The 111,753-nt window shown below is 64.1% G+C and carries 106 protein-coding genes and 1 pseudogene (1 of these 107 cut by a window edge); 55 read left to right on the forward strand and 52 right to left on the reverse strand.

Annotated elements, in window-relative coordinates; translation table 11 throughout:
* Positions 1–1,781 carry the 5' portion of a glutamine--fructose-6-phosphate transaminase (isomerizing) gene (gene glmS, locus JLC71_RS15605; RefSeq protein ID WP_200916513.1) on the reverse strand. 46 nt of this gene lie to the left of the window's left edge, so 1,781 of the gene's 1,827 nt are visible here — the first part of the coding sequence; the start codon lies at positions 1,779–1,781; the stop codon falls past the left edge of the window.
* Between the two features lie 219 nt (positions 1,782–2,000).
* Between glmS and JLC71_RS15610 the strand changes: the two genes are divergently transcribed.
* Positions 2,001–2,315: a hypothetical protein gene (locus JLC71_RS15610; protein ID WP_200916514.1), complete on the forward strand. Its 315-nt coding sequence runs from the start codon at positions 2,001–2,003 to the stop codon at positions 2,313–2,315.
* A gap of 3 nt (positions 2,316–2,318) precedes the next feature.
* Here JLC71_RS15610 and JLC71_RS15615 read toward each other — a convergent pair whose 3' ends face one another.
* From JLC71_RS15615 to JLC71_RS15635, 5 genes are all read right to left on the reverse strand, one after another.
* A complete protein-coding gene (locus JLC71_RS15615) occupies positions 2,319–3,854 on the reverse strand; it encodes a BCCT family transporter (RefSeq protein ID WP_200916515.1) in 1,536 nt (511 codons plus the stop codon).
* 119 nt (positions 3,855–3,973) lie between these two features.
* On the reverse strand, positions 3,974–4,651 hold the full coding sequence (locus JLC71_RS15620; RefSeq protein WP_236250920.1) for an outer membrane lipoprotein: 678 nt from the start codon (positions 4,649–4,651) through the stop codon (positions 3,974–3,976).
* A gap of 106 nt (positions 4,652–4,757) precedes the next feature.
* On the reverse strand, positions 4,758–6,413 hold the full coding sequence (locus JLC71_RS15625) for a DUF2813 domain-containing protein (RefSeq protein WP_200916516.1): 1,656 nt from the start codon (positions 6,411–6,413) through the stop codon (positions 4,758–4,760).
* A 156-nt stretch (positions 6,414–6,569) separates the two neighbouring features.
* On the reverse strand, positions 6,570–7,550 hold the full coding sequence (locus JLC71_RS15630) for an alpha/beta hydrolase (RefSeq protein WP_200916517.1): 981 nt from the start codon (positions 7,548–7,550) through the stop codon (positions 6,570–6,572).
* Between the two features lie 193 nt (positions 7,551–7,743).
* Positions 7,744–9,363 carry a methyl-accepting chemotaxis protein gene (locus JLC71_RS15635; protein ID WP_200916518.1) on the reverse strand — a complete coding sequence of 540 codons (1,620 nt, stop codon included), beginning with the start codon at positions 9,361–9,363 and terminating at the stop codon, positions 7,744–7,746.
* A 206-nt stretch (positions 9,364–9,569) separates the two neighbouring features.
* On the opposite strand from JLC71_RS15635, the gene JLC71_RS15640 reads away from it, so the two are divergent.
* Both JLC71_RS15640 and JLC71_RS15645 read left to right on the forward strand, forming a co-directional pair.
* Positions 9,570–10,670, forward strand: a complete 1,101-nt coding sequence (locus JLC71_RS15640; protein WP_200916519.1) for an AI-2E family transporter — start codon at positions 9,570–9,572, stop codon at positions 10,668–10,670.
* Between the two features lie 367 nt (positions 10,671–11,037).
* Positions 11,038–11,481: a hypothetical protein gene (locus JLC71_RS15645; RefSeq protein WP_200916520.1), complete on the forward strand. Its 444-nt coding sequence runs from the start codon at positions 11,038–11,040 to the stop codon at positions 11,479–11,481.
* Between the two features lie 330 nt (positions 11,482–11,811).
* On the opposite strand, the gene gcvA is transcribed toward JLC71_RS15645, so the two are convergent.
* On the reverse strand, positions 11,812–12,732 hold the full coding sequence (gene gcvA / locus JLC71_RS15650; RefSeq protein WP_200916521.1) for a transcriptional regulator GcvA: 921 nt from the start codon (positions 12,730–12,732) through the stop codon (positions 11,812–11,814).
* A gap of 105 nt (positions 12,733–12,837) precedes the next feature.
* Between gcvA and JLC71_RS15655 the strand changes: the two genes are divergently transcribed.
* Positions 12,838–13,113, forward strand: a complete 276-nt coding sequence (locus tag JLC71_RS15655) for a hypothetical protein (protein WP_200916522.1) — start codon at positions 12,838–12,840, stop codon at positions 13,111–13,113.
* 70 nt (positions 13,114–13,183) lie between these two features.
* A complete protein-coding gene (locus JLC71_RS15660) occupies positions 13,184–13,747 on the forward strand; it encodes a carbohydrate-binding protein (RefSeq protein ID WP_200916523.1) in 564 nt (187 codons plus the stop codon).
* A gap of 15 nt (positions 13,748–13,762) precedes the next feature.
* Here the strand turns inward: JLC71_RS15660 and JLC71_RS15665 are convergent, their stop codons facing one another.
* Both JLC71_RS15665 and JLC71_RS15670 read right to left on the reverse strand, forming a co-directional pair.
* Entirely contained in the window at positions 13,763–14,251 is a 489-nt protein-coding gene (locus tag JLC71_RS15665; RefSeq protein WP_200916524.1) for an outer membrane protein assembly factor BamE domain-containing protein, read from the reverse strand.
* Positions 14,252–14,353: 102 nt separating this feature from the next.
* Positions 14,354–17,188 (reverse strand): valine--tRNA ligase, encoded by a 2,835-nt coding sequence (locus tag JLC71_RS15670; RefSeq protein WP_200916525.1) that lies wholly within the window; start codon positions 17,186–17,188, stop codon positions 14,354–14,356.
* Between the two features lie 192 nt (positions 17,189–17,380).
* On the opposite strand from JLC71_RS15670, the gene JLC71_RS15675 reads away from it, so the two are divergent.
* From JLC71_RS15675 to JLC71_RS15690, 4 genes are all read left to right on the forward strand, one after another.
* Positions 17,381–17,698 (forward strand): ElaB/YgaM/YqjD family protein, encoded by a 318-nt coding sequence (locus tag JLC71_RS15675; protein WP_200916526.1) that lies wholly within the window; start codon positions 17,381–17,383, stop codon positions 17,696–17,698.
* A gap of 77 nt (positions 17,699–17,775) precedes the next feature.
* The gene (locus tag JLC71_RS15680; RefSeq protein ID WP_200916527.1) at positions 17,776–18,165 is read left to right on the forward strand and encodes a phage holin family protein; all 390 of its coding nucleotides are present in this window, start codon (positions 17,776–17,778) and stop codon (positions 18,163–18,165) included.
* Positions 18,162–18,467 (forward strand): hypothetical protein, encoded by a 306-nt coding sequence (locus JLC71_RS15685; RefSeq protein ID WP_200916528.1) that lies wholly within the window; start codon positions 18,162–18,164, stop codon positions 18,465–18,467. Before JLC71_RS15680 ends, JLC71_RS15685 begins: the two co-directional genes overlap by 4 nt.
* 48 nt (positions 18,468–18,515) lie before the next feature.
* Positions 18,516–18,956, forward strand: a complete 441-nt coding sequence (locus JLC71_RS15690; RefSeq protein ID WP_200916529.1) for a GNAT family N-acetyltransferase — start codon at positions 18,516–18,518, stop codon at positions 18,954–18,956.
* Positions 18,957–19,049: 93 nt separating this feature from the next.
* On the opposite strand, the gene JLC71_RS15695 is transcribed toward JLC71_RS15690, so the two are convergent.
* The 4 genes from JLC71_RS15695 to JLC71_RS15710 all read right to left on the reverse strand — a co-directional run bounded on the left by JLC71_RS15695 (position 19,050) and on the right by JLC71_RS15710 (position 23,470).
* On the reverse strand, positions 19,050–20,183 hold the full coding sequence (locus JLC71_RS15695; protein WP_200916530.1) for an ABC transporter ATP-binding protein: 1,134 nt from the start codon (positions 20,181–20,183) through the stop codon (positions 19,050–19,052).
* 164 nt (positions 20,184–20,347) lie between these two features.
* A complete protein-coding gene (locus JLC71_RS15700; RefSeq protein WP_200916531.1) occupies positions 20,348–21,187 on the reverse strand; it encodes a carbohydrate ABC transporter permease in 840 nt (279 codons plus the stop codon).
* A 10-nt stretch (positions 21,188–21,197) separates the two neighbouring features.
* On the reverse strand, positions 21,198–22,112 hold the full coding sequence (locus tag JLC71_RS15705; protein ID WP_200916532.1) for a carbohydrate ABC transporter permease: 915 nt from the start codon (positions 22,110–22,112) through the stop codon (positions 21,198–21,200).
* 107 nt (positions 22,113–22,219) lie between these two features.
* A complete protein-coding gene (locus JLC71_RS15710) occupies positions 22,220–23,470 on the reverse strand; it encodes an ABC transporter substrate-binding protein (RefSeq protein WP_200916533.1) in 1,251 nt (416 codons plus the stop codon).
* Between the two features lie 357 nt (positions 23,471–23,827).
* Between JLC71_RS15710 and JLC71_RS15715 the strand changes: the two genes are divergently transcribed.
* The 3 genes from JLC71_RS15715 to JLC71_RS15725 are packed head-to-tail and all read left to right on the forward strand — an operon-like array spanning position 23,828 to position 27,292.
* Positions 23,828–25,102, forward strand: coding sequence for an ABC transporter substrate-binding protein (locus JLC71_RS15715; protein WP_200916534.1), 1,275 nt, complete (start codon positions 23,828–23,830; stop codon positions 25,100–25,102).
* Entirely contained in the window at positions 25,099–25,800 is a 702-nt protein-coding gene (locus JLC71_RS15720; protein ID WP_200916535.1) for a response regulator, read from the forward strand. Before JLC71_RS15715 ends, JLC71_RS15720 begins: the two co-directional genes overlap by 4 nt.
* A 1-nt stretch (position 25,801) precedes the next feature.
* Positions 25,802–27,292, forward strand: a complete 1,491-nt coding sequence (locus JLC71_RS15725; protein ID WP_200916536.1) for an ATP-binding protein — start codon at positions 25,802–25,804, stop codon at positions 27,290–27,292.
* Positions 27,293–27,395: 103 nt separating this feature from the next.
* Here the strand turns inward: JLC71_RS15725 and merR are convergent, their stop codons facing one another.
* The gene (gene merR / locus JLC71_RS15730; protein WP_200916537.1) at positions 27,396–27,794 is read right to left on the reverse strand and encodes a mercury resistance transcriptional regulator MerR; all 399 of its coding nucleotides are present in this window, start codon (positions 27,792–27,794) and stop codon (positions 27,396–27,398) included.
* Between the two features lie 75 nt (positions 27,795–27,869).
* Here merR and JLC71_RS15735 point away from each other — a divergent pair, with 75 nt between their 5' ends.
* From JLC71_RS15735 to JLC71_RS16670, 3 genes are read left to right on the forward strand one after another with little or no spacing between them, the layout of a single operon-like run.
* On the forward strand, positions 27,870–28,217 hold the full coding sequence (locus JLC71_RS15735) for a mercuric transporter MerT family protein (RefSeq protein WP_200916538.1): 348 nt from the start codon (positions 27,870–27,872) through the stop codon (positions 28,215–28,217).
* Between the two features lie 11 nt (positions 28,218–28,228).
* Positions 28,229–28,504 carry a mercury resistance system periplasmic binding protein MerP gene (gene merP, locus JLC71_RS15740; protein WP_200916539.1) on the forward strand — a complete coding sequence of 92 codons (276 nt, stop codon included), beginning with the start codon at positions 28,229–28,231 and terminating at the stop codon, positions 28,502–28,504.
* Between the two features lie 7 nt (positions 28,505–28,511).
* The gene (locus JLC71_RS16670; protein WP_305066874.1) at positions 28,512–28,718 is read left to right on the forward strand and encodes a GDCCVxC domain-containing (seleno)protein; all 207 of its coding nucleotides are present in this window, start codon (positions 28,512–28,514) and stop codon (positions 28,716–28,718) included.
* A gap of 166 nt (positions 28,719–28,884) precedes the next feature.
* On the opposite strand, the gene JLC71_RS15745 is transcribed toward JLC71_RS16670, so the two are convergent.
* Both JLC71_RS15745 and JLC71_RS15750 read right to left on the reverse strand, forming a co-directional pair.
* The gene (locus JLC71_RS15745) at positions 28,885–30,162 is read right to left on the reverse strand and encodes a carbohydrate-binding protein (RefSeq protein WP_200916540.1); all 1,278 of its coding nucleotides are present in this window, start codon (positions 30,160–30,162) and stop codon (positions 28,885–28,887) included.
* Between the two features lie 170 nt (positions 30,163–30,332).
* On the reverse strand, positions 30,333–32,510 hold the full coding sequence (locus JLC71_RS15750; RefSeq protein ID WP_200916541.1) for a glycosyl hydrolase family 18 protein: 2,178 nt from the start codon (positions 32,508–32,510) through the stop codon (positions 30,333–30,335).
* A gap of 210 nt (positions 32,511–32,720) precedes the next feature.
* Between JLC71_RS15750 and JLC71_RS15755 the strand changes: the two genes are divergently transcribed.
* The 3 genes from JLC71_RS15755 to JLC71_RS15765 are packed head-to-tail and all read left to right on the forward strand — an operon-like array spanning position 32,721 to position 37,919.
* Complete coding sequence (locus JLC71_RS15755; protein ID WP_200916542.1) at positions 32,721–35,750, forward strand: hypothetical protein; 3,030 nt, start codon at positions 32,721–32,723, stop codon at positions 35,748–35,750.
* Positions 35,747–36,727: a LacI family DNA-binding transcriptional regulator gene (locus JLC71_RS15760; protein ID WP_200916543.1), complete on the forward strand. Its 981-nt coding sequence runs from the start codon at positions 35,747–35,749 to the stop codon at positions 36,725–36,727. The genes JLC71_RS15755 and JLC71_RS15760 overlap by 4 nt, the downstream gene beginning before the upstream one ends.
* Positions 36,728–36,731: 4 nt before the next feature.
* Complete coding sequence (locus tag JLC71_RS15765) at positions 36,732–37,919, forward strand: AGE family epimerase/isomerase (RefSeq protein WP_200916544.1); 1,188 nt, start codon at positions 36,732–36,734, stop codon at positions 37,917–37,919.
* A 275-nt stretch (positions 37,920–38,194) separates the two neighbouring features.
* On the opposite strand, the gene JLC71_RS15770 is transcribed toward JLC71_RS15765, so the two are convergent.
* The 6 genes from JLC71_RS15770 to JLC71_RS15795 all read right to left on the reverse strand — a co-directional run bounded on the left by JLC71_RS15770 (position 38,195) and on the right by JLC71_RS15795 (position 42,689).
* A complete protein-coding gene (locus JLC71_RS15770; protein ID WP_200916545.1) occupies positions 38,195–38,680 on the reverse strand; it encodes a hypothetical protein in 486 nt (161 codons plus the stop codon).
* Positions 38,681–38,853: 173 nt separating this feature from the next.
* Positions 38,854–39,186: a hypothetical protein gene (locus tag JLC71_RS15775; RefSeq protein WP_200916546.1), complete on the reverse strand. Its 333-nt coding sequence runs from the start codon at positions 39,184–39,186 to the stop codon at positions 38,854–38,856.
* A gap of 139 nt (positions 39,187–39,325) precedes the next feature.
* Positions 39,326–39,844, reverse strand: a complete 519-nt coding sequence (locus JLC71_RS15780; protein ID WP_200916547.1) for a GNAT family N-acetyltransferase — start codon at positions 39,842–39,844, stop codon at positions 39,326–39,328.
* Positions 39,845–39,879: 35 nt separating this feature from the next.
* A complete protein-coding gene (locus JLC71_RS15785) occupies positions 39,880–40,914 on the reverse strand; it encodes a hypothetical protein (RefSeq protein WP_200916548.1) in 1,035 nt (344 codons plus the stop codon).
* A 102-nt stretch (positions 40,915–41,016) separates the two neighbouring features.
* Positions 41,017–41,397 (reverse strand): DUF2306 domain-containing protein, encoded by a 381-nt coding sequence (locus JLC71_RS15790; RefSeq protein WP_200916549.1) that lies wholly within the window; start codon positions 41,395–41,397, stop codon positions 41,017–41,019.
* A gap of 77 nt (positions 41,398–41,474) precedes the next feature.
* Entirely contained in the window at positions 41,475–42,689 is a 1,215-nt protein-coding gene (locus tag JLC71_RS15795; RefSeq protein ID WP_200916550.1) for an MFS transporter, read from the reverse strand.
* Positions 42,690–42,855: 166 nt separating this feature from the next.
* Here JLC71_RS15795 and JLC71_RS15800 point away from each other — a divergent pair, with 166 nt between their 5' ends.
* From JLC71_RS15800 to JLC71_RS15840, 9 genes and pseudogenes are all read left to right on the forward strand, one after another.
* Positions 42,856–44,031 carry a phosphoglycerate kinase gene (locus JLC71_RS15800; RefSeq protein WP_200916551.1) on the forward strand — a complete coding sequence of 392 codons (1,176 nt, stop codon included), beginning with the start codon at positions 42,856–42,858 and terminating at the stop codon, positions 44,029–44,031.
* Positions 44,032–44,143: 112 nt separating this feature from the next.
* Complete coding sequence (locus JLC71_RS16675; protein ID WP_200916552.1) at positions 44,144–45,388, forward strand: carbohydrate-binding protein; 1,245 nt, start codon at positions 44,144–44,146, stop codon at positions 45,386–45,388.
* A 105-nt stretch (positions 45,389–45,493) separates the two neighbouring features.
* Positions 45,494–46,378 (forward strand): sel1 repeat family protein, encoded by an 885-nt coding sequence (locus JLC71_RS15810; protein WP_200916553.1) that lies wholly within the window; start codon positions 45,494–45,496, stop codon positions 46,376–46,378.
* Between the two features lie 244 nt (positions 46,379–46,622).
* A pseudogene (gene fba / locus JLC71_RS15815) lies at positions 46,623–47,609 on the forward strand (class II fructose-bisphosphate aldolase); the annotation flags it as partial.
* A gap of 173 nt (positions 47,610–47,782) precedes the next feature.
* Positions 47,783–48,340 carry a YqgE/AlgH family protein gene (locus JLC71_RS15820; protein WP_200916555.1) on the forward strand — a complete coding sequence of 186 codons (558 nt, stop codon included), beginning with the start codon at positions 47,783–47,785 and terminating at the stop codon, positions 48,338–48,340.
* Positions 48,341–48,518: 178 nt separating this feature from the next.
* Complete coding sequence (gene ruvX, locus JLC71_RS15825; RefSeq protein WP_200916556.1) at positions 48,519–48,950, forward strand: Holliday junction resolvase RuvX; 432 nt, start codon at positions 48,519–48,521, stop codon at positions 48,948–48,950.
* Between the two features lie 151 nt (positions 48,951–49,101).
* Positions 49,102–50,073 (forward strand): aspartate carbamoyltransferase catalytic subunit, encoded by a 972-nt coding sequence (locus tag JLC71_RS15830; protein WP_200916557.1) that lies wholly within the window; start codon positions 49,102–49,104, stop codon positions 50,071–50,073.
* Entirely contained in the window at positions 50,070–51,344 is a 1,275-nt protein-coding gene (locus JLC71_RS15835; protein ID WP_200916558.1) for a dihydroorotase, read from the forward strand. Before JLC71_RS15830 ends, JLC71_RS15835 begins: the two co-directional genes overlap by 4 nt.
* Before the next feature lie 135 nt (positions 51,345–51,479).
* Positions 51,480–51,746 (forward strand): acyl-CoA-binding protein, encoded by a 267-nt coding sequence (locus tag JLC71_RS15840; RefSeq protein ID WP_200916559.1) that lies wholly within the window; start codon positions 51,480–51,482, stop codon positions 51,744–51,746.
* A 61-nt stretch (positions 51,747–51,807) separates the two neighbouring features.
* On the opposite strand, the gene gatB is transcribed toward JLC71_RS15840, so the two are convergent.
* Genes gatB through gatC form a run of 4 tightly spaced genes read right to left on the reverse strand, consistent with a single transcriptional unit; the run spans position 51,808 to position 55,605 of the window.
* Positions 51,808–53,247 (reverse strand): Asp-tRNA(Asn)/Glu-tRNA(Gln) amidotransferase subunit GatB, encoded by a 1,440-nt coding sequence (gene gatB / locus JLC71_RS15845; RefSeq protein ID WP_200916560.1) that lies wholly within the window; start codon positions 53,245–53,247, stop codon positions 51,808–51,810.
* A 20-nt stretch (positions 53,248–53,267) separates the two neighbouring features.
* The gene (gene gatA, locus JLC71_RS15850; RefSeq protein WP_200916561.1) at positions 53,268–54,716 is read right to left on the reverse strand and encodes an Asp-tRNA(Asn)/Glu-tRNA(Gln) amidotransferase subunit GatA; all 1,449 of its coding nucleotides are present in this window, start codon (positions 54,714–54,716) and stop codon (positions 53,268–53,270) included.
* Between the two features lie 8 nt (positions 54,717–54,724).
* Entirely contained in the window at positions 54,725–55,321 is a 597-nt protein-coding gene (gene lpcA / locus JLC71_RS15855; protein WP_200916562.1) for a D-sedoheptulose 7-phosphate isomerase, read from the reverse strand.
* Positions 55,318–55,605 (reverse strand): Asp-tRNA(Asn)/Glu-tRNA(Gln) amidotransferase subunit GatC, encoded by a 288-nt coding sequence (gene gatC, locus JLC71_RS15860; RefSeq protein ID WP_200916563.1) that lies wholly within the window; start codon positions 55,603–55,605, stop codon positions 55,318–55,320. Before gatC ends, lpcA begins: the two co-directional genes overlap by 4 nt.
* Before the next feature lie 200 nt (positions 55,606–55,805).
* On the opposite strand from gatC, the gene JLC71_RS15865 reads away from it, so the two are divergent.
* The 6 genes from JLC71_RS15865 (at position 55,806) to JLC71_RS15890 (ending at position 62,338) form a co-directional block, all read left to right on the forward strand.
* Positions 55,806–56,849, forward strand: coding sequence for a rod shape-determining protein (locus JLC71_RS15865; protein WP_200916564.1), 1,044 nt, complete (start codon positions 55,806–55,808; stop codon positions 56,847–56,849).
* Between the two features lie 74 nt (positions 56,850–56,923).
* The gene (gene mreC / locus JLC71_RS15870; protein WP_200916565.1) at positions 56,924–57,811 is read left to right on the forward strand and encodes a rod shape-determining protein MreC; all 888 of its coding nucleotides are present in this window, start codon (positions 56,924–56,926) and stop codon (positions 57,809–57,811) included.
* Positions 57,811–58,317 (forward strand): rod shape-determining protein MreD, encoded by a 507-nt coding sequence (gene mreD, locus JLC71_RS15875; protein WP_200916566.1) that lies wholly within the window; start codon positions 57,811–57,813, stop codon positions 58,315–58,317. The genes mreC and mreD overlap by 1 nt, the downstream gene beginning before the upstream one ends.
* A gap of 40 nt (positions 58,318–58,357) precedes the next feature.
* Positions 58,358–60,283 (forward strand): penicillin-binding protein 2, encoded by a 1,926-nt coding sequence (mrdA, locus tag JLC71_RS15880; RefSeq protein WP_200916567.1) that lies wholly within the window; start codon positions 58,358–58,360, stop codon positions 60,281–60,283.
* The gene (rodA, locus tag JLC71_RS15885; RefSeq protein ID WP_200916568.1) at positions 60,228–61,388 is read left to right on the forward strand and encodes a rod shape-determining protein RodA; all 1,161 of its coding nucleotides are present in this window, start codon (positions 60,228–60,230) and stop codon (positions 61,386–61,388) included. The genes mrdA and rodA overlap by 56 nt, the downstream gene beginning before the upstream one ends.
* Positions 61,388–62,338 carry a septal ring lytic transglycosylase RlpA family protein gene (locus JLC71_RS15890; RefSeq protein WP_200916569.1) on the forward strand — a complete coding sequence of 317 codons (951 nt, stop codon included), beginning with the start codon at positions 61,388–61,390 and terminating at the stop codon, positions 62,336–62,338. The genes rodA and JLC71_RS15890 overlap by 1 nt, the downstream gene beginning before the upstream one ends.
* A gap of 51 nt (positions 62,339–62,389) precedes the next feature.
* Here the strand turns inward: JLC71_RS15890 and JLC71_RS15895 are convergent, their stop codons facing one another.
* From JLC71_RS15895 to JLC71_RS15910, 4 genes are read right to left on the reverse strand one after another with little or no spacing between them, the layout of a single operon-like run.
* Positions 62,390–62,785, reverse strand: coding sequence for a RidA family protein (locus tag JLC71_RS15895; protein WP_200916570.1), 396 nt, complete (start codon positions 62,783–62,785; stop codon positions 62,390–62,392).
* Positions 62,786–62,787: 2 nt separating this feature from the next.
* A complete protein-coding gene (locus tag JLC71_RS15900; RefSeq protein ID WP_200916571.1) occupies positions 62,788–64,260 on the reverse strand; it encodes an N-acyl-D-amino-acid deacylase family protein in 1,473 nt (490 codons plus the stop codon).
* A gap of 2 nt (positions 64,261–64,262) precedes the next feature.
* Positions 64,263–65,135, reverse strand: a complete 873-nt coding sequence (locus JLC71_RS15905; RefSeq protein WP_200916572.1) for a MurR/RpiR family transcriptional regulator — start codon at positions 65,133–65,135, stop codon at positions 64,263–64,265.
* 55 nt (positions 65,136–65,190) lie between these two features.
* Positions 65,191–66,459, reverse strand: a complete 1,269-nt coding sequence (locus tag JLC71_RS15910) for an amino acid deaminase (RefSeq protein ID WP_200916573.1) — start codon at positions 66,457–66,459, stop codon at positions 65,191–65,193.
* A gap of 291 nt (positions 66,460–66,750) precedes the next feature.
* Between JLC71_RS15910 and JLC71_RS16680 the strand changes: the two genes are divergently transcribed.
* The 8 genes from JLC71_RS16680 (at position 66,751) to JLC71_RS15950 (ending at position 76,707) form a co-directional block, all read left to right on the forward strand.
* Complete coding sequence (locus JLC71_RS16680; protein ID WP_305066891.1) at positions 66,751–69,831, forward strand: EAL domain-containing protein; 3,081 nt, start codon at positions 66,751–66,753, stop codon at positions 69,829–69,831.
* Between the two features lie 27 nt (positions 69,832–69,858).
* Positions 69,859–70,479: a glutathione S-transferase family protein gene (locus JLC71_RS15920; RefSeq protein ID WP_200916575.1), complete on the forward strand. Its 621-nt coding sequence runs from the start codon at positions 69,859–69,861 to the stop codon at positions 70,477–70,479.
* 88 nt (positions 70,480–70,567) lie between these two features.
* Positions 70,568–71,575, forward strand: coding sequence for a tRNA dihydrouridine synthase DusB (gene dusB, locus JLC71_RS15925; RefSeq protein ID WP_200916576.1), 1,008 nt, complete (start codon positions 70,568–70,570; stop codon positions 71,573–71,575).
* Between the two features lie 8 nt (positions 71,576–71,583).
* Positions 71,584–71,835 (forward strand): helix-turn-helix domain-containing protein, encoded by a 252-nt coding sequence (locus JLC71_RS15930; RefSeq protein WP_200916577.1) that lies wholly within the window; start codon positions 71,584–71,586, stop codon positions 71,833–71,835.
* A 43-nt stretch (positions 71,836–71,878) separates the two neighbouring features.
* Positions 71,879–73,441: a bifunctional phosphoribosylaminoimidazolecarboxamide formyltransferase/IMP cyclohydrolase gene (purH, locus tag JLC71_RS15935; protein ID WP_200916578.1), complete on the forward strand. Its 1,563-nt coding sequence runs from the start codon at positions 71,879–71,881 to the stop codon at positions 73,439–73,441.
* Between the two features lie 13 nt (positions 73,442–73,454).
* The gene (locus JLC71_RS15940; RefSeq protein WP_200916579.1) at positions 73,455–74,018 is read left to right on the forward strand and encodes a hypothetical protein; all 564 of its coding nucleotides are present in this window, start codon (positions 73,455–73,457) and stop codon (positions 74,016–74,018) included.
* Between the two features lie 19 nt (positions 74,019–74,037).
* Positions 74,038–75,312 carry a phosphoribosylamine--glycine ligase gene (gene purD, locus JLC71_RS15945; protein ID WP_200916580.1) on the forward strand — a complete coding sequence of 425 codons (1,275 nt, stop codon included), beginning with the start codon at positions 74,038–74,040 and terminating at the stop codon, positions 75,310–75,312.
* A 93-nt stretch (positions 75,313–75,405) separates the two neighbouring features.
* Entirely contained in the window at positions 75,406–76,707 is a 1,302-nt protein-coding gene (locus tag JLC71_RS15950) for an alpha/beta fold hydrolase (RefSeq protein ID WP_200916581.1), read from the forward strand.
* A 26-nt stretch (positions 76,708–76,733) separates the two neighbouring features.
* On the opposite strand, the gene JLC71_RS15955 is transcribed toward JLC71_RS15950, so the two are convergent.
* From JLC71_RS15955 to JLC71_RS16050, 20 genes are all read right to left on the reverse strand, one after another.
* Positions 76,734–77,174 (reverse strand): excinuclease ATPase subunit, encoded by a 441-nt coding sequence (locus JLC71_RS15955; RefSeq protein WP_200916582.1) that lies wholly within the window; start codon positions 77,172–77,174, stop codon positions 76,734–76,736.
* A gap of 10 nt (positions 77,175–77,184) precedes the next feature.
* Positions 77,185–78,420: a beta-ketoacyl-ACP synthase gene (locus JLC71_RS15960; RefSeq protein ID WP_200916583.1), complete on the reverse strand. Its 1,236-nt coding sequence runs from the start codon at positions 78,418–78,420 to the stop codon at positions 77,185–77,187.
* A complete protein-coding gene (locus tag JLC71_RS15965; RefSeq protein WP_200918393.1) occupies positions 78,417–79,142 on the reverse strand; it encodes a 3-ketoacyl-ACP reductase FabG2 in 726 nt (241 codons plus the stop codon). The genes JLC71_RS15960 and JLC71_RS15965 overlap by 4 nt, the downstream gene beginning before the upstream one ends.
* 5 nt (positions 79,143–79,147) lie before the next feature.
* Positions 79,148–79,609 carry a hotdog family protein gene (locus tag JLC71_RS15970; RefSeq protein WP_200916584.1) on the reverse strand — a complete coding sequence of 154 codons (462 nt, stop codon included), beginning with the start codon at positions 79,607–79,609 and terminating at the stop codon, positions 79,148–79,150.
* The gene (locus JLC71_RS15975) at positions 79,606–80,766 is read right to left on the reverse strand and encodes a beta-ketoacyl-ACP synthase (RefSeq protein WP_200916585.1); all 1,161 of its coding nucleotides are present in this window, start codon (positions 80,764–80,766) and stop codon (positions 79,606–79,608) included. The genes JLC71_RS15970 and JLC71_RS15975 overlap by 4 nt, the downstream gene beginning before the upstream one ends.
* On the reverse strand, positions 80,763–81,275 hold the full coding sequence (locus JLC71_RS15980; protein WP_200916586.1) for a DUF3261 domain-containing protein: 513 nt from the start codon (positions 81,273–81,275) through the stop codon (positions 80,763–80,765). The genes JLC71_RS15975 and JLC71_RS15980 overlap by 4 nt, the downstream gene beginning before the upstream one ends.
* Positions 81,276–81,307: 32 nt before the next feature.
* The gene (locus JLC71_RS15985; protein ID WP_200916587.1) at positions 81,308–82,543 is read right to left on the reverse strand and encodes an NAD(P)/FAD-dependent oxidoreductase; all 1,236 of its coding nucleotides are present in this window, start codon (positions 82,541–82,543) and stop codon (positions 81,308–81,310) included.
* The gene (locus JLC71_RS15990) at positions 82,540–84,867 is read right to left on the reverse strand and encodes an MMPL family transporter (protein WP_200916588.1); all 2,328 of its coding nucleotides are present in this window, start codon (positions 84,865–84,867) and stop codon (positions 82,540–82,542) included. Before JLC71_RS15990 ends, JLC71_RS15985 begins: the two co-directional genes overlap by 4 nt.
* A gap of 9 nt (positions 84,868–84,876) precedes the next feature.
* Positions 84,877–85,485, reverse strand: coding sequence for an outer membrane lipoprotein carrier protein LolA (locus JLC71_RS15995; protein WP_200916589.1), 609 nt, complete (start codon positions 85,483–85,485; stop codon positions 84,877–84,879).
* A complete protein-coding gene (locus JLC71_RS16000) occupies positions 85,479–86,015 on the reverse strand; it encodes an acyl-CoA thioesterase (RefSeq protein ID WP_200916590.1) in 537 nt (178 codons plus the stop codon). Before JLC71_RS16000 ends, JLC71_RS15995 begins: the two co-directional genes overlap by 7 nt.
* Positions 86,008–87,537 (reverse strand): HAL/PAL/TAL family ammonia-lyase, encoded by a 1,530-nt coding sequence (locus JLC71_RS16005; RefSeq protein WP_200916591.1) that lies wholly within the window; start codon positions 87,535–87,537, stop codon positions 86,008–86,010. The genes JLC71_RS16000 and JLC71_RS16005 overlap by 8 nt, the downstream gene beginning before the upstream one ends.
* Positions 87,534–88,454, reverse strand: a complete 921-nt coding sequence (locus JLC71_RS16010) for a lysophospholipid acyltransferase family protein (protein ID WP_200916592.1) — start codon at positions 88,452–88,454, stop codon at positions 87,534–87,536. The genes JLC71_RS16005 and JLC71_RS16010 overlap by 4 nt, the downstream gene beginning before the upstream one ends.
* Positions 88,454–89,200 (reverse strand): glycosyltransferase family 2 protein, encoded by a 747-nt coding sequence (locus tag JLC71_RS16015; protein WP_200916593.1) that lies wholly within the window; start codon positions 89,198–89,200, stop codon positions 88,454–88,456. The genes JLC71_RS16010 and JLC71_RS16015 overlap by 1 nt, the downstream gene beginning before the upstream one ends.
* Positions 89,197–90,855 carry an ApeI family dehydratase gene (locus tag JLC71_RS16020; protein WP_200916594.1) on the reverse strand — a complete coding sequence of 553 codons (1,659 nt, stop codon included), beginning with the start codon at positions 90,853–90,855 and terminating at the stop codon, positions 89,197–89,199. Before JLC71_RS16020 ends, JLC71_RS16015 begins: the two co-directional genes overlap by 4 nt.
* Positions 90,848–91,417, reverse strand: a complete 570-nt coding sequence (locus JLC71_RS16025; protein ID WP_200916595.1) for a COG4648 family protein — start codon at positions 91,415–91,417, stop codon at positions 90,848–90,850. The genes JLC71_RS16020 and JLC71_RS16025 overlap by 8 nt, the downstream gene beginning before the upstream one ends.
* Positions 91,418–91,428: 11 nt before the next feature.
* Complete coding sequence (locus JLC71_RS16030; protein WP_200916596.1) at positions 91,429–91,671, reverse strand: acyl carrier protein; 243 nt, start codon at positions 91,669–91,671, stop codon at positions 91,429–91,431.
* Positions 91,672–91,676: 5 nt separating this feature from the next.
* Entirely contained in the window at positions 91,677–91,937 is a 261-nt protein-coding gene (locus tag JLC71_RS16035; protein ID WP_200916597.1) for a phosphopantetheine-binding protein, read from the reverse strand.
* A gap of 6 nt (positions 91,938–91,943) precedes the next feature.
* Positions 91,944–92,687 (reverse strand): lysophospholipid acyltransferase family protein, encoded by a 744-nt coding sequence (locus JLC71_RS16040; protein ID WP_200916598.1) that lies wholly within the window; start codon positions 92,685–92,687, stop codon positions 91,944–91,946.
* The gene (locus JLC71_RS16045; protein ID WP_200916599.1) at positions 92,687–93,385 is read right to left on the reverse strand and encodes a beta-ketoacyl synthase chain length factor; all 699 of its coding nucleotides are present in this window, start codon (positions 93,383–93,385) and stop codon (positions 92,687–92,689) included. Before JLC71_RS16045 ends, JLC71_RS16040 begins: the two co-directional genes overlap by 1 nt.
* 105 nt (positions 93,386–93,490) lie before the next feature.
* The gene (locus JLC71_RS16050; protein ID WP_200916600.1) at positions 93,491–94,711 is read right to left on the reverse strand and encodes a cation:proton antiporter; all 1,221 of its coding nucleotides are present in this window, start codon (positions 94,709–94,711) and stop codon (positions 93,491–93,493) included.
* Positions 94,712–94,892: 181 nt separating this feature from the next.
* On the opposite strand from JLC71_RS16050, the gene JLC71_RS16055 reads away from it, so the two are divergent.
* Together JLC71_RS16055 and feoB are read left to right on the forward strand one after the other, a co-directional pair.
* Entirely contained in the window at positions 94,893–95,165 is a 273-nt protein-coding gene (locus JLC71_RS16055; RefSeq protein ID WP_200916601.1) for a FeoA family protein, read from the forward strand.
* Positions 95,162–96,925 (forward strand): ferrous iron transport protein B, encoded by a 1,764-nt coding sequence (gene feoB / locus JLC71_RS16060; RefSeq protein WP_200916602.1) that lies wholly within the window; start codon positions 95,162–95,164, stop codon positions 96,923–96,925. Before JLC71_RS16055 ends, feoB begins: the two co-directional genes overlap by 4 nt.
* Positions 96,926–96,934: 9 nt before the next feature.
* Here feoB and JLC71_RS16065 read toward each other — a convergent pair whose 3' ends face one another.
* On the reverse strand, positions 96,935–97,498 hold the full coding sequence (locus tag JLC71_RS16065) for a hypothetical protein (protein ID WP_200916603.1): 564 nt from the start codon (positions 97,496–97,498) through the stop codon (positions 96,935–96,937).
* A 180-nt stretch (positions 97,499–97,678) separates the two neighbouring features.
* On the opposite strand from JLC71_RS16065, the gene hemA reads away from it, so the two are divergent.
* The 5 genes from hemA to JLC71_RS16090 all read left to right on the forward strand — a co-directional run bounded on the left by hemA (position 97,679) and on the right by JLC71_RS16090 (position 102,319).
* Positions 97,679–98,932, forward strand: a complete 1,254-nt coding sequence (hemA, locus tag JLC71_RS16070) for a glutamyl-tRNA reductase (protein WP_200916604.1) — start codon at positions 97,679–97,681, stop codon at positions 98,930–98,932.
* Entirely contained in the window at positions 98,929–100,005 is a 1,077-nt protein-coding gene (gene prfA, locus JLC71_RS16075) for a peptide chain release factor 1 (RefSeq protein ID WP_200916605.1), read from the forward strand. Before hemA ends, prfA begins: the two co-directional genes overlap by 4 nt.
* A gap of 91 nt (positions 100,006–100,096) precedes the next feature.
* Positions 100,097–100,519, forward strand: a complete 423-nt coding sequence (locus JLC71_RS16080) for a (4Fe-4S)-binding protein (RefSeq protein ID WP_200916606.1) — start codon at positions 100,097–100,099, stop codon at positions 100,517–100,519.
* A 17-nt stretch (positions 100,520–100,536) separates the two neighbouring features.
* Positions 100,537–101,886: a glutathione-disulfide reductase gene (gene gorA / locus JLC71_RS16085; RefSeq protein WP_200916607.1), complete on the forward strand. Its 1,350-nt coding sequence runs from the start codon at positions 100,537–100,539 to the stop codon at positions 101,884–101,886.
* A gap of 85 nt (positions 101,887–101,971) precedes the next feature.
* Positions 101,972–102,319, forward strand: a complete 348-nt coding sequence (locus tag JLC71_RS16090) for a YgiW/YdeI family stress tolerance OB fold protein (RefSeq protein WP_200916608.1) — start codon at positions 101,972–101,974, stop codon at positions 102,317–102,319.
* Positions 102,320–102,371: 52 nt separating this feature from the next.
* Here JLC71_RS16090 and JLC71_RS16095 read toward each other — a convergent pair whose 3' ends face one another.
* Positions 102,372–103,283 carry a LysR family transcriptional regulator gene (locus JLC71_RS16095; RefSeq protein ID WP_200916609.1) on the reverse strand — a complete coding sequence of 304 codons (912 nt, stop codon included), beginning with the start codon at positions 103,281–103,283 and terminating at the stop codon, positions 102,372–102,374.
* Between the two features lie 149 nt (positions 103,284–103,432).
* Between JLC71_RS16095 and JLC71_RS16100 the strand changes: the two genes are divergently transcribed.
* The 7 genes from JLC71_RS16100 (at position 103,433) to JLC71_RS16130 (ending at position 111,706) form a co-directional block, all read left to right on the forward strand.
* Positions 103,433–104,548: an alkene reductase gene (locus tag JLC71_RS16100; protein ID WP_200916610.1), complete on the forward strand. Its 1,116-nt coding sequence runs from the start codon at positions 103,433–103,435 to the stop codon at positions 104,546–104,548.
* Positions 104,545–105,561 carry a zinc-binding alcohol dehydrogenase family protein gene (locus tag JLC71_RS16105; RefSeq protein ID WP_200916611.1) on the forward strand — a complete coding sequence of 339 codons (1,017 nt, stop codon included), beginning with the start codon at positions 104,545–104,547 and terminating at the stop codon, positions 105,559–105,561. Before JLC71_RS16100 ends, JLC71_RS16105 begins: the two co-directional genes overlap by 4 nt.
* 143 nt (positions 105,562–105,704) lie before the next feature.
* Positions 105,705–107,558 (forward strand): ribonuclease catalytic domain-containing protein, encoded by a 1,854-nt coding sequence (locus JLC71_RS16110; RefSeq protein ID WP_200916612.1) that lies wholly within the window; start codon positions 105,705–105,707, stop codon positions 107,556–107,558.
* Between the two features lie 12 nt (positions 107,559–107,570).
* Positions 107,571–108,164 (forward strand): hypothetical protein, encoded by a 594-nt coding sequence (locus JLC71_RS16115; RefSeq protein ID WP_200916613.1) that lies wholly within the window; start codon positions 107,571–107,573, stop codon positions 108,162–108,164.
* Between the two features lie 271 nt (positions 108,165–108,435).
* The gene (locus JLC71_RS16685) at positions 108,436–110,292 is read left to right on the forward strand and encodes a M60 family metallopeptidase (protein ID WP_200916614.1); all 1,857 of its coding nucleotides are present in this window, start codon (positions 108,436–108,438) and stop codon (positions 110,290–110,292) included.
* Positions 110,293–110,512: 220 nt separating this feature from the next.
* Positions 110,513–110,893, forward strand: coding sequence for an aspartate 1-decarboxylase (gene panD / locus JLC71_RS16125; protein ID WP_200916615.1), 381 nt, complete (start codon positions 110,513–110,515; stop codon positions 110,891–110,893).
* 339 nt (positions 110,894–111,232) lie between these two features.
* Positions 111,233–111,706 carry a copper chaperone PCu(A)C gene (locus tag JLC71_RS16130; protein WP_200916616.1) on the forward strand — a complete coding sequence of 158 codons (474 nt, stop codon included), beginning with the start codon at positions 111,233–111,235 and terminating at the stop codon, positions 111,704–111,706.
* Positions 111,707–111,753: the final 47 nt, after the last annotated feature.

Below are 111,753 nucleotides of genomic sequence, written 5' to 3' on the forward strand. Positions count from 1 at the left end.
TCGGTGCCGCGTTGCAGCGCGGCGTGATAGGCGAGCAACTGCACCGGCACGGCGTGGACGATGGGGCTGAGCACGCCGATATGCCGTGGTGTGCGGATGACGTGGACGCCGTCCGATTCGCTGAAGTGGCTGTCGAGGTCGGCGAATACGAAGAGCTCGCCGCCACGGGCACGCACTTCCTGCATGTTCGACTTCACCTTCTCGAGCAGGCTGTCGTTCGGCGCGATCACCACCACCGGCATGTTCGCGTCGACCAGTGCCAGCGGGCCGTGCTTGAGTTCGCCGGCCGGATAGGCTTCGGCGTGGATGTAGCTGATTTCCTTGAGCTTGAGCGCGCCTTCGAGCGCGATCGGGTAATGCACGCCACGGCCGAGGAAGAGCGCGTGATCCTTGGCGGCGAATTTCTCGGCCCACAGCGTGATCTGCGGCTCGAGGTTCAGTGCGTGCTGCACCGAACCGGGCAGATGGCGCAGCGCCTCGATGTAATCGTGCTCGGCGGCCGCGTCGAGCCGGCCGTGCAGCTTGGCGAGCGTGCCGGCGAGCGCGAACAGCGCGATCAACTGGGTGGTGAAGGCCTTGGTCGAGGCAACGCCGATTTCGGCGCCGGCGCGGGTGAAGAACACCATGTCCGAGGCGCGGGGGATGGCGCTTTCGCGCACATTGCAGATCGACAGCGTCTTGTCGTGGCCGAGCGATCTGGCGTATTTCAGCGCTTCCATCGTATCGAGCGTTTCGCCCGACTGGCTGATGGTGACGAACAGATGGCTGGGGTTGGCCACGGCGCTGCGGTAGCGGTATTCGCTGGCGACTTCGACGCTGCACGGCAGGCCGGCGATCGCCTCGATCCAGTAACGCGCGACCGAGGCGGCGTAGAAGCTGGTGCCGCAGGCGAGGATCTGTACGCCTTCGACCTGCGGCAGCATGGCGGCGGCTTTGGGGCCGAACAGCGACGGCGCGAAACCGGCGTCGAGCAGCGGCTCGATCGTGTCGGCGATCGCCTTCGGCTGCTCGTGGATTTCCTTCTGCATGTAGTGGCTGTACGGGCCGAGTTCGAGCGACGCCAGCGAGACGTCGGACAGGTGCACGTCGCGGCTGATCGCCATGCCATCGCGGTCGAACAGCTCGATGCCGTCGCGGCGGATGCGGGCGACGTCGCCTTCCTCCATGAAGATCACCCGGCGCGTCGCCGACAGCACGGCCGAGACATCCGAGGCGATCAGGTTTTCACCGTCGCCGAGGCCGATCAGCAGCGGGCAGCCCATGCGGGCGACGATCATTTGTTCGGGCTGGTCGCGCGCGATCACGGCGATGGCGTAGGCGCCGGTCAGTTCGCGCGTGGCGTGCTGCACCGCGGCGAGCAGATCGCCCGATTCGCGGTAATGGGCGTGCACCAGATGGGCGATGACCTCGGTATCGGTCTGCGACTCGAACACATAGCCGCGCGCCTTGAGTTCGTCGCGCTTTTCGTCGTGGTTTTCGATGATGCCGTTGTGCACCACGGCGATCAGACCGTCCGACACATGCGGGTGGGCGTTCGGCTCGGTCACGCCGCCGTGGGTGGCCCAGCGGGTGTGGCCGATGCCGAGCGTGCCGCTCAGATGGGCTTCGTTCGTGGCTGTTTCCAGTGCGGCAACACGGCCGACCCGGCGGACGCGACGGATTTCGGTGTCGAGCACGGCAACCCCGGCCGAGTCGTAGCCGCGATACTCAAGCCGAGCCAGACCGGCGATCAGCGCAGGCACCACATTTCGCGACGAGATCGCACCGACAATACCGCACATACACAGCTCCAGAATTTTTGCGTTGCACAAAATCTAGGTGATTCATGTGCCATTGTCTTTACGGCAAAGCCTTTAGGGAAAAACCCGAGCACCGGTTATCGGCCGTGTTCGCCAACCGATGGGTGGCCCGCCGATGCCAACTAGAGTAGGGGGGAGAGGATGAGGCCAAGCTTCGTCCACGCGCCATGGTCAATCCGTCTCGGGGCAGGAGTACGCATTGTGACTACGCAGCTGCTATCGCTCGGGATGTTCGGCGTGCGCCTGTTGGAGCGCATTCTCACCGCGCCTGCCGTCTACCCGCATGAACTCGCCGATGAGCTCGTCGACGAGATCAACTATTACCTGCCGTGCACGCAGGGGCGCGAGCAGCGCGTGCTGTTCCAGCTTGCCTGCGAGCTGCACGAGGCGCTGGACGAGGCGTTTACCCGTGTCGACGATCCGGCATCGCGCCAGAGCACGATAGGCCTCGTCGATGCCTTGCTGAGCCAGAGCCGCGACCAGACCTGCGATACCCTGCCCGGGCGGCGGCCTTAGGTTTTAATCGCCCAGGTGTGGATCGCGCGCCAGCATCGCGTCGACCGCGTGCCGACGGGCCTTTTCCTTGTGCTGGCGTGCGCGGTCGTCGTCGGCCAGTGCCTTGTACAGCGACACGCACAGGCCGACCATGATCAGCGCGAACGGCAGCGCCGAAACGATCGACAGCGTCTGCAGCGCCTTGAGTCCGCCGGTGAACAGCAACACGATCGCCATCGCCGCGATCACCACGCCCCAGACGAGCTTGATCCACGCCGGCGGATCGTGCCGGCCCTGCGTCGACAGCATGCCGAGCACGAGGTTGGCCGAGTCGGCCGAGGTCACAAAGAAACTCACGATCAGCGCCAGCGCCAGCACCGACAGGATGTGGCCGAGCGGCAGTGCGCCGAGCAGCGCGAACAGCGTCTTGGCGTAGTCCTGCTGCTGCACCGCCAGCAGGTTGATGCCTTCCATCAGCTGCTGGTGGATCGCCGTGCCGCCGAAGGCCGAGAACCACAGGAAGCTGACAAGGCTGGGCGCCAGCAGCACACCGACGACGAACTCGCGGATCGTCCGGCCCTTGGAGACGCGGGCGATGAACAGCCCGACGAACGGCGCCCAGGTGATCCACCACGCCCAGTAGAACAGCGTCCAGTCGGCGACCCACGACCCCTTGCTGAACGGCGTCAGCCGCAGGCTCATGAATGAGAGGTTGTTGATGTAGCCGCCGAGCGTGGTGGTGAACGATTCGAAAATGAACAGCGTCGGCCCGAACACGAGCAGCGCGGCCAGCAGCAGCGTGGCGATGCCGATGTTCAGGTTCGACAGCCACTGGATGCCGCGGCCGACGCCCGACAACGACGAGATGATCGCCAGCCCCATCGCGACGACGATGATGATGATGTGCAGCGCATCGGTATCGGGCACGCCGAGCGTGTAGGTCAGGCCGCCGCCGATCTGCAGCGTGCCGAGCCCGAGCGAGGTGACGACGCCGCAGGCGGTGGCGATCACCGCGAGGATGTCGACCAGCTTGCCGAGGCTGCCGTTGACCCGGTCGCCGAACAGCGGCCGGAATGCCTCGGACACCAGCGCCGGCAGCCCGCGGTTGAAGCTGAAGTAGGCGATCGCCAGCCCCATCACGCTGTAGATGGCCCACGGGTGCAGGCCCCAGTGGAAGAAGGTGTAACGGAGCGCGGTGCGCGCGGCGTCGGCGGTCAGCCCTTCGCCCGCAGGCGGCGTGGCAAAGTGCGCCAGCGGCTCGGCGGCGCCCCAGAACACGAGGCCGATGCCCATGCCGGCCGAGAACAGCATCGCAAACCAGCTGATGCGCGAGAACTCGGGCTCGGCGTCGTCGCCGCCGAGGCGGATGCTGCCGAAGCGGCCGAAGGCGAGGTAGAGCGCGAACAGCAGGAAGCCGAATACCGACAGCAGGTAGAACCAGCCAAAGCCGCCGATCGTGCCCGACAGCAGTGCCTGGGTCGTGGCGCTCATGCTGGCCGGCGCGAACGCACCCCAGGCGACAAAACTGAGCGCGATCGCGAGCGAGACGACAAAGACCATGCAAATCTCCCGTGTTCCGTTCTTTTTAGGCTAACACCGGGGGCGGCGACTTCACTACCGCAATTGCAAGTGGTTGCGAAATGCAAAAAAGCCCCCGGATCCGGGGGCTGGGGAGGAGATCAGTTGCCGACCAGCTGGCCACCGGCATCGCGAACCCGGTCGCCAACACCGAACGGGGGCTGTTGCGGATAGCTGAAGCTGCGCTGGCTGCCGTCTTCGAATGACACGACCACATCGTAGTAAGTCGTTTTGCGAACCTGCTTTTCGATGGCATTACCGGCGAGTGCACCACCGATGGCGCCGACGATGGTCGCCGCGGTATTACCGCGACCGTTACCAATCTGATGGCCGATCACGCCACCGGCGATGCCGCCGGCAACGGCGCCGCCGCCGCTGGCTTGGGCTGCTTCTTCGCGAGCCTGCACCGCGACGACACGACCGCAGCTGGCGCAAACCTGCTGTACCGGTCGGGGAGCTGGTCGGGTTTCGACATGCTCGCGTACTGGCGTGGGCGTTGGCTTGGGTTTCGGCTTGGGCGTCGGTTTCGGGGTAGGAACCGGCGTTGGCTCGGGCGTCGGAACCGGCGTGGGTTCCGGTGTCACCATCGGCACCAGCGTGGCCGGTAGCGAAGCGATTGCCGGCTGGCTGGCAACGGTGACAATGGCCGGCGCACTGGCGACCGGCACGGCCGGAGCGCCAACCCAGCCCATCATTTTGGCGATGCCGACGCCAGCGACGAGGATCACGGCGCCAGCGGCGGCCAGATACATCGGATGGGTTTTCTGCTCACTGGACATGCGGATGGTCTCCTGACGGTGTTATGCAACAATCATGCAATAACGGCCAGTCTAGCGTCAGTGAGCTGCCCCACATTACCGGTCGGCACTTTTTACATGACGAAGGCTAGCGCGAGCCGCGTGCATCTTCGTCCAGAGCGAGCTCGGCCAGCGTGTCGAACAGTCGCGCCAGGATTGGCGGAATGCTGGTCTTGCCACGCTGCTCGGCCGCCTCGGCAATGGCCAGTGCCATCCCCGGTTTGGCTTCACGGCGGATGGCACGGTGGATCAGCTCGCCCGGGCCGGGCTGCGGGCCGCGCGTCCAGTGTGCGGCGCGGTGGTAGACGTCGGCAAAACCGTTTTCATACAAATAATGTTCGATGTCGCGTGACGGCAGCACCGTCAGATGGCGGGCCTCGTCGCGGCCGTGCAGCAGCGCGCGGGTTTTGTTGGCGTAAAGCCGGCCGGCGTCGTCGCCGTCGGTGACCAGATGCCAGCGAATGCCGAAGGCATCGGCGAACTTGATCAGCGGTGCCAGCCCGGCCTGGGCGAATTCGACGCTGCGGATGCCGAGCGCGCCAAGGTTGACGCCGTAGCGGCGGGCCAGCTCGGGCAGCAGCCAGAATTCGGTTTCGCCTTCGACCAGCAGCCAGGTGCGCGCGAACAGGCTGTTCGGGCGGTTGGCGCGGACATGAAAGCCGACCTTGCGTGCATCCTGTTTCGACAGTGCGTTGCGACCCATCTGGAACACGAAAACCTTGTCGTCGCCGCGCACCAGCCGGCGCAGGCTGTGATGCGGAAAGCTCGACAGCAGCTCGCCGCTATTGGTCGTTACCAGCTTTTGCACCGGCAGTTGTTCGACCAGCCCCCACAGTTGCACTAGCTGGGTCGGGTGCAGATGCGTTTCCGGGTCTTCGACCAGGAGCAGCGGCATTTCGCCGTCGTCGAGCGCGATACTGCCGCGCGCTTCCAGCAGCGAGCCGAGCAGGAACAGCAGCGCCAGTTGCTGGGTGCTGCTGCCGGCACGGTTGGCGATATCGAGCAGGCTGGCGTGATCGCGGAAGGTGATCGGCGCGGCGGCGATATCCTCGGCCAGCCGCTGTATGGCCGGAACGCGCAAGCGGGCGGCGTGCCGGCACAGCAGTTCACGCATGGCGGCAATGCCCTGTTGCAGTACCTGAGGGCCGACCCGGTGCGGCTGCTGCAACAGGGCTTCGAAGGTGCGCTGGACGACCTCGGCCGGTGCGTCACCGGCATTCAGTTCGACCGGCTGGATATCCTGAGCCGCGGGCACCATCCATTGCGCCAGCTGCATTTCGCGTAGCCGCAGTACCGGATGGCGCGTGATCAGCTCGGCAATCAGCGCCTCGGCGTCGCGGTGGTGGCGGACCTTGCCGCTGGGGCCAAGCAGCTCGCGCCGCACCGAAACACCGTCTTCGTGCCGATGCGCGGCGATACGCAGACTGACGCGGCAGCGGCTTTGGCGGTCGCGCCATGCTAGCGCCGCCAAAGCCGGTGGCAGCGGCTTGGGTTCATCGTCGCCAAAGGTCAGTGTGATTGCCAGCCGGTTGGTCGGCACGCCAGCGGCATCGTGGTGGAAGTCCTCCGGATCGAAACGCGCGCCGGCTGCCGCGCCGGGGCCGAGGCAACGCGCCAGGGCATCGATCAGGCTGGTCTTGCCCCAGTTGTTTTCGCCAAACAGCACGGTGCGGTCGGCATCGAGCGAGAGCGCAATGCGGCTGATGCCGCGAAAATTGTCGATCTGCAAGTGAATGAGGCGCATGCATGACTCCGTGTGCAGCTTCAAGCATGGCGGCGGCGGCCGTTGTCTGCAACCGGCTGAGGACGTAAAAAAGCCCGGCTAAGGCCGGGCTTTGAGCGAGCACTTCATGTTCGAGCTAACTCGACGACCGAGGCGGTGGGTCAAGTCGAGCGAGGGCTACGCCGCGTGGTGCAATTTCCGTACTTGACGAACGCTGGCATCCAGCGCGGTAGGCTCAAGCGTGAGGGGAATGTGGCCGATTTCGGGGAGCAATTGCACTGGCCAGTCCTTGCCTGCGCTGCGAACAATGCTTTCGAGCTTGTTCGTGTAAAAGGCTTCGTCGTCTGTACCCGCCACAATCGCGCATGGCCTATCAACGCTGCGAATGTTCGCTTCGAAGTCGCTCAAAGGCCGGAAGTTCATCGCAAGGTTGAAGCCATACTCCGGAGTGAGAAAGCTTCGTGCTTTGTCGTTTAGAGCGAAACGCGTAACCGGCAGGTGGTTGAACGTGTGAACGCCAAGCGCGTTCAGCATGACAAGACCGACAATCCTGGGTACGCCGACGTTTGCCCACCCGCCGCTGTCAGGGCGCTGATTGGGGGCGTCTTGGCTAATGAATGGCGAAAGCAATAGGTAGCTGTTGAACCGCGACCGATGCTCGCTCGCTGCAAATCGCAGGACAAAGCCGCCGCCTGACGAGAAGCCCGCCAGTGTGGCGGGCGCCGGCGGGTGGACGGCTTGAACGAACGCTTCAAGATCTGATTCAAGCTGACCGATGAAGCCGATCTGACCCTTGATTCCGGATGCGCCGTGTCCGCGGATGTCCAGGGCATAAACCCGGTGGCCCGCCGCTGCCAAGGCTTTCGCCATCGGATGCATGCTGTTGCTGCTAGCGGATGAGCCATGAACCAGCGTGACACTGCCTGTCGACTGCGCGGCAGTGGGGGCGTACTCCCGGTAGGCGAGCAGCTGGCCGTCGGGTGCTTGGAAGGTTGAGATCGGTGGTAGGTCGCTGAAATCGACGGATTTGAATGGGTCGTTGATGCTGCCCATCGGGGCCGGCCGCGACGGTCCGCCGAAAATGATTGCCAAGGCGAGACCAAGAAGCGGAAGGCTGACGGACAGAAGAGCGATGAGCATACGGTGACGGTGATTCATGTGGCCTAAGCATTCAAATGCTTACGGCGTAAGAAATAAATTGCCATTATCACGGTCGGCATCGATCTCGCCAAAAATATATTTGCCGTGATGGCAGGAGGTGAAACGGGCCAGCTGTTTCAATCGCAGGCAAAGGCGGTGGACGTAAAAAAGCCCGGCCAGGCCGGGCTTCAAGAAGAGTAACTGTCTGTTGTTAGAGTTTGAAGCGGCGAATCTGCCCGGCGAGTTGTTCGGATACCGATTTGATCGACTGCGCCGCATCGACGGTGCCGCGTGCGGCCGCCAGCGTGCCGCTGGACGATTGTGCGACCTCGTCGACATCGTTGCGGATCGCGCGGCTGGCGCCAACCTGATCGGCCAGCGTGCGGCCGATGCCGTCGACGACCTGCGCGGTGGCCTCGGTTTCGGCGCGGATGGCCTTGACCGCTTCGCCGCCTTCCTTGGCCTGACGGATGCCTTCTTTCAACTGCTCGACCATGTCGTCCATGCGCATTTTGGCGTTCTGGCTGCTGGTTTGCACCGCGCTGATGGTGTTGCCGATTTCTTGCGTGGCGGTGCTGGTGCGTTCGGCCAGCTTGCGCACTTCGTCTGCGACCACGGCAAAGCCACGGCCTTGCTCACCGGCGCGGGCGGCTTCGATCGCCGCGTTCAGCGCCAGCAGATTGGTCTGGTCGGCAACGTCGCGAATCACCGCGATCACCGCCGAAATGCTGCCGACGCGCGTTGCCAGTTCGTCGATGCTGGTCTGGGTGTCGCCGACCGATTGTTCGGTTTCGCTCAGCCGCGCCACGGCGGCCGAAATCACCTGCTGGCCCTTGGCCGAGATGCCGGTGGCCGATTCGCTCTGGCGGCGCGCGGTATCGGCTTCGGTTTCGGCGCTCTGCGTCTGTTCGGCAAAACGTTCGGCGGTCTGGGCGATGCGCCGGGCTGCCTCGCCCTGGGCCTCAACCAGACGGTTGCTGCCCTCGGCCTTGCCGACGATGTCGTCGCTGGTCCGGTGCAGCGTACCGACGGCCGATTGCAGCTCCAGCATCACGCCGCGCAGTGCATCGCGCATTTTCAATACCGAGCCATAAATACTGTTCGGCGCGATATTGCGGCCGTTCTGGCCGGTGGCGAGGTCGCCGTCGGCAACGCCTTGCACCAGTTTGAGCACTTCGCCGGGTTCGCCACCCAGATCGCGCAACAGTTTCGCTACTGCCGAGAGCATCAGTGCCGCGACGAGACCGGCGACGATCAGACACACGACCACCTGCCAGCGGGCGCTCGCCCAGAAGCGGGTATCGGCTTCGCCCGAACTGACGCCAGTGCCGACGATCCAGTGCCAGCGCGGCGTGCGCTGGGCCACCGAGACCAGATCGACCACGGTGCCTTCGCGCTCGCTGGTCCACGGGTATTCGGTCAGTGCGCCGCCGGATTTCTGCAGCGCCGCCTGCGCGATGGCGCCGACACTCTTGCCTTGCGCATCCTTGAATTCGTTGAAACTGGTGCCGTGCAATTGGGGGTCGAGCGGCGCAGCGATGAAGGTGAGCTTGTCGTCGGTTACGTAAACGTACTCGGATTTGTGGTATTTGTTCTCGCGCAGGATCTGGCTTGCCAGCGCCTTGGCGTCGTCGTCGCTGATACGGCCGCTTGCGGCCGCGTTCTCAAGCTGGGCGATCGTGCTGTAGGTGCTCTTCATCAGCTGTTCGATGCGAGCGCGGTTGTCGAGATTGGCGGCATGACGCATGGTGAACAGGCCGGCGAGCGTGACGCCGAGCAGGGCAACCAGCACCAAAGCTGACAGACTCCAGGCTTTTAGACGCAAAGACATAGAAACTCCGTTTAAAACGACGAGAACGCTGTAAGCATACAGTGAAATAAATCAGTAAAGTCTTATTTAGGTCAAACACAGATGCTCCGGCGTAAGTGCCGTGGTTGCGGTACAACACCGGTACTGCCACGACGCAATCGAATGCAAGAAACAAACATGATTGTTCGGTTGCCTGCTGAGTCATCAAGCGCATCACAAGGGATTGTATGAAAAGAACAAATCAATGGGTCGAGCCGGCCATCGCCACCTGCGCCGTGGTGCTGCTGCTGGCGCTGTCGTATCAGATCCTCGCCCCCTTCATTGCTGCCCTCGCCTGGGCCGGTATTCTGGTCTACGCAAGCTGGAAGCCTTACGAAAAACTTTCAAAATTGATGCGTGGTAACCGGCTGCTGCCGGCGCTGCTGTTGCTCGGCATCTTCGCGCTGGTGATCGTGCTGCCGCTGGTGATCGCCGGGATAGAGCTGTCGGCGAATATCGACGGCATTTCGCACTGGTTACAGGTGCATATCGAAGCTGGTCTGCCGCCGCTGCCGCATTGGCTGATGACCGCGCCCGGAGTGGGGCCGAAGATCGCCGAGTTCTGGAGCGGCCTGTCGCAGGGCGACCCCGAGGTGATTAACCGGCTGAAGGACTGGATGAAGCCGCTCGGTGGCATGCTCTTGCTGTTCGGCAAGGCGATCGGCAGCGGGCTGATGCTGATGCTGATGAGCCTGGCGTTCGCGTTCTTCTTCTACGTCGGCGGCCACGAGATCGTCCGCTGGTTCATCCGCGTACTGAACCGGATCGGCGGCAAGCGCGCCGAGGAGCTGCTGATGATCGCCGCCGGCACCGTGCGCGGCGTCGTCTACGGCTTCATCGGCACCGCGCTGGTGCAGGGCGCGCTGGCGTGGTTCGGCTACTGGCTGGTCGGCGTCGAGAACGCCGCGGCCTTCGGTCTGGTCAGCTGCTTCTTGTCGCTGATCCCGGGCGGCCCGAGCCTGCTGGGCCTGCCGGTGGCGTTCTGGCTGTACCAGCAGGGCGATACCGGCTGGGCGGTGTTCCTCGGTATCTGGATGGTCGCGGTGGTCAGCATGGCCGACAACGTCGTCAAACCGCTGTTCATCGGCAAGGAAAGCAATCTGCCCTTCGTGCTGATCCTCGTCGGCGTGCTCGGCGGCGCGCTGGCCTGGGGCGTGCTCGGTGTCTTCCTCGGCCCGACCTTGCTGGCGGTCAGCTATGCCTTATTGCACAACTGGGCGGCAAGGCAGATCGAGGAAGATGATGCGGAGCAAGTGGCGGCGCCCAAGGCCCCCGAATCGACCTCGTAGAAGCCGTACACGATCGTCGCGCATGGCGCTCAGCGCTGCACTGCAGGATCGTGAACGGGCTCTGAAACAAGCGTGATGCACCGTATGTTGCCGCCTGGCCGTGGCAACGTATGGTGCGATCCGGCGATCGCGTCGGATGGACGAGGTCGAGCCCGATCAGCAGCTCGGTGAATTCGATCGCTTCGCGCGTGATGGGCCGCATCATGGTTTAAAGCTCGCTTTTGAGCGCCAGATTGGCGATTTTGGCGTCGCCAGGCTGCAACCACTGATCGGCGTTATCGCTAGCCGGGGCTTACAGATGCAAGGCCGGGCTTTATGGTGGAGTGAACAGGGCCAGCGCAGCTGGTCTGTTTCAAAGGAGGCATCCATGAAGCCGCTCAATCACATCGTGACCGCCTTGCTTGCCGGTTGCCTGGCCACCGCATGGGCTGCGGATGACCGTGGCTCAAGCAGTCGTGAAACCGAGGCAAGGGGACGTGCCGCCGAAGGCGAGCTGCCGCGCGGCGCCGATAGCGCGCACGACGCGACCGACGACAAGGGCGGCCGGGTCGCTGGCACACGCAATGGTGCCGACGATGGCGCCAGCCATGATGCAGGTGACGACCATGGTGGTCGTCAGACCCGGGGGCGTGGCGCTGACGACGGTGCGCAGCAGGGAAGAGCAGATAACCACGGCGGCCGCAGTGGAAGTAGTGCGACTAGCGGTAGCAGCAGTAGTAGTGCCAGCAGTGGCAGTAGCGGTAGCAAAGGCGGAGGCAAAGGGGGTGATGACGGTGGCGGCGGACGTAGCGGCAGCGGCAAGGGACGTTAAGTGCGCTTGCGGCGGGAGCTGCGTGACCGATCACCGTATTCCTTGTCATCGACGGTAGTCGTTTTCCGCCGATTCCTTAACCCCGTTCTCCACGACGCCGACGACCAGTAGTGCTAACCAGTAAGTAGAAAACGGCTGGCCAAGGATTGAAGCGATCATCAAAAACAGGCACCGAAGTGCCTGTTTTTTTGACTGTTGCAGTGCGTGTGGCGGTCTACTTCGGCTTTGCCAGTTGCTGTTGTAGCTTCGCCAGCTTGTCGGCCAGCTCGGCGATCTGCGCGCGATCCTTCTCGACCAGATCGAGCCCGGTCAGCCGCTTGTGGCTGCCGATCACGGCTTGTCCTCGTAGGCAAAACCCGACGTCGCGGCCTCGCCGCGCAGCCAGTCGACAAAGGTCGCCACGGCGGGGCGGTAAGGCGGCGGCGATGGTGTGATCAGCCAGTAGGCGCCGGGCATCGGCAGCGTGGTTGGAAATACCTGCACCAGCCGGCCTGCGGCCAGATCATCGTGAACCAGTACTTCACGCGCAAGGGCGATGCCCTGACAATCAAGCACCGCCTGTATCAGCAGTCCGGAGTCGGTGAAGACCAGCCCGTTCTGCGGCTCGGGCCAATCCAGTCCGGCCTTGGCAAACCAGTGGCGCCACGGTTCGATCGATGAGCGCAGCAGTGGCCAGCGTGCCAGATCGGCCGGTTGTTGCGGCAGGCCGCCGGGCAGCTGCGGGCTGGCGACGACGACGAAGGCATCGCGCATCAGCGGTTCGCAATGGACGCCGGGCCAGCCGCCGGGGCCGACGCGCAGGCCGAGATCAATGCCCTCGGCGACCAGATCCTCGCGCACCTGGGTCGAGCGGATCCAGATTTCGATGTCTGGATGTTGGTCGATGAAACGACCCAGGCGGGTGGTCAGCCATTTGGCGGCGAACGACGGCAGGCAGGTCAGCACCACGCGCGGCCGGCCGTGCTCCTGAGCGATGGCGGCGATGGTGTCGCCGATCTGGCACAGGCTGGCGTTGAGCGTTGCCGCCAGTCGCCGACCTTCGGCAGTCAGCTTGACGCCGCGACCGTCGCGCGCGAACAGCGCGAAGCCCAGCGTCTCTTCGAGCGCGCGGATCTGGTGGCTGACCGCGCCGTGGGTCACGAACAGTTCGTCAGCGGCGCGGCCGAAGTGGCCGTGGCGCGCCGCGGCCTCGAAAGCGCGCAACGCCGGTAGCGACGGCAGCTTGCCCGGTGATTTCAATGGCGAATCCATTTCACTAATTCGGCGAGAAGTGATCGTTTGTGGCGGACGGTATTGCTGCCGAGAATGCTGGCATGACGATCGAATCGGCGCAAGCGGCGCCGGGGAAGGCACACCATGCTGGGCGAACTCGAATACCGGAGACTCGGGCGCGGAGAGGTGATCCGCATTCATGTATCGGAACTGGCCATTACGTCGGGCTTCGTCTGGGTGACCGACGACAAGGGGCAGGAGCTGTTGTTGACGGCCGGTGATCGCCTGCCCGGCGGCGACTGGCTGGTCGAAGCGCTGCAGCCGTCGCGCATCCACTGGCAGCCGCGCGGCTGGCGCATCGCGCTGCGGGATGCGATGAACCGCCTGCGCCGTCCGGCCGCCGCCGAGGCCGCGCGTTAAGTGGTTCACAGCGTCCGGCGCCTTGTGCTGGCACGATGCCCCCATTGCGATGCAAGGGGGAGACGGGCTTATGCAACGATCGATCATCAACGGGGTGCTGGCGCTGCTGCTGGCCGGCAGCGCGGCGCTGGCGAGTGCGCAAAGCTGGCGCGAGGGACGCCATTACTCGCCGGGCGACGTCGTCAGCTATCAGGGAAGGCAATACCGGGCGATGCAGGGCCACGACGCGCACCGCGGGTCGAACTGGAATCCGCGCGACGCGGCATCGTTGTGGCAGCCGCTAGGCGGTCGGCACGACGACGGCCACTATCGTCCGAAACCGCATCATGACGACGGGCAGTACCGCCCGGATCCGCGCTACGACGATGGCCAGTATCGCCCCGACCCGCGTTACGACGACGGCCGCTGGCGGCCCGACGTGCGCAACGATGACTGGCGCCGCCGTCACTGGCAGGAAAGTGGCCGCCGCCGTCCCGACGGCTGGCGCGACGGCCACCGTTATGGCGGCGGAGACTGGGTCTGGTATCACGGCCGGGCGTACGAGGCGCGCCGGCCGGTCACCGAGGCGGAAATCCGCATGAACCCGCTGCAACTGCCGGGCTTGTGGCTCGACATCAGCGCGACGCTGCGCTGACGTCGGCCATGCGGCTTACTGGTAGCCGTCTTCCTTGGTGTCGACGGTGATGCGCAGCAGCTTGCCGCTGGTGCCGGTGACGCCGCCGCCGACGAAGGTCAGCCGGCCTTCCTTCTTGTAGTAGGTCTCGAAGCGGTAGGCGTCCTTGCCGAAATAGAACGGCACCCAGGCCTTGCCGGTGGTGTAGGTCTTGGTATCGCTCGGGTTGCCGATCAGGTCTTCGACCTGGCGTTGCGACATGCCGATCTGCAGCTTGGCGAACTTGCTCTTCTTCGCCGGCGTGCCGACGATCTCGCCCTCGAACGTGCCGTCCTTGGACATCACCTTGCGACCGCCCGGGGTCGGCGCGTCGGCTTGCTGCTGTGCGGCCGCCTTGCCGTTGGCTCCCGTGGTCTTGCCACCGTTCGATGCGGGCGTCGACGACGCGGTGGTGCCGGACTGGTTGGCGCAGGCGGCCAGCAGCAGGGCGGTGGCAAGCAGGGCAAGGCGGGGGCGGTGAAACATCTCGGTCTCCGGAACAAAGTGGCTGCCACATTCGCGTCAGCCTGAAAACAAAAACAGGCTGCAGAAGCAGCCTGTTTTCACATCAACAAAGCGTTACAAATCTTACTTGAGCTTTGCGATTTGCTGTTGAAGTTTCGACAGTTTGTCGGCCAGCTCGGCGATCTGCGCGCGATCCTTCTCGACCAGATGCGCCGGCGCCTTGTCGATGTAGCCGGGCTTTTCGAGCTTGGCGGTCATCTTGGCGAGGCCTTCCTCGGTCTTGGCGATCTCCTTGCTCAGCCGCGCGGTTTCGGCTGCCTTGTCGACTTCGACCTTGAGCATCAGCCGCGTGGTGCCGGCGACGGCGACCGGTGCGTCATCCTCGGGCAGCTTGGCCACGACCTGGACGTCGGACAGCTTGGCTAGCGACTTCAGGTAATCACCAAAGCGCGCCAGCGAGGCGTCGCCTTCGATGAACATCGGCACCTTGGTCGACGGCGGCAGGCCCATTTCGCCGCGCAGATTGCGCGCGGCAAAGGCGATCGCCTTCAGTTCCTCGACGTCGGCGTAGGCCGCGGCGTCGATCTTGCTTTCGTCGGCGATCGGCCATGCGGCGATCATCAGCGATTCGGTGTCCTTCTTGCCGGCGAGCGGCGCGACGACCTGCCACAACTCTTCGGTAATGAAAGGCATGATCGGGTGCGCCATGCGCAGGATCACTTCGAGCACGCGGATCAGCGTGCGGCGGGTGGCGCGCTGTTGTGCCTCGCTACCTGTTTGCGCCGAGACCTTGGCGAGCTCGATATACCAGTCGCAATACTCGTTCCAGACGAACTCGTAGATCGCTTGTGCGGCAAGGTCGAAACGGAAGGTATCGAGTGCCAGCGTCACCGACTTCTCGGCTTCCTGCAGCTTGCCAATAATCCACTTGTCGGCGAACGAGTAATCCAGTTCGGCGCCGTCGGTCAGACCGCAATCCTTGCCTTCGACGTTCATCAGCACGAAGCGCGTGGCGTTCCACAGCTTGTTGCAGAAGTTGCGGTAACCCTCGCAACGCTTCTGGTCGAAGTTGATCGAGCGGCCCAGCGACGCCAGCGACGCGAAGGTAAAGCGCAGCGCATCGACGCCGTAGGCCGGAATGCCGTCGGGGAATTCCTTCTCGGTCTTCTTGGCGACTTGCGGCGCTTTTTCCGGCCGGCGCAGGCCGGTGGTGCGTTTTTCCAGCAGCGGTTCGAGCGCGATGCCGTCGATCAGGTCGACCGGGTCGAGCACATTGCCTTCGGACTTGGACATCTTCTTGCCCTCGCCGTCGCGCACCAGACCGTGCACGTAGACGTGGCTGAACGGCACCTTGCCGGTGAAGTGCTTGGTCATCATGATCATCCGGGCGACCCAGAAGAAAATGATGTCGTAACCGGTGACCAGCACGCTGGACGGCAGGAAAGCCTTCAGCTCGTTGGTGTCGTTCGGCCAGCCGAGGCTGGAGAACGGCACCAAGGCCGACGAGAACCAGGTGTCGAGCACGTCGTTGTCGCGGGTCAGCGGCTTGCCACCCGATTGCTTCAGCGCCTCTTCCTCGGTGCGTGCGACGTAGACCTTGCCCTCGGCGTCGTACCACGCCGGAATCTGGTGGCCCCACCACAGCTGGCGGCTGATGCACCAGTCCTGGATGTTCTTCAGCCACGCGTTATAGGTATTCACCCAGTCGCCCGGCACGAACTGCACTTCGCCGTTTTCGACGACTTCGAGCGCTTTTTCGGTGATGCTCTGGCCGGTTTCGTCCTGCTTGCTCATCGCCACAAACCACTGATCGGTCAGCATCGGTTCGATCACCGAACCGGTACGGTCGCCGCGCGGCACCATCAGCTTGTGTTTCTTGGCCTCTACGAGGAAGCCGCCGGCTTCGAGGTCGGCCAGCATTGCCTTGCGTGCATCGCGGGTCGACAGGCCGGCGTAGGCGGCCGGCAGTTCGATGCCGTCGTGCGCCGAGCCGTCAAAACCGAACACCTGCGCCTGCGGCAGGATGGTCGCGGTCAGGCTCATTACGTTGATCAGCTGGGTGTCGTGGCGCTTGCCGACCTGATAGTCGTTGAAGTCGTGCGCCGGGGTGATCTTGACGAAGCCGGTGCCGAAAGCCGCATCGACGTATTCGTCGGCGATCACCGGAATCTGCCGGCCGGTCAGCGGCAGCTCGAGCTGCTTGCCCAGCAGATGCTGGTAGCGCTCGTCTTCCGGGTTGATCGCGACGGCGACGTCGCCGAGCAGCGTTTCCGGCCGCGTCGTCGCGACGGTGACGAACTCGTCGCTACCGACGACGGGATAGTTGATGTGCCACATGTGGCCATCTTCTTCCTCGCTCACTACCTCGAGATCGGAGACGGCGGTGCCGAGCACCGGATCCCAGTTCACCAGACGCTTGCCGCGGTAGATCAGCCCCTGCTCGAACAGGCGCACGAACACTTCGGTCACCGTGCCCGACATCTTGTCGTCCATGGTGAAGTATTCGCGGCCCCAGTCGACCGACGCGCCCATGCGGCGCATCTGGCCGGTAATGATGTCGCCCGACTGTTTCTTCCAGTCCCAGACCTTCTCGATGAAGGCCGGGCGGCCGAGGTCGTGGCGGCTCACGCCCTGGGCATCAAGCTGGCGTTCGACGACGATCTGCGTCGCGATGCCGGCGTGGTCGGTGCCCGGCAGCCACAGCGTGTTGTCGCCGCGCATCCGGTGGTAGCGGGTCAGGCCGTCCATGATGGTCTGGTTGAACGCATGGCCCATGTGCAGCGTGCCGGTGACGTTCGGCGGCGGCAGCTGGATGCAGAACGATGGCGCGGCCATGTCCATGCTCGGGCTGAAGTAGTTCGCGCTTTCCCAACGCGGGTACCAGCTTGCCTCGATGGCGGCGGGTTCAAAGCTTTTGGCAAGCTGTTCGAGGGCGGTGGGTTCGGTAGCAGAGCTCATGGGTGGGCGGCTAGGCAATCAGTTGAATTGCCGGCAATTATACAGAGTCACCGGAGTCGCTGCGGCGCGGCTTGCAGCTTGGCGTTCCGTTGGTTTTGCCGGTAATCGTACCGATTGGGATTTCCCAAGGGGTAAGCCACAATGATAAAAGAGTAATTGTCTTGTTTGTCACCCCCTCAGGAGGTAATGCCCATGTCCAGTAATGGTGAAGCGAAACTGAATCAGGAAGTCTTGCTCGACGATCTGCGTAATGTGCTGGCCGAAACCGAGTCGATGCTCAAGGAGGTCGCCGGCGATGGCTCGGAGCAAGGCCGCGCGCTGCGTGAAAAGATCGCTGCCAACCTGTCGACCGCCAAGCAAAAGCTCGTTGAAACCGAACGCCTCGTGGCCGACAAGGCCAAGGTCGCCGCCAAGGCCACCGACACCTATGTGCACGAGAACCCGTGGACCGCAATCGGTGCGGCCGCCGGCGTGGCCTTCGTGCTGGGTTTGCTGATCTCGCGTCGTTAAATCGAACCCGCCGGCTTGCCTGCAGGCCGGCGTTTCGGGCATCGTGCCCGTCCCTAATCTGAGCCCGTGTCCAATACATGAGCGAAACCGAATCGGCTGGCAACCACGCCAGTCACCCCAATGTGCTTAAACGCTTGGCCGGTAGCGCGCTGGGTCTGCTGCATGCCCATCTGGGCATCCTGTCGATCGAAATCGAGGAAGCGCGCGAGCGGTTGCTGAAGACGCTGGTGCTCGGCATTCTCGGCGCCGGTCTGCTGCTGCTGGCACTGCTCGCGATCACGCTCGGTGCCATCCTGCTGGTGCCGGAGCCGTGGCGTATCTACACGGTGATTTCGCTGGTGCTGGCCTTCCTGCTGCTCGGCGCCGGCTGCCTGTGGTACGCGTGGAACGGCGTGCGTCATGCCAAGACGCCGTTCGCGCTGACAATCGAAGAGCTGCGCCGTGACAAGGAGCACTTTCTGCGATGAGTGATCCACGTCTGTCGGGGCGCGAGGCCCGCAAACAATTGCTGCAGCTCGAAGCCGAAACGCACCGGCTGCAAATCGCCGTATGCCTGACCGAAATCCGCGCGCCGCTGGCGCAGGGCAAGCGCGGGCTGTTGTGGCTGTCGATCCTGAAAAAGCTGCAGGGCAACGCCGGCGTGCTGATACTGGCGAGCAAGCTGTTCTCGAAGAAGTATCGCGTTCGCGGCATCGCGCAGATGCTGCCGGTGGCACTGGCCGCTTGGAAGGTGGCGCTGCTGCTGCGACGTTTGTTCAAGCGCAGTTAGCAGGTGCGCGTGGGCGATTCAGTACTACCGGTGCGCATTCGACGGGCGATGCCGGAAGACGCCGAAGGCATTCAGGGCTTGTACGCCGAGCTGGTCGGCAGTGCCGAGATCGCTGTCCAGCCCGAGCGGATTGCGCATATTGCCGGTGATGCCAATACCGCGCTCTTTGTTGCCGAAATTCAGGCACGCATTTGCGGCACCGCCTTGGTATCCCTGTGCAACGACGTCATGTTCAAGTCGCAACCGTTCGCGGTTGTTGAAAATGTGGTTGTCACTGCGGCCAGTCGAAGTGTCGGGGTTGGCCGTTTGCTGTTTGCCCATATCGAGGCGTTCTGCCTGGCTGCTGACTGTTCCAAGATCATGTTGCTGAGTTCTGCTGAACGAGCGGACGCGCACCGATTTTTTGAGCGTGCCGGTTTCACTGGGTCGACGAAACGCGGCTTCGTGAAATATCGGCGCCATTTTTCCGCGTCGCCGAATCAGCCGTAGCAGCGTTTTGTTGAGCTGGTGGTTAACCGGCTCTTGGAACCGAATGAAAAAAGCGCGGCCGAAGCCGCGCTTTTTTCATTCGGAGACGGTGAATCAGGCCGCCGCGCGGTGCCTTGCCGCAACCATATTCCCCGGCTTCAAGCGGCGCAGCGCCAGGCCGTCGCGGTTGAACACGTGAAATGCCGCGGCGGGGGCCGACAGCTCGATCTTGTCGCCGATATGCACGGCGCGCTCGCCGTCGCCGCGCACGACCACGTCCTGGCCGTTTTCCAGCGTCAAATACAGGTAGTTGGCTTCGCCAAGGTGTTCGACCAGATTCACCGTACCGCGGAAGCATTCGCTGCCGGCGTCGCCTTCCCACAGGTGCTCGGAGCGGATGCCGACGCTGACCTTGTCGCCGACGGCGACGCCGCTGTCATCGACTTCGGTGCGGATGATCTGCTCGCCGGCGACCTTGACCGACACGCCGGTGGCGCCGGCTTCGGTAACGATGCCTTCGAGCAAATTCATTTTCGGCGAGCCGATGAAGGTCGCGACGAACAGGTTGGCCGGCTGCTGGTACAGCTCGAGCGGGCTGCCGGCCTGCTGGATGTGGCCGTCGTGCATCACGACGATCTTGTCGCCGAGCGTCATCGCTTCGACCTGATCGTGGGTCACGTAGACGATGGTCGCGGCCAGATCCTTGTGCAGCTTGGCGATCTCGAGCCGGGTCTGCACGCGCAGCGCGGCGTCGAGGTTCGAGAGCGGTTCGTCGAACAGGAAGAGCTTGGGTTTGCGCACGATGGCGCGACCGATCGCGACGCGCTGGCGCTGGCCGCCCGAGAGCTCGCGCGGCAGCCGTTCGAGCAGATGGTCGATCTTGAGGATGCCGGCCGCGTTGCGGATGCGCGCGTCGATTTCGTCCTTTTTCGCGCCGGCGAGCTTCAGCCCGAACGCCATGTTCTTATAGACGTTCATGTGCGGGTAGAGCGCGTAGCTCTGGAACACCATGGCGATACCGCGTTCGGCCGGCGGCAGTTCGTTGACGCGGGCGTGGTCGATTTCCAGATCGCCGCCGCTGATCGATTCAAGGCCGGAGAGCATGCGCAGCAGCGTCGATTTGCCGCAGCCCGACGGGCCGACCAGCACGACGAACTCGCCGTCGTTGATGTCAAGGTTGATGCCGGACAGCACGTTCTGCTTGCCGTCGTAGGATTTGGTCAGGTTCTTCAGTGCAACTTGGGACATTGGAGTTCACTCCGAATTCTTGGATCAAATAAGCGTGAGATGTCGAGTCGCCGTCGCGAGCCGGGGCAGGGCAAGGCGGCCGCAGCGCACGCAATGGGCAAGAGCCCGAAAGCCGTGCGAGCAGCGCCCACCGCAGCCATGCACCGGCGCAGCAGGCGAGGCGATCATTTCACTGCGCCCGCGGTGATGCCGCGGATCAGCTGACGCGAGGCGAACACGTACATCACCAGTACAGGCAGCACGGCGAGCGAGAGCGAGGCGAGCACGGCGTTCCAGTCGGTGACGTACTGGCCGATGAACTGCTGCACGCCGAGGGTGACGGTCTGGGTTTCTTCGCCGGGGGCGAGGATCAGCGGGAACCACAGGTCGTTCCAGATCGGCACCATCGTGAACACCGCCACGGTGGCGACCGCGGGCCGGATCAGCGGCAGGATGATCTGGAAGAAGATCTTGAATTCGCCGACGCCGTCGCAGCGCGCCGCTTCCTTCAGTTCCTTAGGCACCTGCTGGATGAACTCGCCGAGGATCATGATCGCCAGCGGCAGGCCCTGCGCCACATAAACGAGGATCAGCGCGGTCAGCGTGTTGGTCAGGTCGAGTTTGACGATCAGTTCCAGGATCGACACGGTGCCAAGGCGGATCGGCACCATGATGCCGAAGGCCATGTAGATCGCCAGTAGCTTGCTGCCGCGGAACTTGTATTCCGACAGCGCCCATGCCGCCATCGCGCCGAGCACCAGAATCAGCACCAGCGACACCAGCGTGACGGTGAGGCTGTTGCTGAAAAAGTGGATGAACGGCGACTTGGCGAGCACCTTCTCGAAGCCGATCAGCGACCAGGTTTCCATGGTCGGCAGCGACAAGGGCGAGTCGAAGATGCCGTCCTTGCTCTTCACCGAGTTGATGATGACCAGAAGGATGGGGAACAGCGCCAGCAGCGTGTAGCCGCCGAGCACCAGATGGGTGAAACCGGTGCCGGCCGCGCGGGTGACTTTGTGTTTCATGGCGGGCTCCTTAGAAACTGAACCGTTGCAGCTTGCGCTGGATGAAGTAGAAGTAGACGCCGACGCCGGAGAGGATGATCAGGAACATCGTCGTTGCCACCGCCGCGCCCATGGTCGGGCTGCCGATCTGGCTCTGGTAGCCGAAGAAGGTGCGGTAGAAGAAGGTGCCGAGCAGATCGGTGCTGTAGTTCGGCCCGGCGATCGCGCCCTTGACCGCGTAAACCAGATCGAAGGCGTTGAAGTTGCCGACAAAGGTCAGGATGGTCACGAGGCCCAACGTCGGCAGGATCAGCGGCAGGCGGATCGTCCAGAAGATGTGCCACGAGCTGGCGCCTTCGATGCGCGCGGCGTCGATGATTTCATCGGGAATCGCGATCAGCGACGCGTAGAGCAGCATCATCGGCACGCCGACGAACTGCCACACCGAGATCAAGGACAGCGTGATCAGCGCGGTGGCTTCGTCACCGAGCCAGGGGTGGAAGTAATCGGCCAGACCGACGAAACCCAGCAGCTTTTCCGAAACGCCCCACAGCGGCGAGAGGATCAACTGCCAGATGAAACCGATGATCACCACCGACAACAACGTCGGCAGGAAGATCAGCGTCTGGTAGGCCTTGGCACCACGCACGCCGTGCATCGACAGCAGCGCGGCAAGCAGCAGCGCGATCGGGTTCTGCACGAACATGACGATCAGGAAGAACTTGAAGTTGTTCGACATCGCGTTCCAGAACGCGGCCGACCAATCCGGATCGGTCAGGAGCTTGATGTAATTGGCCAGGCCGACGAAGGTCTGCTGACCGCTGTCGTGCGTGGTGAAGAACCCCAGCCTGAGCGTATCCAGCAGCGGCAGCGCGCTGAACGCGGTGTAGATCAGGAAGGCGGGGGCGAGAAAAACGGCGATATGCCAGGGAAAGGCGCGTTTCATGGCCTTACTCCGAAAAAACAGGCAAAAAAATGGCCGGCGGCAAGGTCATGGCTAGACCTTGGGCCGGCCCAACAGCTACACAGTCGAATTACAGAGGAAGAACGGTGTTACTTCTGTTGCGGCTTGTACCACTTGGCGAAGTCGCTCTGGATCTTCGCAGCAGCGTCCTTGGGCGACATCTTGCCGTTCAGATCCTGGCTGCTGACGTTCCACAGGCCGTTTTCCATGTTCGGTTCGCCACGGTTCATGATTTGCGCGTTCAGGCGGATCGTCGACGCGCAGCTCTTGCGCCAGTCGAGCATCTGCTTGGCGACCGGGTCTTTCACCGAGATCAGGTGGTTCGACAGCGAGTAGAAGCCGGTGACCTTGTTGGTGTACAGATCGGCGAATTCTTGCGAACCGAGCCAGGTCAGGAATTTGTAGGCATCTTCCTTGTTCTTGGACTTCGGGTTCACGCCCATGCCCAGGTCCGGATGATCCGAGATGTAGCACTTGTCGCCGGCCTTAGGCACAGGCGGCGGGAAGGCGCCGAACTCGAACTTGGCGTTCTGGTTGTAGTAGGAGATATCCCACGAGCCGACCGGTACCACGGCAGCCTTGCCCGAGGCGAACAGGTTCTGCGTGTCGGCGTAGGTTTGTGCCGAGTAACCCTTGGCCAGATACGGGCCCCACTTGCTCATTTCGTCCCACACGGCGACGAACTGCGGATCGGTGAACTTGGCCTTGCCGGCGATCAGCGCCTTGCGGCCTTCTTCGCCCTTCCAGTACGGCGCACCGATCGAGGTGAAGACGATCTGGTTGGCTTCCCACTGATCGGCGGTACCCAGTGCCATCGGCACCTTGCCGGCCTTCTTGGCGGCTTCCAGCACCTTGTGCAGTTCGGCCGTGGTCTTCGGCGGTTGCAGGTTCAGTTCCTGGAAAATCTTCTTGTTGTACAAGAAGCCGTGCATCACCGCGCCCATCGGCATGCAGAATGCATTCTTGCCGTCGTCGGTTTCCCACGCCACCTTGGCCGACTCGGGGAAGTTCTGCATGCCCGATTTGCCGTTCAGGTTTTCGAGGTAGCCCTTCTTGAAGAGGTCGAGCGACTTGTCGAACGGACGGCAGGTGATCAGGTCACCCGCGGTGCCGCCGGTCAGGCGCGTCTGCAGGCTGGAGTCGTATTCGGTCGGCGCGGTCGGCGCGAACTTGACCTTCACGTCCGGGTGCTTCTTGTTGAACGCCGGCAGCAGGACGTCTTCCCACAGTGCCTTGTCGTCGGTACGCCACGATTCGATGGTCAGGTTGCCGGCTTGTGCTGCGCCAGCTGCGAGCAGTGCGGCACAGAGTGCGGTGCGGATGAAGCGGTTGCCTTGCATGTATCGACCTCCTCAGGTCAGGGGGTGGTGCCCATATCTGTTATGAGGCCGGCTTGGTGCCGACCGTGGACGCACAGTAGCATCGGCGTTTTTGTGACATGTAGTCGCTGTTTCAATACAACGACTAATCGACATAAGTCATTGAATAAAAAAGAATTTGTGTTTTATTGCTCATGGCTTCGTATTACGTTTCTTTACATTGAATGTGACCTGTTTCGGTCCGGGGCCATATTTCGCGCATCATGGCCCCCTGTTGAATACCGCTGCCGTTTCGAACACAAGTTCAGCAAACGCAAGGTTTCTTTACAAAATGCGCGTCAGCCTTACTGATAAGCTGCGGCCAAACTCCGTCACGCCATGCGACTACATCTAGCGACTCTTCTTCGTTGTGCCCTGGCCGCGCTTTTGCTGGCGGCGGCACCGGCACGCGCCGACGAGCCCTTCGACGTGCTGCACTGGTGGACCTCGGCGAGCGAGCGCCGCGCCGCCGACGAGCTGGCCGAGCGCGCCGCCGACGACGGTCTGGCCTGGCGCAACGCGGCGATACCCGGTGGCGCCGGTATCGGCGCGATGAAGGTGCTCAAGAGCCGCGTGTTGATGGGGCGTGCGCCCGATGCCGCGCAATTGATCGGCCCGGCGATCACCGAATGGGCCGATCTGGGCCTGCTGCTCGAACTCGACGACGTTGCCCGCGCCGGCCACTGGAATACCAAGCTGTTCCCGACGATCTGGACGCTGGTCCGCCAGCGTGGCCATGTGGTGGCGGCGCCGCTGGGCATCCACCGGATCAATATGCTGTTCTACAACCGCAAGGTGTTCGCCGATGCCGGTCTGGCGCCGCCGAAAACCTGGGCCGACTTCGACCGTGTCGCGGCCAAACTGGCGCAGAACGGCGTCGCGCCGCTGGCACTGTCGAGCCAGCCCTGGCAGGTGGCGACGCTGTTCGAAACGCTGGCGCTTTCCGAGGGCGGGCCGGCGTTCTACCGTGAGCTGTATTCGCGCCGCCATGCCAATCTCTGGTTCGATGCCCGCGTGACCCGCGCGCTGACGCGACTCAAGGCCATGCGCCGTTTTGCCGCCAATCCGCAGGCCGACCCGTCGTGGGACACGCTGGCGAGATCACTGGCGCGCGGCGATGCGGCGATGTTCATCATGGGCGACTGGGTCAAGGGCGAGCTGCTGGCGCTGGGCAAGAACGCCGATGCCGATTTCGGCTGTATCGCCGTGCCGGGCACCGAGAACATGCATCTCTACAGCGTCGACAGTTTCGTGATGTTCGCCGGCGATTACGTTGGTCAGGCACGGCAGGAAAAGCTGGCCCGGCTGATGATGAATCCGGCGACGCAAACGGCGTACAACCGCATCAAGGGCTCGGTGCCGGTGCGGCGCGATGCCGATGTGGCCGCGATGGACGCCTGCGCCCGCGCTTCGTGGCAGACTTTCGGCCGCGGCGCCGGCATGCAGGCACCGAGCATGGCACACCGTATGGCGACCGACGAGACGCTGAAGGATGCGATCATTGCCCAGCTGCACCGCTTTTACCTTGATGAGCATGTGCCAGCCTCGGAGACCCAAAGGCGGATCGCCGGACTGGTGCGCACGCTGGCGGTGCAAGGAGGAGACGACAAATGAGCCGCAAAATCCTGATCGTCGACGACGACCAGAAAATCCGCACCCTGCTCAAGGCCTACCTTGAGAAGAACCAGTACGAGGTGCTGCTGGCGCACGATGGCGCGAGTTTCGTTGCCGAGTTCGAGCGTTATCGCCACGAACTCTCGCTGGTGATCCTGGATGTGATGCTGCCCGATACCGACGGCTTTGCGCTGTGCGCGCGCGTGCGCAAGAGCTCGACCGTGCCGATCATCATGCTCACCGCCAGTGCCGACGATACCGACAAGATCGTCGGCCTCGAACTTGGCGCCGACGATTACATCGGCAAGCCGTACAACCCGCGCGAATTGCTGGCGCGGATCAAGGCGATCCATCGCCGCATGGGCGAGGCAACCCCGAACGTGCCGCGCGCCTTGCGCTTTGCCGGCTTCACGCTCGATACGCTCGAACGCACGCTGACCGGCCCCGACGGCGAAACGGTCAAGCTGACCGGGCTGGATTTCCAGCTGCTCAAGCTGCTGGTCGAGCGCCCCGGTGAAATCCTCGACCGCAACTGGCTGGCCGAAGCGACGCGCGGCCGTGATCTTGGTCCGCTCGATCGCTCGCTCGACGTGCAGATCAGCCGCTTGCGCCAGCGCCTGAACGACCGCGATGCCTCGCTGATCAAGACCGTGCGTGGCAGCGGTTATGTGTTTTCGGCGCAGGTCGCGGCCGACTGATATGGCGGAGAGGCTCAACCGCGCGCTCGATCGCGTCCTGCCGCGCTCGCTCACCGCGCGGCTGTCGCTGGTGATGGTGCTCGGCGTGCTGTGCGCCCAGGCGCTGGGCAACTGGATCTGGGCCAATCAGCTCAAGACCCGCAGCAACGACGAAGCGCGCACCGCATCGCAACATCTGGCCTTTGGCGCCGCCAGCGCAATCCGTTTTTTCCAGAGCCTGCCGACCAACTACCGGCCGATCCTGATCGAGCAACTGCACGAAATGGGCGGTACGCGCTTTTTTGTCGCCTTCAACCGCGATGCGGTGGCGATCACGCCGATCGAGCCGTCGCCGCTGGCGCAGGCGGTCACGACGACGATCAGCAGCGAAATCGGTCGCCAGCTGCCGCGCCTGGCCGACGTGCGCGTCGGCTTCGCCTGGCCCGACGGGCTGGCGGTGTCGGATGACGGCGCGACGCTGGAAGACCTGCCCGACAACTGGGTGCAGCATTCGCTGATCATCAAGCCTCGCCCGGCGCCGGTGCTGGTGATCCAGGCCGAAATCGAACCCGGCGGCTGGCTGTATCTGGCCACGCTGATGCCCGACCCGTATTTCCTCGACAAGGCCAATCCGCTCTCGAAAGACCGCTTGGCACTGCAACTGGCGACGCTGGCGGCGGTGCTGCTGTTGTCCTTGTGGGTGGTGCGCTGGCTGACCCGGCCGCTGGCGCAACTCGCCGACGCGGCCGAGGTGTTCGGCCAGGGCGGCGAACCGCAGCTGCCCGAGACCGGTAGCCTCGAATACCGCAAAACCGCCAAGGCTTTTGTGGCGATGCGCGAGCGCATCCAGCGCTATCTGGCCGATCGCGAGCGCTTGTTCGCGGCGATCTCGCACGATCTGAAAACGCCGATCACCCGGCTCAAGCTGCGCACCGAAATGCTCGACGACGAGACCACGCGCGCCGAATTCCACGAGGATCTGGACGAGCTGGACATGATGGTCAAGGGCGCGCTGCAGAGCGTCAAGGATTCGGACATTCACGAAAACCGCACGGCAATCCGGCTTGATACGCTGCTGGAAAAGATCGTCGCCGATGCCCGCTTGTCGGGCCGCAGCGTCGTGCTGGCGGCGGCCGAGACGATGGTCGTCGCCAAGCCGCTGGCGCTGAAGCGCGCGATCGTCAATCTCGTCGATAATGCGCTGTTCTACGGTGAACGTGCGGAGATCATGCTGTCTCGCCTCGATGGTCAGGTCGAGCTGACCATCCGCGATCACGGCCCCGGCGTGCCCGAGGAGATGCTGGCCGGTTTGTTCCAACCGTATGTGCGGCTCGAACACGGCCGTCAGAGCAATCAGGCCGGCTCGGGACTCGGGCTGGGTATCGCCCGCGACATCATCCAGGCGCACGGCGGCGAGCTGAAGCTGGTGAATCACCCGGAGGGCGGGCTGGTGGCGACGATTGTGCTGCCGGGCTCGACGACCACGGCCTCGGGCCAGGCGGGGCCGCTTTAGCATTCGGAACGCGCGCTAACGGCGAGCCTGTCAGATTGAAATCCGGCTATCCGTGGCGTAATTCACGGTCTCAGCGTGACGCCAAGCGGGCACGCCCTGGACTTCACTCCCCGGTTAGCGCGTCGATAATCGGACAGTCGGCCCCACCGTCGCCCGTGTCGCACTGCTGCACCAAGCCGCCCAACACCTGCCGCATGGCGGCAAGGTCGGTCATCTTCTGCTCTATCAAGGCCAGCTTGCGGGCAGCCAACGCCCGCGTTTCCTTGCAGGCGCACGCCTCATCCAGCGTCAGCAAGCCGCCGACTTCGGCCAATGTAAATCCCAGTGCCTGCGCTCGTTTGATGAAGCGCACGCGCTTGACCTCGTCCGCTGAATAGCGCCGATGGCCGCCCGGTGGCTTGACCGGCTCGTCCAGCAGCCCGCGTCGCTGGTAATAGCGGATGGTCTCAATGTTCACCCCGGCCGCTTCCGCCAGCTTGCCGATCGTCAGTTCTGCCGCCATCAAGCGCCCCTTGACTCCGTGCTTTGGTACGGAATCTATAGTAACACTGGGGCAAATGGATTCAAGGACACGGGCATGGCACCGCGCAACGGAAAAGGTTCGCTGATCGCGAGCGTGCTGGCCGCCGTTGGCGCGTCGGTGTGCTGTGTCGGCCCGCTCGTGCTGCTGGCGCTCGGCATCGGCGGTTCTTGGATAGGCACGCTAAGCGCGATGGCGCCTTACCGGCCCATCTTTATCGGCCTGACGCTGCTGTTTCTCGGCTTGTCCTTTCGCAAGCTCTATCTGGTGCCGCAGGTGTGTGCAGCGGGTACGTCCTGCCCCGAGCCGCGCAGGCTCCGGCGGCAGCGGCTTGTGTTCTGGCTCGTCACGGCCCTGTTGCTTGGCTTGCTGGCCGTACCGCAGCTCGCTCCGCTGTTCTATTGAGAGGATCTCCCATGCGCAAACTGCTGATTGCCGCGCTTGTCGCCTTGCCTTTGGCCGCGCTGGCCGCCACCCCGAAAACCGTCACGCTGGACGTGAAGAACATGACGTGCGAGCTATGCCCGATCACGGTCAAGAAGTCGTTGGAAAAGGTATCCGGTGTGAACGCCGTCAAGGTCGATTTCGACAAGAAAACGGCCACGGTGACCTTCGATCCGGACAAGACCCGGCCCGAGGCGCTGATCAGGGCGACCACGAATGCAGGCTATCCATCCACCGTTCAGAAGTGATGCCGCGATGACCGTTCTTGAATCTGTATTGACCTGCCCGCACTGCGGCTTTGCCAAGCAGGAAACCATGCCCACGGATGCGTGCCAGTTTTACTACGAGTGCAGCAATTGCAAAGCGTTGCTGCGGCCCAAGCCGGGCGACTGCTGCGTATTCTGCTCGTTCGGTTCGGTGAAGTGCCCTCCCGTTCAGCAGCAGCGCGAGTGCTGCGGGTAGCGGCTTGGCGTGTTTTTCCGTTTTTCGGGGCGGCTCTTGGATGGCGCCCGAGGAAGGTGCGAGTACGCTGCAGGCGTTGCAAGCTTGCTTGCCGTCGACCGGGTTGCGCCGTCGCCCGCCCGATGTAACAAGGGCGAGCCGTGGCCCGCCCTTCGTTCTTCGCTGATTAACGCAGCTGCAGGCTGACGTTGCCGCCGAGCGGATTCACGCTCAGCCGGTAGTGGCTGGCATCGAGGCGGGCGACAGCGACCGGATTGCCGCCCTGCATCGCGCCGGCCGAGCTCACCGCGCGGTCGGTGGCGATATCGAGCGTCAGCGTTGTGGCGTAGCGCTGGCATTCGGTGCTGGCATCAAATTGCACCGCAGCCTGACCATTGCCATCGCTGACGATCACCGGCGTGCAGTTCTGCCGCGCGAAACGGTAGCGGATCACGTCCGATGGTGGCGCCATCCACAGCTCGCCCGAATCGACCTTGGCCTTCGCGTAGTCGAGGTGGCCCTGATAACGCGCCAGCGGAATGGTTTCCCATGACGCGTCGTTGACGCCGTGCGCGGTGCGCAGCGACCAGCCGCCCTGGGCGATCGCCGCGTCGATGTGCAGGTTGAGGATTTCGCTGCCTTGCGGGTACAGCGACCAGATGCCCGACTGGGTAAAGGCGTCGGCCTTGATCATGAACGGATCGGCAAAATCGGCGGCGTTGACGCCGGCGGCCATGCCCCACTGGATGTTGCCGTTGGCGTCGACGCGATTGGCCGCGCGCCCGCCCAGATAGCCGGTCTGGCTGCGCAGATGGGCCAGCGGTGCATCCGGGGTGATGTCGGACGGCCAGGCGAAGAAGCTCGGCAGATAGCCGTTCAGATTGGCGGCGATGTCGTCGGCGGAACCGTTGATCTGCGCCTCGCTGCTCCACGCGGCGGTATTCGAGTTCACGTGGCTGCGGCTGTGGCTGAAGATCTCGTGGCCGTGGGCGATGAACTGCTTGGCCGCTTGCCAGTGATACGGCGCGCAATTGCCGCTGATGACGCCGAAGGCCGCCCGCAAGCCGCGCTTGGCCAGCTCGGGATCGGCGTAGCTGATCTGGCCATCGGTGGTGTAGCCGCACAGATCGTCGTGCACCAGGCTGTATGCGCCCTTGGCGCCGCCGGCCCAGGTGGTGTATTTCGCCGTGGTGACGCCGACCGGGTTGCAGGCATCGCCCGCGCCGGTGGCGCAAGGGCCGAGCGGTTTCCACAGCGATACCGCATCGGCCGGATTCCAGCCGGCGCCGGTCCATGCGGTGTGGGCGATCTGCACTTCATAGCGCTGGCCCTGATACTGCACCACATTGCCGAGTGCGTAATCGACCCCGTCGACCCAGCCGGGCAGCGCGGCGGCACCGGCGTGACCGGCGATCAGGCCTGCGGCGAGCAGGGCAAGGAACAGGCTCTTCTTTTGCATTGTCATCTCCATCCTCCGTGTATTTTTCAACCGGGCATCAAGGCCGGGCCGGCTCACTATGGCAGCGGCCGGAACACGACGGCTTAGCCGGGTCTGGCGAATACACCAATGGCATGGGTCTGTTGGGTATTTCCTTTTTTATCAATGGCTTGTGCGTTGTTGTTATTCGGCCGGCTTCACGAATGGCAGGCGGATTTGGCCGGTTCCGGTATAAACCAGCCGGGGAATTGCAGCTTCAGCCTCGCGACCTGGCCACGTGCTACCGGTACCGGATGGCCGGCAACAATCAGCTCGATGCCGCCGCCGGTGCGGCGGCAGCCGCTGACCGCCTGCGGGCGCACCAGATAGGAGCGATGCACCTGCACCAGCTCGTCGAAATACAGCCGGATCGCCCTCAGCCGCAGCGTCACGTACACCGGCGCGGCCAGCCCGCCGGCGTGGATGCCGCTGTAGCCGCGCTCGGCGCGGATGAAGTGCAGCCGCTCGCGCCGGCTAGCCAGTTCGTGCAGTTCGGCGAGCAGTTGCGGTTGGCGCGCCAGCTCGTGCAATTGGCGGCGGATCAGCACGATCTGGTTGGCGAGACTGCGGAAATACACCTCTTCATCGTCATTCAGCGGCGTGTGAAAACGCAGCGTGACGCAGTAATCGGCCAGCGCCTCGTGGTGCACCCGCGCCTCGCACCGGTCGGCGGCGAGCGTCAGCAGCTCGGTGGCGGCATCGTCGCATTCGAGCACGTCGGCGCTGCCGACGCGCGGATCGTCGGCGAGGAAACGCACCATCGCGTCGAGCATGCATTCAAGGCTGCGCTCGCTGGCGATCGCGCTGCTGAATCGCTCCAGATCGCGCAGCGCGTCGCTGGCGCTGGGCGTGGCCAGCGGCAGCAGCTGGTGCCGCAGCACCAGGCTGTCGGCGACGATGGCATCCAGCCTTTGCGCGTCGATCACGGTCAAACGCGCGCCGATGCGTCGCCTGGCTTCGCTGGCGCGCTCGGCGGTATCGCGCAATTGCGCCGGCAAGGCGTTCAGGCTGCGGATCACCGCGCCGTGGCGGGCTTGCTCTTGGCTGTGTTGCCTTCGGCGCAGCGATAGCCAGACGAACACGGCAGTGCCGAAGGCCAGCGCGAGGCCCAGCACGGCGCCGCCCAGCCACGGCACCGCGTTGCGATAGTGTTGCTGTAGCGCCTGCCAGCGTGCCGCCCACGGATGGTAGTGGCGATGGGTCTGTGCCAGCAGGCCATTGGGCGCATCGCTGCTGATCTCCCACAGGGCGATGCCGGCCAGCCCTTCGCGGTCGGCAAAGGCGAGCTTGGCGGCCAGTGCGCGCGGACTCTCGTATGACAGCAACTGGCCGCTACCGGGCTGGTACAGCGTATCGGCCTGTGCGACGTCGTCCCAGTGTTGCTCGAAATCGCCGCTGGCGGCCATCCGGGTGATTTCTGTGTAAGTGAAAATACCGGTCGGGCCGGTTTTCTCGTTGTCCCAGGTGCCCAGCGGCACGCCCTTGTGGGGTTGATTCAGCCCTTGCCCGGCCGCTGGCACGCCGAGCCAGGCGATGCCTTGCGCCGGCAATGCCAGCACCAGCTTGTTCGCCGCTACGCCGGCGGCTTTCAACTCGGTCACCGCGCGGGCGACGCTGGGTTCAGCGGCCGAGGCGTGCAGCGGCGATTTGTGGCCGGTGCGCGCGCTCCAGCTGCCGTGGAAATCGGTGGCAATCAGCGAAATGAAGTCGACATCCTTGAGCATGGCCGGAAACACCCAGCCGGCGCGCTGCTCGGCCTGCGGGCTGACCGTCAGCGCGATCACGCAGCGTGGCCGGACAGCGCAGCCGCTGCGCAGTTCGTGCGTCAGCCGCTGCAGATTGGCCGCATCGTCGGCGCGTTTGCTGGTGTCCGGATGGCCGCCGACGACCGGAAAACGCCAGTCGATCTCGATGCCGTCGAAGCCGTAGCGGTCGAACAGCGCCAGTGTCGTTGTGACGAAACGGCGGCGTTTGACCGGATCGGCGGCAACGCTTGATAGATGCGTCGACCAGTTCCAGCCGCCGACCGAGATCAGCACGTTCAGCGCCGGGTTGCGCTGGTGCAACAGCGGTACCAGCGCGTAGTTGCCGCGATGCAGCGTGTCGCCCTGATGGATCTTGACCAGATCGGCGAAAAAGTCGCCGGGCGACACGCTGCCGTCGGCGCCGAGCCGGGCGTAGGCGTAGATCAGGTCGGTCAGTTGTTCGGCCGGCGTGTCGGCCAGACTGGCGCCATGGCTGTAGCTGGCCCAGAAGGGGAAATAGCCGATCAGCCGCGGACCCGCGTGGGCGAACGCGGCAGTCAGGCAGGCAAGGATCGCAAGGCACAGACGCATGGCGGGCTCCGTCGGCACCGGCCGACCGGGGGGCGATTCTAGGGTGCGCCGCAGCATCCGCCGCTGCCGGCCGGCAGCCGACAACCGGCTTGCCCGTGGCGCGGTTTCGGCGTCACAATGGCAAACGTTGTTTAGTAAAAACTATTTTTAAGTAAACAAGGCGGTAGGGTGCGCAGTAGCCACCGCCCGAACGCCGCAAGCGAGGTTGCCATGGCCCATATCGTCTTCTATGACCCGTCGTTCCCCTTTGCCGGGAGCAGGCCCGACCACGGCAGCTTGGCTGCGCTTGGCGCGACGACGGCCGCCGGCGATCTTGCTGCGACGCTGGCCGAGGCCGGCGCCGGCGACGTGTTGCTGCATCTGCATGGCGCCGATGTGCCGCGCGCGGCGTGGCCGGCACTGTGCGATTTCATTGCGCGTGGCGGCCATCTGGTCACGCTGGGCCGGCAACCGTTCTCGCGCCCGGTCGACGCCGACGGCACGATCAGTGAACAGGCGGCGCTATTCCGTGATCTCGATATCCATGAAATGCTCGCCGTTGACGCCGGCACGGCGGTAACGCTGCAGGCCGGCGCGCAGTACGGCTGGCTGGCCGGCGCACACGGCGCGTTCAGCCCGCAAGCCCCGACCGACGGCTTCGTGCTGATGCCGACCAAGGACAAGGACCAGCCGCTCGATTCGGGCTCGGCCGGGCCGATGGATGCGCGCATTTACCCGCTGCTCAGCGCCTGCAACGAAGGCGGCCACGCGATCGCCAGCCCGGTGGTGCTGATCGAGCGCTTGCGCGGGACGGCCGCCGGTTCGCGGCAGGTGTTCGTCAATCTCGAACCCGATGCTGCGTTCTGGCATGGCGGCGGCATCGCCGCGCTGCTGGCGCTGGTCGCGCACGCGGCGCTGGGGGCCACCGAGTGGTGGATCAAGCCCGATTACGCCTGCTACCACCCCGGCGAAACCGCCAGCCTGACGATACAGGGCGAAGCCCTCGGCGGTGCCGTGCGCCAGAACTGGCAAGCGGCGCTGCGGGTCATGCATGGCGATGCACCGGTTTTCGAAACCGTGCAGGCGCTCGATCTGCGCGCCGACGGCGCGGTGTCGCTGCGTCTGCCGCTGCCGTTCGCGGTGGAGGCCGGCCTGTATCGGATCGAGGCCGTGCTGCAGGGCGATGCCGGCGAAATCATCCGGCTGCAGCAGGGCTTCTGGGGCCGTGACGACGTGCTGCTGGCGCGCGGCGAACGCCTTGCCGCCGGCCGCGATTATCTGGAGCGCGACGGCAAGCCGATGCCGGTGGTCGGCATGACCTATATGGCCAGCGACGTGCACCGCAAATTCCTGCAGCTGCCCAACGTCGCGGTCTGGGATGCCGACATGGCGACACTGGCCGGCATCGGCGTCAACTACCTGCGCACCGGTATCTGGAGCGCGTGGCGGCAGCTGATGTTCGTCGACGGCCACGCCAGCGAGGTGGCGCTGCGCGCGATCGATGCCTTCATCCTCACCGCCGCGCAGCATGATCTGGAATGCTGCTTCACCTTTTTCGCGTTTACCCCCGAAGCGTGGGAGGGGAAGAATCCCTACCTCGATCCGCGTTCGCGCGCGGCGCAGAAGCGTTTCATCCGCGCCATCGTCGGTCGCCATACCGAGACCCGCCGGGTGCACTGGGACCTGATCAACGAACCGTCGCTGTTCGATCCGGCGCGGATTTTCGTCGGCCCGCGCTCGCTCGGCGATGCATTCGAGGCAGCCGCCTTCCGTAGCTACCTGCAGGCGCGCAACCCGGATATCGCCCACTGGCAGGCCGCGTGGGACATCAGTCCGGCACAGTTGCCGGACTGGGCCAGCGTGCGGCCGCCGCAGCCGGAAGAAATCGGCTTCAACCCCACCGAAATCGCGCCGAAGCAGCACGGCATCTGGCTCGATTACGCGCTGTTCACGCAGGCGGCACATGCCGAGTGGGCGGCCGATCTGGCGCAGACCATCCGCCACACTGCGCCCGGTGCGCTGGTCTGCGTCGGCCAGGACGAGGCGCTGGGCCAGCAGCGGCCGTCGCCGTTCTTCTACGCCGATGCGGTCGACTACACCACGGTGCACAGCTGGTGGCTCAACGACGCGCTGGGCTGGGACAGCCTGTTCAGCAAGACGCCGAACGTGCCGAACGTGGTGCAGGAGACCGGCATCATGCACGTCGAGCGCCCCGACGGCCGCTCGCGCCGCAGCGAGGCCGAGCTGTACGCGCTGCTCGAGCGCAAGTACGCATGGTCCTACGCCTTCGGTAACGCCGGCGCGGTGCACTGGATCTGGAACATCAACTACCACATGGACAACATCAACGAGTCGCACATCGGCGCCTGCCGCGCCGACGGCTCGATGAAGCCCGAAGCCGAGGTCACCGCCGCGTTCGGCGCGCTCTTCGGCGCCCACGGTGCGCAACTGAGCGACCGCGAACTGCCCGACGTCGCGGTGATCTACCCGTTCAGCAACGACTACAGCAACCGCAGATCGACCTTGGACGCCACGCAGGCGCTGGTGCGCAGCACGCTGTTCGAGATCGGCCTGCCGCTGCGCGCCGTCGGCGATCACGACCTCTCCGAGCTGTTCGCCAACCCGCCGAAGCTGGTGCTGCTGCCGAGCCCACACAACCTCAACCGGGCGACGTGGGCGGCGCTCGAATCGCTGCTGGAGCAGCACGACATCACCGTGCTGCTGACCGGCCCGGCCGATCTGGACGAATACTGGCGGCCGACCGGGCGCATGCCTGACGCTGCGAGCCGCAACCTGAACCGCGAGGAAACGCTGCATTTCGACGACCGCCGCTGGCGTGCGAGCTTCGGCGGCGAGGCGATCGCCCGGCTCAGCAGCGGCGACGGCAATGCGTTGGTCGAACGGACGATGGGCCGTGGCCGGCTGCTGTGGTGCCCGCTGCCGCTGGAGCTGAACCAGCGGACCGACGTGCTCGACGCGCTGTACCGCCATGCGCTGGCCCGTGCCGGCGTTGATCTGCCGTGGCGCTGGCTCGGTGACGCGCCCGAGGGCGTCGCGCTGCACCGTCAGGCGTTTGCCGACCGGGTGCTGTGGATCGTGGTGTCCGAAGCCGCGCGCGATCACGCACTGGCGTGGCACGACGTCTCGACCGGCCGTGATTACGCAACGACGCTCGTCGCCGGCCGCGCGCTGCTGTTCATTACCGACGCGGCAGGGCAGGTCGTCGGCAGCCTGCGCGATCACCCGGTCACGGTGGCATGAAGCGGCGCAGCATCAGCATTCGCGAACTCGCCGCCGCCGCCGGCGTGTCGGTCGGCACGGCGTCGCGGGCGCTGAAGCACCAGCAAGGCTTGAGCTCCGAGACGCGCGAGCGCGTGCTGCAACTGGCCGCCGAGCTCGGCTATGACACCGGCCGGCTCAAGCCCGAACCGATCCGCCGCATCCTCGTGCTGTTGCACAGCCAGCACCCGGCCGACAGCCCGTTCTACGCGCCGCTGCTGGCCGGCGCGGCCGCGCGCTGTGCAGCAGACGGCATCGTCATGGACGTGCGCTCGCTCGGCCCAACTCGCCCGGTTCGCCGGCAGATTCTGGAATGCGCGCCCGACGCGCTGTTGTGCGTCGGCTTTTTCGAGCCCGAACTGCTCCACGCGATCGCCCGGCTCGGCAAACCACTGGCACTGGCCGACCTGAGCGCGCCGGGGCTGGCGGCGGTGAACCCGGACAACCAGCAGGGCGCGTACATCGCGACGCAGCATCTTCTGGCGTCGGGCCGAAAGCGCATCGCCTTCCTCTCGGGCCCGCTTGCCCATCATTCGATCCGGCTGCGCGAACGCGGCTACCGGCAGGCGCTGTTCGACGCCGGCCGGCTCGCCGACCCGGCGCTCGAAGCGCTGATTCCGCCCGGGCTGGACATCGGCATCGGCGCGGCGCTGGCGATGCGCGAGCTGCTGGCCTTGCCCGAACCGCCCGATGCGGTGTTCGCCTACAACGACGCCGCGGCGCTGGTCGCGCTGCAGATCTGCCGCGACGCCGGCTTGAGCGTGCCGGACGATATCGCCATCGCCGGCTTCGACGACATCGCTGCCGCGGCGGACACCGGGCTGACGACGCTGGCCGTCGACAAGGCCGCGCTCGGCCGTGCCGGCATCGAACTTTTGTTGAACCAGACGATTGATGCCAACCGGCTGCAGCCGGTATCGCTGATCGTCCGTGCTACCACCGCATCCACCCCGGAGTGACGTGATGAACCTGCCCGATTTCCGTAACCCCGACACCCTGCTGGCCCACGTGCGCCACACGATGGCGTTCTACCACCCGCGGGCGATCGACCCGTCCGGCGGCTTCTACCACTTCTTCCGCGACGATGGCAGCGTCTACGATGCGCACACGCGGCATCTGGTCAGCAGCACGCGCTTCGTCTTCAACTACGCGATGGCTTTCCGGCAGTTTGGCGATCCGGCGTATCTCGATGCGGTGCGCCACGGCACCGCCTTCCTGCGCGACGCGCACCGCGATCCGGTGACCGGCGGTTACGCATGGCAGTTGCAGTGGCGCGATGGCGTCAAAACCGTCGACGACGCGACCAACCACTGCTACGGCCTCGCTTTCGTGTTGCTGGCGTATTCGCACGCGCTGATGGCCGGCGTTTCCGAGGCGCGCGGCTGGCTGGCCGAGACGTGGGATCTGATGGAAGCGCGCTTCTGGGAGCCGCAGCACGGCCTGTACGCCGACGAGGCGACACCGGACTGGCAGCTCAAACCGTATCGCGGCCAGAACGCCAATATGCACGCCTGCGAAGCCATGCTGGCGGCGTTCGAGGCGACCGGCGAAACGCGCTACCTCGATCGGGCCGAACTGCTGGCGCACAACATCACCGAACGGCAGGCGGCGCTGGCGCACGGGCTGATGTGGGAGCACTACGACGCGAGCTGGCAGGTCGACTGGGACTACAACCGCAACGACAAGACCAACATCTTCCGCCCCTGGGGCTACCAGCCCGGCCACCTGACCGAATGGGCCAAGCTGCTACTGATTCTCGAGCGCCACCGTCCGCAGCCTTGGCTGCTGCCGCGCGCCGAGGCGCTGTTCGATGCTGCGATGAGCCGTGCGTGGGATGACGAACACGGTGGACTGTTCTACGGCTTCGGCCCGCAAAACGAAATCTGCGACAGCGACAAATACTTCTGGGTCCAGGCCGAAAGCCTCGCCGCCGCCGCGCTGCTCGCCGCACGCACCGGCAACGACCATTACTGGAACGACTACCAGCGCCTATGGGCGTATTCGTGGGAGCACTTCGTCGATCACGAATACGGCGGCTGGTACCGGATCCTGCGCTTTGATAACAGCAAGTACAGCGACGAGAAAAGCCCGGCCGGGAAGGTCGACTATCACACGATGGGGGCGTGCTATGAGGTGTTGGGGGCGCTGTAAGCGTGCGATACGTAGGTTGGGCTGAGTGAAACGAAGCCCAACTTGCTGCAAGTCCGATTCAAGCTTCAAGTTATCAGTGTGCTTGAAATGTTGGGCTTCGCAGGCTCAGCCCAAATTCAGCATAACGGTGGATTGGCTTCGCCGAATGGCCCAATGCCAAGCCGTCCACCCTGTCAGCGACGTAGGGTGGATTCGGCGCGTAGCGACAATCCGCCGATTGCGAGCGTGCCCAAACTGATCCGACGGACCATGGATGATTCTTGATGTTGATGCAGTTATTTAATGGCGTTGCTCATTGCTTTTAATTTTGGATTTAATGTGCCGTCCAGAATGTCGATGATTTGTCGTGCCTTTTCTTTGGGTTTGGGGCCTATCCGGCTATCGTTAACGATCATTAGCAAAACGCCCCTTGAATCATCAAATATGTTTAGTGCCGATGGAAAGGTAATGCTCCTTAAGTATTTTTTTACTTTGTCATCATCACTTTTTTGCTCCATGCCAGCTGCGATGGCAACTTGGGTCGCAACGGAATCACATCGCTCTAGCAATCCCACAGTCACGGAATGCAGCATCCAATACGTTACTCTTTCGTCCATCGGAGCCTGATTGATGGGCTGCAAAATCTCTTGCCTCAGCTTTTCCAGTTTTTTCTCGGCTTCAAGTAATACCACTGCGTCAGATGCGGAGAAGGTATTTGCCATCGCAAATGCTGGATTTAAGAAAGTAAAAGTAACTACCAGTGTTGATATGATTTTTTTCATTTGAAGCGGCTAACTATTTGGTGTGGATTGATGATACACGTAGCGCGTAGGTTGGGTTGAATGAAATGAAGCCCAACATGCTTCATGTTCGATTCAAGCCGCCCACGAGCCTTGTAAAATCGGTCCAAGCGACGCGCGTTTTGTATTCGCTACTGACTCATGGGTAGCGTCGATTACCTGGTAGAGAGAATTAGTCGCGACTTTAAGGCCAGATTCTTCAGTGCTTCCGGGATGTCAACGCCATTCGAATCAAATCGATGCGTTGTGCCATTGTTTGTCAGTACATTCAATATGTATGTATTTTTCCCTGCGCTTTTTTTGTCTTCTCGCCTCTTCAAGTAAACACTCACCAAGCCAGCAACCAATAAAGAAAACGCACTGCCAAGATAGTGATCCTCAGAGCTGGTTTCACTTTTTAGTCCGGTTGATACTTGATCAACCCACACAGCACTAATCTCAGCCAGATCAATCCGCACAGTTCCGATTTCAATAAATTCTTTTTCCATGATTTATCCGTTTGGATTGATGGTTACGGAGAGGGTTGCTCGCTTTCCGTGTCATGAGCGAATGAAATGCGATCTGACCGGCACCAGCCGGCTTTGCAGCGCGTAGGTTGGGCTGAATGAAATGGAGCCCAACATGCTGCTATGCGCTAGTGTGCAATGCGAGCCGCATCAGAATCTCGTCATGCAGCTCGCCATCGACCAGCAAGGCATTCGGTTCGTGACCATAGCACCGGAATCCGGCCGATTCGTACAGCCTGAGTGCCGCGGTATTGCCGGCGTTGACGCTCAGGTTGATCTGGCGGAGATCGTTGACCGACTTTGCCAGCGCAATCGTTTCGTCGATGAGCGCCCCGGCTAGACCGCGCTGGCGGTAGCCGGGCGCAACGTACATGCCCCAGAGGATGGCCTTGTGGCGCAGCTTGAGCATGCTTTCCCGACCCAGCCCGGCGGTGCCGACCAGCTCGTCACCGTCGAAGGCGCCAAACAGGCCGCGATCCGGCGCCGGTGCCAGTCTGGCTTCGATGGTCGCGATCGGATGGTCCTTTTCCGCTTCGTAGCTCGAACCGAAGGCCGATGGTGCGTCGCGCAGTGCGGAAAGTCTCAGCGCCTGATAGCGCGGCGCATCGGTCGGTATCAGGCGGCGAATCGTCGTGGTCATGGCGTGGTCTCGGGGGCCGTTGGTTTGGAAGGGGCTTACCTGACCGGCGCCAGCCGGCTTTGCAGTGATGCCGGAAGGCGCCCGATCAAAAAAGCCCGGCTCGGCTGCCAGAACGCCGACAGCAGCAACAGCGCCGCGCCGATCAGCAGCGCCGTGGTGGCAAAACCGAGGCTGACGACGCCGTATTGCTTGAGCAGGGCGCTGAACGCGTACAACACGTAGCCGAGCGCCGAGACCATCAGCGCGCGGCGGTCGATGCACAGCGAGACCAGCGCGATGCCGACGTAGAGCACGACCACGGCGATGGCCTGCGGGACGCCGACTTCACCGTCGGTGACGCCGAGCGACAGGAACACCGGATGGACCAGCAGCGGCGCGGCGAGCAGGTGCAGCCAGAAGGCGACATCGGAGCGGCGGGTCTGGCGGGCGGTGTCGCTGGCGTCCCAGCGCATCGCAAAGGCGAACACCGCAATGCCGGCGACGAGCAGCAGCGGCGTCATTACGCTATCAACAGCGGGCAGTACCGAGCGGATCAGCGCGATCGCGCAGGCGGCGGCGGCCGCTGCGACGCAGGCGATGGTGATCGGCACCTGAAAGCGTCGCCAGTGGAGCCAGGTCGCCACCCCGGCCAGCAGGCTGGCGAGCGCGACCGCCGCGGCTGGCGCATGCCGCATCATCCCTTCGACAGTGCCGCCGGCAAGGGCCGGGCCGGCGAGATTCAGCCCGGCCGAAAACACGCTACCGGCAAACGCCAGCAGCAGCACGATCGCCGGCAACGCCATGCGCCGCTGGCGCACGAAGAATTCGGCCAGCCCCCAGGCGGCGGCTGCGGTGGCGAGTGCGCCGAGCAGCGGGGTGACGCTGCCGGCGATCCACGACACCGAGACCAGCAGCAGCGTGCAGGCGATGACGACGAAGATGTCGTTGAAGCCGGTGATCAGCCGGAACTGTTCCTCGTCGGCAATCGGCGTCTGCCGGCGCGAAGCGACGTGGTCGCGGAAGGCGGTGGCGGTGTCATTGCTGAGGATGCCAGCCGAAACGGCATCGGCCAGATCGTCGTCGGTATACATGGATACAGAGTTCCGTGACAGAAAAGGGTCAGCATACCCACTGCGCCGGCTGGCGTCAGGCCAGCGTCGGCACCGGCAGTGTCTTCACGGCCACCGTGATCATCAGAGGCCGCTGATCCATTGCTGCAGGAAGCGGTTTTGCCCGGTCAGCGCAAAAACACCCGCGACAATCGCACCCACATAGGCACCGGTTGCGAAGGACTTGTGGCGCGGGATGTGCCGCTGCCTGATGGCGTGGGTCGACGCGCCGACGCAGAACAGCACCCAGAGCGACAGCAGGTGGATAGCGCTGAGCCCGAGCCAGACCGCCGCTGCGCTGTGCAGCCAGAACGACGAAACGGCGACGATGACCATCGCCAGCATCCAGGACCAGCCGACCAGCCGGTGCAATCGCGTGCCCTTGCGAAACAGCAACTGGCTGGTGCCCGCGGCGATTACCCACGCCGCGGCGCTCAGGTGGATTGCGCCGGGAAGATCGAGCATTGCACTCATCTGAATCCGCTACTCCGTTGGGGTGAGATCACGCATGCCTGGCATGGCGCGGCACGCAGGGCTGGCGCTCAGTCGAGCTGCCGCACCGTCGGAATCCTCACCGCAATGGCGATCATCAGTACCGCCATGGTCAGCCCGAACGCCGGCATGATCACGCGGATGTCGACATGCAGCGCCAGCAGCGCGGTGACCATTGCGTAGGAGATCGGCGACAGCCCCATCGATGCCATGGTGTTCAGGCTCATCACCCGGCCGATCTTGCTGCGCTCGGTGTACTGCTGCAGCACCGACATCATCGGCACATTGTTGGCGACCACGCCCATGCCGAGCGCGAACTGCAAGGCGATCGCCAGCGGTATCCAGCCGGTGAACGCTTGCGCGCCGAGCACGATGCCTTCGAGCACGATCACCACGATGATGATCATCAACCGCTTCCTGGTCGGCGGAAACAGCGTCAGCAGCGTGCCGCCGACGACCATGCCGGCGGCCATGGCGCTTTGCAGGTAAGACAGCGTGCTGGCCTGACCATCGAGATGATCGGTGACGATGATCGGAATCCCCAGCCCCAGCGGCCCCATGAACAAGAGGTTGGCGATCGCATAGATCAGCATCAGCGAGCGCAGCGCCGGCGTTTTCAGCGCGTACTGGACGCCTTCCTTCATCTCGGTCAGCAGATGGCGGGCTTCTTGACGGGCGAGCACCGGCGCTTCCTTGACCAGCAGAGTGAACGCCACCCCGGCCAGCAGCAGGGCGCCGGTGAGGGTGAAGATCCATTCGTAGCTCAAGGTGGCCAGCAGCACGCCGCCGAGCACCGGGCCGAACACGAGGCCGATCTGGTTGGTGGTGAGCATGATCGAATTGGCGCGCATCAGATCCCGCTCTTGCACGATGCCGGGCAGGAGCGCGTCGCGCGCCGGCCAGAAGAAGGCATCCAGCGCGCCGTACACAAAGGCGAACACCGTCATCGCCCAGATATTGAGCAGGCCGGCATGCAGCAGGCCAACCAGCGACAGCACCGCGATCACGCGCAGGCCGAGCGAGAACGAAATGATGCGGCTGCGGCGCATCCGGTCGGCGACCACGCCGCCGATTGCCATCAGTGCGATGCGCGGCACCGAGCCGGCGATCATCACCAGGCCAAGCTGTTCCTTGGCGCCGAGGGTTTTCACCACGTACCAGGTTTCGGCGAGCATGGCGACGGCGAGCGCCAGATTGCCGATGACGCTCGCAAGCCAGATGAACAGGAAATTGCGGTTGCGCAAAAGTGGCGGGGCTTCGGTCATGGGGGGGTCAGGGCGCTATGCTAGAATTTTTTGATCAACGCATTTTAATCCTGCTTATCTGCCCGCGATGTCCCGTCCGGGCCGTCTGACAAGGTGGGCAAACTCCAGCTGAGCGCATGGCCGGATAAGCGCCGACTTCTCACCGCCAATACCAAGGAACAACGTCATGGCTTACCGCAAGATGACCGACCTTGCCCTCGCCGGCAAAAAGGTGCTGATCCGTGCCGACCTCAATGTGCCCGTCAAGGACGGCGTACTGGGCGACGACACCCGCATCCGTGCCTCCTTGCCGACCATCGATGCCGCGCTGAAGGCCGGCGCCGGCGTGATCGTGATGAGCCATCTGGGTCGTCCGACCGAGGGCGAGTTCAAGCCGGAAGATACGCTGGCCCCGGTGGCCAAGCGTCTGGGCGAGCTGCTCGGCCGCGAGGTGGCGGTGATCGCCGACTGGCAGGGTTATCAGGTCAAGGCCGGCGAGCTGGTGCTGCTCGAGAACGTGCGCATCAACAAGGGCGAGAAGAAGAACAGCGACGAACTCGGCCAGCAGTACGCCGCGCTGTGCGATGTCTTCGTCAACGACGCCTTCGGCACCGCGCACCGCGCCGAAGCGTCGACCCACGCCGTGGCCAAGTTCGCCCCGGCTGCTGTGGCCGGCCTGCTGCTCGCCGCCGAACTCGATGCGCTCGGCAAGGCGCTGAAGGCACCGGCTCGTCCGCTGATCGCCATCGTCGCCGGCTCCAAGGTCTCGACCAAGCTGACCATTCTGGATTCGCTCGCCGACAAGGTCGACCAGCTGATCGTCGGCGGCGGCATCGCCAACACCTTCCTGCTGGCCGAAGGCCGCAAGGTCGGCAAGTCGCTGGCCGAAGCCGATCTGGTCGACAACGCCAGGGCGGTGATCGCCAAGATCCGCACCCGTGGCGGTGATGTGCCCTTGCCGACCGATGTGGTCGTCGGCCAGAAGTTCGATCCGAACGAAGTCGCGCTGACCAAGCCGGTCGCCGAGGTGACCGATGCCGACATGATCTTCGACATCGGCCCGGATTCGGCCGCCGCGCTGGCCGATATCCTCAAGACCGCCGGCACCATCGTCTGGAACGGCCCGGTCGGCGTATTCGAGTTCGACCAGTTCGGCCACGGTACCGAAGCGCTGGCGAAGGCGATTGCCGCCAGCCCGGCGTTCTCGATCGCCGGCGGTGGCGATACGCTGGCTGCGGTCACCAAGTACGGCATCACCGATCAGGTCAGCTATATCTCGACCGGTGGCGGCGCCTTCCTCGAGTTCCTTGAAGGCAAGGTGTTGCCTGCGGTCGAGATCCTCGAACAGCGCGCCAACGGCTGATCGCCGTCCCTCCGAAAAAGCCGGCCGTGTGCCGGCTTTTTTTTGTTTCTGCCGCAGGCCCCGGCCAACAGTGATTGCGGCCGCATTCGACGGCCGATCACGGAGATGAGACATGAAGCCGAATTTACTGCTGTCGCCGGCCCTGCTGGCGCTGGCACTGACCGCCCCGCCGGTCTTCGCCTGCCAGCCCCCGCCGCCGGCCCCGAGCGGTGCTCCGGCACCCGTTCCGGCGACGGTAGCCGTCCAGGCGAACTGGTATCCGGACATCTCGTATCAGGCCGGTGAACGGGTCAGCTACCAGTGGAAGGTTTACGTCGCGAACTGGTGGAACCAGAACGACCCGCCGGGCGGCAGCAGCGGCGCGTGGCGGCTGGAGAATCGCGGGCTGGCATGGTCGGCGAACAACGTCTATCAGCAGGGCGACGAGGTCAGCCATCTGGGCTATCGCTACCGCGCCAAATGGTGGACGCAGAACGAGGTGCCGGGCAGCAGCGAATGGGGCGCGTGGGAGCAGGTCGGCTCGGTGACGCCGGTTCCCGTGCCGTCACCCACGTCGGTACCGACGCCTACCGGTTGCCCGAGCTGGCCGAGCACGCCGACGCCAACCCCAGTGCCGACACCCGCACCACCGACGAATCTGGCGGTCATCGAAGCGCCGGTCGTCAGCGGCGACAGCGTCAGCTTCAACTGGCAATCGACCAACTGGCAAAGCCCGCAGGATTGGAGTGTCTACGACGACAGCTACACGATCGCCGCGGGTAATCCCGAGTGGCTGGCGGTGCACCAGTCGCCGTTCTACCGCCACGCCAACACCTTCCGCGGCCTGTGGACCGGCAAGCACCGCTTCCGGGTCGAACTGTGCAGTCTCACGCCGCTCAATACCGGCGATTGCCGGCTGAGCGAGCCGGTCGAGGTCGACATCGCCTACGGCATCGATCAGCAGCTGAAGGCGCAGGGCGACTTTATGGCCATCCAGGGGCAGAGGCCGATCATCGACCTGTTGTTCGACGATCAAAAGCGGCCCTCGGCCGTCTACCTGCAGCAGCGCGTCGACCACCCGGATGCATGGATGAAGCGGGTGACGGTGACGATCAACGGTCAGCCGTACTTCGACGGTGAAGTGTTTGGCGCCTCGGCGGAGATGGAACCGTGCGATTGGGTCAATCCGAGCAACCAGTGTGTCGTGGTGCACCGGATCCAGCGCGTCCGGCACGATCTCGACGGCAAGCGCTACGGCGCGGTCATTTTGCCGCCGCTGCCCGATGGCCAGAACAGCATCGAGGTGAAGATCACCTACGCCGATGGTCGCGTTTATCCGGCGCCGATGCACGTCTCTCTGCCGCTGGTCACGCAGTAAGCCGCGCTCGGTTATGATCGACGCCGGTCTGATGGCCGGCGTTTTTTTGCACCTGGCGACTGGGCCGGGTTCGGACCAGCCGGTTTACCGTTTGAGGATGCAGAAATGAAAAAATGGATCGTTGCCGCGCTGTGCTGCGCGAGCACCCTGGCGCAGGCCGCCGAAAGCGTCATCGAAGCCGCGCTGGCCAAGCAGGATTACGCGCTGGCATTTGCATCGGCGACCGCCGACGTCAAGGACGGCAGCGCAAGCGACTGGACGCGCTTGCAGCTGGCGCAGCTGTATCAGCGCGGCCTTGGCACACCGGCCGACAGCAATGCGGCGATCCGGCTGCTGACGCCGCTGGCCGAGAAAGACAACGTCGATGCGCAACTGCTGCTCTCGGCCACGCTGGCCGCGCGCGTGACCGCCGGGCTGGTGCAGGCCGACGGCAAGCTTGATCCGGCACGCTACAAGGCACTGGCGGCCAGGCCGCTATCGGCACGCAACGATGACCGGCGCGCGGCCGAATGGCTGTGGCGTGCCGCCGAGGCGGGGCAAGCCGATGCGGTGCAGGCGGTGGCGCAAGAGCTGGCCGGTAGCGTCAACGGCGTATCGCCGCAGGAAACCGCGCTGTGGTTCGAGAAGGCCGGCAAGGCGGACTGGCTGCTGCCGCTGAAAGCCAACGCTTCGCTGACCTCGCTGAAACTGCGCCGCGACGTGATCCGCGATGAAACGCTGGGCCAGCGACTGGAAGCCGTCGCACGCAAGGCGCAGTGCATCGATGAAAATCTGGCGCTGAAAGACGTGCGTATCGCCAAACCGCTCAGCGATGCCGCTTATCTGACCCTCGATTTCCAGCCACCGGTTCGCTATAAGCTGATTACCGGCCATTGGCAGGAAACCTGGATTTTCGCCGCTTGTGACAAGACCTTCCCGATTGACGTGAGCTTTACCGCCGACGGCATGGGCGGTGCGCGTTACGAGATCGTGCCGGTCGCTGCAAAGTAGTGTTTCCGGGGCAAATTGGTCTGCCTGATGGCTGGCGCCGATATGGGTATATCCATCAGTGGATTGATTAATAAGGGATTTATTGGCCGGTTTCTTCCGGGTAAGGCAAACGACTGGTTTCAGTGCTTTCCCGAATGAGAGTATCCCGAATGCCGAATGTCCCGATTGGGGCAGGCCATGACGAGGGGCTAAAGTGGCGTGATGCAATGCAACACGGCCCCGCTGCCGCTACCGGAGAGACCCCATGCCCCTCGTCGCATTACGCCCCTTGCTCGACCACGCTGCCGAAAACGGTTATGGCGTACCGGCGTTCAACGTCAACAACCTTGAGCAGGTGCAGGCCATCCTGCAGGCCGCCGCCGCGACCGACAGCCCGGTGATCCTGCAAGCCAGCGCCGGCGCGCGCAAATACGCCGGCGAAACCTTCCTCAAGCAATTGATCGAAGGCGCCGTCGCCAGCTATCCGAACCTGCCGATCGTGATGCATCAGGATCATGGCGTCAGCCCGGCCGTGTGCATGACCGCGATCAAGCTCGGCTTCTCCAGCGTGATGATGGACGGCTCGCTGATGAGCGACGGCAAAACCCCGGCCGATTACGATTACAACGTCGGCGTCACCCGCCAGGTCGTCGAAATGGCGCACGCTTGCGGCGTCTCGGTCGAAGGCGAGCTGGGCTGCCTCGGTCGTCTGGATACCGGCATGGGCGAGGCCGAAGACGGCGTCGGTGCCGACCGCAAGCTCTCGCACGAGGAGTTGCTGACCGACCCGAAGCAGGCGCGCGATTTTGTCGCCGCCACCGGTGTCGACGCGCTGGCGATCGCCATCGGCACCAGCCACGGTGCGTACAAGTTCTCCAAGCCGCCGACCGGCGATGTACTGGCGATCGACCGCGTCCGCGCCATTCATATCGCCATCCCGAACACCCACCTGGTGATGCACGGCAGCTCCAGCGTGCCGCAGGAATTGCTTGCCGAGCTGCGCGAATTTGGCGGTGAACTCAAGCCGACCTGGGGCGTGCCGGTCGAGGAAATCCAGAAGGCGATCTACTTCGGCGTTCGCAAAATCAATATCGATACCGATCTGCGTCTGGCGATGACCGGTGCCATCCGCAAGCATTTCGCCACCCACCCGGCCGATTTCGACCCGCGTGCCTACCTGAAGCCGGCGATCGCGGCGATGCGCAAGGTGTGCGAAGACCGTTACCTTGCCTTCGGCGCCGCCGGGCAGGCCTCGCTTTTTTTGCAAAGGCATAACGTGATCCAGCTGGCCGCCTGATTGCGCATGGCCGATCTGAAAACAGCGCGAGCGTGAGCTCGCGCTGTTTTAGCGTGTGAATGACCGATGGGCGAGTGTCCGGCTCGCCAGCCTGCGTGCCCGCGCCGGCTTGTGCGATAATTGCCTTCATGGACCTCGACCTTTCCCGCCACTTCCTGATCGCGATGCCGTCGCTGGCAGACCCGATCTTTGCCAAGACCTTGACCTTTGTCTGCGACCATAACGACAAGGGCGCGATGGGCGTGATCGTCAACCGGCCGGTCGGCATGACGCTGACAACCCTGTTCGAGCAGCTCGACGTTGAACTGCATCGCCCGGATGTGGCCGATCTGCCGGTTTGTTTCGGCGGACCGGTGCAAACCGATCGTGGCTTCGTGCTGCATTCGCCGCTGGGTGACTGGCAGTCGACCTTGCCGGTCTCGGACGATATGGGCCTGACGACCTCGAAGGACATCCTGCTGGCCGTTGGCGAAGGCGGAGGGCCAGAGCGGATGTTCGTGACGCTCGGCTACGCCGGCTGGGAGGCGGGTCAGCTTGAGGCCGAGCTGGGGCAAAACAGCTGGATTTCGGTTCAGGCCGATCCGGAAATCATCTTCGCCCTGCCGGCCGAAGAACGTTACGACGCTGCGCTGAAATTGCTCGGCATCGATGTGGCCATGCTCTCGGACGAAGCCGGCCACGCATGAAAATTCATCGATCCGACTACTGCGCGAACGAATGGATCGCGTCGTGCGCTGCTCGACATCCTCATGGCCCATATGGCCATTCCGGTGTCTGCGCTGCTGCTCCTTGCCCTTCGTCCGCTCGCTACGTCGGCTCGACGAATTTTGAATTCGGCCGGCTCGCTCGGGTGAGTCCAAAAGCATGAGCACGATTCTGGCCTTCGATTTCGGCGAAGCACGCATCGGCGTGGCGATGGGCAGCACCGAACTGGGTATCGCCCATCCTGTGGAAACCATCGCCACCGTTGAAACCGACAAACGCTTTACCCGTATCGAAGCGCTGATCAAGGAATGGCAACCGAGCCTGCTGGTCGTCGGTTTGCCGCTCGGTCTTGATGGCGAGGAGCAATTGGCAAGCCGCCTGGCACGCAAGTTCGCCAACCGGCTGACCGGACGCTTTGCCTTGCCGGTGGTACTCATCGACGAGCGTTACACATCCAAATCGGCATCGATGGCGCTCGATGACACCGGCCTGCGCGGGCGGCGGCAAAAGCCGGTACTCGATCAGGTCGCCGCGATGCAGATTCTGCAGGCCCACTTTGACCAAGGTGGCGAGCCAGGCGGAGCGGCCTAGCGGTGCGCAAGCACCCAGCCTCAGCACCTACCCCTGTCCCGCCGGGCCAGCCGGCCACTATTTTCCGCAATCCCTTCACGCCTACTGGCGCGCCGTTTGGTCGCAGCCGGGACGTTGGCGTGCCCTTCAATAGCCATGACACGGGAGCATCATGTACAACCCGCAACTGAACGCGCAGGGTGAACTCATTCACCTGCTGACCACCGAAGGATTGCCCAAGCGCATCCTGACGCAGATTCTCGACCGCGCCGCCGAATACATTGCCGCCGGCGAAGCCGGCACCAAGAAGTTCGACACCTTGGCCGGCCGCTCGGTGTTCAACCTGTTTTTCGAGAACAGCACCCGCACGCGCACGACCTTCGAGATCGCCGCCAAGCGTTTGAGCGCCGATGTCACCAGCCTGAACATCCAGGCATCGAGCACCGCCAAGGGCGAAACCCTGCTCGATACCATCCACAATCTCGAAGCGATGGGCGCCGATCTGTTCGTCGTGCGCCACGCACAATCGGGCGCCGCGCACCTGATCGCCCAGCACGTGAAGCCGGGTATCGCCGTGGTCAACGCCGGCGACGGCCGCCACGCGCACCCGACGCAGGCGCTGCTGGACATGTACACGATCCGCCATTTCAAGGGCGATTTCACCAAGCTGCGCGTCGCCATCGTCGGCGACATCCTGCACTCGCGCGTGGCGCGTTCGGACATCCACGCGCTGACCACGCTCGGTTGCCCCGAGGTACGGGTGATTGCGCCGAAAACGCTGATCCCGACCGGCATGGAGAGCCTGGGAGCGCATGTCTATCACGACATGGCCGAAGGGCTGAAGGACGTCGATGTGGTGATCATGCTGCGTGTCCAGAACGAGCGCATGAGCGGCGCCTTCCTGCCGAGCACGCAAGAGTTCTTCAAGTACTACGGCCTGACGCCGGAAAAACTGGCGCTGGCCAAGCCCGACGCGATCGTCATGCATCCGGGCCCGATGAACCGTGGTGTCGAGATCGACTCGGCCGTCGCCGACGGCGCGCAAGCGGTAATCCTGCCGCAGGTGACCTTCGGCATCGCCGTGCGTACCGCCGTGATGGCCATCGTTTCCGAAAACCAACGCAGCCGGGGGGCACAACCATGAAGAACACCATCATTCGCAATGGCCGGTTGATCGACCCGGTCAACGGCAGCGAGCAGTGCGCCGATCTGTTTCTGGCCGACGGTCAGATCGTCGGCGTCGGCTCGGCACCGGCCGGTTTTGATGTCGAACTTGAAATCGACGCGACCGGGCTGATCGTCGCGCCGGGTCTGGTCGATCTGGCCGCAAGGTTGCGTGAGCCGGGTTTTGAATACAAGGCAACGCTGGAGTCGGAAATGGCCGCCGCCGTCGCCGGTGGCGTCACCAGCATCGTTTGCCCGCCCGATACCGATCCGCCGCTTGATGAATCGGGTCTGGTGACCATGTTGCGCCAGCGCGCCAAGAACCTTGATCTGGCGCGGCTGTACCCGGTTGGCGCGCTGACCGTCGGCCTCAAAGGCCGCGAGCTGACCGAAATGGCGCTGCTGCGCGAGGCCGGCTGCGTCACCTTCTCGCAAGGCGATGTGCCGATCGCCGATTTGCAGGTGCTGTATCGGGCGATGCAGTACGCGGCGACCTTCGATTTCGAGCTGCGTTTGCGCCCCGAAGAAGCCAGCCTGGTCAACGACGGTGTCGCGCATGACGGTGCTTACGCGTCGCGCCTTGGTCTGACCGGTATTCCGGTGATTGCCGAGACGATTGCAATCGCGCAGATCGTCCAGCTGATGCGTGCCACCGGCTGCCGCGTGCATTTGGCGCGTTTGTCGAGCGGTGAGGGCATAGCACTGGTTCGCGCCGCCAAGCGTGAAGGCCTGCCGCTGACTTGCGACGTCGACATCAACCACATTCATCTGGCCGACGTCGATATCGGCTATTTCGACAGCCAGTATCGTTTCGACCCGCCGCTGCGCAGCGTGCGCGACCGCGACGCCATCGTCGCCGGCCTGATCGACGGCACCATCGACGCGATCTGCTCCGACCACAGCCCGGTCGACGACGACGGCAAGCTGCTGCCGTTCGCCGAGGCCGAGCGTGGTGCCACCGGGCTGGAACTGCTGCTGCCGCTGACGCTGGCGTGGGCCGAGCGCAACCACGTTGCCTTGCCGATTGCGCTGGCGAAAATCTCCAGCGTACCGGCGGCCAAGCTGGGCTTTAGCGCCGACTTGAACGTCGGCAGCCGCGCCGATCTGGTGTTGTTCGATCCGAACGAAACCTGGATGGTGACGCGCGAAGCGCTGAAGAGCCAGGGCAAGAACACGCCGTTCGTGGGCATGGAAGTGAAAGGCCGCGCGCGCTATACCTTTGTGAAGGGCAAGTGCGTTTACACCGCATAAACGGTATCTGCGATCGCGAAGCGCCCGTCTCGATGACGGGCGTTTTTGTATCTGCCGCTTGGCGAGTGGGAACGGACGCCGCTATACTCGATGCAGTTTTCAAACGTGTGTTTGAAATTTACCAGGAGAAACGACATGTCCGATCTGGCCAGCCTGTTCCAGACCGCTCAGGATGAAGTGGTAAAACTCAACGATGCACCCGATGTCCAGACCAAGCTCAAGCTCTATGCATTCTTCAAGCAGGCGAGCGAAGGCGACGTCAACGGCGATCGCCCCGGCGCGCTGAACTTCGTCGCTCAAGCCAAGTACGATGCCTGGGCCAAGCTCAAGGGCATCGATAATGCCGGCGCGATGCAGCAATACATCGACCTCGTCGAAGAACTGAAGCGCAACGATTCGTGATTGCGGCACACATGAAAAAAGCGGCCCGCGAGCCGCTTTTTTCATGCCTTCAAGCCGAACATCAGGCCAGCTTCTGCTTCAGAAGCTCGGTCAGCACGGCCGGGTTGCCCTTGCCCTTGCTGGCCTTCATGCATTGCCCCACCAGGGCGTTCAGCGCCTTTTCCTTGCCGGCCCTGTATTCCTCGACCGACTTGGCGTTACCCGCGATCACCGCGTCGACGATGGCTTCCAGCGCACCGGTATCGGTTTCCTGCTTGAGGCCATCGCGTTCGATGATGGCATCGGCGCTGCCTGCATCGCTCGCACCGGTTTCCCACATCTTCTTCAACACGTCCTTGGCCGTCTTGTTGTTGATGGTGTTGTCCGACACGCGGCGGATCAGCCCGGCCAGCGCGCTGCTTGATACCGGGCAAGCCGAGATATCGAGTTCTTCGCGGTTCAGCGTCGCCGACACATCGCCCATCAGCCAGTTGCTGGCGAGCTTGGCATCGGCACCGGCGGCAACTGTCGCCTCGAAGAAAGCAGCCAGCGCCTTGCTGGCGGTCAGTGTCGACGCATCGTAGGCCGGGATGCCGTATTGCTCGGCAAAGCGGGCCTGCATCGCCGCCGGCAGCTCGGGCAGCTCGCTTTTCACGCGCGCAATCCACTCGTCGCTGATCACTAGCGGCGGCAGATCGGGATCGGGGAAGTAGCGGTAATCGTGCGCGTCTTCCTTGCTGCGCATCATCCGCGTTTCGCCGCTGTCCGGATCGAACAGGATCGTCGCTTGCTGGATCTTGCCGCCGTCCTCGATCGTTTCGATCTGCCACTGGACTTCGTACTTGATCGCCTGTTCGATGAACTTGAAGCTGTTGAGGTTCTTGATCTCGCGACGGGTGCCGAATTCCTTCTGACCTTCCGGGCGCACCGAGACGTTCACGTCGCAGCGGAACGAGCCTTCCTGCATATTGCCGTCGCAGATGCCGATCCACGTCACCAAGGAATACAGCGCCTTGGCGTAGGCAACGGCTTCGGCACCCGAGCGCATCTCGGGTTCGGAAACGATTTCCAGCAGCGGCGTGCCGGCGCGATTCAGGTCGATGCCGGTGCCGCTATGTAGGCCTTCGTGCACCGACTTGCCGGCATCTTCTTCCAGATGCGCGCGGGTCAGGTTGATCACCTTGTCGACACCGTCGACATTGATCGTGATCGCGCCGCCTTCGACCACCGGCAGCTCGAACTGGCTGATCTGGTAGCCCTTGGGCAGATCGGGGTAGAAGTAATTCTTGCGCGCAAAAATCGAGCGCTGGTTGACCTTGGCGCCGATCGCCAGACCGAACTGGATCGCCTTTTCAACCGCCGCGCGGTTCATCACCGGCAGCGCGCCGGGCAGGGCGATATCGACCACGGCGGTCTGCGTGTTCGGCTCGGCACCGAAGGCGGTGCTGGCCGGCGAGAAAATCTTCGATTTCGTTGTGAGCTGGGTATGCACCTCCAGCCCGATGACGACTTCCCACTTCATCTTTGTGTCCTCGTGCCGGATTAAAGGGCGGGAGCCCGGGTGTGCCAGTCGGTAACCTGCTGGAACTGGTGCGCGACGCCCAGCATTTTCGCCTCGGCAAAGTAATTGCCGATGATCTGCAGACCGATCGGGCGGCCGTTGCTGCCAAAGCCGGTCGGCACGCTCATGCCGGGCAGGCCGGCAAGGTTGACGCCCAGCGTGTAGATATCCTCGAGGTACATCGCCACCGGGTCGGCGCTCTTCTCGCCAAGGTTCCACGCAGTGCTTGGCGCCACTGGGCCCATGATCACGTCGCATGCCTCGAACGCCTTCTGGAAGTCGTCGGCGATGATGCGGCGGATTTTCTGTGCCTGCAGATAGTAGGCGTCGTAATAACCATGGCTCAAAACATATGCACCGGTAAGGATGCGGCGCTTCACTTCCCAGCCAAAACCTTCGGCGCGGCTTTTCTCGTACATCTCGGTCAGCCCGTCGTAGTCGGCGGCGCGGTGGCCGTAGCGGACGCCGTCAAAGCGGCTCAGGTTGCTCGATGCTTCGGCCGGTGCGATCACGTAGTAGGAGGGAATCGCCAGCTTGGTATTCGGCAGGCTGATATCGACGATGGTGGCGCCGAGCTTCTTGTATTCGCCAATTGCCGTCTCAATCGCTGCGGCGACATCGCTCGCCAGGCCTTCGGCGAAATATTCGCGCGGCAGGCCGATTTTCAGGCCGGCCAGCGGCTGGTCGAGATCGCGGGTGTAGTCTTCCTTGGCGTGCTGCAGACTGGTCGCATCGCGTTCGTCAAAGCCGGCCATCACGTTGAGCAGCAGCGCGCAGTCTTCGGCGCTCTTGCCCATCGGCCCGCCCTGATCCAGCGAGCTGGCGTAGGCGATCATGCCGAAACGGCTAACAATGCCGTAGGTCGGCTTGATGCCGGTGATGCCGCAGAAGCTTGCCGGTTGGCGAATCGAGCCGCCGGTATCGGTGCCGGTGGCGATCGGCGCCAGACGCGCCGCCACCGCAGCCGCCGAGCCGCCCGAGCTGCCGCCGGGAACCGCCTTGCGGTCCCACGGGTTCAGCACCGCGCCAAACGCGCTGTTCTCGTTCGACGAGCCCATCGCGAACTCGTCCATATTGGTGCGGCCCAAGGTGACGAGGCCGGCCTTGTCGCACTGTTCGATCACGTGAGCGTCGTACGGCGAAACGAAATTCTCGAGCATTTTCGAGCCGCAAGTCGCGGCCCAGCCCTGCTGGCAGAAAATGTCCTTGTGCGCGACCGGGATGCCGGTCAGCGTGCCGGCGTTGCCGGCAGCGCGCGAGGCGTCGGCGGCTTGGGCTAGTGCCAGCGTCTTGGCGTCATCAACGGCGATAAAGGCGTTCAGCGACGCGTTCGCCTTGATGCGGCCGAGGTATTCGGTGGCAAGCTCGACGGCCGAGACTTGCTTGGCCGCCAGCATGCTGGAGAGTTGCTTGAGCGATTTTTCGATCATGGGAGGTCTCAGGCCGGATCGGCCGGGCGATAGCCCATGCCTTGTTCGACGAGGTCGATCAGCGTGTGGATGACCTTGATGTGGATTTCCTGGATGCGGTCGGCGTAGCCGAAGTGCGGCACGATAATTTCGACATCGGCCGTGCCCTTGAGCTTGCCGCCGTCCTTGCCCATCAACAGCAGCACTTTCATGCCGCGCGCCTTGGCCGCTTCGACCGCGCGGATCACGTTGGCAGAATTACCGCTGGTGGTGATGCCGACCAGTACGTCGCCGTCGCGGCCGAGGCCTTCGACGAAGCGCGAGAAGATATCGTTGAAGCCGTAGTCGTTGCCGACGCAGGTGATATGCGACGGATCCGAGACGGCAATGGCGGCCATCGCCGGACGATCGTCGCGGTAGCGGCCCGAGAGTTCTTCGGCGAAGTGCATCGCATCGCAGTGCGAGCCGCCGTTGCCGCAGGAGATCACCTTGCCGCCGGCTTTGAGCGAGGCGACCAGCAGCTGGGCGCCGGCGTCAACGGAGGAGAGAAAGGCGTCGTCGGCAAGGACGCGGTCGAGCACCTGCGCGGCTTCGCGCAGATGTTGTGCAACGGTGCTGACACTCATTCGATCACCTTCGGAACCAGATAGAGGCCGTTTTCAACCGACGGCGCAATGGCCTGGAAGGCGTCGCGGCGATTGGTGGCGGTGGCGATGTCGTCGCGCAGGCGCAAATGAACGTCCTGAGCGTGCGCCATCGGCTCGATGCCGGTGGTATCCACTGCGCGCATTTCTTCGATCAGTGTAAAGATTCGGTTGAGCTGTTGTTGCGCTGCAGCAAGCTCGGTGTCGGTAACGGCAATGCGCGCCAGCTTGGCGATGCGCCGTACGTCGTCCAAGGAGAGTGACATAGGCATTTTCCCCCTGCTAGTCCTTATGATCATCAGCGCCTTAGGGTATCATGCCGGGTTTGTTTCACCCAAGTTAGGGCCGGGCGCGATTGCCGATGCGGAACTTTCGCTGCGCTGCCCGTTCTGGCTTTAAACCCTATTCTTTGGCGACGGCTTGGCCGGCGCCGCTTAAACGACCCCAATTCTCTGCGAGTAAACTAATGTTCGGCCTTCTTTCCGGTTACTTCGCCAACGACATTGCCATCGATCTCGGTACCGCCAATACGCTGATTTACATGCAGGCCAAGGGTATTGTTCTGGATGAGCCGTCGGTGGTTGCAATCATGCAAGAGGGTGGCCCGTCGGGCAAAAAAAGCATCCTCGCTGTTGGCGCCGAAGCCAAGAAAATGCTCGGCCGCACGCCTGGGTCAATCACCGCGATCCGGCCGATGAAAGACGGCGTGATCGCCGACTTCACCATCACCGAGCAGATGCTCAAGCAGTTCATCAAAAAGGTCAGCCCGAGCCGCCTGTTCAGCTCGCCACCGCGGATCGTCATCTGCGTGCCTTGCGGTTCGACCCAAGTCGAGCGTCGCGCGATCAAGGAATCGGCGCTGGGCGCCGGTGCGCGCAAGGTCGAGCTGATCGAAGAACCGATGGCCGCGGCAATCGGTGCCGGTCTGCCGGTCGAAGAAGCAACCGGTTCGATGGTCGTCGATATCGGCGGCGGCACGACCGAAGTCGGCGTGATTTCGCTCGGCGGTATCGTTTACGCCAGCAGCGTTCGCGTCGGTGGCGACAAGTTCGATGAGTCGATCATCAATTACATCCGCCGCAACTACGGCATGCTGATCGGTGAAACCACCGCCGAAGAAATCAAGAAGCGTATCGGTTCGGCCTTCCCGGGCGCCGAAGTGCGTGAAATGGAAGTGAAGGGCCGCAATCTGGCCGAGGGCATTCCGCGTTCGTTCACGATTTCGAGCAACGAAATCCTCGAAGCGCTGACCGAGCCGCTGAACCAGATCGTCTCGGCGGTGAAGCAGGCGCTGGAACAGACGCCGCCGGAACTGGGCGCCGATATCGCCGACAAGGGCATGGTGCTGACCGGTGGCGGTGCGCTGCTGCGCGATCTGGATCGCTTGCTGATGGAAGAAACCGGCCTGCCGGTGATCGTCGCCGAAGATCCGCTGACCTGCGTCGTGCGCGGTTCGGGCAAGGCGCTCGAGAAGCTCGACAAGGTTACGGCGATCTTCACCCGCGACTGATCAGGCGTACCGGCGCGCTGCGACGAGATCGTCCAGCGGCCGTTTTTATCTGTTGAACACGCGTCTGCCCGGTCATGCAAACCAGCCCTCCCGTTTTTTTCAAACAGGGTCCGAAGCCGCTTACGCGGCTTCTGATCTTCTCGACGCTATCGATCGCGATGATCGTCGGCGATGCGCAGTACGCCATGCTTGGCCGCATTCGCGAGCAGGTATCGGTATTGCTTTATCCGCTGCAATGGGCCGCAACCACGCCCTTTGCCACGCTGCGCAATACCGCCGATTTCCTGTCGCGGCAGAGCGAGCTGATGAGTGAGAACCGCCAGCTCAACGACGCGCAACTGGCCGCGCGCGCGCAGGCGATGAAGCTCAAGGCGGTCGAGGCCGAGAACGCGACCTTGCGTGGCCTGAGCGAGCGTCGCAGCACGGTTGGCCAACCGTCGCAGCTGGCTGAAATCCTCTACAACGGCCGTGATCCGTTTACCTCGCGCCTCATCGTCGATCGCGGTCAGCAGCAGGGCGTGAGCGCCGGGCAGATCGCCATCGATGCGTCCGGTGTCGTTGGCCAGGTGGTGCGGGTGCAGCCGCTGACCAGCGAAGTGCGGCTGATTTCCGATCGCAACCAGATGGTGCCGGTGGTGGTCGAGCGCAATCAATTGCGTACCGTGGTGTACGGCATGGGCGCGCATCAGTCGCTTGAGGTGCGCAATATGGCGCCGAACGTCGACATCAAGCCGGGGGATGTGCTGGTGACCTCGGGGATTGACGGCCTGTATCCGGTGGGTCTGCCGGTTGCCAGAGTGCTCAAGGTCGAGCGCGGCGCGGCATTCGCCAGAGTGATTTGCCAGCCGGTGGCTGCGGTCGATCAACATCGCTTCCTGTTGCTGCTCGATCATCGCAGCGACATGCCGCCGTATCCGGAGGCCGCGTCGCAACCGGCAGCCACGAACAGGAAAGGCAGCTGATGCCCGTTTCCCATCAATTATTGCGGCCGGTAAGCATCGGCTTCATCGTGCTGAGCTTCGTCGTCGCGCTGCTGGTCAATCTGCTGCCATGGCAGGCGTCGATCGCCAACTTCGCACCCGATTTCGTTGCCTTGTTCATCGTCTACTGGGCGCTGAACCAGCCGCGTCGCGTCGGCGTCGCCACCGCCTTCGTGCTGGGCGTGATCGTGGATGTCGGCGATGGCAATGTGCTCGGCCAGCATGCGTTGGCCTACTCGGTGATCGCTTATCTGGTACTGATCCGTCAGCGGCAGCTGGCAGTCTTCGCCTTTTGGCAGCAGGCACTGCTGGTGCTTGGCTTGTTGACGCTGGCGCAAGTCATCATGGTCGTCGTGCGCACGCTGCTTGGCGCACCGTTTGTAGGCTGGGGCTATTTTGCCGGCAGCTTGCTGGCCGCCTTGCTGTGGCCGCCTTTATCGAACCTGATGCTGATGCATCAACGCAAGTCGGTGCCGGACGAATTATGAACTGCCGGATGAGTGGCTGGCTGCTGCGCGCGGAGGACTGATGGCGCGCAATGAACTGAAGAATTCGATGGCCGAGCGCTATGCGTTCCAGCTCCGTATCGTCACCGCGGTGCTGTTCGTGCTCGGCCTGTTTGGCCTGCTGTTTGCCCGTTTCATCTGGCTGCAGGTGGCGCAGCACGACAAATACCAGACGCTGGCCGAGGCGAACCGGATTTCACTGGTGCCGGTGTCGCCGCCGCGCGGCATCATTCGTGACCGCAATGGCGTGGTGCTGGCACACAATTTCTCCGCCTACACGCTTGAAATCACGCCGTCCAAACTGGCAGATTCGCTCAACGACACGATCGCCCGGCTGTCGAACATCATCGAAATCAGCGGCAAGGACAAGCGCCGGCTGAAGAAGCTGATGGAGGAAACGCGTGATTTTGAATCGTTGCCGATCCGCACGCGCTTGTCCGATGAGGAAGTCGCGCGCTTTGCCGCCAATAGCTACCAGTTTCCCGGTGTCGAGATCAAGGCACGGCTGTTCCGCCAGTACCCGTATCAGGAAGTGGGCAGTCATCTGATCGGCTATATCGGCCGGATCAACGACAAGGATCTGGCCGGGCTCGACGAGAGCGGCCAAAAGGCCAATTACCGGGGCACCGATCACATCGGCAAGCTGGGTATCGAGGCCAGCTACGAGCAGCAGCTGCACGGCACCACCGGTTTTGAAGAGGTCGAAATCGACTCGGGCGGGCGCGCCGTGCGCACGCTGCGGCGTACGCCACCGCGGCAAGGTCAGGATCTGACCTTGTCGGTCGACATCAAGCTGCAGGAGATGATCGAAAAGCTTTTCGGCAATCGGCGCGGCGCGCTGGTGGCGATTGATCCACGCGATGGCGGCGTGCTTGCCTTTGTCTCCAAGCCCGGATTTGATCCCAATCTGTTCGTTGACGGTATCGATCCGGACAGCTGGAAAGAGCTGAACGAATCGCCGGACAAGCCGCTGCTGAACCGTGGGCTGCGCGGCGAATATCCGCCGGGCTCGACGTTCAAGCCCTTTATGGCGATCGCCGCGCTGGAAGGCAATTTTCCGCTGACGCGGCAGACGATCTCGGACCCCGGTTACTTCATTTACGGCAACAACCGTTTTCGCGATTCGCACAAGGGCGGTTATGGTTCGATGAACTTCGACCGTTCCCTGCCGTTGTCGTCCGATACCTATTACTACCAGCTCGCGGTGCAGATGGGGATCGATTACATCTCCCAATTCATGGCGACGCTCGATCTTGGCCGGCTTACCGGTATCGATCTGCCGGGTGAACGCCCGGGCGTGCTGCCGAGCCAGGAGTGGAAGAAAAAACGCTTCAAGACCCCGGCACAGCAGCGCTGGTATTCGGGTGAAACCGTGTCGATCGGCATCGGCCAGGGGTACAACTCGTATACGCCGCTGCAAATGGCCCACGGCATCGCGACGATTGCCAATCGTGGCGTGATGTACAAGCCGCACGTGGTGGCCACGCTGGTTGATCCGTCGACCGGAAAAAAAATGCAGATCGAGCCGCGGCCCGAGCGGACCATGACGTGGAAGCAGGAGAACGTCGAGCGGGTGATCCGTGGCATGGTCGGCGTGACCCAATACGGTACCGGTGCGCGCCTCTTCGCTGGCGCGCCTTATGTCGCAGCCGGCAAGACCGGCACCGCGCAGGTCTATAGCCTGCGGGGCGGCAAGTACAACGCCAAGGCGGTGAGCGAGCGGCTGCGCGACCATTCGTGGTTCGTCGCCTTCGCGCCGGCCGACAAGCCGACGATCGCATTCGCCGTGATTGTCGAGAACGGCGGCTTCGGCGCCGCGGCGGCCGGACCGATCGCGCGCCAGGTGCTCGACTATTACCTGCTGGGCAAAATGCCGGCCGCGCTGGCGGGCAATGCATCGGCAGTGGCTTCGGCGCCAGACGCGGCGCAGGAGGACATCGGTGATTAAGACACTCTGGAACCGGATCAAGCAGCCGATCGATCCGTGGTTGTTTCTGTTCACTCTGCTGATTTTCATCGTCTCGGCCGTGGTGCTGTATTCGGCGTCGAACCGTGATCTGGAAAAGGTGCTCGACAAGGTCACCTTCATGGGGATCTCGCTGGCGGTGATGTGGTTCTTTGCCAATATCTCGCAGCAAACGTTGATGCGCCTGGCCTTGCCGGCCTATGTAGTCGGCGTCGCACTGCTGGTTGCGGTGGCGCTGTTCGGCGTCACCAGCCACGGTGCGACACGCTGGCTCAATATCGGTATCACCCGCATCCAGCCGTCGGAGCTGATGCGCATTGCCATGCCGCTGATGCTGGCGTGGTATTTCCACCATTTCGAAGCCTCGCTGAACTGGAAGCACTTTGTTGTTGCCGGCCTGCTGATGGTGGTGCCGGTCGGACTCATCCTCAAGCAGCCGGATCTGGGCACCAGCCTTTTGATCGCATCGAGCGGTTTTTACGTGTTGTTTCTGGCCGGTTTGAGCTGGCGCTTCCTGGCGCTGATGATTGCAGCCGGTAGCGGTCTGGCTTATACGGTGACGCACTGGGATCTGTGCATCAACATCCTCCAGGAGTATCAGTGCCGCCGGGTCGCGACCATGCTTGATCCGATGCAGGATCCGCTCGGCGCCGGTTACCACATCATTCAGGGCACGATTGCCATCGGCTCGGGTGGGATGCTCGGCAAGGGCTGGCTCAACGGCACGCAGACCCATCTCGATTTCATTCCCGAACGCACCACCGACTTTATTTTTGCCGTGTTTGGCGAAGAGTTCGGCCTGCTTGGCAACGGCCTGCTGCTGGTGCTCTACCTGCTGGTGATCGGCCGTGGCCTGACCATCGCCAGCCGTGCGCCGACGCTGTTCGGCCGCTTGCTGGCGGGGGCAATCGCGCTCAACTTCTTTACCTATGCCTTCGTCAATATGGGCATGGTGTCGGGCATCCTGCCCGTGGTCGGCGTACCCTTGCCGCTGATTTCCTACGGCGGCACGTCGATGGTGTCGATTCTGGCGACCTTCGGCCTGATGATGAGCGTCAGCCGTGACCGAAAGCTGATGAAGGGGTAATGATGAAACTGCGCGGATTGCTCGCGATTGCCGCTCTGCTTGGCCTTGCCGCCTGCGGGACGGCGCCGACCAAACCTGTTGGCGGGACGAGCGGCACGACGCCACCACCGGCACCCGTGCAGGGTACGCCGTCGCAGTACAGCTGCGACTACAAGGCGCTGGCCGGCGGCGGGGCGTTCTACAAGGATGATGGGCCGATGAGCGATCTCCCGGCCAATCTTGACCTGATCGCCGAACCGGTGCCGCGCTGGGAGCCATTGCACAAATGGGCCAACCGTCCCTATACGGTGCTGGGCTTGTCGTTTACACCGCTGGCTGCGCCGGGTAACTCGGTCGAGACCGGCATGGGCTCGTGGTATGGCCGTAAATTCCATGGCCAGAAGACGTCGATCGGCGAAAGCTACAATATGTTCGCGATGACCGCCGCCAGCCCGGTGCTGCCGCTGCCAAGCTATGCGCGAGTGACCAACGTCAAGAATGGCCGCAGCGTCATCGTTCGCGTCAACGATCGCGGCCCGTTTCACAAGGGCCGGGTGATGGATTTGTCCTTCCTCGCCGCCTGCCGCCTCGGTTACGCGATGCAGGGCAGTACCGAGCTCAAGGTCGAAAGCCTTTTGCCGGGTGACGCGCCAACGGTCGTCCAGGCGCAGGCCAAGCAACAGGTCGATGCGCCGCTGCCGTTTGACGGCGTATCCAAGCCGGTGCCGATTGCCGACACCGCCGCCGGGGTCTATCTGCAACTGGCGGCATTCAGCAGCCAGGCCAACGCCGAATCGTTCCGCGAGCATTACGCCAGCATGCTTGATGGTGAGAGTGCCAAGCTCGTGGTTCAATCGGCTGGCGCCATCCACCGCGTTCGCATTGGTCCTTACCCGAATCGGCAGAGCGCACTGGCGGCGGCGGAAACGCTGACCGGCCAGCACAATCTGCAGGCCGTGATCGCGCGCTGATGCGAATGTAAAAAAGGGCGGAAATCTCCGCCCTTTTTTAACGTCTGCCGCTCAGGCCGCCGGTTTCCTGTACGCCACGCAATCGACCTCGACCTTGCAGTCGATCACCATGCTCGACACCACGCAGGCGCGCGCCGGCGGGTTGTCGCCGAAGTACTCCTTGAACACGCGGTTGAACGACATGAAGTCGCGCGCATCATCGAGCCACACGCCACAACGCACCACATGCTCGGGGCCGTAACCGGCCTCCTCCAGAATCGCCAGCAGGTTCTGGATCGTCTGGTGCGACTGGGTGACGATGCCGCCTTCGACGACTTCGCCGTTCAGCATCGGCGTCTGCCCGGATACATACAGCCAGCCATCGGCCTCGACCGCGCGCGCGAACGGCAGATGCTGGCCGCCGGTGCCTTTGCCGCCTTCGACGCCGTAACGTTTGATATCGGACATGCTTACTCCTGGAAATGAAGGGATGACTCAAAGCCGGCGCGCAGATCGTGCTCGCGGGCGAGGAAACGGCCGGCGCGCTGGCCGGTGGCTTGCTTGTTTTTATACGACAGCACGCCGTTGACCCAGACGGCCGCTATGCCGTCGGCGGCCTGGGCTGGATCGCTGAAACTGGCGACATCCGTCACCGTCGCCGGGTCGAACAGCACCAGATCGGCCCAGCAGCCTTCGCGGATCAGGCCGCGCCCGGTGAGGCCGAAACGTGCCGCCGACAGCCCGGTCATCTTGCGCACCGCTTCGGCCAGCGGAAACAACTTCACCTCGCGGCTGTAATGGCCGAGCACGCGCGGGAAGGTGCCCCACAGTCGCGGATGCGGCAGTGGATCGTTCGGCAGACCGTCGGAGCCGACCATGGTCAGCGGGTTGCCGAGGATGTGTCTGACGTCGTTTTCATCCATGCCGTAGTAGACCGCGCCGGCCGGCTGCAGTCGGCGGGCGGCGTCGAGCAGTGGCATGTTCCACTCGGCGGCGATCTCGGCGAGCAGCTTGCCGCCCATTGCCGGCTCGGGCTCGGACCAGGTGATCAGGATGTCGAATTCGTCGGTCACCTGCTTGAGGTCAAGCGTGCTCGAACTCGCCGCGTACGGATAGCAGTCGCAGCCGACATGCTGGTGCGCAGCGGCGGCCTCGATCGACGCGATCACTTCGCCGCTGCGGCCCCAGTTGCCGGCGCCGGCGCATTTGAGGTGTGAAACGATCACCGGCACGCGCGCATGCCGGCCGATCCGGTACGCCTCGTCCATCGCGTCGAGGATGGTCGCGAACTCGCTGCGCAGGTGCGTGGTGTAAACGGCGCCGAATTCGGCCAGCACTTCGGCCAGTGTCGCCACTTCGTCGGTGCTGCTGGAAAACGCCGATGCGTAGGCGAGCCCGGTCGACAGGCCGACGGCGCCGTTGGCGAGCGCGTCGCGCAGCTCCTGGCGCATGCTTTCGATTTCACCGGGCGTGGCGCTGCGATCGAGCCGGTCGAGATGGTTCTGCCGCAGCGCGGTGTGGCCGACGAGCGCGGCGACGTTGACCGACGGCTGCGCCGCTTCGACCGCAAGGCGATAGTCGCCGAAGCTCGGGTAAACGAAGTCTTTGGCGTCGCCGAGCAGATTCATCGGGTCGGGCGGATCGCCGTTGAGCCGCACCGGGCTGGCGCTGATGCCGCAATTGCCGACCACCACCGTGGTCACGCCTTGCGACAGCTTGGGCAGCATCTCGGGGGAACGGATCACCGTGGTGTCGTCGTGCGTGTGCACGTCGATGAAACCCGGTGCCAACGCCAGACCGGCGGCGTCGATGTCGTCCTTGGCCGGGCTATCGATGGTGCCGATGGCGGCAATCCGGCCATCCTTGATCGCCACCGCGCCGACAGCGCCGGGCGTGCCGGTGCCGTCGAGGATGAGCACATTGCGGATGATCAGCTCGTACATGGTCAATCTCCCAGCGGCAGACGGTTGTCGCCGCCACGGTATTCGTCGAGCGCGTACTTCACCCGGCGCAGCATTTCCTTGCTGTGCGCGGACTGGCGCAAGGCGTACTCGGTGGCCAGCAGGTCGATCGCGAACATCATCGCGTAGCGCGACGCCGAGGGTTTGAAGATGAAGTCGGTCTCGCTCGTCGTGATCGGCAGCAGCACGTCGGCCAGCGCGGCCAGCGGCGAGCCGGCGGCGGTGATCGCGATGACCCTGGCGCCATAGGCGCGGGCGATCTCGGCGGCGGCGAGGATTTCCGGCGTTATGCCGCTGACCGACAGCAACAGCAGCACGTCGTCGGGCGAGAGCGTTGCGGCGACGATTTTCATCATCACCGCATCCGAGTAGGCGGTGACGGCGCGGCCGAGCCGCACCAGCCGGAACTGCAGCTCCTGCGCCAGCATGGTCGAGCCGCCGCCGACGCCGAAGGCGAACACCTGCCGCGCCGGCTGCAGCGCATCGACGGCGGCGCCGAACGCAGCCGGGTCGAACCGCGCCAGATTGGCATGCAAGGTCTGTTCGATCTCGCCGCAGATCTGTGCGTAGAAAGCGCTCGGCTCCGCCTGTTCGGCCGGCGCGAGGAAGCGGCTACCAACGGCGCCGGCCTGCGCCAGCCTGACCCGCAGCTCGCGAATGTCGTCGCAACCGACGGCCTTGGCGAAGCGCGAGATCGTCGCCATGCTCACGCCGGCTCTCGTCGCCAGCTGCTCGATACCGGCGCCGGCGGCGTAGGTGACATCGGCAAGAATGGCGTCGGCGACCTTGCGTTCGGTCGGGCTCAGCGTATCGAGCGCGCTGCGCAACTGGTAAACGATATCGAAGGGTTTGTTCATGGGGCTGGAGATAAAGTGATCGGGCTTGCGGCGCTAAATTAAGAAGGGCATCTGCCTAAAAGCAGGTTTGTACCAGCTCGACGACGCGATAGTCGTCATCAAGAATCGGCAGCTGGCGCCATTTGTCGAAAGTCAGGCAGGGATGCGAGATATCGAAGGCGATCATGTCGCCGACCTTGAGGCCGTGATCGATCGGCACCGCCATAAAGGCGTGCTGGTCCATCATCGCGGTCAGCGCCCAGCCTTCCGGCGCCGGTGTCGGCGCGGCGTTGCCGGGACGATGATGCAGTGCCGGAACCGGCAGGCCGGCGTCGAAGGCCGCGTCGCGCTTGCCCAGGCCGATGATCGCCAGACCCGGTTCGGGCAGCGAGGTGACATAGGCCCACAACTGCAGCGCCGGCAGCAGCGCGCGGTTCATGTCGCGGGCGACCGGGTTGTTGGCCTGGATGCGCGTCTCGGCCGCCTTGTAGATGCCGACATCGTGAGTCAGGTAACAGCCGGGGCGCAGGATCACCTCGAGCGGGCGGCCGATGTCGGCGTTGCAGAATTCCTCGGCGACGATGTCGAACCACGCCGAGCCGGCACCCGACAGCAGCACCGGGCCGGCGGCGAAACGGCCCTCGGCGGCCCAGGCGGCGCAGCGGGCGACGGCGCGCCGCAGAAAAGCGCGGATGTCGGCCTCGTCCTTCAGTACGCCTTCGTAGAGTTCGATGCCGCATAGTTGCAGCGACGGCCAGCGGGCGATCTCGGCCAGCAGCGCGGCTTCCTGCGCCTCGTCGCGCGCGCCGGTGCGCCCGCCGTTGACGCCGAGTTCAACCAAGACCTTCAGCGTCTGATCCGCTTCAAGGAAATGGCGCCCGAGCTGGGCGATGTTCTCGGCCGAATCAACAATGCCGTAGAAGGTGAATTCGGGGTCGTGTTGCAGGCGGGCGATGATCGCCATATTGCCGCGGCCGACCAGCTGGTTGGCCATCAGCATCCGGCGCACGCCGTGGTTATACGCAGCCTGAGCCTGCGGTGCGGTCGCCAGCGTAATCCCCCAGGCGCCGTGATCGAGTTGCTTGCGGAACAGCTGCGGACTCATCGTCGTTTTGCCGTGCGGCGCCAGCTGCACGCGGTAGCGGTTGATAAAGGCTTTCATCCACGCCAGGTTGTGTTCGATTCGGCGTTGCGAGAGCACGGCGACCGGCAGGCTCAAATCCTCGGCGAGCAGTTGCCAGCCCAATTGGGCAATCTCGCCGGCCCTTTGCCTCGCCGGTAGCGCGCCAAGGCCTTTGCCCCCGGCATCGATCTCGAAATCAAGCAAAGTATTTTCATTGTTCATGATGGTTGCTCCGAGTGAATGCCGGTCTTGAGTCACTATCCGGGTGTGAATATAACGACACAATGAGAATTATTGAAAATAATTTTCATATCTTTTCGTTGGGAGTGCGTAAACCCATGCCGGTAAAGGAGGCTGTGCATCGCGGGCAGCGAATGATGGCGGGGCGGGGGCGCCGGATGATTGAGTCCCGCAGGGAACAACCCCCGGCTCTGGCTTGCCAAGGTTCGGCTTTTGCCCCAAGAATGGGGCCCTGTAAATAATTTCCCCTAGCAGGAAGCTGCCTTGACCCGCGTGCCGGTCACTTCACAGGACGCCGATAACGGCCGCTCTTTCGGCCTGATCCGCCGGATGCTGATCGCGTTGTCGATCAGCGTGGTGCTATTTGCACTGGCGGCGGTGAGCTGGTCGATCTGGCGCAGCTACCAGGAGACGCTGGGCAACGCCGAGCAGCAGATGCTCACGCTGGCGCGCACCATGGACGAGCACGTTGGCCGCACCATGGACGCCAGCCTGAACACCATGTTCGCGATCCAGCAGAACGAGATTTTCCAGCTTTGCGTCGAAACCGCTGATTCGGCCTGCATGCACGCCTATTTGCAGCGTCAGCTCGGCCAGACGCCGCAGATGGCGACGTTTGCCGTAGCACGTGCCGATGGCACGCTGGCCGCGAGCACGCTGCAATATCCGACGCCGGCACACAATCTTGGCAGTACACAGTATTTCAAGGTGGCGCGATCGCAGCCCTCGTCGCCTTTCTACATAGCCGAGCAACAGCTTGATCCAACCGGCGATCGTTCGGTGATTCCCATCGTCATGGCATTGAACAACCGCCGTGGCGAGTTCGTCGGCGTGCTGTTTGCCGGCATCGATCCGGGCTATTTCCGCCAGTTCTACCGCAGCATTTCCTCACGCGCCGGCCTCGCGATCGAAATGTTCCGCGACGACGGCATTTCGCTGGTGCACTACCCGGAGAACGCCTTCGACGTCGGCCACGACCTGTCGCACCGGACTTTTTTCGACAATGATTTCGGTGGCGCGCAAAGCGGCACCTTTATCGAGCGCAGCGCCCGGGATCGTGTCACCCGCATTTATGGCTGGCGTCACGTCGGCGGCTGGCCGCTGGGTGTGATGGTCGGCGTCGACCGGCAGCAGGTGCTGGCGTCGTGGCGTCATGACAGTCTGGTCAACGGCGGTGTCACCGCCAGCGTGCTGGCGCTGGCTGCCTTGCTGGCCGTTTACGTGTTGCGGCAGTTGCGCCGGCTGGAAAGCACCGAGGATGCACTCTATCTGACCCGCGTCGCGGTCGAGCGCGGCGCCGACATGGCGATCTGGCTCGACCCCGATGGCATCATCCGCTACGTCAACGCCACCGCCTGTCACCGCCTTGGCTACGGTGAACACGAATTGCTTGGCATGCGCTTGAAGGACGTCAATCCCACTTTCGATCCCGAGACCTGGGGGCCGTTCTGGGAGCGTTTGCGCGAGCAAAAGCATCTGTTTGAAGAGTTCGTGCTGAAAACCCGCAGCGGCGACGCGTTCCCGATCGAGTCGTACTCGAACTACATCGTCTTCAAGGGGCAGGAATACAACTGCGCCGTGGTGCGGGATATTTCCGAACGCCGCCTGGCCGAGGAGGCCATCGTCAAGAGCGAGCAGCAGCTGCGCTTGGCGCTGGATGCCTCCAATACCGGCCTGTTCGACATGCCGCTGGATATCCGCCGCGATGCGATTACCAGTCCCGAGTACGACCGATTGCTGGGTTTTACGCCGGGCGAGCTGGTCGAAACGTTCGAGAAGTGGAAAGAGCAGATGTATCCGGGGGATCGCGATGTGGCGCTCAATGCGTTTCGCGATTGTTATGCCGGCACCGCACCGCAGTTCGTCATCGAGTACCGGCGCAAACTCAAGACCGGCGAATATCGCTGGTTCCTGTCGCGCGGCAAGTTTGTCGAGTTCGATGGCCGTGGCAAACCGGCGCGGCTGATCGGCACCGTCACCGATATCACCGAACGCAAGGTGGCGCAGGATCGCATCATCGAGCTGGCCAACTTCGATACCGTCACCGGCCTGGCGAACCGCAACCTCTTGCGCGACGAATTGCGCCTGGCCGTTGCCAGTGCCGAGCGTCACTCGCGGCAGCTGGCGCTGCTGTTCCTTGATCTTGATCGCTTCAAGACCATCAACGATTCGCTTGGCCATACCGCGGGCGACCAGGTACTGATGCAGGTGGCCGAGCGGCTCAAGCGTATCGCCGGCAAGGGCGACATCCTCGCGCGGCTGGGCGGCGACGAGTTCGTGATCGTGCTGACCGAGATCGACAACGCGATTCATCCGGGCTTGGTCGCTGAACAGATTCTGGCCTCCTTCGCCGACCCCTTCGTGCTTGAGGCCGGCGGCTTCGCGACGACGACGTCGATCGGCATCAGCGTCTATCCGGACGACGGCCCTGATTCGGACACGCTGATTCGTAGCGCCGACGTGGCGATGTATCAGGCCAAGAGCGCCGGCCGCAACAACTATCAGTATTTCACCGCCGACATGAACGCGCGGGTGTCCGAGCGCCTGGTGCTGGAAACCAGCATGAGCCAGGCGCTGAACGACAACGAGTTCGAGCTCTACTACCAGCCGCAGGTCTGCCTCAGGGATGGCCGCATTACCGGTGCCGAGGCGCTGATCCGCTGGCGCCACCCGGAGCACGGGCTGATCTCGCCGGCCAAGTTCATCCCGATTGCCGAGGAAAGCCGGATGATCGTGCCGATCGGCAACTGGGTGCTGCGCGAAGCCTGCCGCCGCGCGGCGACCTGGACGCGCGAGAACGGCGAGCCGATGAGCATCGCGGTCAACCTCTCGCCGCTGCAACTGCATCAATCCAATCTGCTCGAGATCATCGCCGACGCGCTGGCCGATGCCGAACTGCCGCCGCAATGCCTCGAACTCGAAGTGACCGAATCGGTGGTGATGCAGGAAGTCGAGCATGTGATGACGATGCTGTCGGGCATCAAGCGCCTGGGCGTCAAGCTGTCGGTCGATGATTTTGGTACCGGTTATTCGAGCCTGTCGTACCTGAAGCGCTTTGCCTTCGACAAGCTCAAGGTCGACCAGAGCTTTGTGCGTGATCTGACCACCGACCCCAACGATGCGGCCATCGTGCTGGCGATCATCGGCCTGGGTAAAACCCTGGGCATGAGCGTGTTGGCGGAAGGCGTTGAAACGCCGGAGCAACTGGATTTTCTGCGTCGCGCCGGTACCGATGCGATTCAGGGTTATCTGTTCAGCAAACCGTTGCCGGCTGGCGAATTCGAAGCGCTGTTGCAGGCATCGCCGCGGCTGATGTTGTCGCGCGCTGGCGGCGAAGTAGTCAATCAGGCTTAGCAATCAGGGCGGGACGAGGAGGGGATGATGAAACTGGTGATTGGCAACAAGAACTATTCGTCGTGGTCGCTGCGGCCGTGGCTGGCGCTCAAGGTGGCCGGTTTGCCGTTCGACGAGGTCACGCACGACCTTTACCGCGACGGTGCACTGGCCGAACGTCTGGGCTATGGTCCGACCGGTAAGGTGCCGGTGCTGCTTGATGCTGGGCTGGCCATCTGGGAAACGCCGGCGATTGCCGAATACCTGGCCGAAATCGAACCGTCCTTGTGGCCGAGCGAGCGCGCCGCGCGCGCCGTTGCCCGTGCCGTGTGCGCCGAGATGCACGCCGGCTTCACTGCGCTGCGCACGCACTGCCCGATGAATCTGCGCTTGCGTACCACAGCCGAGGCGCACGCCGATGTCGCCGCCGATCTGGTGCGCATCGAGGCGCTATGGGCCGATTGCCGGTCGCGTTTTGGCGCTGGCGGCGACTTTCTTTTTGGCGCCTTCAGTCATGCCGATGCCTTTTTTGCGCCAGTCGCGACGCGGATTCGCAGCTATGGGCTGAGCGTGTCCGCACCGGCACAACGCTACGCAGATCGCTTGCTGGCCTTGCCCGCTTTTCTGGAATGGGAAGCCGCAGCGGCGCTTGAGCCCCTGCAACGCTGAGCCCCTCAACAAGGCGGCGAACAGGCTTGCCTAAAAATTAGGCAAGCCGTAGAATCGCGGCCTCCCCAAGTCCTGCCCGCCTGCGCCCATGCATATCGGTCCTTACACCCTTGCGAACAATCTGATCGTAGCGCCGATGGCTGGCGTCACCGATCGGCCGTTTCGCATGCTGTGCAAGCGCTTTGGTGCAGGCCACGCGGTGTCGGAGATGATCACTGCCGATCAGAGTCTGCGGCTGACCACGAAGACGCTCAAGCGGGCCGATTTCGAGGGTGAGTTGGCGCCGATCTCGGTGCAGATCGCCGGCTCCGATCCCGAACAGCTGGCGCTGGCCGCCCGCTATCAGGTGGAGAACGGCGCGCAGATCGTCGACATCAATATGGGTTGCCCGGCCAAGAAGGTGTGCAACAAGCTCGCCGGCTCGGCCTTGCTCAAGGACGAAGACCTCGTCGGCCGGATCCTCGATGCGGTGGTCGCCGCGGTCGATGTGCCGGTGACGCTGAAAACCCGGCTGGGTTTTTGCAATGGCGAGGAAAACATCCTGCGCGTGGCACGCCGCGCCGAAGAGGCCGGCATCGCTGCGCTGGCGATCCACGGCCGCACGCGTGAGGACATGTATAACGGCGCCGCCCGGTATGCGCTGATCCGCGAAGTAAAACACAGCATCGCCATTCCGGTGATCGCCAATGGCGACATCGACAGCCCGTACAAGGCGAAAGAAGTGCTCGATGCCACCGGCGCCGACGCGATCATGGTCGGCCGCGCCGCGCAGGGCAGGCCGTGGCTGTTTCGCGAGATCGGCCATTATCTGGCCAGCGGCGAGCTGTTGCCGCCGCCGAAGGTGATCGAAATCCGCGACGTGCTGCTCGAGCATCTTGATGCGCTGTATTCGTTTTACGGCGAGTACTCGGGCTGTCGGATCGCGAGAAAGCATATCGCCTGGTACACCAAGGGACTCGCTGGCGGCAACGCATTCCGCCAGCACATGTACCAGCAAGAAAGTACACACGAACAAAAAAACGCGACCCAGGCGTTCTTCGATGGCCTTTTGGCCGGCGGCGAGCGCTTGGTCTACATCGCGACCGAACAAGAGTAGAGGGAAGCATGAACCGGGAAGAACCGAGCCAGCAGGATCCGATTGCCGAAGTAATCCACGCGTCGCTGGCGCAGTATTTTGACGACCTTGATGGCGAGACGCCGTGCGCGGTTTACGACATGGTGCTCGCCCGCGTCGAGAAGCCGCTGCTGCTGCTGGTGCTTGAGCGCGTCGGTGGCAACCAGACCCGTGCGGCCGAGGTGCTCGGTATCAATCGCAATACCCTCAGAAAAAAATTGCAGACCTACGATCTGCTCTGAATCCATAAGCCACGACATACGTAACGACCTTCAGGAGAGCAGTATGAGCAAGATTCAGCGCGCGCTGATCAGCGTGTCGGACAAGACCGGCGTTCTCGACTTTGCCAAGGCGCTTGCCGCGCAGGGTGTCGAGATCCTTTCGACCGGCGGCACCGCCAAGCTGTTCGCCGACAATGGCGTTCCGGTGATCGAAGTCGCCGATTACACCGGCTTCCCGGAAATGCTCGACGGCCGCGTGAAGACGCTGCATCCGAAGATCCACGGCGGCATTCTCGGCCGCCGCGATCTTGAATCGCACACCGCCAAGATGGCCGAGTACGAGATCGGCAACATCGATCTGGTTTGCGTCAATTTGTACCCGTTTGAAGCGACCATCGCCAAGCCCGACTGCACCTTCGAAGATGCGATCGAGAACATCGACATCGGCGGCCCGGCGATGGTGCGCTCGGCAGCGAAAAACCACGCCCATGTGGCGATCGTCACCGACGCCGAAGACTATTCGTCGCTGATCGCCGAAATGCACGCCAATGGCGGCGCGCTGACGCTGGCGACGCGCAAGAATCTGGCCAAGAAGGCCTTCAGTCATACCGCAGCCTACGATGGCGCGATTTCGAACTACCTGACCGCGCTGAACGACGATGGCGAAACGGCCACCTATCCGAAGCGGCTGAACCTGCAGTTCGTCAAGGTGCAGGACATGCGCTACGGCGAAAACCCGCACCAGAGCGCGGCCTTCTTCCGCGATCTGCACCCGGCACCGGGCACGCTTGCCAGCTACAAGCAGTATCAGGGCAAGGAGCTGTCGTACAACAACATCGCCGACGCCGATGCGGCGTGGGAAGCGGTGAAGCAGTTCGAAGAGCCGGCCTGCGTCATCGTCAAGCACGCCAACCCGTGTGGTGTCGCCGTGGCGACCGATCCGTATGCGGCTTACCGCCTTGCATTTGCGACCGACACCACCAGCGCCTTCGGCGGCATCATCGCCTTCAACAAGGCGATCGACGTCGATACCGTTGAAGCGGTATCCAAGCAGTTCATGGAAGTGCTGATCGCCCCGGGCTACACGCCGGCCGCGCTCGAACTGCTGGCCAAGAAGGTCAATGTGCGCGTGCTCGAAGTCGCGATCGAATCGGGTGAAAACAAGTTCGATCTCAAGCGCGTCGGTGGCGGCCTGCTGGTGCAGACGCCGGATACCCATGCGCTCAAACTGGCCGACCTCAAGGTCGTGACCAAGAAACAGCCGACGCCGGAACAACTGAAAGACCTGCTGTTCGCGTGGAATGTGGCCAAATTCGTCAAATCCAACGCCATCGTCTTCTGCGGCAAGGGCCAGACGCTCGGCATCGGTGCCGGCCAGATGAGCCGGGTCGATTCGACCAAGATCGCCGCGATCAAGGCGCGTAGTGCCGGTCTGGAACTGCGTGGCTCGGTCGCTGCAAGCGATGCATTTTTCCCGTTCCGTGATGGCGTCGACGTGATTGCCGAGAATGGCGTCGCGGCCATCATCCAGCCGGGTGGCTCGGTGCGCGACGACGAAGTGATCGCCGCCGCCGACGAGCACGGCATCGCCATGGTGGTGACCGGTATTCGCCATTTCCGTCATTGATTCCGGGGAAAAGATGAAACGCTGGCTGGCAACCGCCGCCCTGTCGCTTGCGCTGGTGATCCCTGCGCAGGCGGCCGATTGCGGCAATATGGGCGAATGGCTCGGCAGCGCTTGCAGCCATCTGGGCAAAATCGCCGACGAAGGCAGCTGGGATGCATATGTGACCGGCTATACCTGGCACGACCCGAGCACCTGGACCGAGGAGAAGCTCAATGAGCTGAACGCCAAGGCCTGGGGCGGTGGCATCGGCAAGCACATCGTCGATGAGAACGGCAATCACGACATGCTGTACGGGTTTGTGTTTTCCGACTCGCACAAGGATCCGGAGCTGATGCTCGGCTACGCCAAAATCTGGTTCTGGCCGTCGGAAAGCATCGTCTCGGTCGGGGCCGGTTATACCGTCGGCCTGACCTCGCGTCGGGACATCATCAACGGGATTCCGTTTCCCTACATCCTGCCGGTGGTGTCGCTGCGCGTGTGGCGTGCTTCGGTGCTGGGGACGTTTATTCCGTCGCTGAGCAGCGGTCTCAATAGCGGCAACGTCGGTTTCGTATTTGGCCGCTACGAATTCAAATAAGCGGTTTTGGAGTAAGGCAATGAATATTCTTGTTATCGGCAACGGCGGTCGCGAACACGCGCTGGCATGGAAAATTGCCCAGTCGCCGCGCGTCGGCAAGGTTTTTGTCGCGCCGGGCAACGCCGGTACGGCACTGGAACCGAACCTGACCAATGTACCGGTCACCGATATCCCGGTGCTGATCGAATTCGCCAAGCGCGAAAACGTCGCGTTCACCGTGGTCGGCCCGGAAGCGCCGCTGTCGCAGGGCATCGTCGATGCGTTCCGCGCCGAGGGGCTGAAGATCTTCGGCCCGACCAAGGCCGGCGCGCAGCTCGAATGGTCGAAGGATTTCGCCAAGGCGTTCATGAAGCGCCACGGCATTCCGACCGCCGATTACGAAACCTTCAGCGATGCCGTCAAGGCACACGCCTACATCGACGCGAAAGGCGCACCTATCGTCATCAAGGCCGACGGCCTGGCTGCCGGCAAGGGCGTGGTCGTGGCGATGACGCTGGACGAAGCGCACGCGGCGATCGACATGATGCTCGAGGGCAACAAGTTCGGCGACGCCGGCGCCCGCGTGGTGATCGAGGAGTTCCTGACCGGCGAGGAGGCGAGCTTCATCGTCATGGTCGACGGCAAGAACGTGCTGCCGATGGCCAGCTCGCAGGACCACAAGCGCCTGCTCGACAACGACGAAGGCCCGAATACCGGCGGCATGGGCGCGTACAGCCCGGCACCGGTGGTGACGCCGGAAATCCATGCCAAGGCGATGCGCGAGGTGATCCTGCCGACCGTGGCCGGCATGGCCAGGGATGGCGTGCAGTACAGCGGTTTCCTCTACGCCGGCTTGATGGTCGGCGACGACGGCTCGGTCAAGGTGGTCGAGTTCAACTGCCGCTTCGGCGATCCGGAAACCCAGCCGATCATGCTGCGTTTGAAGAGCGATCTGGTGACGCTGCTCGAACACGGCATCGACGGCACGCTCGATCAGGTCGAGGCCGAATGGGATCGCCGCGTCGCGCTTGGCATCGTCATGGCTGCCGCCAATTACCCGGAAACACCGCGTACCGGTGACGTCATCACTGGCTTGCCGGGTGAACTTGAAGACGGTCATGTCTTCATCGCCGGCGCCAAGCTTGATGATCAAGGCCGTCCGGTCACCAGCGGCGGACGTGTGCTGTGCGTGACCGCATTTGGCGAAGGGTTCAAGCTGGCGCACAAACGTGCTTACGAGATCCTCGAAGGCGTGCATTTCGACGGCGCGCAGTTCCGCCGCGATATCGGCTGGCGCGCGATCGCGCGCAAGTAAGCGTATCTCGCCGGATAAAGGCCGCCCACGGGCGGCCTTTATCATGGCTGGCGGCTATGCTGACGGTATTAAAATAAAAAAACCGGAGATACGATGGCTTATCGTCGCTGGGCGCGGATGACCTTGCTGCTGTGCCTGCTTGCCGCGCTGGGTGCGTGCAGTCTGGCCCGACGCGTGGCGCGGCTGGAACAAAACCGCAACGAGATCGAACGCAACGGTGTGATCGCCGGGGTGGTACGGCTCGATGACGTGCCGGTGCCAGAGGCCACGATTGCCCTGTTACGGCTCGATCAGGACAAGCTGCGTCTCGTTGCCCGTAACCCTGCCGGCGAAGGTGGCCATTTTGCCTTTCTGGTACCCCAGCAGGGCCGCTATGTGCTGTTGGCTTATCACGATCGTAACGGCAACGGATTGCCGGATGCCGACGAGGCCGCGGCGACCACGGGCTTGCCCAGGGGGATTCCAATGGGGCCCGCCGATGAAGTCAATCAGCGCTTTGCCCTTGACCGGCATTCGCCACCCCTGACGAGCGAAGTTCGCAAGCGCTTGCTGCTGACGGAAGAGGCGGTCGCAACCAGGCCGTTGCAGATTTTTGCCGGCCGTACCGCCACGCTGGATGACGCCCGCTTCCGTCAGGATTTTGGTAGCAAGGGCTTGTGGGCACCGCTGGATTTCGTCTCGGAAATGGGCATGGGTGTCTATTTTCTTGAACCCTATCGCGCCGATCGCATCCCGGTGTTGTTTGTTCATGGCGTCGGCGGTTATCCGCAAGAATGGCGGAAGATCATTGCCAGCCTCGATCATGAGCGCTTTCAGCCTTGGGTCTACCACTATCCGAGCGGCATGCGGCTCACGGCCAGTGGTGATGCCTTGGGTGATCTGCTGATGACACTGCAGCAAGAGCACGGTTATCGCCGGCTGATTGTCGTTGCACACAGCGTGGGCGGGCTGGTGTCGCGGCAGGCGATTCAGCACCTTGCGCGGCGCAATCCGCAGCAGGCGGTCATGTTGTTCGTCACCCTGTCAACGCCGTGGGGAGGCAACGTGATGGCGCAGCTTGGCGCCGAGCGTGCGCCGGTACCGATCCCGTCATGGCAGGATCTGGCGCCGGAAAGCGACTTCCTGCGGGGCCTGTTCGGCGCTGCCTTGCCAGATACCGTGCCGCACCAGCTGTTCTTCGGCTATCGCGGCGGCAGTATGCTGATTCAAGGCAATAGCGACGGTACGATTGCGCTATCGAGCCAGCTTGCATTGCCAGCGCAGCAGGGCGCGGTACGGGTGGTGGGTTTCGATGAAACCCACTCCTCGATTCTGACCAGCCTTGCGGTAGCGGATGAGCTCAATCGCGTGCTCGAGCACGCGATTGCCACGGACCGGCTGGCTGGCAAGCGCTGAAGCAGACGATCCAGTGCGGGGAAGACTTACTTGCCGGTCTGGATCAGCGTGCCCTTGAGCGCGACACCGGCGACCATCGTGCCAGCATGGCATTCGTATTCACTGCTGCTCGAAAATTCGTTTTTCTTGTAATAGCTCTTGATATTGACCACCGCGCTGGCGCCCAGCTCAATCGCCCGTTCCTTCAGTTGCAACAGCGCCGAGAGCATCACCCAGCGGCAGGCTTCTTCGTCGCTCTTGTTGAAGGCATTGGTTTTCTTGTTGGTGGTGAATTCGCCCAGCGATTTGGCATTCTTCGGCAACGGCTGCTCGCCGAAACTGAATGTCACCTCGTCTCCCAGCTTTTGCTTGAACTCCGGATTGTCAAAAATCGCCTGCACCGGCAGCTTCAATTCGGTGTCGCGGGCGTGCGCGCCCGTCGCGGTGAGGGCGATGGCGGCGGCAATGGTGGCGATGACAATACGCATTCAATATCCCTTATTTGTATTTCTTGAAAATGAGTGACGTATTAATTCCGCCGAAAGCAAAATTATTGCTCATCACATAATCGCAATCAAGATTCCGCCCGCCGCTGACCAAGTAATCAAGCGGTGCGCAGCGCGGATCGATCTCGGTCAGATTGATCGTCGGCGCGAACCAGCCAGTATTCATCATCATGATGCTCCACCACGCTTCGAGCGCGCCGCAGGCGCCGAGCGTGTGGCCGACATAGCTCTTCAGCGACGAGATCGGCATCCGTTCGCCAAAGACCGCGTGCGTTGCCTGCGTTTCGGCGATGTCGCCCTGTTCGGTCGCGGTGCCGTGGCCGTTGACGTAGCCGATCGCATCGGACGCTAGCCCGGCATCGGCGAGCGCCAGTTTCATCGCCTGCGCCATCGTCGCCGCCTGCGGCTGGGTGACATGGCTACCGTCACAATTGGTGCCAAAGCCGACCAGTTCGGCGTGAATATGCGCGCCGCGCGCCATCGCGTGCTCGTACTCTTCGAGAATCAGCGTACCGGCGCCTTCGCCGATCACCAGACCATCGCGGCCGGCGTCGTAGGGACGCGGTGTCAGGCTGGGCGTGTCATTGCGGGTACTGGTGGCGAACAGCGTGTCGAACACCGCCGCTTCGGTTGCGCACAGCTCCTCGGCGCCACCGGCGATCATCACGTCGGCATGGCCGTACTTGATCGTCTCGTAGGCGTAGCCGATGCCCTGACTGCCCGAGGTGCATGCGCTCGAGGTGGTGATGACCCGGCCGGTGAGGCCGAAGAACACCGCGATATTCACCGGCGTCGTATGCGCCATCATCTTGATGTAGCTGTTGGCGTTGACGCCTTCGGTGGTCTTTTCGTAAATCATCCGGCCGAAGTCGCCAATCGCCGGCGGCGAGCCGGCCGACGAACCGTAGGAGACGCCGACACGGCCGCTCCCAAGCAAGGCCGCGTCGGCGAGCAAACCGGCATCGGCAAGCGCGAGTTCGCTGGCGCGGGCCGCCATCAGCGCGATCCGCCCCATGCTGCGGATGCGCTTGCGCGTGTAGGTTTCTACCGGCAGCGCGAACGCCGCCGCCGGCGCGCCAAGCCGGGTGTTCAGGCCGTCGTAGGCCTCCCACTCGGGCAGGTACTGGATGGCGTTCCGTTCGGCGCGCAGCGCGGCCTCAATGCTCGGCCAATCGCAGCCGATCGGGCTGATGCCGGCCATGCCGGTGACGACGACACGACGGGTCATGCCAAGCCTCCATTCACCGAGATGACCTGTCGGGTGATGTAGGCGGCATCGGCGGACAGCAGGAAAGCGACCGCGGCGGCGACTTCCTCGGGCTTGCCCATCCGTTGTGCCGGGATCGCCTTCAGCGCGTGTTCGACCACTTCGTCGCTGACCATCTCGGTATCGATCAGCCCCGGCGCGACACAGTTGACGGTGATCTTGCGCTTGGCCAGTTCGACCGCCAGCGCCTTGGTCGCGCCGATGATGCCGGCCTTGGCGGCCGAGTAATTGACCTGACCGCGATTGCCGATCAGCCCGGACACCGACGACAGCGTGACGATGCGCCCCGGTTTGCGCGCCTGCACCATCGGCATCACCAGCGGGTGCAACACATTGTAGAAACCGTCCAGATTGGTATGGATCACGCCGTCCCAGTCGGCTTCGGTCATGGCCGGAAAGGCCGCGTCGGCGGCGATGCCGGCATTGCAGACCACGCCGTACGGGGCACCGAATTCGGCGAGATCGGCGTCGAGCGCGGCGCGCGCGCCGGCACGATCGGCGACGTCGAACTGCAGCACGCGCACGCTCGCACCCAGCGGCGCCAGCTCGGCGGCGAGTGCATCGGCTTCGTCGCGGCGCGAACGACAATGCAGGATCAGGTCGTAGCCATCGTGCGCCAACCGGGTGGCGATGGCGCGGCCGATGCCGCGGGATGAGCCGGTGACGAGCACCGTTTGATTCAACTTGTTCATGCTTGCTTCAAATAATCGTCAAGGTTGTCCGGCTGGTAGGCCGAAAGCTGTGCACTGGCGACGGTCTGGCCGTCGATGGCGATGGTGCAATCCATCACCGCAACGCCGTTGTCGGCCTGGAATTCTCGCCTGGCGGTAATCATCAGAGTCTGGCCGACGTGAAAGGCCGGCACGTCGCAATCGTAGCGGCGGGTGCCGACGAGAAAGCCGACTTTGACCGTGTTGCCATGTGATCGGGCTTCAAAACCGGCGAGTGCGGCAATCGTCTGCGCCATGTATTCAACGCCGACCCAGCCGCCGACGGCGTCCTCTTCACAGAAGGGCGAATCGGCACGGATGGTCGTCGCTGCGCTGAGCGTATCGCGGCCGATAGCCACGACGCGATCGAGCAGTACCATGCGACCCGAGTGCGGCAGATAGTCGGCGATCGGCAGGTAGCCGGATAGGGTTTCGTTCATGTCCGCTCCAGAATCAGCGCGATATTGTTGCCGCCGAAGGCGAACGAGGTCGACAGCACGCAGCGGATTTCGGCCGTGTCGCCGGCGGCGACCAGCGGCAGCGGCGGGATGGCCGGATCGGCGTCGCCATCCCACAGATGCGGTGGCAGCCGGTGCTTGGCGTCGGTCAGCGTGATCCAGCACAGCGCCGCCTCGATGGCACCGGCGGCGCCGAGCGTGTGGCCGGTGAGCGGCTTGGTCGAACTCGCCGGCACGCCGGGCAGCAGCGTCGCGACGGCGAGGCTTTCCATCGCGTCGTTCTGGCGCGTGGCGGTGCCGTGCAGGTTGACGTAGCCGATTTCAAGCGCGGTTTTGCCGGCGCGTTGCAGGGCGGCGGCGATCGCCAGTTTGGCGCCATTGCCGTCGGGCGCCGGTGCGGAAATATGGTGGCCGTCGGAGCTTTCGCCCCAGCCGGCCAAGGCGACCGGCGACGGTGTGCGGCTCATCAGGAACAGCGCCGCGCCTTCGCCGATATTGATGCCGTTGCGATTGCGCGAGAACGGATTGCAGCGTACCGCGCTGACCGATTCAAGCGCGGTAAAGCCGGCGACGGTGAACGCCGCGAGCGTGTCGACGCCACCGGCGATCACCAGATCGGCGACGCCGGATGCGAGCAGCCTGCTGCCTGCGGCCAGGGCCTTGGCGCTTGATGAACAGGCGGTCGAAATACAGTAGGCCGGGCCGGCGATGCCGAGTTCGTTCGCCAGCCATTGCGCCGGCGATCCGAGTTCCTGCTGGCCGTAGTGGTAGTCGGCGGGCAGGGCGCCGTCGGCCTCGTGCGCCATCGCCACTTCGCCTTCGCAGATCCCCGAGGTACTGGTGCCAAGCACGATGGCAATCCGCGCCGGAGCTAGCCCGGCGGCGAGCTGGCGGTATTGCGCGTCGATCTGCGCAAATGCGGCGGCGAGCAGTGCGTTGTTGCGGCTACGGTGCTGCGGCGGCGCCTCGCGCAGCGGCGGCAGCGCTTCGGTCACGGTGCCGAGCATCAGCGTGCGCCCGCGACTGTAGGCGTCGGTTTCAACCATACCGGGGGCATCAAGGGCGAACAGCCGTTCGCGTATGGTGTCGACGCCGGCACCAAGCGCGCAGATCAGGCCGGGGGAATGCAGGTAAATCATGGCGCGGTATCGATAGTCAGTTGGTAATGCAGCGGCAGGTTGGCCAGTTGCGCCCGACCCTGCAGGCGATCGTCTCCGCTGTAATCGACGATGATGGCGTCCTTGCCATCACGCTGCATAACGCGCCGGCGTGCGCTGTCGTTGACGTGCCAGCCGTTTGGAAGCGCGGCGCGCAAAGCATCGAGCGGCGCGTGGACGATCAGGAAGTCGTTGAGCATGCGCTCGGCAGGCAGCGCCATCTTCACGTTCTCGCTCGATCGGAGCAGCTTACCGTCGTAGTCTAGCGAAAACAGTCGCACGCCGAGCGCGAGCCCGACCAGCGACACACGTTCGTCGTCGATGCTGGCGACGACATCGAGCGTGCGCGTTTCGCCGGGCCAGCGCATCGTCAGCCGCTGTTCGAGCACCCGCTCGCCGCCGAAGGCCGCGGGCGGCAGCTGCAGTAGCGGCAGGCCGCCCGACAGCAGCGTTGCGCAGCCGGCGAGTAGACATGCACTCAGTAGCAGCATCGCTCGTCCGAAACGAGCGCCTGCCTTTAGGGTCAGAACAGTGCGCACGCGGCTTCCAGCGACGACAAGCGACGCTCGGGCTTGGCGACGTAGGGGTTGGCTTCATCCCAGGCATAGCCGGCGAGAATCGACGAAATCATCGCTTCGATCTGCGGGTTTTTGTCCTTGTGGAAGATGATCTTCTGGAAGCGGCCGTCGTACCACGCGGTAACAAAAGCGCGGAAGGTGTCGACGCCTTTTTTCAGCGGCTTGGCGTAGTCCAGCTCCCAGTCGACGGCCTCGCCGGCGGCTTCACGCAGCAGCGCGGTGACGGCGAGGTCGGCCGATTTCACCGCGATGGTCACGCCGGACGAGAACACCGGATCGAGGAATTCGCCGGCGTTGCCGAGCAGCGCGAAACGGTTGCCGTGCAGCGATTTCACATTGGCGGCATAGCCGGTCAGCGTGCGCGCCGGGGTATCCCAGCTGGCGTTCTGCAGCAGCGCGGCCAGGCCCGGATCTTCAAACACGATGGCCTTGAGCCGCTCGGTGTGCTCGCCGGTATACCGGGCAAGGAAGGCCGGCTCGGCGACGACGCCGATCGAGCAGCGACCGTTCGAGAACGGGATCAGCCAGTACCAGACGTCGTGATGCTCGGGGTGGACGGTGATCAGGATCTTGTTGCGATCGAAGCTTCCTGCCGGAATGCCGTCTTCGATATGGGTGAAGATCGCCCCGCGCACCGGGAAGTCGGATGGCGTTTCCAGATCGAGCAAGCGCGGCAGCGTGCGGCCGAAGCCGCTGGCGTCGAGCAGGAAGTTGGCTTCAATCTCATACACATGATCGTCGTCGCCGCGCACCGTCAGCACCGGGCGTTCGCCGGTGACATCGGCGGCGAGCACGGTGTGGCGGTAGCGGATATCGGCGCCGGCCTTTTCGGCACCGTTGGCGAGCACATGATCGAAGGCGCCGCGCTGCACCTGATAGGTCGTGCCCCAACCGGGGGAGAACTTCTCGCGGAAATCGAACTGCACATGCTCGCCGCCCTTGGCGAAGGCGGCACCGTTCTTGTACTGGAAACCGGCCTCGACCACGTCCTGCAGGAAGCCGGCTTTCTCGATGTAGGCCATCGATTGCGGCAGCAGGCTCTCGCCGATCGAAAAGCGCGGAAAGGTTTCGCGCTCGATGATGACGACGTCGCGCCCGGCGCGGCGCAACAGGCCGGCGGCGACACTGCCGGACGGGCCGGCGCCAATGATGACGATATCGGTGCTTTGACGGGTGTTCATGCGGAGGAATCCGGTTGGAACAGCGGTTGCGGGGGCGCCGGGCGGCGCAAACAGGGAGCGATCAGCCAGGCAAGGCCGACGCCGGACAAGGTCGCGGTGCCGAAAGTGGCCAGCGCCGGGGTATGGCTGAACGCCAAGAGGCCGAACGACAGCAGGGTGCACAGCGCGGCGAGCGAGGTCGCCAGCAGGATGCGGACTTCGCCGGGGTAATCGTTGACGAAGATGCCGTAATCGATGCCCATGCCCAGCAGCAGCAGCAGGGTGAGCACGGTGAGCAGCTGCAGCGGAATGCCGAGCCAGCCGAAGATCGCCAGCGTGGCGATGCTGGCGAGCAAGGATGGTGCCAGCACCCGCCAGGTATCGCGGCGATAGCGCCGCCACAGCAGCGCGGCGGTGATGATGTAGGCGGCCAGCAGCACCAGCGCCAGCCGGTCGCGGTAGCGGTCGAGCACGGCGGAAATCTCTTGCGGCTTGTCGATCCAGCGCACGCCCGGCAGCTTGATCGCCGCCAGTGTCTTGACGTTGGCGGCGCCGGACAAGCCGGTCAGCATCACCATGCTGGCGTAGCCGTGCGCGGTCTTGCCGAGCCACAGGTGGCGGGCCGGCAGCGATGCCGGCGAAGCCAGCCACGCATCCACCGTCAGCGGCGGTGCGGCGGCCTGCTGCGCGGCAATCCAGCCGGCGTCGAGGCCGATGTCGGCGGCGAGGGCGTTGAGCAGCGCTGGATCGCGCAGCACCGCTGCTTGTTTTTGTAATTCGCGTTGCTCCGCCAGCGGCGGCAGCCAGCGGCTGACCCCTTGATAACCGCCGATCACGCCACGCGCCTTGAGACCATCGAGTTCGCGGCTCAGCGCGCGTTCGCGTTCGAGCACGCTTTGCGGGCTGTCGCCTTCGACGAAAAACAGTTGTGCCGGGCTGGGCAGGCCGAGCAGTTTGCCGATTTCGACCTGTTCGCGGATCAGTTGCGCATCGGTGCTGACGAGGTTGCGGACATCGTCGCTGCGCTCCAGCTTCATCAGCCCGGTGACCACGAACGGCAAGGCGATCAGCAACGCGATCAGGCCTTGGCGCGGCGTGAGTCGCGGCCAGCGCGCCAGCAGTTTCAGCAGCGGCTTGCCCAGCAAGCCCGGTTCGAGCCTGCTTGGGGCTAGGCGTGGATACCAGAACAGCTCGGACAGCCATGCTGAGGCGATGCCGGTGGCGGCGAAAACGGCCATCTGCGCCAGCCCCGGGAACGGCGTCAGCGCCAGGCACAGATAGGCCAACGCGGTGAACAGCATCGCGGTCAGCAGGCTGGGCAGCAATTTTTCCAGCCGCTTGCCGGCACCCACGGTCGCGCCAAGGCTGGTGCTGTGCAGCAACAGACTGTAATCGACGGCGACGCCGATCAGGCTGGTGCCGAACACCAGCGTCAGCATATGCACGCGGCCGTAGACGAGGAAGGTCGTCGCCAGTGCGATCGTCATCCCGGTGGTGATCGACAGCGCCACCAGCGGCAGCGCGCGCCAGCCGCGGAAAGTCAGCAACACCAGCAGCAGGATGCCGAGCAGCGAGCCGATGCCTATCGTCGACATTTCGTGTTCGGCCTGCTTGGCGGCCTTGGCCGCATGCAGCACCACGCCGGCGCGCAGCACGTTCACATCGGGTGAGCGGACCTTGAGTTGGGCAATGCCCTGATCCAGACCATCGGCGACGGCTTTTTGCAGCGAGAGCGAGAAGGCGCTGCCATCGAGCGTATACATCAGCACCACATAATGGCGGCCATCGAGCTCGGCCCACAGCCGCCCGCCATCGGGGCGGACGCGGGTCAGGTCGCCAAAGCTGGTCAGCCAGCGGCCGAAGGTGCCGAACGGATCATCCTTCCACGCCAGACCGCTGGTCGAGACGGTGGAGTACGCCAGCGAAACCGCCCGCGCTTGCCATGCCTGCGCCGGTTGCGCGAGCGCGGCGCGATCGTCCGGCGTCAGCAGCAGCTGGCGGTAGGGGGCGTAGAAATCGCGCAACTTGTCGACATCGACTGGCTGCGATTGTGCCTTGACCGGCAAGTCCTTGAGCCCGGCGGCCAGCGTATCGGCGGCCTTTGCCGCAGCGTCGCGGTCGGTGGCGCCGACCAGCAGCACCAGCTGGCGCTCCGATGCTTGCGAGAGCGACGCCATCGCGCGTTCGGCGACCGGATCGCGCTCGCTCGATGGCAGCAGCGCGAACAGGTCGGTATCGAGCCTGCCCGCCAGCGCGCGGTGCTGGCTCGCCAGCCAGCCGGCGGCGAGCAGCAGGATCAGCAACCATGCGAGTGCGAGCGTGCGCCAGAGCCGGGTTTCGGTCATGACCGGTTCTTAGTCAAAATCGGCCTCATCCTCGGCCGACATCTGCTGCGCCGGCGTGACCTTGAGCATCCTGATCCGCGTGACATCGCCACTGGCGGCATTCAGTTCGACGGTTTCGATCGTCTTGTCACCGCTGAGCTTGATGCCGGCGATCAGCTTGGCCATGCCGGCGTCTTTCGGGCTCAAGACCAGATTCCAGCGCGCGCCCTTGGCGTCGCCCTTGATATCGAAATGGCGCGCCAGTCCGGATAAATCGCCCGAAAACAGCGAAAACAGCACGCCGCCGACGGTGCGAACCACCGGCTCTTTCTCGGCGGTCAGCTTCATCAGCGTTTCCTTGCCGTCCTTCTGGACGATCTCGTCGCGGGCGACCTGCAAGCGCTGGTCGAACGGCTTTTGCGTATGCCAGACGACGCCGCGTTTTTTCTCGACGACGAAATGGCCGGTCGCAGTCAGTGTTTTCTTCACGCCGACGAGCGAGCGTTCCTGCACGAAATCGCCGCGAACGACCGGCGCATCGATCAGCCGTTTCTGCACCTCCTGCAGCAGGTCTGCGTGCGCCAGCATCGGGATCAGGCCCGGCAGCAGCAGGACCAGGGTGGTGAGGCGTTTCAGCATGGTAGCGGCTCTCCGAGTTTCTCGAACAGGATGGGCGGCGAGAGGAAACACATCTCGCGGCTTTGCATATCGACGGCAACCTGCACGGTGTAGCCGCGCGTCAGCCGCGTGCCGGTGGCTGCGTCGCGGATTTCGTAGCGGATTTTCAGCCGGTTTTCCCACTCGACGATTTCGGCGCAGATGCCTATGCGCTGCTGGTAAACGAGTGGCTTGGCATAGCGGATGTTCAGCTCGATCACCGGCCACGCGTAACCCGAATCGCGCATTTGCGGATAGTCGTAATCGATCAGTTGCAGCAGCGCGGTGCGGGCGTGCTCGAAGTAGCGCACGTAGTTGCCGTGCCAGCAGATGTCCATCGGGTCGAGGTCGTGGAAGGGCACAACCCATTCAATACTGGTTCCGCGTGGTGGCTTGGTTGCGCGCTCGCTGGGTTGCTGCGTCGCTTGTGTACTTGAACGTACACGGCGCTCCTCGCTTCGCGCGTCAGCGGCGCTCGCCGGTGCCGGATTGATGTCGTTGATATCACTCATACAGCTTCCATTGTTGCGACTGGATGCCGGCGACGAGACGTCGCAAGGTCGGTTCCAGCGCAACATCTTCACCGATAAAGGCGATATCGTCGGCCAACTCACCTACAAATGCATCGGCCCCTGCTTGCAACGGCATCGCGCCATCGGCAGTTTTCCGCCGCAGCGTGACGCCCTGGCGCACGGTGATCAGCATCGCGGCGGCAACTTGCTCGGTCAGTTCAAGCACGCGCAGCGCGTCGCGTGCGGCGATCGTGCCCATGCTGACCTTGTCCTGGTTGTGGCATTCGGTCGAGCGGCTGAACACCGATGCCGGCATGGTGTTTTTCAGCGCTTCGGCCGTCCACGCCGATGCGCTGATCTGCAGCGCCTTGAGGCCGTGGTTGATCGCCGCGCGCGGGCCGGTTGCGCCAGACAGATTCGCCGGCAGGCCGTGGTTGTAACGGGCGTCGACGAGCAGCGCCATTTGCCGATCCAAGAGGTCGGCGACGTTGGCGACGAGGTTCTTCAGCGAGTCCATCGCAAAGGCGATATGGCCGCCGTAGAAATGGCCGCCGTGCAGCACGCGTTCCTCGTCGGGGTCGACCAGCGGGTTGTCGTTGGCGCTATTGAGTTCGTTTTCGATCACGTTTTTCAGGAAGGGCAGCGCGTCTTCGAGCACGCCGATCACGTGCGGCGCGCAGCGCAGCGAATAGCGATCCTGCAGCCGGTGATCGTTGCGGCCGGCCTTGTTGTCGCCGAGATCGGCACGCAGCCGCGCCGCCACCGCTTGCTGGCCCGGATGCGGCTTGGCGGCGAACAGCGTTTCGTCGAAATGCTGCGGGTTGCCGTCGCTGGCGGCGACGGCGAGCGCGGTGATCCGCGTCGCCAGTCTGGCGAGGTAGTCGGCGCGCTCCCAGGCGAGGCAGGCGAGGCCGGTCATCACGGCGGTGCCGTTCATGATCGCCAGGCCTTCTTTCGGCCGCAGTTTCAACGGTGTCAGACCGAAGCGCGCCAGTGCCTCGGCAGCCGGGAGCATTTCGCCGTTGACGCGTGCTTCGCGCTCGCCGCACAGCACCGCCGCTACGTAGGACAGCGGCGTCAGGTCGCCGCTGGCGCCGACCGAGCCTTCCTGCGGAATGCGCGGCAGGATGTCGTGTTCGAGCAGCGCGGCCAGCTGCGTTAGCAGCGCCGGGCTGACGCCCGAATAGCCTTGCGACAGCGAGGCCAGCCGGGCCGCGAGAATCGCGCGGGTTTCGACGTCGCCGAACAGCGCGCCGAGGCCGCAGCCGTGATAGGTGTACAGGTGCTGTGGCAGCTCGTAGGCGAGTTCAACCGGCACGGCGACGGTGCACGAATCGCCGTAGCCGGTGGTCACGCCGTAGATCACGCCTTCATCGGCCAGTAGTTTGTCCAGAAACGCCGCGCCACGTGCGATGCGGCCGGTGAATTCGGCATCGGTCGAGAGCACCGGCGCCGCTTCGCGCAGCGACAGTGCAACGATATCGGCGATGGCAAGGCGCGAAGCACCAAAAGTGACTGTCATTGTTCGGACCAGAAAGGATAGAAGTTGAACCACTGCAGCGGCGCGGCGAGGCATTCGGCCTCGAGCAGCGCGGCGTAACTGGCCGCAAGGCGGGCGATCTCGCTACGGCGGTCGGCGCGCGGCAGCACGACGCGCTCGGCGAGCACGCGCACGGTGATGTGGAAGCTTGCGCCACGGCGACTGGCAACCAGCGCGACCAGCGGGCATTTGAACACCGACGCCAGCACATAGGGGCCGGTCGGGAATAGTGCCGGCGTACCGAGGAAGGGCGCGCCGACCGTATCGGGCGTGTTCGACACCGGCACGCGGTCGCCGGCGATCACGACGAACTCGCCGGCGGCGACGCGTTCGGCCAGCATCACCGCGGTGGCGGCCGAGATCTCGGTGACCTGGATCAGCCGGATTTGCGCATCGGGATTGGTTTCGCGCAGCAGCCGGTTGAAGCGCTCGGCGTGCTTGGTGTGCACCAGGATATTCAGCCGGATGCCACGACGATTTTCGCCGAGTTTGCGCAGCATCTCGAAATTGCCGATATGCGCGGTCATGATCACGCCCCCGTGGCCGGCGTCGATGAGCCGCTGCATCACGTCGCCGCCGTCACGTTCTATCGGCGTATCGTCGAGATCGCCGCGCCAGACCAGCAGCTTGTCGAGCACGGTTTCGCCGAAGGCGGCGAAATGGCGCAGCGTATTGAGCAGCGTCGGCGCCGGCGTACTGCCGCCGCTGACCGTGTGCAGCCTTGCCAGATACTCGCGCGAGGCACGGCGGGCGATACGGTGACTCAGCATGAACCAGGTCATCACCGGATACAGCACCAGCCGGAACGGCCAGCGGCCGAAAGCCTTGTAGATGCCGACCAGCAGGCGGATGCCGCCGATAAAGCCGGCTTCACCGACCGATGCCCAGTGCCGCGCCATCAGCGCGATCCCGATGACAGCGGCAGGTGGCGCGCGAGCAGCCGTGGCAGGCGCAGCAGCATGCCGAAGAACAGCCGTGTGTGCATGGCGCTGATGCGGACATTGTCGCGCCAGTAATCGAAGTGCGAGACGCCATCGAGCGGGTAGCGCACGCGGGTCGGCAGATTCACCACCGGCACGCCGGCCCAGTCGAGCCGCACCAGCACCTCGGGGTCGAAATCCATCCGCTTGGCGCGCTTCATCGTCGCGAGCACCGGCAAGGTCGCCGCCAGCGGGTAGATGCGGTAGCCGCACATCGAATCGGTGATGCGCAGGCTCAGCGTATTGATCCACACCCAGACGTGCGTGGCGTAGCGACCGTAGAGCCGGCCCTTGGGCACCGATGCATCGTATCGCGGGCAGCCGGCGATGATCGCGCCGGGCCGGGCCTGCATCTGGGCGAGAAAGCGCGGCACGTCGGCGGTGTCGTGCTGGCCGTCGGCGTCAATCTGCAGTGCATGGCTGTAACCAAGCTCTGCAGCTTTGATGAAGCCGCTGCTGCACGCGGCGCCCTTGCCCTGATTGTGGCCGTGCCGCAGCAGCGTGACCCGGTCGCGCAGCGCCAGCGTATCGAGCACCGCCGCGCAGCCGGCGTCGCTGCCGTCATCGACCAAGAGCACCGGCAGGCCGTGCGCGAGCAGCGCATCGACGACGGTTGCAATCGCGTGTTCGTGGTTGTAGACGGGAACGACGGCGATGCACTTCATGCGCTGACCTCGTCAAAGAGGATTTTGCCGCTCGAATGCGCGCCGGCGTCCGAGCTGTAGGCGAACGACAAGGCCTTTTTGGCTTGGTCCCAGCTCAAGACGAGGACCACGTCCATGCCCGGCTGGATGATGCGCTGGAACTTGAGCGTGCGCATGCCGGCAAAATCGCCGTGTATGCCTAGCCGCTCGCGGCCGTAGTGCACCGCCCAGTCGATCTGGGTGACGCCGGGCAGCACCGGCGTCTGGTCGAAATGACCGTCGAAATGGATCAGGCTGGCGGCGATGTGCAGCGTCAGCGTCAGTGCATCGACGGCCGGGGTTTCGGCGACGATGTGGGCAAAGCGCGGGCGCGGCGCGGCGAACAGCGCCGCCAGCAGCGCTTCGGGCGTTTTGCCCATGCCGTTGTGCGGCAGCTCGGCGACGTAACGCCAGCGCCGCGGCAGGCCGATGCGCTCTATGTCGTTTTCGAGTGCCGCGCGCAAGCGACGATCAAGCGCCGCCTTGCCGTCGCGTGCCAGCACATCGCGGCCGGCCTCGCTCAGCACCACGACGGCGCCGATTTCGTCGCGCTGGCCCGATAACAGCAGCGCGCGCGCGACGGCGACGTCCGCGCAAGCGCCCAGCAGCGTCTCGATCCGCGTCAACGACACGCGCTTTTCCTCGACCTTGACGATGCGATCGACCCGGCCGAGCAGGGTGAGCTTGCCGTCAAGAATCGCGGCGCGATCGCTGGTCGGATACCAGCCGGGTTCGGCCAGATAATTCGATGCGACCCGCAATGCGCCATCGTCACCGACTTCCAGGCGCACACCGGGCTGCGGCGTCCACGCTTCGAACGGATCGTGGCGATGGGCGATGCCACCGGTTTCGGAGCTGCCGTAGACCTCGGTGATGGCGCAGCCGAGCAGCGTGCGGCTGGCGAGATTGGCGTCCGGTGGCAGCGGGCCGCCGGAGGAGAACACCGCGTCGAAACGCGCGGCAATCGTGCCGCGGTCGGGCACGGTCGGCAGGCGCTTGAGAATGGCCGGGCTGGCGATCAGCGTCAGCGCTTCGCCGGCAGGCAGCGACCACAGCGATTCGGGATAGGCGAGCGTGTCGGCGTCGAAGGCACGACCGGCGGCCAGCGGCCACAGCACGCGGAACAGCAGGCCGTACAGGTGCTGGTGCGGCACGGTGGCGACGATGCGCGAACCGGCCGGTATGCCGGCGCCGAAAGCGGCTTCGAGTGCCTCGGCCTCGTTGCGCAGCTGGGCGATGGTCTTGCTTATTTCGGCAGGCAGCCCGGTCGACCCGGAGGTGAAGACCGATAGCGATGGCGACAGCGAGCCGGCCGGATGCATCATTCCGGCGGTGGCGGTCCATGCATTCAGCGCGGCGTCGTCGACATCGCCGACCCACGGCATGGCGAGTGCGGCGCGTGTCGCCGGCAGCGCATCGCCGGGAACGACGACGGCGAGGCCGGCGCGCCATGCGGCGATCAGCCAGACGGCAAAGCGGTAGCTGTCGGTCTCGAACAGCGCGATGCGCGGCGCGGCCAGCGTGGCCAGCACCTGCTGTGCACCGTTGAGGTCGGCATCAAAAGTGTCGCGTGAAATGGCGGCATTGCCGCGCCAGGCGACGATGGCATGGTCGGCCAGCGGCCATGGATCAAGCATGACGGTGTCCGTTGCGGTGGGCATTGCGGCGCATGACGAGTCGCCGCACCAGATACTCGCTAGCGCCGAGCGTGCCGATCAGCACATAGGCGATCAGGCCGTTGTACAGCGCCCAGACCGTTTCGGCCTGCGTCGTCGTCCACAGCGCAATGCCGCCGTTGAGCGCAAAAAAACCGGCCCAGACGATGGTGACCTTGCGGGTGTAGGCGACGCCCTCGGGTGGCAGATCGGGCGTGGTGAGTCGTGCCAGCCGTTCGATCACCGGCGGTGGCCGGTACAGGCTGGCGGTGAAGATACAAAACAGCACCGCGTTGACGAGCACCGGGTAGAAGGTCAGCGGCAAGGCCGAGCGCGACAGCAGCGCGATCAGCCCCAAGAGCGCGGCGGCCAGCCCCAGCCAGCGGCCGGCCCGGGCTCCGGCCAGTCCAGAGCGGCTTGCGCCGGCAAGGGCCAGCGGCAACAGCAGCACGCCGGCGATCCAGAACGGCCAGCCCTGCCAGCGGCACAACCAGAAAAACAGTGGCAGAAGGATGCCGGCGGCCAGGCCGAGAGTCCGGTTCATGCGTTGCCGGTTTACTGCAACAGCGCGTGCACGGCGTCGACGACGTCGCCGACGGTGCGCACGCTCTTGAATGCGTCGGGTTGCATCCGTTTGCCGGTGTGTTTTTGCAGCTTCACTATCAGGTCGACGGCGTCGATGCTGTCGACATCGAGGTCTTCATACAGACGGGCGTCGAGCGAAATGCGCGTGGCGTCGATCTCGAAGCTGTCTTCGAGCGTTTTGGCGATCCAGTCGTAGATATCCTGCTTTTGCATATGGCTTACCTGCTGCGGTTGGCCGCAACGAAGGCGGCGAGGCTCGCAACCGAGCCGAAGTGTTTGCGGGTTTCGTCCGATTCGGCCGACAGCGACAGGCCGTAACGCTTTTGCAGCGCAACACCCAGCTCCAGCGCGTCGATCGAATCGAGGCCCAGGCCATCGACGAACAGCGGCGCATCGCTATCGATGTCGCCGGGGGTGAGGTCTTCGAGGTTGAGGCTCTCGATAATGAGTGCCTTGATTTCAATAATCAGATCGGACATGTAGAACTATCTCTGTGAGAAAAACTGCGCCAGCCAGTCGGTCAGCCGGCGCGCGGCAAGTGCCGGCTCGTCGCTGAACAGCCGTTCCGGGTGAATATCGTCGAGCACCGTGAGGGTGAAGTGCGGCTTGCGTTGCGGCACACGGTACCATTTGCTGCCCTTGGTCAGCATGGGCTCGGAGACCGCGATGATAACCGGCGTGATCGGTAGCGGCCCGCGCACGGCGATGTTGGCCGCGCCGCGCTGCAGCTTCAAAGGCTGGCCGGGCACACTACGGGTTCCCTCGGGGAAAACAATCAGATTATTGCCCGCCGTGACCGATGCGATGCAGTCGTCGATCAGCGCCGGGCCATTGGCATTGCTGATGAAGCCGGCAAAACGCACCGGTCCGTAGGTGAAGGGGTTCCGCCACAGCGCGGATTTCACCACGCAATCGGGGCGGCGGATCAGCGACATCAGGATCACCACGTCGATCAGCGACGGGTGGTTGGCGAGCACGAACAGGCCAAAGCGTTGCAGCTTCTCGGCGCCGCGCACTTCGTAACTGATGACGCCAACGCAGGCCATCAGAGCGACAAAGAAACGGAATCCCCAGTGAATCGCACCCTTGGCGCAGTGCAGCCGGCGCGTTCTGCCCGGCACCAGCTGCAACAGCGGCAGCAGCAGGCAGAGGATGACGATGCCGCCAAGGCCGAACACGGCGAAGCAGAACCCGGTGGCGGCAATCCGCCAGAGTCGGTTCAAATCCATCAGGCCGCGCCACGGGCGAGCCGCCAGCCGCCGCGAGCACCGAGTGCCAGCGTGGGCGCGTCGTTCAGCAGAAAGCGCAGCAGATCGAGCGGCGTGGCGTCGTCGCCACCGGCGTGGCCCGATTCGAGCGTGTAATCGTCGCCAGCGACCAGATCGAGCGCGATGGCGAACGGCGCTTCGGGCGCGTCGCCGTAGGGACGGTAAAGCGCCGGCAGCGGTTCGTCGCTGAAGCACAGCAGCACCGCCGCCGCGCCATCGGCGAGCTGGCCACAGGCTTCGATCAGCCCGGCCAGCGCGGTTTCGCGCCCGGCGGCCAGCGCCGTGACCGTCGCGTTCGTCTTGGTGGCGATGGTGAACAGCCCGGCGGTGGCGTTATGCACCGCCATGCTGAAGGCCTGCGGCGACACGGTGCCTTCCTGAGCCAGCGCCTGCAGCAGCGGCACGGTACGCGTGGCCTCGCCGTGACGGCTGGCGTGAATCAGCGGCTGGCTGTGATAGCCGATCTCGGCCGCGTACAGCGTTTCCAGCGCCATCTTGCCGAGGCGGTCGGCCCGGCGGCGCAGCATCGCCGGCATCGCCGCGACCTTGGGGGCCTCGTCGCCATGCGGCAGCGCACCGGCCAAGGCCCAGCCGAGCCAGGCTTCCCGCGTGTCCAGACCCGGCGCCCACGCTGACCACTGCCGCAGGCTGAAGTGCATGAGTGGGGAAGGGGCGGCTGGCATGGCGGTTGTAAGTAAAGGCAAAGAATTCAATGGTATCGCGTCGTACTAGGGTGCTTCAATTCGTTGAGAAGGCCGGAAAGCCTAGGCGGCTGCTTTCATCGGGCTGTCTTTTGCTTCGATCAGCGAGAGCCATGGCGATGTCATGACCGTGGTCACGATCGCCATCAGCAACATCGCCGAAAAATATGGCTCGGCAATCAGCCCGAGCTGGCGTCCCAGATTGAGCACGACCAGTTCCATCATGCCGCGGGTGTTCATCAGGACGCCCAGCGTCAGCGCCTCGCGCCGCGGCATTCGTGTCAGCGCGCCGGCCAACAGGCAACCGCCGACCTTGCCGATCACCGCCACCAGCGTCATCAACGCGGCCAGCCACCACAGCCCGCCTGCCAGCAGCGGGCCGAGGTCGGTCGAAAGCCCGATCGCGGCAAAGAAGCACGGCAGCAGCCAGCGGCACGCCGGGCTCAGCCATTGTTGCAATTTAACAACGATGCGCGGATCGCGCGGCAGCAGCAGACCGACGGCAAAGGCGCCGAGCAGCGCGTGCAAGCCCAGCCAGGCGCTCGCCGCGGCCGATGCGGCGACGTAGAGCGCGAGTTCGAGCGCGGCGCGGCGGCTGCGTCCTTCAGCCAGCGCACGGCCGATGACGCCAAGGCGTTGCCGCACCGGCCCGGCCAAGGCAAGCACGTAGCCGACGGCGACGCCGAGCTGCAGCAGGCCGAGCGGATCGTGTTGCGGCATCCACGCGAGCACCAGGGCGGCGAGCAGCGCCCAGCTCAGCGCATCGGTCAGCACCGCGCACGCCAGTGCCTGCGCGCCGATCGCCGTATCGCCCAGCCCGCGCTCGGCAACGATGCGCGCCAGCACCGGCAGCGCGGTCATGCCGCTGGCGAGCGCGATAAAGGCCAGCGGCATGGCCGGCAGCGGCGCACCGAGTCGCTGCGAGGCATACCACGCCGCCAGCGCGCCGAGCGCCATCGGCAGCGCGAGGCCGAGCTTGGTCGCCAGCAGCACGGCGCGTGGACGCTGGCGCACGCTGCCCAGGTCGAACTCGGCACCGAGCAGGAACAGAAACAGCACCGCGCCGAGATCGCCGGCCTTGGCGATCGGCTTGATCGTCTCGGCGGTGAAAACAAGTTCGCCCAGACTGGGGAACCAGCCGGTCAGCAGCGTCGGGCCGAACAGCAGGCCGGCACCGATTTCGCCGATGACCGCGGGCTGGCCGCAGCGGCGCGCAAGGGCGCCGCCGACGCGGGTGGCGAGCAGCACCAGGATCAGGGCGGCGAACAGGGAAATCAGGGGCATGGCGTGAACACACAAGGGAGTGGCGGCGATTCTATGCGATTTGCCGGCGATCGCCGCGCCGCGCGTGATGGGCACAGGGTAAAAAGTGACGTAGTGAATGTTGACTGTAATCAACTAACTTGCAGGGCCGGAGCGGATAATTCGGAATCATTCTCTTTTCTATTGAAGATCGAGGCTTGCCATGACCCTCACTCTCTCGCAGTTACTGCCGCAGAATCCGGCCCGCGTGAACGTGGTCGGTACCACCGCCGAACTGACCCACCGCCTCGCCGCGCTCGGCTTGCGTCCCGGACGCGAGGTCGAAGTGATCCGTCGTGGCTGGTTGGGTGGCCCGCTGCAGCTGAAGGTCGGCGGTACCGAATTCATGCTGCGCCGCGCCGAAGCGGCCTTGATCGAGGTGAGCGAGTTGCACGTTGTGGCTGCGGTGCAGCCAAGCACCGAGCTTGCAGCATGAAGCGCGTCGCTCTGGTCGGGATGCCCAATACCGGCAAATCCACGCTGTTCAACCGCATCACCGGCGGCAATGCCCGCGTTGCCAACTGGCCGGGGCTGACGGTCGAGCTGGCCAGCCATCGGGTGCTGTTGGGCGGCAATATGGTGCAGTTGGTCGATTTGCCGGGGATTTACGACCTGACCGGTGGCGCCGAGGATGAACAGGTCGCGCAGCGTTTCCTCGCCGACACCGAGCTCGACGCGGTGCTGCTGGTGCTGAACGCCACCCAGCTCGACCGGCAACTGGCCTTGGCGCTGCAACTGAAATCGGTCGGCGCGAAGCTGATCGTCGCGCTGAACATGGCCGACGAGGCCAAGCGCGGCGGTTTCGATATCGATACCGACGCGCTGGCCGAGGTGCTCGGCAGTCCGGTACTGAAAATCAGTGCCAAATACGGTCACGGCATCGACGGTCTCAAGGCGCTGCTTGCCTCTAGCCTCAAGGGCGAGGTGTCCCGGCTCGATTTCGCCCGCCTCAGGCCGGCCGATGCCAGCCGCGACGCCGAAGCCGCGCTGTACGAGCGTGCGGTGCACCGGCCGCCGACCCTGCCGCCGGGGCCGACGCAAAAGCTCGACGGCTGGCTGCTGCATCCGCTCGCCGGGCTGCCATTGTTCGTGATCATGATGGCGCTACTGTTCCAGCTGACCTACGCGATCGGCACGCCGCTGCAGGACGGCAGCGAGGCGCTGCTCGGCAGCGTCAGGGACGCCTGGCTGGTGCCGCTGACCAGTGGGCTGCCCGACTTCCTGTCCGGACTGATCCTCAGCGGGATCTGGGACGGCGTGACCACGGTGCTGACGTTCGCGCCGCTGATTTTCGTGTTCTTCTGCCTGATGGCGGTGATCGAGGACTCGGGCTACTTCGCCCGCGCGGCGTTCATGATGGACGGCATCATGGCGCGCGTCGGCCTCGATGGCCGCGGCTTCGTGATGCTGATGATGGGCTTCGGCTGCAATGTGCCGGCACTGATGGGCACGCGGGTGATCCGCGACCACAAGGCGCGGCTGCTGACGATGCTGACGATTCCGTTCTCGCTGTGCTCGGCGCGGCTGCAGATCTTCCTGTTCTTCGCCGGCGCGCTGTTCGGCCCGCGCCTGGCGCCGTGGGTGCTGCTGTCGCTGTATTTCGCCAGCATTTTCATCGCGCTCGGCACCGCCTTGCTGTTCCGCAAATACTTCCCCTCGCGCGAGCCGTTTGCGCTCGAGCTGCCGCCTTACCGGCTGCCGGTGTTCAAGCACATCGTGTTCCGCGGCTGGAACGAGTGCAAATCCTTCCTCAAGCTCGCGACGACGATGATCGTGATCGGCGTGGTTGCCGTGTGGCTGCTGACCAATTACCCGAACCCGCAGCACAGCTACGCGGCGGTGATCGCCGACTTCTTCCAGCCGCTGCTGTCGCCGATCGGCATCCAGGCCGAGTTGTCGATCGCGCTGCTGTTCGGCTTCGTCGCCAAGGAAGTCGTGCTCGGCGCGCTGGCGGTGATCGTCGGCGCCGACGGCGCGCAACTGGCGACGCATCTGGCGCAGACGCTCGACCCGGTGTCGGCGTACAGCTTCATGCTGTTCGCGCTGACCTATGTGCCTTGCGTCGCGACCATCGCGGCAATGAAAAAGGAATCCAGAAGCGCCGGCTTTACCGCGTTCTCGGTCGTCTGGTCGCTGCTGCTGGCGTGGACGCTGTCTTTCGTCTTTTATCAGGGCGCCCGGGCGCTGGGGTTCTGAGCGGGCGCTTTAACCGGGCAGCGCTCGAACGCGTTGTGCCGAGAGCAGGCCGACGCCTAGCGCGAGTCCGAGTGCAACAAGGTAAAGACTGAGAAAACCGCCGGTACTCAGTTTGCCGGCCAAGGGCCGGGCGATGCCGAGGAAGGCGGCGAAGCCCCACGACGCCGCCGAGGTGCCGCCGATGCACGCCAGCGCCAGCCGCTGGTGGCGTTTGAGCATGGCGTGCTCTGGTGTTGCCGGCAATAGCCGCGGCAGCGCGTAGTGGTGCAGCGCCGCGCCGTTCAGCGTCAACACCATGACCACGACGAGCTTGCTGAGCAACTTGGGTCTGGCGACGAGCTCGCCTACGCCCGGCCAGTGGCCGAAGTCGAGCACGATGATGGCCAGGCCGGTCAGCCATAGCAGCGCCAGGGCGACCAGTACGACGCGGCTGGCCAGTTGCAGCAGCGCCCGATCGCCGACGCCGGTGCGCCGGCCCATGATCTTCAGGTCGGCGAGCACGGTGGCGCCGATCGCCACGCAGCAGGCGAGCAGGTGGGGGTAAAGCAGCAAAAGACGCAGGGTATCGGTCATGGTTGCGGCGCAGGCTAAGTAGACCGGGTCGATGCTATGGCCATCGTCAGCGCCTGCCGCTGCGCCGCGACGGTTGGCGGTGCGCCGTTGTATTTGGCAATGTTCCCGGCATGCAAGACGGGATCGTTGCTCGCGCGCTAAAATGAACGGTTTGTTTCTGAATCATTTGCGCGCTTTGTAATGAATCTGCTCGTTCTCGGCATCAACCACCAGACCGCACCGCTTGCGGTCCGCGAGCGCCTTGCCTTTGGTGAAGTCGAGCTGCCGCGGGCGCTGGCCGAGCTGACACAGGTCAAGGGCGTCGCCGAAGCGGCGATTGTCTCGACCTGTAATCGCACCGAGGTCTATTGCAACGCCCGCGATGCCGAGGCCGTGCTCGGCTGGCTCGCCGCCAGCCGCGGTCGTGATGTTGCCGATATCGTCGCGCACCTCTACCGGCATGAAAACGATGCCGCGGTGCGTCACGCCTTTCGCGTGGCCTGTGGCCTCGATTCGATGGTCGTCGGCGAAACGCAGATTCTCGGCCAGCTGAAGGATGCCGAACGCGTCGCCCGCAGCGCCGGCAGTCTGGGCGTTTTGCTCAACGGGTTGTTCCAGCGCGCCTTTCAGGTTGCCAAGGATGTGCGCACCGAAACCAAGATCGGCGCGTCGTCGGTGTCGATGGCGGCGGCGTCGGTCAGGCTGGCCGAGCGGATCTACACCAGCGTGGCCGAATGCAAGGTGCTGTTTGTCGGTGCCGGTGAAATGATCGAACTGTGCGCCGCGCATTTCTGTGCGCAAAAGCCGCGCGGCGTGGTGATCGCCAACCGCACGCTCGAACGCGGCGAAAAACTCGCGGCGCAATATGGTGGCGAGGCCATGCTGCTGTCCGATATCGGCGCCCGGCTGGCCGAATTCGACATCGTCGTCAGCTCGACCGCCGCGCCGCTGCCGCTGATCGGCAAGGGCATGGTCGAGCGGGCGCTGAAGCTGCGCCGGCGCAAACCGATTTTCTTTGTCGATCTGGCCGTGCCACGCGATGTCGAGGCCGAGGTCGGCGATCTGGCCGATGCCTATCTGTATACCGTCGACGATTTGTCCGAAGTCGTGCGTCAGGGCGTTGCCAGCCGGGAGGCCGAAGTCGAGGCCGCCGAAGCGCTGGTGAGCGAAGGCGTCGCCGCGTTCAGGCAGTGGCAGGCCGGCCGTGCGCTGGTGCCGACGATACGCGAACTGAAAGACCAGGCCGACCGTGTGGCCCGCAATGAACTCGTGAAGGCGAAAAAGCGTCTCGCCGCCGGTGACGATGTCGACGAGGTGCTCGAACGCCTCGCCGAACAGGTCGCCGCCAAACTGTTGCATGCCCCGCTGGCGACGCTGAACGCCGCGGCCCCCCAAGACCAGGAACCGCTGGCCGCGAGCGCGCGCCGGCTGTTCCGTTTACCCGACCAGACATGAAACCGTCGATCCAGACCAAACTCTCGCAATTGTCCGACCGGCTTGAAGAAGTGGGGGCGCTGCTTGCATCCGAAGACGCCACCCGCGATATGGACCGCTACCGCAAGCTGACGCGCGAACACGCCGAGCTTGAACCGGTGGTGGCGCTGTTCAACGCCTTCCGCGCCACCGAGGCCGATATGGCCGCGGCCGAGGAAATGCTGTCCGATCCGGACATGAAGGAAATGGCCGAAGAAGAGATCGCCGCTGGCAAGGTACGGATCGCCGGGCTGGAAATCGAGCTGCAGAAAGCCCTGCTGCCCAAGGACCCGAACGACGAGCGCAATATCTTTCTCGAAATCCGCGCCGGTACCGGTGGCGACGAATCGGCGCTGTTCGCTGCCGACCTGTTCCGCATGTACACGCGCTACGCCGAACGCCAGCGCTGGCAGGTCGAGATCGTTTCGGCCAGCGAGTCGGACCTCGGCGGTTACAAGGAAGTGATCGCGCGCATCGTCGGTTTCGGCGCGTATTCGCGGCTCAAGTTCGAATCGGGCGGCCATCGTGTTCAGCGCGTGCCGGCGACCGAAACCCAGGGCCGCATCCACACCAGCGCGTGCACCGTGGCGGTGATGCCCGAGGCCGACGAGGTCGGCGAGGTCGACATCAATCCGGCCGATCTGCGCATCGATACCTTCCGCGCCAGCGGCGCCGGTGGCCAGCACATCAACAAGACCGATTCGGCCGTGCGGGTGATCCACCTGCCGACCGGCATCGTGGTCGAATGCCAGGACGACCGCAGCCAGCACAAGAACAAGGCCCGCGCGCTGGCGGTGCTGGCGGCACGGATCAAGGACGCGCAGACGCGCGAGGCGCAGGCCAAGGAAGCGGCGACGCGCAAGAGCCTGATCGGCTCGGGCGACCGCAGCGAGCGCATCCGCACCTACAACTTCCCGCAGGGGCGGATGACCGATCACCGCATCAATCTGACGCTGTACCGGCTCGAAGCGATCATGGACGGCGATCTGGACGAGCTGACGCAATCGCTCGTCAACGAGCAGCAGGCAGAGTTGCTGGCGCAGCTCGGCGAATGATCAAACGGCCCGCCTTGCGCGGGCCGTTTTGCGTGCAAGTCTGCCGGGTCGGCTAGATTGGAATCACAGCCACCCGCAGAGGAGAAGGGCGATGAGCGAACAGGGCAAGCGTTACAGCAATGGCGAAATCACCGTCCTGTGGCAGGCGGAGAAGTGCATCCACGCCAAACGCTGCTTTCATGGCCTGCCGGACGTGTTCGATCCGAAAAGCCGGCCGTGGATACGCATTGCCGCCGCCGGCAGCGACGACATCCGCCGCCAGGTGAACGACTGCCCGTCGGGGGCGCTGACCATCGTCGACGAACGCCAGCACGCCGCCTTGCCGGCCGGGCAGCCCTGTATCGAGCTGTTGCCCGATGGGCCGCTGCTGGTGCACGGCGCGCTGACGCTCAAGCTTTACAACGGTGACGAGCACGCCTGCGAAGCGGGCACCACGGCCTTGTGTCGCTGCGGTGCCTCGGCCAACAAACCGTTTTGTGATGGCTCGCATCGGCGTGTCGGTTTCAAGGGGTAGCACTCCAAGGGGAAAGCATGAAAGAAGTCGATCTGTTCGTGATTGGTGGTGGCTCGGGCGGTGTGCGCGCGGCGCGGATTGCCGCAGGCCACGGTGCCAGGGTGGCGATTGCCGAGGAAGCCGACTTCGGCGGCACTTGCGTCAACCGCGGCTGCGTGCCGAAAAAGCTGCTGGTTTACGCCAGCCGTTACCGCGGCGATTTCGACGAGGCGGCGGCGTTCGGCTGGCGGGTCGCCGATATGTCTTTTGACTGGAACACGCTGATCGCCAACAAGGACCGCGAGATCGCCCGGCTCGAAGCGGTGTACCGGCGCAATCTCGACAAGGCCGGCGTCGCCATTCACGCGCAGCGCGCGGTACTCGACGACGCGCACACCGTACGGCTCGCCGACGGCCAGCGCATCCGCGCCGGCAAAATCCTGATCGCCACCGGCGGCCGGCCCTACCGGGGCCCGGCGTTCGAGGGCCAGGAACTGGCGATCACCTCGGACGAAGCCTTCCACCTGGGCGAACTGCCGCGACGCATCGTCATCGTCGGCGGGGGTTACATCGCGGTTGAGTTCGCCGGCATCTTTGCCGGCCTCGGCAGCGAGACGACGCTGGTGCACCGTGGCGAGCGGCTGCTGCGCGGCTTCGATGCCGAGCTCGCCGATGAACTGGCGAGTGTCTACGGCCGCAACGGCATCGGGCTGCGCCTCGGCGCGACGGTGAACCGCATCGTCCAGGACGCCGGCGGACTGACGGTCAGCCTGTCCGACGGCAGCGTCGCGCACGCCGACGTGGTGATGCTGTGCACCGGCCGCCGGCCGTACACCGGCGGGCTCGGCCTCGATGCCGCCGGCGTGGCGCTGGCCCGGTCCGGCGCGATCCTCGTCGACGCTGCTTCGCGGACCAATGTGCCGTCGGTGTTCGCCGTCGGCGACGTCACCGACCGCGTCAACCTGACGCCGGTGGCGATCCGCGAAGGCCACGCGTTTGCCGAGCGCGAATTCGGCGGCACGCCGCAAGCGATCGACTACGACCTCATCCCGACCGCGGTGTTCTCGACGCCCGAGCTCGGCACCGTTGGCCTGCCCGAGGCGGCGGCGCGCGAGCGTTATCCGCAGCTCAAGGTGTTCCGCACCGGTTTCAGGACGATGCGTTCGGCGTTTGCCGGCGGCGACGAGCGGATGCTGATGAAGCTGTTGGTCGACGGTGAAACCGACCGCATCGTCGGCGTCCACGTGCTCGGCGATGCGGCGGCCGAAATGATCCAGCTCGCCGGCGTCGCGATGACCGCCGGCGCGACCAAGGCGCAGTTCGACATGACGATGGCGCTGCACCCGAGCGCGGCCGAGGAGCTGGTGACGCTGCGTCAGGCGTCGTAGCAGCGTGAATAGTTGCCGGAACCGGGACGGGCGATGCGCGCTCGAACCCGGTTATCCGGTTCAAGTTCAATAACAAGGAGCGACCATGAAGAAGATCATCCTCGCCGGCGCGCTGGCGCTGAGCACCGGTTTTGCCGCCGCGGCCTTCGTCGGCCCGAACAGCGCGCCGCTGATGACCACCGCAGCCGATGCGGCCAAGGCGGCCGACGATGTGCCGGTGGTACTCGAAGGCTATGTGGTCAAGGCGCTGGGCAACGACCATTACGAGTTCCGCGACAACACCGGCACGATCAAGGTCGAGATCGACCACGACAAATGGCCGGCGCAGAACGTCACGCCGCAGATGAAGGTGCGCCTGTCGGGCAAGGTCGACCGCAGCAAGCTCACCGGCTTCGAGGACATCGACGTCAAGCTGGTCGAGATCATCAAGTAAGCGCCGCACCTGCCGCACCGACAAGGCCCGCCTTCGCGCGGGCCTTGTCGTTTCAGACCACCGCAGCGCGTCCCAGTTTCGCAACGCAGAAATCGTGGAAGGCGCGCACCCGCGGCGGCAGTTGCCGGCCGCCCGGGCGCACCAGATAGAGCGGCGTCGGTTCGCCGAGCCAGTCCGGCAGCGCCGTGGTCAGCCGGCCGGCGGCCAGATCGTCGGCAACATCGAGTTCGGATTTGTAGGCGATGCCATAGCCGCGCAGCGCCCATTCGCGCACGATGGCGCCATCGTTGGCGTAGCGGGCAGGGCGGATCACTACGGTTTCGGCCCCGGCGCCGTCGGCCCGGCAGAAGCGCCAGCCGACATGGGCGCTGTCGCGGATGCAGAACGCAAGGCAACGGTGGCCGGCCAGCCCGGCCGGGGTCTCCGGCATGCCGTGGCGGGCCCAGTAGGCAGGGCTGGCGACGAGCACCCGGCGGCTGTCCGGCGCCAGCGGCGTGGCGATCACGGCGCCGTCCTGCTGTTCACCGGAGCGGAAGGCCAGATCGATCGAGCCGGCGACCAGGTCGTCGACGCGGTCGGACAACAGCAGGTGCGGTACCACCGCCGGATGCTGCGCGCAGAATTCGTCGAGCCAGTCGAGCACGAAGCAGCGGCCGAAATCGGACGGCGCCGAGACGCGCAGCGGCCCGACCAGTTCGCCACGATGCGCGGCGAGCGCGTCGCGACCGGCGTCGAGCGCCTGCTGCGCCGCCAGCGCGCTGCGGTACCAGATTTCGCCCTCGGCCGTTAGCGAGAGCTGTCGCGTGCTGCGCAGGAAGAGCCGTGCGCCGAGCTGGGCCTCCAGCCTTTTGAGCGCCACCGACAAGGCCGCCGGCGTCTGGTTGAGGTCGCGCGCGGCGCCCGAGAGCGAGCCGCGCTCGACGATGCGCAAAAACCAGTCCCAACCGGGTAGATCGCTAGCCATTGCAGGCTCCTGATTCTCAACAAAATATTGAAAATGTTTTGAGGATTATCGGCTTTTTACATTGCGGCGGCGCGCGCATGATGCGGGCTGGATTTAGTCAAAGGGAGCCGCAGCATGACATCAGCCATCTTCACGCCGGGGACGCCGCGATGAGTCGCCGCCTGTTCACCCCGCATGCGCTCGCCGGCTTGTCGCTACCGAACCGTATCGTCATGCCACCAATGACGCGCGCCCGCAGCACGCAGCCCGGCAACGTTCCCAATGCGCTGATGGCCGGGTATTACGCCCAGCGCGCCGACGCCGGGCTGATCATTGCCGAGGCGACGCAGATCAGCCCGACGAGCCAGGGCTATTCGTTCACGCCGGGTGTCCACAGCGCCGAACAGGTCAACGGCTGGCGCAAGGTCACCGACGCGGTGCACACGGCCGACGGGCGCATCTTCCTGCAGCTGTGGCACGTCGGTCGGGTGTCGCACCCGGTCTTTCACGATGGCGGTCAGCCGGTGGCGCCGTCGGCGCTCCAGCCCAAGGGCACGCAGGTCTGGGTCGTCGGTGACGATGGCGTCGGCCGCATGCTCGATTGTCCGATGCCGCGCGCGCTGGCGGTCGAGGAAATCGCCGAGATCGTCGAGGATTTCCGCGTCGCCGCGCGCAATGCGATGACCGCCGGTTTCGACGGGGTCGAAATTCACGGTGCCAACGGCTATCTGGTCGACCAGTTCCTGCGCGGCGTCTCGAACCACCGCGACGACGACTACGGCGGCAGCCCGCAAAAGCGCATCCGCTTCCTGCAGGAAGTCGTCAGTGCGGTCGCCGACGAGATCGGCGCCGAGCGCACCGGCATCCGGCTGGCGCCGTTCATCACCTTCAAGGACATGGCCGATCCCGACATCGGCGACACTATCCTGCTCGCCGCCGAATGGCTCGCCGGCAAGGTCGCCTACCTGCACCTGTCCGAGGCCGACTGGGACGACGCGCCGCAGATTCCCGACGACTTCCGCGTCGCGCTGCGATCGCGCTTCGCCGGCACCATCATCGTCGCCGGCCGCTACGACGCGGCGCGCGCCGAGGCGGTGCTCGACGCCGGCTGGGCCGATCTCGTTGCCTTCGGCCGCCCCTACATCGCCAACCCGGATCTGCCGGCGCGGCTGGAACACCGCTGGCCGCTGGCCGCGCCCGACCCGGCCTCGCTGTTCGGCGGCACCGCCGCCGGCTATACCGATTACCCGACCTATGCCGCGCAAGCCGCTGGAGAACCCGCATGAAAGCCGTTGCCCTGAGCCGTTACCTGCCGATCACCGATGCCGACGCGCTGCTCGACGTCGAGCTGCCCAAGCCCGTTGCCGCCGGTCGCGATCTGCTGGTCAGCATCGAGGCGATCGCCGTCAACCCGGTCGACACCAAGGTGCGCGCGCCGAAAGACAAGGTCGAGCCCAGCCCCAAGGTGCTCGGCTGGGACGCCGCCGGCGTGGTCGAAGCGGTCGGCCCGGATGTGACGCTATTCAAGGCTGGCGATCCGGTCTATTACGCCGGCGACCTCACCCGGCCGGGCAGCAATGCCGAGTATCAACTGGTCGACGAACGCATCGCCGCAATCCGTCCGGCCACGCTGAACGCCGCCGATGCTGCGGCCCTGCCGCTGACGGCGATCACCGCGTGGGAAGCACTGTTCGACCGGCTCGGCGTCGGCCGCAACGGCGAAGACAGGGGCAGGACCGCGCTGATCATCGGCGGCGCCGGTGGCGTCGGCTCGATCGCGATCCAGCTCGCCAAAACGCTCGCCGGGCTGACCGTGATCGCCACCGCGTCGCGGCCCGAATCGCGCGACTGGGTGAAGGCGCTCGGCGCCGACGCGACCGTCGACCACCGCAGCGACATCGCCGCACAGCTCAAGGCGCTCGGCCATGAGACGGTTGATTTCATCCTGTGCTTCAACGACACCGACCGGCACTTCGCGACGATGGCGCAGCTGATCGCGCCGCGAGGAAGGATCGTCAGCATCGTCGAGACCGCCACGCTGCTCGACCTGAACCTGCTGAAGGCCAAGAGCGCGACCTTCGTCTGGGAAATGATGTTTACCCGTTCGATGTACCAGACGCCGGACATGGTGAAGCAGCACGAACTGCTGACCGAGGTGGCGAAGCTGGTCGACGCCGGCACGCTGCGCACGACCGTCGGTGCGCATTACGGCCAGATCAACGCCGCCAATCTCAGGCGGGCGCATGCAACGCTCGAAGCCGGGCAGATGATCGGCAAGATCGTGCTGGCGGGTTTCTGAACCAGGCGGCATCGCCCGGCGTGCCATCGGTGAAGTGAGCGCTGCGCCGGGCGCTGCAACCGCCTTGATTTGACACTGTTTTCGCCGCAGCCTGGCAAGGCCGCTGCTGTATAATCTGCGGTTTTTGCCCGGCGGCTTGGTGTATGCACGTTTTTTATGACGAGGATGGCGGATTCAAGGTCGCCACGGTGAAAGAGGCGCAGGCTGCCAGCTTCATGATCGAAGACGTGCGCGGCAAGCGCGGCAAGATCAAGGCGGCCAACGTGCTGCTCAAGTTCGAGCGCCCCGATCCGGCCAGCTTGCAGAGCGAAGCCGAGGCCCTGGCTGCGGATATCGACGTCGATTTCCTCTGGGAAGTCTGCGGCGCCGACGAGTTCGGCTTTGACGATATCGCCGCCGAGTACTTTGGCGCGGGCCCGACGCCGCAGCAGCAGGCCGCGGTACTGATCCGCATCTCGCAAGCGCCGATGTACTTCTACAAGAAGGGCCGTGGCCGCTACAAGGCCGCGCCCGAAGAGAACGTCAAGGCGGCGCTGGCCGGGCTGGAGCGCAAGAAGCGCGAAGCCGAGCAGATGGCCGCCTGGCAGGCCGAGCTTGAAGCCGGCGCGCTGCCGGAGGCGTTCGCGCCCAATCTCAAGCGCCTGATCCACCGTCCGGACAAGAACAGCCTTGAATACAAGGCGCTCGCCGCCGCCGCCGATGCGCAGCACACCAGCGTGCTGCGGCTGCTCGATCACGTCGGCGCGATTCCCGATATCGAGCAGTATTTCCTCGATAGCTTCGAAATCGAATACTTCCCCAAGGGGCGCACCGGCGTCACCGACGCCAACCTCGCCGCACCCGACGATCTGCGGCTCGCCGATGTCGAGGCATTCTCGATCGACGACGTCACCACGACCGAAATCGACGACGCCTTCAGCATCAAGAAGCTGGCCAACGGCAACTGGCAGGTCGGCATCCATATCGCCGCGCCGGTGCTGGGTATCGCGCCGGGCAGCCCGCTCGATGAGCAGGTGTTCGAGCGGCTGTCGACCGTGTATTTCCCCGGCGACAAGATCACCATGCTGCCGGATTCGGCGGTCGATGTGTTCACGCTTGAGGCCGGCAGCGCCCGCCCGGCGGTGAGCATGTATCTGGAGCTGAATCCGGGGCTGGACGTGGTGGCGCATCGTTCGCAGGTCGAACGCGTGCCCATGGTCGCCAATCTGCGTCACGACCAGATCGAAACGCATTTCAATGAAGACACCGCCGGCAAGGATGGCGGTGACTATCCGTACAGGACCGAACTGAACTTCCTCTGGACCTTGGCCAACGCGCTTGAAGCCCGCCGTGGTCGCGCCGAAGACCCGAACGCGCCGGTGCGGCTCGATTACAGCTTCTATGTCGACAAGCTCGCCGATGGCACGAAGAAGGTGCGCATCCAGCCACGCAAGCGCGGCTCACCGATGGACAAGCTCGTCGCCGAGATGATGATCTTCGTCAACAGCACCTGGGGCATGGATTTGCACAAGGCCGAGATCGCGGCGATCTACCGGGTGCAAGGGCAGGGGCGTGTGCGCATGACCACGCAGTTCGGCCCGCACGTTGGCCTTGGTGTTGAATGCTACGCCTGGTCGAGTTCGCCGCTGCGCCGCGCGGTCGACTTCGTCAACCAGACGCAGATTGTCTCGATGATTCGCGAGACGACGCCGCGCTTTGCCAAGAACGATGCCGAGCTCTTTGGCGCGATCGGTTCCTTCGATACCGCCTACGCGGCGTATGGTGAATTCCAGGACAAGATGGAACGTTACTGGTGCCTGCGCTACCTTGAACAGGAGAACCTGACCGAATTGAGCGCGACCCTGATCAAGGAGAACCTCGTGCGCATCGATGGCATGCCAATGGTCATGCGTGTGCCGGGTTTGCCGGAATTGCCGGCCGGTTCATCGGTCAAACTGCAAAGGCTGGCGATCGACTTTCTTGAACTCACCGTCGACTGCCGTCTGGCAACCATCTGAACAGGCCTGACCATGTTGCCCAAACGAAAACTCAATGAACTCTTGCCGGTGCGCTTTCGCAACGGTGAACAGGTCAGACAATTCTCCAAGCCCTGCGTGCGCTGCGGCAATATGCTCGAGGCGCGTGACATGGAGGGTGCGGCGCGGCTGATCGAAGATCACCTTGCCATCGCCGCGACCGCGCGCTGCCCCAAGTGCGGCGACTCCTTCGGCATTGCCTGCGTGATCGAGAACAACAAGCGCGTTCGTCGTGTCGTCATCCCGGCATGGGCCTTCGGTTTTTACCTGCGGAATCTGCCGGTACAGCCGGGCGAAATGGCGCCCACAGCGGCCGAATCGCGCCAGAGCCAAGGTCAGGGGCGGGCCCAGAGCCCGAACCCGCCAAGCGCTGGCGATGCGGCGCCGGTTCACCGTGCGCCGGCGCGGATCGATCATCGCAATATCGTGCGCGCCGACGAGCTGGTCGGCCGCTATGGCGACAAGCCGATTCCTGCCTGGGTGGTCGTTGATGGCCTGCAACTCAATTTCGAGCGGGTCGAGTTGGGTGATCACGTTGCGGTGGGCGAATTCCTGCTCGACGGCTGCCTGGTTTACCGGGCGGTATGATGCCCAGTTCCGTCTGACAAACCGGCCGCAAGGCCGGTTTTTCTTTGTCCGGCCCGCCTATGCGCCGCTGCTCCGAAACGACCATCGGCGGCTTTGGCCGGATGGACGAGCGGGGTGCCGCTTGCCAAAAACGCCATATATTAGAATATGTTGTTTTAATGATGTTTTGGCGTGACCTGCGCTTGTCTTACCCCTTCTGCATTGAAAGAATCGGCTCCCCATGTCGGCGAACGGACATGGCACTGACTCCAAAATAAAGAGGATGGACGAGATGAAGACGAAGCAGACGATCGCGGCGGCGCTCTTGCTTGCACTGACATCACCGGCATGGGCAGCGGCGTGGAGTAACACTCAGGTTTACGTGGCGGGGAATACCGCCGATTACGCCGGCAAGACCTGGCGGGCGAAATGGTGGACTCAGGGCAACGCCCCGGGGGCCGAGCAATGGGGGCCATGGGAGGTGGTCAGCGGGACAACGACACCAAGCCCGCTTCCGACGCCGACGCCGACGCCGACCCCGACCCCGACCCCGACCCCGACCCCGACCCCGACCCCGACCCCGACCCCCGTCGGACAGTACCCCGCCTGGGATGCGGCCAAGATCTACGATACATCGGGTCAACGCGTCAGCTTTGGCGGTCAAGTCTACGAGAACCAGTGGTGGACGCGTGGTGACAGTCCGGCGACCAACTCGGGCGGTATCGGTTCGGGCAAGGTCTGGCTGTTGATCGGTTCGGTGACGCCGCCACCAAGCCCGACACCTGCACCGACGCCTGCGCCAACACCCAAGCCCAGCCCCGTCCCGACGCCGGCTCCTACACCGGTGCCGACGCCTGCACCAAGCCCGATCCCCACCCCTGCGCCAACCCCGGTCGGCAGCATCGTGCCGGCGCGCCAGCTGGTGCTGGAGCAGCCCGGCGACATCGGCAAACTGCGGGCCGCGCAATTGCGTTCGTTCAACCACACGCCATTTCAGTCCACCGGCTACTGGGTGCAGCCGGGCGATGTGCTGGTGGTCAGCTATTACTTCACCGGCGCCGCACCGAGCAAGAACCCGGAAATCTGGATCCACTCGATCGATGACAACACCTGGAACTACGACAGCGATCAGAAGGTGAAGCTGGGCGTCGGTTCGACCACGATCACCGCGACCAAGGCCGGCGCGGTCTACGTTTCGGTGTTCAATGACCCGACCGGCGGCGAGATGAGCGTCGAACTGGTTTCGGGCGGCAGGGTGATGCCGCGCTTCGTGCTTGGCGAACATACGGCGGCGCAGTGGTCGCAGATGCTGGCCAACTACGGCTCCGCGCCGTATGCAGAGCTGGTGGGCAAGCGCATGATGCTGACCACGACGCTGGCCAAGGCCAGGACGCACGTCGATGATCCGCTGGCGTTGATGAATCGTTGGGATGAAATCGTTCGGCTTGAAGACGAGCAGTACGGCATCAAGCCCGGCAACGCCTGGCCGCACAACCCGACGCCGCATCGCTTCCATTTCGTCGAGCTGCCGCCGTACGACGGCTGGATGTACGCGTGGCAGTACCGGATGGCGAGCGCGTCCGCCGATGGTGCGATTGGCGCGGTCTTGAACGCCAACACCTTGCGTACCGACGGCTGGGGGCCGTGGCACGAGCTGGGGCATCAGTACCAGATGTCGTCGATGACCTGGGCCGGGCAAACCGAGGTAACGGTGAATCTGTCGTCGGCCTATGTGCAGCGCGCGCTGGGTCAGCCGTCGCGTTTCGAGACCCAGGGCACCTGGACCAAGACCTTTAGCCATCTCGCTCAGCCCGTTCGCGATTTCGCCGCGCAGTCCGATTTGTTTGTGCGGGCGACGATGTTCTGGCAACTGGATCTGTCCTTCGGTCGCGACTTCTACGCCAAGCTCGGCACGAACTATCGCAATATGCCGGCGGCGCAACGGCCGTCGACCGATGTGGCGAAGACGCAGACCTTCGTGGTCGAAACCAGCCGGGTTGCCGGTTACGACTTGACGAGCTTCTTCGAGCGCTGGGGGATCCCGGTCGACGCGGCGACGCGGACGACGCTCTCGACAATGGGCTTGCAGCCGCTATCGGCACCGATCTGGGAAAATCGCGACAGCAACGTCAAGTACAAGTTTTATTGAACCGGCGGTGATCGCGGAGCACTTGAGACCGGGCCTTGGGCCCGGTTTTTTTTCGCGGCGGCGGCTCGAACACCGGCGCCGGCGGTTCTAGCCGGGTAGGGGGCGTGGCGGGGCCAGATGTATCAAGCCGGCCGCTTGGCGAAAATACCGCTTGGATTGCCGGATGCGAGGTTTATAATCCTGAGCCCTGTACATAGCTTCAGCCAGGCCGAGGTTCGCCATGCAACGTTCGATGCTCAAATCCAAGATCCACCGTGTCACCACGACCCACTCGGAACTCAATTACGAGGGTTCGTGTGCGATTGACGAGAATCTGTTGGAAGCGGCAAACATCCTTGAATACGAAGAAATCGAAATCTGGAACGTCACCAACGGTGCGCGGCTGGCGACCTACGCCATCAAGGCCGCACGCGGTTCGGGCATCATTTCGGTGAACGGCTCGGCTGCACGCCAGGCCCAGGTTGGCGATATGCTGATCATTGCGACCTTCGCCCGTTACGAAGAGGCGGAAATCGTCAAGCACGAGCCGTCGCTGGTGTTCGTCGACGAAGCCAACCGCATGGTCAGCGTCAAGCACGCCACGCCGACACAGATGGTCTAAGCGTCGCGGTCGTCGCGGCAGCGAGCTGTCTTCGGGCCACCTTCGGGTGGCCTTTGCGTTTGGTCCGTGATGAACGGCAAGCCAGAAAACTTGCAATTAGCGTGAATATTGCCGATATCTGATGAGAGCACACTGTGCGACTGATGCACCGAGGCCAGGCCCAAAAGCCTGGCCTTTTTGTTGCCCGCGCGCCTAAGTACAATCCGGCCAGCGTCCTCCCGTCCGGGGCATGGTGCGCGCTTGCCGCTGCGATATCCGAGCCGGCGACTTGCGAGCAGCACTGGCGCGGCAATTGGAATCAGTAAAAAAACAATCCAGATCTCGACCAAGGAATACCCGATGAAATCCATCCGCATGCTGTGCGGCGGCCTTGTGATGGCTGCCTTATCGTTGAGCGCCCAGGCGCACGAATACAAGGCCGGCGAGCTGTTCATCCACCACCCGTGGGCGCGTGCCACGCCACCGGGCGCGCAAAGTGGCGGTGTGTTCCTGCTGGTGAAAAACAGCGGCGACAAGGCCGACGAGCTGATCGGCGTTGAAACCGCCGCCGCCGGCACCGCCGAGCTGCACCAGATGAAGCTGGAGAACGGCGTGATGAAAATGAATGCCGTCACCTCGGTCGAGATTCCGGCCAAGGGTGAAGCCGAACTCAAGCCCGGCGGCTATCACGTGATGCTGTTCAAGCTGGTCGCGCCTTTGAAGGAAGGCGACAAGTTTCCGCTGACGCTGAAGTTCAAGCGTGGCGGCAGCGTCAAGGTCGATATCAAGGTCGAAGCGATGGGGGCGAAGGCCGAGGCGATGCACGTGCACTGAGCTCGACCTCATTAGGCGGCTGCGCCTGCGCATTTTGTCCTCGTCCG

The organism is Jeongeupia sp. HS-3 (genome assembly GCF_015140455.1).
In the GTDB taxonomy this organism is placed as follows: domain Bacteria; phylum Pseudomonadota; class Gammaproteobacteria; order Burkholderiales; family Chitinibacteraceae; genus Jeongeupia.

Excerpts from the sequence above, each read along its gene's own strand:
- JLC71_RS16050 (WP_200916600.1), bottom strand. The coding sequence starts at position 94,711 with ATGCCCCTGATTTCCCTGTTCGCCGCCCTGATCCTGGTGCTGCTCGCC.
- JLC71_RS15675 (WP_200916526.1), top strand. The coding sequence starts at position 17,381 with ATGTCCAGTAATGGTGAAGCGAAACTGAATCAGGAAGTCTTGCTCGAC.
- JLC71_RS15920 (WP_200916575.1), top strand. The coding sequence starts at position 69,859 with ATGAAACTGGTGATTGGCAACAAGAACTATTCGTCGTGGTCGCTGCGG.
- JLC71_RS15955 (WP_200916582.1), bottom strand. The coding sequence starts at position 77,174 with ATGCGTATTGTCATCGCCACCATTGCCGCCGCCATCGCCCTCACCGCG.
- JLC71_RS15985 (WP_200916587.1), bottom strand. The coding sequence starts at position 82,543 with ATGAACACCCGTCAAAGCACCGATATCGTCATCATTGGCGCCGGCCCG.
- JLC71_RS16115 (WP_200916613.1), top strand. The coding sequence starts at position 107,571 with ATGTTGCCCAAACGAAAACTCAATGAACTCTTGCCGGTGCGCTTTCGC.
- JLC71_RS15625 (WP_200916516.1), bottom strand. The coding sequence starts at position 6,413 with ATGCGCCTCATTCACTTGCAGATCGACAATTTTCGCGGCATCAGCCGC.
- JLC71_RS16030 (WP_200916596.1), bottom strand. The coding sequence starts at position 91,671 with ATGCAAAAGCAGGATATCTACGACTGGATCGCCAAAACGCTCGAAGAC.
- JLC71_RS16105 (WP_200916611.1), top strand. The coding sequence starts at position 104,545 with ATGAAAGCCGTTGCCCTGAGCCGTTACCTGCCGATCACCGATGCCGAC.
- JLC71_RS15715 (WP_200916534.1), top strand. The coding sequence starts at position 23,828 with ATGCGACTACATCTAGCGACTCTTCTTCGTTGTGCCCTGGCCGCGCTT.
- lpcA (WP_200916562.1), bottom strand. The coding sequence starts at position 55,321 with ATGAGTGTCAGCACCGTTGCACAACATCTGCGCGAAGCCGCGCAGGTG.
- JLC71_RS15615 (WP_200916515.1), bottom strand. The coding sequence starts at position 3,854 with ATGGTCTTTGTCGTCTCGCTCGCGATCGCGCTCAGTTTTGTCGCCTGG.
- JLC71_RS15890 (WP_200916569.1), top strand. The coding sequence starts at position 61,388 with ATGATGAAACTGCGCGGATTGCTCGCGATTGCCGCTCTGCTTGGCCTT.
- JLC71_RS15840 (WP_200916559.1), top strand. The coding sequence starts at position 51,480 with ATGTCCGATCTGGCCAGCCTGTTCCAGACCGCTCAGGATGAAGTGGTA.
- JLC71_RS15830 (WP_200916557.1), top strand. The coding sequence starts at position 49,102 with ATGTACAACCCGCAACTGAACGCGCAGGGTGAACTCATTCACCTGCTG.
- JLC71_RS15900 (WP_200916571.1), bottom strand. The coding sequence starts at position 64,260 with ATGTACGAGCTGATCATCCGCAATGTGCTCATCCTCGACGGCACCGGC.
- JLC71_RS15670 (WP_200916525.1), bottom strand. The coding sequence starts at position 17,188 with ATGAGCTCTGCTACCGAACCCACCGCCCTCGAACAGCTTGCCAAAAGC.
- JLC71_RS15800 (WP_200916551.1), top strand. The coding sequence starts at position 42,856 with ATGGCTTACCGCAAGATGACCGACCTTGCCCTCGCCGGCAAAAAGGTG.
- JLC71_RS16670 (WP_305066874.1), top strand. The coding sequence starts at position 28,512 with ATGACCGTTCTTGAATCTGTATTGACCTGCCCGCACTGCGGCTTTGCC.
- JLC71_RS15865 (WP_200916564.1), top strand. The coding sequence starts at position 55,806 with ATGTTCGGCCTTCTTTCCGGTTACTTCGCCAACGACATTGCCATCGAT.
- JLC71_RS15930 (WP_200916577.1), top strand. The coding sequence starts at position 71,584 with ATGAACCGGGAAGAACCGAGCCAGCAGGATCCGATTGCCGAAGTAATC.
- JLC71_RS16020 (WP_200916594.1), bottom strand. The coding sequence starts at position 90,855 with ATGCTTGATCCATGGCCGCTGGCCGACCATGCCATCGTCGCCTGGCGC.
- JLC71_RS16010 (WP_200916592.1), bottom strand. The coding sequence starts at position 88,454 with ATGGCGCGGCACTGGGCATCGGTCGGTGAAGCCGGCTTTATCGGCGGC.
- JLC71_RS16685 (WP_200916614.1), top strand. The coding sequence starts at position 108,436 with ATGAAGACGAAGCAGACGATCGCGGCGGCGCTCTTGCTTGCACTGACA.
- JLC71_RS16015 (WP_200916593.1), bottom strand. The coding sequence starts at position 89,200 with ATGAAGTGCATCGCCGTCGTTCCCGTCTACAACCACGAACACGCGATT.
- JLC71_RS15785 (WP_200916548.1), bottom strand. The coding sequence starts at position 40,914 with ATGTATACCGACGACGATCTGGCCGATGCCGTTTCGGCTGGCATCCTC.
- JLC71_RS15685 (WP_200916528.1), top strand. The coding sequence starts at position 18,162 with ATGAGTGATCCACGTCTGTCGGGGCGCGAGGCCCGCAAACAATTGCTG.
- JLC71_RS15735 (WP_200916538.1), top strand. The coding sequence starts at position 27,870 with ATGGCACCGCGCAACGGAAAAGGTTCGCTGATCGCGAGCGTGCTGGCC.
- JLC71_RS15795 (WP_200916550.1), bottom strand. The coding sequence starts at position 42,689 with ATGACCGAAGCCCCGCCACTTTTGCGCAACCGCAATTTCCTGTTCATC.
- JLC71_RS15950 (WP_200916581.1), top strand. The coding sequence starts at position 75,406 with ATGGCTTATCGTCGCTGGGCGCGGATGACCTTGCTGCTGTGCCTGCTT.
- JLC71_RS15700 (WP_200916531.1), bottom strand. The coding sequence starts at position 21,187 with ATGAAACACAAAGTCACCCGCGCGGCCGGCACCGGTTTCACCCATCTG.
- JLC71_RS16065 (WP_200916603.1), bottom strand. The coding sequence starts at position 97,498 with ATGACCGATACCCTGCGTCTTTTGCTGCTTTACCCCCACCTGCTCGCC.
- merP (WP_200916539.1), top strand. The coding sequence starts at position 28,229 with ATGCGCAAACTGCTGATTGCCGCGCTTGTCGCCTTGCCTTTGGCCGCG.
- JLC71_RS16100 (WP_200916610.1), top strand. The coding sequence starts at position 103,433 with ATGAGTCGCCGCCTGTTCACCCCGCATGCGCTCGCCGGCTTGTCGCTA.
- JLC71_RS15635 (WP_200916518.1), bottom strand. The coding sequence starts at position 9,363 with ATGTCTTTGCGTCTAAAAGCCTGGAGTCTGTCAGCTTTGGTGCTGGTT.
- JLC71_RS15660 (WP_200916523.1), top strand. The coding sequence starts at position 13,184 with ATGCAACGATCGATCATCAACGGGGTGCTGGCGCTGCTGCTGGCCGGC.
- JLC71_RS15620 (WP_236250920.1), bottom strand. The coding sequence starts at position 4,651 with ATGTCCAGTGAGCAGAAAACCCATCCGATGTATCTGGCCGCCGCTGGC.
- JLC71_RS16095 (WP_200916609.1), bottom strand. The coding sequence starts at position 103,283 with ATGGCTAGCGATCTACCCGGTTGGGACTGGTTTTTGCGCATCGTCGAG.
- gatC (WP_200916563.1), bottom strand. The coding sequence starts at position 55,605 with ATGTCACTCTCCTTGGACGACGTACGGCGCATCGCCAAGCTGGCGCGC.
- JLC71_RS15745 (WP_200916540.1), bottom strand. The coding sequence starts at position 30,162 with ATGACAATGCAAAAGAAGAGCCTGTTCCTTGCCCTGCTCGCCGCAGGC.
- JLC71_RS15770 (WP_200916545.1), bottom strand. The coding sequence starts at position 38,680 with ATGAAAAAAATCATATCAACACTGGTAGTTACTTTTACTTTCTTAAAT.
- mreC (WP_200916565.1), top strand. The coding sequence starts at position 56,924 with ATGCAAACCAGCCCTCCCGTTTTTTTCAAACAGGGTCCGAAGCCGCTT.
- panD (WP_200916615.1), top strand. The coding sequence starts at position 110,513 with ATGCAACGTTCGATGCTCAAATCCAAGATCCACCGTGTCACCACGACC.
- JLC71_RS15765 (WP_200916544.1), top strand. The coding sequence starts at position 36,732 with ATGAACCTGCCCGATTTCCGTAACCCCGACACCCTGCTGGCCCACGTG.
- JLC71_RS15755 (WP_200916542.1), top strand. The coding sequence starts at position 32,721 with ATGGCCCATATCGTCTTCTATGACCCGTCGTTCCCCTTTGCCGGGAGC.
- JLC71_RS15750 (WP_200916541.1), bottom strand. The coding sequence starts at position 32,510 with ATGCGTCTGTGCCTTGCGATCCTTGCCTGCCTGACTGCCGCGTTCGCC.
- JLC71_RS15970 (WP_200916584.1), bottom strand. The coding sequence starts at position 79,609 with ATGAACGAAACCCTATCCGGCTACCTGCCGATCGCCGACTATCTGCCG.
- JLC71_RS16025 (WP_200916595.1), bottom strand. The coding sequence starts at position 91,417 with ATGAACCGGACTCTCGGCCTGGCCGCCGGCATCCTTCTGCCACTGTTT.
- JLC71_RS15760 (WP_200916543.1), top strand. The coding sequence starts at position 35,747 with ATGAAGCGGCGCAGCATCAGCATTCGCGAACTCGCCGCCGCCGCCGGC.
- hemA (WP_200916604.1), top strand. The coding sequence starts at position 97,679 with ATGAATCTGCTCGTTCTCGGCATCAACCACCAGACCGCACCGCTTGCG.
- JLC71_RS15790 (WP_200916549.1), bottom strand. The coding sequence starts at position 41,397 with ATGCTCGATCTTCCCGGCGCAATCCACCTGAGCGCCGCGGCGTGGGTA.
- feoB (WP_200916602.1), top strand. The coding sequence starts at position 95,162 with ATGAAGCGCGTCGCTCTGGTCGGGATGCCCAATACCGGCAAATCCACG.
- merR (WP_200916537.1), bottom strand. The coding sequence starts at position 27,794 with ATGGCGGCAGAACTGACGATCGGCAAGCTGGCGGAAGCGGCCGGGGTG.
- JLC71_RS15995 (WP_200916589.1), bottom strand. The coding sequence starts at position 85,485 with ATGCTGAAACGCCTCACCACCCTGGTCCTGCTGCTGCCGGGCCTGATC.
- JLC71_RS16040 (WP_200916598.1), bottom strand. The coding sequence starts at position 92,687 with ATGGATTTGAACCGACTCTGGCGGATTGCCGCCACCGGGTTCTGCTTC.
- purH (WP_200916578.1), top strand. The coding sequence starts at position 71,879 with ATGAGCAAGATTCAGCGCGCGCTGATCAGCGTGTCGGACAAGACCGGC.
- JLC71_RS15910 (WP_200916573.1), bottom strand. The coding sequence starts at position 66,459 with ATGAACAATGAAAATACTTTGCTTGATTTCGAGATCGATGCCGGGGGC.
- mreD (WP_200916566.1), top strand. The coding sequence starts at position 57,811 with ATGCCCGTTTCCCATCAATTATTGCGGCCGGTAAGCATCGGCTTCATC.
- JLC71_RS15975 (WP_200916585.1), bottom strand. The coding sequence starts at position 80,766 with ATGATTTACCTGCATTCCCCCGGCCTGATCTGCGCGCTTGGTGCCGGC.
- JLC71_RS16000 (WP_200916590.1), bottom strand. The coding sequence starts at position 86,015 with ATGAGTGATATCAACGACATCAATCCGGCACCGGCGAGCGCCGCTGAC.
- ruvX (WP_200916556.1), top strand. The coding sequence starts at position 48,519 with ATGAGCACGATTCTGGCCTTCGATTTCGGCGAAGCACGCATCGGCGTG.
- JLC71_RS15895 (WP_200916570.1), bottom strand. The coding sequence starts at position 62,785 with ATGTCCGATATCAAACGTTACGGCGTCGAAGGCGGCAAAGGCACCGGC.
- JLC71_RS15960 (WP_200916583.1), bottom strand. The coding sequence starts at position 78,420 with ATGACCCGTCGTGTCGTCGTCACCGGCATGGCCGGCATCAGCCCGATC.
- gatB (WP_200916560.1), bottom strand. The coding sequence starts at position 53,247 with ATGAAGTGGGAAGTCGTCATCGGGCTGGAGGTGCATACCCAGCTCACA.
- gcvA (WP_200916521.1), bottom strand. The coding sequence starts at position 12,732 with ATGGATTCGCCATTGAAATCACCGGGCAAGCTGCCGTCGCTACCGGCG.
- JLC71_RS16045 (WP_200916599.1), bottom strand. The coding sequence starts at position 93,385 with ATGCACTTCAGCCTGCGGCAGTGGTCAGCGTGGGCGCCGGGTCTGGAC.
- JLC71_RS16035 (WP_200916597.1), bottom strand. The coding sequence starts at position 91,937 with ATGTCCGATCTGATTATTGAAATCAAGGCACTCATTATCGAGAGCCTC.
- gorA (WP_200916607.1), top strand. The coding sequence starts at position 100,537 with ATGAAAGAAGTCGATCTGTTCGTGATTGGTGGTGGCTCGGGCGGTGTG.
- JLC71_RS15980 (WP_200916586.1), bottom strand. The coding sequence starts at position 81,275 with ATGCTGCTACTGAGTGCATGTCTACTCGCCGGCTGCGCAACGCTGCTG.
- rodA (WP_200916568.1), top strand. The coding sequence starts at position 60,228 with ATGCATCGGCAGTGGCTTCGGCGCCAGACGCGGCGCAGGAGGACATCG.
- JLC71_RS15810 (WP_200916553.1), top strand. The coding sequence starts at position 45,494 with ATGAAAAAATGGATCGTTGCCGCGCTGTGCTGCGCGAGCACCCTGGCG.
- JLC71_RS15680 (WP_200916527.1), top strand. The coding sequence starts at position 17,776 with ATGAGCGAAACCGAATCGGCTGGCAACCACGCCAGTCACCCCAATGTG.
- JLC71_RS16090 (WP_200916608.1), top strand. The coding sequence starts at position 101,972 with ATGAAGAAGATCATCCTCGCCGGCGCGCTGGCGCTGAGCACCGGTTTT.
- JLC71_RS15835 (WP_200916558.1), top strand. The coding sequence starts at position 50,070 with ATGAAGAACACCATCATTCGCAATGGCCGGTTGATCGACCCGGTCAAC.
- dusB (WP_200916576.1), top strand. The coding sequence starts at position 70,568 with ATGCATATCGGTCCTTACACCCTTGCGAACAATCTGATCGTAGCGCCG.
- JLC71_RS16080 (WP_200916606.1), top strand. The coding sequence starts at position 100,097 with ATGAGCGAACAGGGCAAGCGTTACAGCAATGGCGAAATCACCGTCCTG.
- JLC71_RS15640 (WP_200916519.1), top strand. The coding sequence starts at position 9,570 with ATGAAAAGAACAAATCAATGGGTCGAGCCGGCCATCGCCACCTGCGCC.
- JLC71_RS15905 (WP_200916572.1), bottom strand. The coding sequence starts at position 65,135 with ATGAACAAACCCTTCGATATCGTTTACCAGTTGCGCAGCGCGCTCGAT.
- JLC71_RS15820 (WP_200916555.1), top strand. The coding sequence starts at position 47,783 with ATGGACCTCGACCTTTCCCGCCACTTCCTGATCGCGATGCCGTCGCTG.
- JLC71_RS15780 (WP_200916547.1), bottom strand. The coding sequence starts at position 39,844 with ATGACCACGACGATTCGCCGCCTGATACCGACCGATGCGCCGCGCTAT.
- JLC71_RS16055 (WP_200916601.1), top strand. The coding sequence starts at position 94,893 with ATGACCCTCACTCTCTCGCAGTTACTGCCGCAGAATCCGGCCCGCGTG.
- JLC71_RS16130 (WP_200916616.1), top strand. The coding sequence starts at position 111,233 with ATGAAATCCATCCGCATGCTGTGCGGCGGCCTTGTGATGGCTGCCTTA.
- gatA (WP_200916561.1), bottom strand. The coding sequence starts at position 54,716 with ATGATCGAAAAATCGCTCAAGCAACTCTCCAGCATGCTGGCGGCCAAG.
- JLC71_RS15695 (WP_200916530.1), bottom strand. The coding sequence starts at position 20,183 with ATGTCCCAAGTTGCACTGAAGAACCTGACCAAATCCTACGACGGCAAG.
- prfA (WP_200916605.1), top strand. The coding sequence starts at position 98,929 with ATGAAACCGTCGATCCAGACCAAACTCTCGCAATTGTCCGACCGGCTT.
- JLC71_RS15940 (WP_200916579.1), top strand. The coding sequence starts at position 73,455 with ATGAAACGCTGGCTGGCAACCGCCGCCCTGTCGCTTGCGCTGGTGATC.
- JLC71_RS15690 (WP_200916529.1), top strand. The coding sequence starts at position 18,516 with ATGCCGGAAGACGCCGAAGGCATTCAGGGCTTGTACGCCGAGCTGGTC.
- JLC71_RS15630 (WP_200916517.1), bottom strand. The coding sequence starts at position 7,550 with ATGAATCACCGTCACCGTATGCTCATCGCTCTTCTGTCCGTCAGCCTT.
- JLC71_RS15720 (WP_200916535.1), top strand. The coding sequence starts at position 25,099 with ATGAGCCGCAAAATCCTGATCGTCGACGACGACCAGAAAATCCGCACC.
- JLC71_RS16005 (WP_200916591.1), bottom strand. The coding sequence starts at position 87,537 with ATGACAGTCACTTTTGGTGCTTCGCGCCTTGCCATCGCCGATATCGTT.
- JLC71_RS15710 (WP_200916533.1), bottom strand. The coding sequence starts at position 23,470 with ATGCAAGGCAACCGCTTCATCCGCACCGCACTCTGTGCCGCACTGCTC.
- JLC71_RS15705 (WP_200916532.1), bottom strand. The coding sequence starts at position 22,112 with ATGAAACGCGCCTTTCCCTGGCATATCGCCGTTTTTCTCGCCCCCGCC.
- JLC71_RS15655 (WP_200916522.1), top strand. The coding sequence starts at position 12,838 with ATGCTGGGCGAACTCGAATACCGGAGACTCGGGCGCGGAGAGGTGATC.
- JLC71_RS16675 (WP_200916552.1), top strand. The coding sequence starts at position 44,144 with ATGAAGCCGAATTTACTGCTGTCGCCGGCCCTGCTGGCGCTGGCACTG.
- mrdA (WP_200916567.1), top strand. The coding sequence starts at position 58,358 with ATGGCGCGCAATGAACTGAAGAATTCGATGGCCGAGCGCTATGCGTTC.
- purD (WP_200916580.1), top strand. The coding sequence starts at position 74,038 with ATGAATATTCTTGTTATCGGCAACGGCGGTCGCGAACACGCGCTGGCA.
- JLC71_RS15990 (WP_200916588.1), bottom strand. The coding sequence starts at position 84,867 with ATGACCGAAACCCGGCTCTGGCGCACGCTCGCACTCGCATGGTTGCTG.
- JLC71_RS15725 (WP_200916536.1), top strand. The coding sequence starts at position 25,802 with ATGGCGGAGAGGCTCAACCGCGCGCTCGATCGCGTCCTGCCGCGCTCG.
- JLC71_RS15775 (WP_200916546.1), bottom strand. The coding sequence starts at position 39,186 with ATGGAAAAAGAATTTATTGAAATCGGAACTGTGCGGATTGATCTGGCT.
- JLC71_RS16110 (WP_200916612.1), top strand. The coding sequence starts at position 105,705 with ATGCACGTTTTTTATGACGAGGATGGCGGATTCAAGGTCGCCACGGTG.
- JLC71_RS15645 (WP_200916520.1), top strand. The coding sequence starts at position 11,038 with ATGAAGCCGCTCAATCACATCGTGACCGCCTTGCTTGCCGGTTGCCTG.
- JLC71_RS15665 (WP_200916524.1), bottom strand. The coding sequence starts at position 14,251 with ATGTTTCACCGCCCCCGCCTTGCCCTGCTTGCCACCGCCCTGCTGCTG.